Source organism: Streptomyces sp. NPDC026522 (assembly GCF_055567555.1).
Map to the genome: position 1 here is coordinate 185,296 of NZ_JBVHQF010000012.1, position 109,401 is coordinate 294,696.

Sequence of the window (109,401 nt, forward strand, 5' to 3'; positions counted from 1 at the left end):
CCCACCTCGGCGTCGTACCGGCCGTCATCTCCGCGCCGCTGCTGCCGCGCCTGGACCCGCGCGCCGCGGCCCGCTACTTCCTGACCGCCGAGGCCTTCGACGCCGCGGAGGCCGCCCGGATCGGGCTGCTCACCCTGCACGGCCCGGACGTCGACGAGGTGCTCGCTCCCGTCCTCGCGGGCCTGCGCAAAGCCGGTCCCGAGGCCCTCGCCGCGACGAAACGGCTGCTGACCGCGCCGGTCCGGGCGGCCCTCGCCGCCGACGGCGCAGCCCTGACCGAGCTGTCGGCCCGCCACTTCGCCTCCGCCGAGGCCCGCGAGGGGATCACCGCCCGCTTCGAACGCCGGGAACCGTCATGGGCACGGTGACCGGGCCCGGGCCAGGTCCCGCGGCCGGCCCCAAGCAGGCCCGCAGCCGCGTCACCCGCCGCCACCTCCTGGAGGCGGCCGTCTCCTGCCTCGCCGAACACGGCTGGGCCGGCTCCACGGTCGCCGTCGTCGCCGAACGGGCCGGGGTCTCGCGCGGCGCGGCCCAGCACCACTTCCCGACCCGCGAGAAGCTGTTCACGGCCGCTGTGGAGCACGTCGCCGAGGAACGGTCCACCGCCCTGCGCGAGTTGTTCCACGCGGGCCCGGCCCCCCGCGCGGCCGTCGTGGCGGCCCTGGTCGACCTGTACACCGGCACGCTCTTCCGGGCCGCCCTCCAACTGTGGGTCGCCGCCTCCAACGAGGACCAACTGCGCCCGCACGTCGGCGGACTCGAAGCCCGCGTCGGCCGCGAGACCCACCGCATCGCCGTCGAACTGCTCGGCGCGGACGAGTCGGTGCCGGGCGTACGGGAAACCGTGCAGGGCCTCCTGGACATGGCCCGGGGACTCGGCTTGGCCAACGTCCTGTCCGACGACACCGCCCGTCGGGCCCGGGTCGTCACACAGTGGGCCCGCATCCTGGACGCGGCGCTCGGGCCCTGAAACCTCATGCCCCGACACGCACCGGGCGCCGCACCCCGACCGGGGTGCGGCGCCCGGTGTCGCGGGCGCGGATCAGGCCGTCTCGGCGATGTCCGCGTAGCCCTGGATGTCCCGCGGATCCCGCTGGCCCGGCCCGATGTAGCGGGCCGACGGGCGCACCAGGCGGCCCGTGCGCTTCTGCTCCAGGATGTGCGCCGACCAGCCCGCAGTCCGCGCGCAGGTGAACATCGAGGTGAACATGTGCGCCGGGACCTCCGCGAAGTCCAGCATGATCGCCGCCCAGAACTCCACGTTCGTCGCGAGCACCCGGTCGGGACGGCGCGCGTGCAGCTCCTCCAGCGCCGCCTTCTCCAGCGCGGCCGCCACCTCGTAGCGCGGCGCGTCCAGTTCCTTGGCGGTCCGCCGCAGCACGCGGGCGCGCGGGTCCTCGGCCCGGTAGACCCGGTGCCCGAAGCCCATCAGCCGCTCGCCCTTGTCCAGGGCCTTCTTCACGTACGCCACGGCGTCGCCGGTGCGCTCGATCTCCTCGATCATGCCGAGGACCCGGGACGGCGCCCCGCCGTGCAGCGGCCCGGACATCGCGCCGACGGCGCCGGAGAGCGCCGCCGCCACATCGGCGCCGGTCGAGGCGATCACCCGCGCGGTGAAGGTGGAGGCGTTCATGCCGTGCTCGGCGGCGGAGGTCCAGTACGCGTCGACGGCCTTGACGTGCCGGGGGTCCGGCTCGCCCCGCCAGCGGATCATGAACCGCTCGACCACGGACTCGGCCTTGTCGATCTCCTTCTGCGGAACCATCGGCAGGCCCTGGCCGCGGGCGGACTGGGCGACGTAGGACAGCGCCATCACGGCCGCCCGCGCCAGGTCGTCCCGCGCCGTCCGCTCGTCGATGTCGAGCAGCGGTTTCAGACCCCACACGGGGGCCAGCATCGCCAGCGCGGACTGCACGTCGACCCGGATGTCACCCGAGTGCACGGGGATCGGGAAGGGTTCGGCGGCCGGCAGACCGGGGTTGAAGGCACCGTCGACCAGCAGGCCCCACACGTTCCCGAAGGAGACGTGGCCGACCAGGTCTTCGATGTCCACCCCCCGGTAGCGGAGGGACCCGCCCTCCTTGTCGGGCTCGGCGATCTCCGTCTCGAACGCGACGACCCCTTCGAGCCCGGGTACGAAGTCGGACATCAGGCGGCTCCTCAGATAGTGCGAACACGCGCGGCTCCCGGCGTGATTCGCGGTCCGGCGCGGTCATCCCCGTTGATGCCCGGCACGGCCGATGGTCATCCGTGCGGGGACCCTCGGACCGGCCCCAAGATTTTGTCCGCTCCGCTTGGCCTGCGGAAGCGTGACATACGGCACACCCCCGGCAGTCATACTGCGGCAGGATGGCCCGCGTGACCCACCAGGACCTTGATCCCGCCACCATGCGCAAGCACTACCGCTCCGAGATCGTCGACGAGGAGAGCCTCGCCGGGGACCCGATGCAGCAGTTCGCGCTGTGGTTCCGGCAGACCGCCGCGTCGCACCTCTTCGAACCCAACGCGATGGTCGTCTCCACCGCGACCGCCGACGGCCGTCCCAGCTCCCGCACGGTACTGCTCAAGCAGTTCGACGAGCGGGGCTTCGTCTTCTTCACGAACTACGGCTCCCGCAAGGGCCGCGAGATCGCCGAGAACCCGTACGTGTCGCTGCTCTTCCCCTGGCACCCGATCTCCCGCCAGGTCAGCGTGACCGGCACGGCCGCGCGGATCGGCCGCGACGAGACGGCCGCCTACTTCCGCTCCCGGCCGCACGGCTCGCAGCTCGGCGCCTGGGCGAGCGCGCAGTCCCAGGTGATCGGCTCCCGCGCGGAGCTGGACCGGCGGTACGCGGAGCTGGCGGAGCGCTACCCGGAGGGCGAGCAGGTGCCGGTGCCGCCGGAGTGGGGCGGCCTGCGGGTGGTGCCCGACGCGGTGGAGTTCTGGCAGGGCCACGAGAACCGGCTGCACGACCGGCTGCGCTACGTCCGCGAGGGCGGGGGCTGGCGCGTCGAGCGGCTCTGCCCGTAGGCGTCCGCCCGGAAGGCCCCGGGCGCCGGAGGCCCCGGTCCAGAAGGCCCCCCGGTCCAGAAGGCTCCGGGTCCTGGCGGCCGGGCGCTGGAGGCCTTGGGGGCCGTGGAACGCAGACGACCCGCGGGCTCGGGATCCTCTCCTGCAGTGAGAGGAGCCGGCCGGACGTACCGGCGAGCCCGCGGGTCGGGTGACTGCTTGGGATTGGCGCCTGGCGTTCCCGCCGGGCACCGCACTGGGTGCGTGCGACGACGGGCGCTTTAGCCCGCAGCCACCTCACGCGTCCGGTTTCCGTACATTTCGGGAACCACCTCCCTTCTCGTGTACCGCAGAGCCTACGAGCCCGTTCCGGCTCGCTCAAGGTATTTATCCGGCGAGCTCCGGCCGGGCGGCCGGAAAGGAAAAAACGGGACGATTCCGGGAAGGGGGTGTGGGCTGCGTCACGTTCCAGTTCAATGATCTGACGTGCCGCATACGCGAACACCTGCAGGGGGTGCCAGGTGAGTGTTTCCGGACGTGACGAGACCACCGACGATCTGCTCGCAGCGCTGTTGGACGGGATGGACGCGGCCCTGTGCGCGTTCGACGCCGACGGCGTGATCACCCACTGGAACCGCGAGGCCGAGCGGATCCTGGGCTGGACCGCCGCCGAGGCGGTCGGCCGGCGCGGGTTCGCCGGGTGGGCGGTGCGCGCCGCCGACGCGCACGACGTGGAGGACCGGCTGATGTCCGCCCAGGACTCGCCGGGCCGGCACGTCCACGAGTTCGCGCTGCTGACCAAGGCCGGCGGCCGGGTCCTGGTACGGACCCAGTCCGCCGGGGTACCGGGCGCGGACGGCAAACCGGCGGGCGTCTACTGCGCGTTCAGCGAGGTGCACGCGCAGATCGACCTGGAGCGGTCCATCGCGCTGAGCGAGGCGCTGCTGGAGGACGCCTCCTGGGGGGTCGTCCTGGTCGACGTCGACTTACGCCCGGCGGTGGTCAACCTCCACGCCGCCCGGGCCTTCGGGTCCGGGCGCACCGCGCTGCTGGGGCGGCCGCTCGGGGAGCTGCTGGCGCAGGGCGTCGAGGAGCTGGAGGGCGCGCTCCAGCACGTGCTGGCGGAGGGGGCCCCGCCGGCGCCCCTGGAGCTGTGGGTGTCGGTCCGCACACCCGAGGGGGTGAGGCGGCGGTGCTGGCGCTCCGGGTTCCTGCGGCTGGCCTCGCCGCTGGCGGAGGAGCCGGTGCCGCTCGGGGTCGGCTGGCTGTTCCAGGACGTCACCGAGGCCAGGCGGGCCGAGCTGGACACCGGGCAGCTGCGGTTCCGGTCCAACCAGCTCTACCGGGCCGGGCGGGCCGCCGCCGAGTGCGAGGACCCGGCGGAGGCGGCCGCCGTTCGGCTGGACTTCGCCCTGGCCGGCTTCGCGGAGCACGCGCTGGTGGACGTACTCGACGTACTGGAGGGGCCGGAGCCGGAGCCGGCCGTCCCGGGGCGGCGCAGGCGGCTCGTCCGCTCGGCCGTGTCGGCGTCGGGGCAGACCCTGCTGCTGCCGGCGCCGGGTGCGATCCCGGTGCGGTACCCGGGGATGCACCCGGCGCTGCAGGCGCTGGACCGGATCGGCCCGGTGCGGGCCAGCGTCCCGCCGGGGGAGCCGCCCGAGGAGTGGGCGCGGGCCCGGCACTGGCCCCCGGACGCGGCGCACGCGCTGTGCACGGTGCTGCGCAGCCGGGGCCGGACCCTGGGGGCGCTGACCTTCCTGCGGGGCCCGTCGCGACCCGCCTTCGAGCGCGCGGACGCCCTGTACGCGGAGGAGGTGGCGTCCCGGGTCGCCGCGGACCTGGACCTGGCCCGGCGCCCGGCGGGCCGCCCGGCGGACCGCTGAGCCGCGGGCCCTGCGGGGCTTGAGAGGCCTGAGGGGCTCGTCCGGCCGCCGATCCGCCGGACGGCCCCCAGTGACGCCTCAGTGGCGGAAGAAGATCCGGTCGCCGTACTCCTGCATCACGCGGCCGTTCCACTCGTGGCCGCCGTCCACGTTGCCCGAGCGCAGCAGCGGCGGCTCGATCCCGCGCGCGGCCAGCTCGCCGGCCGCCGCCGCCATCACGGCCTGCATGACCGCGCTGGTCACGACGGTGGAGGCGGGGGCGAAGGGGGCGTCGATGCCGTCGAGGCTGAGCTCGGCGTCACCTACCGCGATCTTGCTGTCCAGGACGATGTCGCAGTGGTCCTTGAGGAAGGTGCCCGACGCGTGCCGCGACCGGGTCCCGGTCGCGTACGCCACCGAGGTCACGCCGATGACCTTGAGGCCGATCGCGCGGGCGTTCATGGCCATCTCGACCGGCAGGGCGTTGCGCCCCGAGAGGGAGATGATCACGAGGACGTCGCCCTCGGCGGCCGGGCTGCTGTCCAGGACGGCGGCGGCGAGGCCGTCGACGCGCTCCAGGGCACTGCCGAGGGTGGCAGGCATGACGTCGATGCCCGCGGTGCCGGGTACGGCGAGGAAGTTCATCAGGGCCAGTCCGCCGGCCCGGTAGACCACGTCCTGGGCGGGCAGCGAGGAGTGCCCGGCGCCGAAGGCGAAGAGCCGCTTCCCGGCGGCGACGGCGTCGGCGACGGCGGCCCCCGCCGCACCGATCGGCCCGGCTTCCTCGTCCCGCACCCGCTCCAGCAGGGCGATGGCGGCGTCGAAGAACTGCCCGGCCAGCTTGCTCTCGCTCATACGCCGAAGGCCCTTCCAGGGGTGGGGTGCGGGTGGGTTGCGTCGGTGTCCGCCGCTCACCGTGCGGTCTGGACCAAGGGCGTGTCAATACGAACGTGAGTCCGTGGGACGAAAGGTCCGCGGGGGTGGGAGGGGCCCGGGGCGGATGTCCTGCCGCGGCCCCGACCTCCGGCACGGGACGGTTGTCGGCCCGATGCGTCAGAATTGGGCACAGGGCCAGCGCACGCAATCCGAGGGGCACGAATGTCCGGACTGATCGACACCACGGAGATGTACCTCCGCACCATCCTCGAGCTGGAAGAGGAAGGTGTGGTCCCGATGCGCGCCCGGATCGCCGAGCGGCTCGATCAGAGCGGCCCGACGGTCAGCCAGACGGTCGCCAGGATGGAGCGCGACGGCCTGGTGGCCGTGGCCAGTGACCGGCACCTGGAGCTGACGGAGGAGGGGCGGCGGCTGGCGACGCGCGTGATGCGCAAGCACCGGCTGGCCGAGTGCCTGCTCGTCGACGTCATCGGCCTGGAGTGGGAGCAGGTGCACGCCGAGGCCTGCCGCTGGGAGCACGTGATGAGCGAGGCGGTGGAGCGGCGGGTGCTGGAGCTGCTGCGCCACCCGACCGAGTCGCCGTACGGGAACCCGATCCCGGGACTGGAGGAGCTGGGCGAGAAGGCCGAGGCGGACCCGTTCCTGGAGGACGGCATGGTCAGCCTCTCGGAGCTGGACCCGGGCAGCGAGGGCAAGACCGTCGTGGTGCGCCGGATCGGCGAGCCGATCCAGACCGACGCGCAGCTGATGTACACGCTGCGGCGGGCGGGTGTGCAGCCCGGCTCGGTGGTGAGCGTGACGGAGTCGCCGGGCGGGGTGCTGGTCGGCAGCGGCGGCGAGGCGGCGGAGCTGGGCGCGGAGGTCGCCTCGCACGTGTTCGTCGCCAAGCGCTGACGGACACCAGCACCACGCGCTGGCGTGCCGGCCGGAAATCGGGTGGAACCTTCCGCGTGTCGATGCCGACGATGAGGGCACCGGAGCGGTAATAAACGGTCCCGGCGCCTTTCGGCGCCGGGACCTGTCCTCCCCGACTGACCTGGAGCCCCGAGCTCTCAAGGTCATCCCCTTCGGACCGTCTTCCCCGAGCGGCCCGCCTCCCTGTTGAAAGGATCTCCATCGGCAGCGGCGGCCAATCCTTGAGCAAGGTCACTCGAAAGAGCGGTGTTGTCGGCGAGAACGCCGTTTTCGAATACGGGTTCGATACCCTGGCGGGGATCGAAGGGGGTGCATCTGCGGTGGTACAGCGCATCGATGTCACAGGGGCCGACGGCGTACGCCTGGCCGCCTGGGAGTTCTTCGCACCGGGCCGGGAGACCTGTGGGGAACGCCGCGCGCCCGAGGAAGCCGAGCGGCCCGCGGTCCTGTTACTCCACGGTCTGATGGGCCGCGCCATGCACTGGGCCGGCACCGCCCGCTGGCTGGCCGAGCACCGCCGGGTCGTGGCCCTGGACCAGCGCGGCCACGGCCAGAGCGGCCGCCCCCCGGGCCGCCGCGACGCCCCCGGCACCGCAGATGCCCCGGGCGCCCCCGACACCCCCGGCGCCCCCGAGGCCTTCGGGCGCGAGGCCTTCGTCGCCGATGCCGAGGCCGCCGTCGAACAGCTCGGCCTCGCCCCCGTCACCCTGATCGGCCACTCCATGGGCGCCCTCACCGCCTGGCAGCTCGCGGCCCGCCGCCCGGAGCTGGTCGAGGCCCTGGTCATCTGCGACATGCGGGCCTCCGCCCTCGGCGAGGCCTCGCAGCGGGAGTGGGAGGACTGGTTCCGCCGCTGGCCGCTGCCCTTCCCCACCCAGGACGCGGCCCGCCGCTGGTTCGGCGAGGACGACCCCCGGGTGGACCGCCCCGATCCCGGCCGCGGCGCGTTCTTCGCCGAGGTCATGCACCAGGCCGAGGACGGCTGGCGCCCCCTTTTCTCCCGCCGCCAGATGCTGACCGCCCGCGAGACGTGGGTCCATGACGCGCACTGGGAGGAACTGGCCCAGGTCCGCTGCCCGACGCTGGTCGTGCGCGGGCTCGATGGCGAACTGGGCCGCGCCGAAGCCCAGGAGATGGTCCGCGTCCTCCCGGCCGGCCGGTACGCCGAGATCCCGGATGCGGGCCACTACCTGCACTACGACCAGCCGGCCGCCTGGCGCGCGGTGCTGGAGCCGTTCCTCGACGGCGTCAGGGCCCTTTCCTGACGGACTCGCCGATACCGCCTGGGGTTCGCGCGCGCCAGGGCCCAGGATGCGTAGCAGGCGGCTCCCGCAGGCGGGGCGCGGTGGAGGGGGAAGGCGAGACGTGGACGAGCACGAACTGCTGGCCGGACGGTTCGAGGAGCACCGTGCGCACCTGAAGGCCGTGGCCTACCGGATGCTGGGTTCCCTCGGCGAGGCCGAGGACGCCGTGCAGGAGGCCTGGCTGCGACTCGGGCGAAGTGACGTCGGCGCGGTGGAGAACCTCGGCGGGTGGCTGACGACCGTGGTGTCCCGGCTGTGCCTGGATGCCCTGCGCTCGCGTGCGACCCGGCGCGAGGATCCGCTGGAGACCTTCATCCCCGACCCCGTCGTCAGCCGCGAGAGGGTGACCGACCCCGAGCAGCAGGCGATGCTGGCGGACTCGGTCGGGCTGGCCCTGCTGGTGGTGCTGGAGTCGCTGTCGCCCGCCGAGCGGCTCTCCTTCGTCCTGCACGACATGTTCGCCGTGCCCTTCGACGAGATCGCCCCGATGCTCGACAAGACCCCGGCCGCGGTGCGGCAGTTGGCGAGCCGCGCCCGCCGCCGGGTCCAGGGCCAGGCCCCGGCCCCGGACCCCGACCTGGGCGCGCAGCGGCGCGTGGTCGACGCGTTCTTCGCCGCCGCCCGCGAAGGCGACTTCGACGCGCTCGTCTCGGTGCTGCACCCCGACATCGTGCTGCGCTCCGACGGCGCCGCGGGCCGCACCCGCCACACGGTCGTGCTGAGCGGCGCCCGGACGGTGGCCGGTCAGGCACTCATGTTCAGCGGGCTCGCGCCGTTCGTCCGCCCGGCGCTCGTCAACGGCGCCGCGGGCGTCGTCGTCTCCACGAACGGCCGCCCGCTCTCGGTCATGGCCTTCACCGTCACCGACGGCCTGATCGTCGCCATCACCGCCATCGGCAACCCCGACCGCCTGTCCTCCCTGGACCTGGCCGGCATCGAGGCCGATTCGTAGCGGTCCGGGACCGGTCGGTCTCAGTCCGCCGCGTGCGGCAGCCAGCCGCGCTGGACCGCCCGTACGCCGAACTCGAAGCGGCTGCGGGCGTTCAGCCGGTCCATCAGGTCCGTGGCCAGCCGGCGGGCGGTGCGCGGGGAGACCGCCAGCCGCTTGGCGATCGCCTCGTCGGTCAGACCCTGGGCCAGCAGCCGGATGACGGTGGTCTCCTGCGGGCTGAGGCCGCCCTCGTCCCGTACCGGCTCGGCCGTCCCCAGCGGGCGTGCGGCGCCCCAGACGTTGTCGAAGAGCGCGCACAGGGCCATCAGCGTGCCCTGCCCGGTGAGCACCACCGCGCCCGCCGCGCTGTCCTCGCTGCTGACCGGGATGACCGCGGTCGACCGGTCGAAGATCATCAGCCGGGTGGGCAGCTCCGGAGCGGTCCGCACCTCGCCGCCGAGTTCACCCAGCCAGGCCGCGTAGGCCACCGTCGTCTGGCTGTTGCGGACGCTGTCGAGGAAGAGCGAGCGCATCCGCACGCCCCGGTCGAGCAGCGCCAGGTCGTTGGGCTTCGACGCCTCCAGGCTCTCCGCACGGTGCCCGCCGCCCGGTGCGAAGGTCATCAGATCGGTGCGCGCCTCCCGCGCCAGGCCCGCGATCCGGTCCCGGATGGCGTCCAGGCCCAGCAGCTGCTCCACACCCGGGCTGGACGAGGCCGGTGTCAGGTCGGCGAACTCGGCGATGAGCTGCGTCGCCGCCGCCCGCGAGGCCTCGATCCGCAGCTGCTGGGCGGCGAGTTCGGCCTGCTGGCGCGCCATGAGGAGTTCCATGCCGACCTCGGGCGACACCGCGCGCAGCTGCCCCTGGCGCTCGTACGACGGCCGGACCAGGGCGAGTTCGCTGAGGTTGTCCAGGCAGCGCCGGATGTCCGCCTCGGGCGTGGCGAGACGGTCGGCGAGCGCCCGCACTCCCTCCGTCGGGTGAGCGAGCATGGCGCGGTAGACGGCCTCCGACGTGGCGTCGAGGCCGAGAGTGGCGAGCACAGCGGTTCCCCCCGTGTGAGCCCTTTTCGATCAAGGTGACTGCATCGTCGCACGCCGTGACCTGTGTGCAAAGTGTGTGGACGGTTCCGTCCACGACCCCAACGGTCCAGGTCAGAGCCCTGTGGCCGGTCGCGGTAGTTCGCAAGAGTGGTGCGCATGTATCTCATTCACGTGGGCCTGCGCGCTCCGTTCGCGCAAGCCGCGCTCCCGCCGCAGGCGGCCGATCTCGTACGCGCGCTGGCGCCTGCCGACATGCCGGTGGAGCACGTGTCCGCGCACCCGCACGCACAGCCGTCCCCCGTCCTCGGGGTCTATCTGCTCGCGGACGGCCTGGAGGAGGCTGAGCGCCGCGCGGAAGCGCTGTGCCACCGTGCGACGAGGGCGGTGCCCGAGCTGTGCGGGTGGTCGGTCGGCCGGGTCGGCGCGCCCCTCGTGACGCCGTACTACGAGCGGCTCCTGGAGGCCGCATCCGGCCGTCCTGGCCGGATCGGTCCAGGGCCGTTTCCGTCCACCTGAAAGCCCTTCCACCCGCTCTGAGCTGCGACGAAAGTAGTGATCGCCAGCAGGGAACAGCAAACGGACCCGGCAGGCGACACCGGACGAGACGTCACCGCGGGACGCGAATCCGGACACCGGAACCTCTTCGCCCCAGCTCTCGCAAAGGACCACTGCCATGCTCCGCACCCGCTTCGCCCAGGCCGCCGCGGTCACCACCTTCGCCCTCGCCGCCCTCGCTCCCGCAGTGGCCTCCCAGCTGACCGCCGGCCACACCACCCACACCACCGCCACCACCGTGTGGGAGATCGCCCCGGCCGGCAAGTCCACCACCGTCTGGGAGTAACGCCCGCCAGGCTCAGCCCCACTTGCCCCACTTGCCCCACCGCTCCACCCGGCGCCCCCTGGCCCACCCGTCCGACAGCTGCTCCTGCAGGGCAGCCGTCCGCGTGACCACGGCGCGGCGCCCCTCCTCCTTCCGGCCTTCGCCAGGCCCGGCCTGCGGCCACCGCAGCGCCCCTCCGAACTTCACTTCACGCCCTCAGGAGCTCCGTCATGTCCCGCGCCCTCAAGGCCACCGCCATCCGCCTCACCTCGGCCTCCGCCCTGGCCGTCACCGTGCTCACCGCGGTCGGCTCCGCCCCTGCCAGCGCCTCGCCGCTGACCGACGGCATCTCGGCCACGGCCCGCGCCGAGAACGGCAACAGCGCATGTGCCCACGGCGGTTACGTCGGCGGCCCCAACCAGTCCAGCAGCTGCTACGGCGGCACCACCACGGCCCACGCCTGGTGTGCGGACTTCGCGGGCTGGGTCTGGGCCCGCAACGGGGTCACCGGCCTGTCCTCCCTGGACGACAGAGCGGCCAGCTTCATGGACTACGGCAAGAAGTACGGGACGATCTCCAGCACCCCGCACGTCGGTGACGCGGTCGTCTACAACTACAACGGCAGCGACTACGCCGACCACGTTGCCCTGGTGACCGGGGTCTCCGGCGGTACGGTCACCATCACCGGCGGCAACCAGGGCGCCAGGCCCGGCCACGTCAGCACCAACAGCACCTCCAGCTACAGCGTGGGTTCGGCTCCCTGGGGCCAGCGGATCAGCGGGTACGTCTCGCCGGCCGGCAGCAACACCCCGTCGCTCCCCAACCCGTCCTCGCTGCCCGCCGGCACGCTGGTGAAGTCGCAGAGCGGCCCCGACGTCAAGGTCATGATCAACGGTGCGGGCATTCCGGTGGCGGCCTCCGACGTCACCCCGGACAAGTACGACCTGAGCAAGATCGTGATCGTGGACGACACGGCCTTCCGGTCCCTGCCGAGCGCCCCGGCCTCCGGCACCGTGGTGCACGACCAGGCGGGCGGCGCCAACCGCTACGTGATCATCGACGGTACGGCGCTGCTGATCGGCGCCGAGGACTGGACCGCGGCCGGCTACAACGTCCGTCCCGACATGGGCGTTCCGACCGCCTGGCTGCAGAACGCCGCGCAGCGGAAGCTGACGACCGGCATCGTGGTGATGGACCAGACCGGCAAGGACCCGAATCGCTACGTCATGGTCGACGGCGCGGCCCTCTACATCTCGGGCGCCGAATGGACCGCCGACGAGTACAACACCCAGACCCTGATGGGCGTTCCGGGCGAGTGGCTGAAGGCCGCCGCGAAGAAGGTCCCCTCGACCGGCACCGTCCTGATGGACCAGGCGGGCACCGACCCGGCCCGCTACGTCATGGTCAACGGTGCGGCCGTGCACATCTCGGCGGCCGAATGGACCGCCAACGGCTACGACAAGCGCTCCCTGATGGGCGTCCCCGGCGGCTGGCTCGCCTCGACGGTCGCCGCACAGGTCGCCAACGGCACGATCGTGAAGGACGCCTCGGGCGCGGATTCGACGGTCTACGTGATGGCGGGCGGGGTGGCGGTGCCGCTGTCCTACGCGGACTTCACCGGCTTCGGTTACGACAAGCGTCCGCTGGAGGGGGCTCCGGGCGAGTGGCTGAAGTCGGCGGCCGCGAAGGCCGCCCCGGCCGACGGCACCATGCTGCTGTCGCCGGACGGCAACACCGTCTGGCAGGTCACCGGCGGCAAGAAGAAGGCCATGGCCGCCGACCAGTTCGGCGCGGGCAAGCTCAGCTTCGACGACGTGGTCAGCGTCCCGACCGCCTTCACGGCGAAGCTCCCCACCGTGTGAGCACCCGAGCCCGCCTGAACACCTGAGCACCACCCCCGAGCCGCCCGGCCCCGCCGGCCGGGCGGCCCGGGGCCCGCTCCGACCCGCCCCCGCCCGCCAGACGCTGCCCGAAGGAACCTTGATGCGCTCCGCCGCCGCCCGCCAGAAGTCCGCACTCGCCGTCACCGCCACCGCGCTGCTCGCCCTTGCCGCCCCGCTCCTGACCAGCACCGGCGCCTCCGCCGCCGCCGTCTCGACGTGGGACAAGGTCGCCCAGTGCGAGGCCAGCGGCAACTGGAGCATCAACACCGGCAACGGCTACTACGGCGGCCTCCAGATATCGATGTCGACGTGGCGCGCCTTCGGCGGCACCCAGTACGCCTCCCGGCCCGACCAGGCGACCAAGCAGCAGCAGATCCTGACGGGCGAGAAGATCCTGGCCGGCCAGGGCCAGGGCGCCTGGCCCTCCTGCGGCCCCGCGGCCGGCCTCGGCGCCGACCACACGAACCCGTACCCCACCGCCCCGGCCTACCCGGACCCCTCCACGCTGCCCGTCGGCACGCTGGTCAAGTCGACGGCCGGCCCGGACGTGAAGGTCCTGATCAACGGGGCGGGCGTACCGGTCGCCGGTTCCGACGTCACCCCCGACCACTACGACCTCAGCAAGATCGTCCTCATCGACAACGCGGCGTTCAACGGCCTGCCCGGCGCCCCCGCGGCCGGCACCGTGGTCCACGACCAGGCCGGCGGCGCCAACCGCTACGTGATCATCGACGGGGCGGCGCTGCTGATCTCCGCCGCGGACTGGACGGCCGACGGCTACAACGTCCGCGCCGACATGGGCGTGCCGACCGCCTGGTTGCAGGGCGCCGCCCAGCGCTCCCTGTCCAACGGCCGCGTCGTCATGGACCAGTCGGGCACCGACCCGGCCCGCTACGTCATGGTCAACGGCTCGGCCCTGCACATCTCGGCGGCCGAGTGGACCGCCAACGGCTACGACTCCCGCTCCCTGATGGGCGTCCCCGGGGACTGGCTGCGCTCGGCCTCCGCGCGCCAGCTGAACAACGGCACGATCGTGAAGGATGCCTCGGGCGCGGATTCGACGGTCTACGTGATGGCGGGCGGGGTGGCGGTGCCGCTGTCCTACGCGGACTTCACCGGCTTCGGTTACGACAAGCGTCCGCTGGAGGGGGCTCCGGGCGAGTGGCTGAAGTCGGCGGCCGCGAAGGTGGCCCCGGCCGACGGCACCATGCTGCTGTCGCCGGACGGCAACACCGTCTGGCAGGTCACCGGCGGCAAGAAGAAGGCCATGGCCGCCGACCAGTTCGGCGCGGGCAAGCTCAGCTTCGACGACGTGGTCAGCGTCCCGACCGCCTTCACGGCGAAGCTCCCCACCGGCTGACCGGGACACGGAAAAGCCCGGCCCGCGCTGCCTTCGGGAGCGCGGGCCGGGCTGCTGGCCGTCAGCCCTTGCTGACCGCCGTCAGGATTTCCGGCAGCCGGCGGGCTGCCATGGGGGCCGCCAGGCGGAGGCCGGCCCAGGCCGCCAGGGTGCCCCAGGCGATGCCCAGGGGCAGGACGGTCCAGGCGAGGGGCTGTTGCTCCGGGGTGACGGCGAAGTACACCGTCACCGCGATCACCGGAGCGCAGATCACCGCCGAGGTGAACATGCCGCCGAAGATGCTCAGCCAGGCGAGCCCGCCCTGGCCCGGTGCGACGTTCTTGAACGCGCCGTCCGTGGGGATGGAGTACGGGAAGCGGGCCGACGCCACCGCGCCCGTGCACAGCATCGCGCCCAGCAGGGCCAGCGCCAGGCCCAGCGCGCTGGGGAAGTAGGCCCAGTCGCCGACCAGCCCGGCGGTGAGGGCCGTGACCAGCACCGCGTACGGGACCGTGACCAGGGCCAGTGCCCCGGCGCGGGCCCGCATCTCCACGAAGACGTCGCGCGGCGTCGACAGGGTCTGCGCCACCATCCAGAACGCCGAGGTGTCCTGGCCGAACTGGTTGTACATCTGGATGCCGAGCATGCCCGTGCCGAAGCAGGCGAGGTAGACGGAGCCGGTGCCCTGGAGGGCGTTGAACACCGGCACGATCAGGCCCACCGCGAGCGCCGTCACCCACGCCGACTTCGTCTTGGGGTCGCGCAGCACGTACCGCAGGGTGCGCTGCATCGCAGCGCCCGAACGGCCCCCGGGCAGCAGGGCCCACAGGCCCGGCCCCGTGTCGCGGTCCTTGCGCGGGGCGGCGGCCGCCAGGGTCGAGCCGTCCGGGGTCACCATGAGCCGGGTCAGGCTGCGCTCCCAGTACCACAGCAGCCCCGCCAGGGCGGCGAGGGTGAGCACCAGCTGGGCCGCGGCGGCCGCGTAGTCGCCCTCGCTCGCCGAGTCCACCATGCCCACCGCCGTCGCGGGCGGCAGCCAGCGCACCACGGCCTCCGCGGGCTCCAGCTGGGCCAGCCCCCCGGCCTGGAACAGCCGCTGACTGGCGAAGTTGGCCAGCTGGGCGCCGATCGCGATCAGCAGCCCGCTGAGCAGCGCGAGGTCACGCCCCTTGCGGCTCGACAACAGCCGTACGTTGGCGGTGGCCACGGCCCGGGCCAGGGTCACACAGCCCAGCAGCAGCAGCGGAACGGCCACGACGGCGAACACCGCCCCGGCCGCGCCCCGCGCCACCGCCACCACCGAGCCGACGGCCAGGCACAGCGTGAACAGGGGACCGATGCCGACCAGCGAGGACGCCAGCAGCGCCCGTACCAGCGGACGCGGGCGCAGCGGCAGCATCACCAGCCGGCTCGGGTCGAGCGTCTCGTCGCCGCTGGGGAAGAACAGCGGCATGAAGCTCCAGGCGAGCGCCAGGATCGCCGCGAGGATCACGACGACCGTTCCCGCGTGCGCGTTGCCGTGCAGCAGGGCCAGCCCCAGCGTGACGAAGAAGCCCACCACCAGCGCCAGCACGAGGGTGCCGAACCAGGCCGCCTTGCGCTTCGAGGAGCCCTTCAGCCCGTTCTTGAGCAGCGACAGCTTGAGGCGGACGAAGAGCGGCGTCAGCGAGACGGCCGGGACGCCGGTACCGGGCGCCGCCGGGGCGGCGGTGGTGACCGGGGCGCTCATCGGCCGCCGCCCAGCCAGTCCAGGGAGTCGCCCGCGGCCCGGTCGTGCGCTCCGACCAGTTCCAGGAACGCGTTCTGGAGGGAGGGCGCGGCGCCCCGTACGTCGGCCAGCGGGCCCGCCGCGCGGATGTGGCCGCCGGCCATCACGGCCACCCAGTCGCACAGCGACTCGACGAGTTCCATCACGTGGGAGGAGAACACCACGGTGGCGCCGGAGGCGGTGTAACGTTCCAGCACTCCGCGGATGGTCTGCGCGGACACCGGGTCGACGCCTTCGAACGGCTCGTCCAGGAAGAGGACTTCCGGGTTGTGCAGCAGCGCGGCCGCCAGCCCGATCTTCTTGCGCATGCCCGTCGAGTAGTCGACGACCAGCTTGTGCTGCGAGCCCGCGAGGTCCAGCACGTCCAGCAGCTGCGTCGCCCGCTTGTCGGTCTCCTCGCCCGGCAGCCCGCGCAGCCGGCCCATGTAGCCGAGCAGTTCCCGCCCGGAGAGCCGCTCGAACAGCCGCAGCCCCTCCGGCAGGACGCCGATCCGCGACTTCACCTCGGCCGGGTCCGCCCACACGTCATGTCCGGCGACGAACACCCGCCCCATGTCGGGGCGCAGCAGTCCGGTCACCATCGACAGCGTCGTGGTCTTGCCCGCGCCGTTCGGTCCGACGAGCCCGATGAACCGGCCCGCCGGGATCTCCAGATCGATGCCGGCCACGGCCACCTGCTCGCCGAACCGCTTCCACAGCCCCTCTATCCGCACGGCGGCGGGCAGCGCGGATCGCACGCCCCCCGCTCCGCCGTCCGTCCTGCTCGTCGCATCACCCTGGTCCGGCATGCGCCTGCCTCTCGTCCTGATCCCCGTGGTCGTACGTTCCTCACCATAGGAGCAGGGGACGAGGCGGCGGCAGTTACGTATGTCATGAACTCAGGCGCTGTGGCCGGCCCGCGCCGCGGCGGCCTGGCTGCCGCAGGCGTAGGCGAGCGCGTCGATCAGCTCCTCGGTGTCCGGCAGCCACCGGTTCGCCGGGGTGGGCTTGCAGGCCCACTGCACCGGGCCCCGGCCGCCGAAGCGGGTGGGCGGAGCGGCGACGTACTCGCCCTCGCCCCGGGCGACCATGTCGATCGCGGGCGCCGACCAGCCCAGATTCCGTACCAGGTCCGGCACCTTGGCCCCGGCCCCGGGCAGGACGAAGAACAGCATCCGGTGGTCCGGGGTGAGGGTCACCGGGCCGAGGGTGCGCTGCATCCGCTCCAGCCGCGCCACGGCGTGGATCCCGGCGGCGGACGGCACGTCGATGGCGTCGAAGGTCCGGCCCGTCGGCAGCAGGATGGAGGCCCGCGGCTGCTTCGCCCAGATCCGGCGCACCTGCACCGCGCTGCCGGTGGCCAGCGCCGCCCAGTCCTGCACCGCCGGGTGGGCGCCGGGCGCCGGGCACTCCGGGTCCCCGCAGGAGCACACCTCCCGGCCGTCGCCCGCCTCCAGCCAGGTGCCCGCGAAGACATCCCAGTGCCGTTCTTCCGCGTACCGCACGGCATGGTCCAGCAGCTGCTCGCCGCGCTGCTTGGGGATGGGTGCGGTCTCCGTGACTCCGATGGTCTCTTCCACGCCCATCACAACTCCCGCACCCACGCGGGGTTACGGGCGTAAACCGGCCCGTGGGCGGAGCATCGATCCTGCAAATGGGGCGCACGGAAGCACGGGCGGGGGCGCGTAGGAGCCCGGGGCGCGGTCCGTGGGTAGCGACACCACGCAGAGAGGAAGATTCTCCGCACATCAGGCGGGAAGTGATCATTCCATCGCTCTCCCGCGGCTTCAGGGGGTTTTCATGGCAGCCAGGCCTCTCCTCGCCCGCCAGCCGAACGAACGGCTGCAGGCGCTCATCCAGGAAGCCGGGTGCTCCAATGCCGGGCTCGCCCGGCGCGTGAACATGTGCGGGGCCGAGCACGGCCTCGATCTCCGCTACGACAAGACCTCCGTGGCCCGGTGGCTGCGCGGACAGCAGCCGCGCGGCCGGGCGCCGGGCATCATCGCAGAGGCCATCGGCCGCAAACTCGGCCGGACCGTCACCATCGACGAGATCGGCATGGCCAACGGCAAGAACCTCGCCTCCGGCGTCGGCCTGCAGTTCTCGCCGACCGTCATCGGCGCCATCGAGCAGGTCTGCGAGCTGTGGCGCAGCGACGTCGGCCGCCGCGACTTCCTCTCCGGCTCCAGCGTTGCCGCCTCCGCCCTGGTCGAGCCCAGCCGCGACTGGCTGATCACCGGCGCCGACCCGCAGGTGGCCCGCAACAGCGGCTCGCGCGTGGGGATGCCCGACGTCGAAGCGGTACGGGCGACCACCGAGGCCCTCAAGGAGCTCGACCACCGCTTCGGCAGCGGGCACGTGCGCCCGGTCGTGGTGCACTACCTCAACTCCGTGGTGTCCGGGCTGATCGGCGGCTCCTACCGGGAACCGGTCGGGCGGGCGCTGTTCGCGGCCGTGGCCCGGCTGACGGAACTCGCGGGCTACATGGCGGTGGACACGGGCCAGCCGGGCCTGGCCCAGCGCTACTACATCCAGGCGCTACGGCTGGCCCAGGCGGCCGGCGACCGCGCGTACGGGGGCTACGTGCTGGCCGCGTCCATGAGCCACCTCGCCGCCGAACTGGGCAACCCGCGGGAGATCGCGCAGCTGGCCCGGGCCGCCCAGGAGGGCACGCGCGGGCAGGTCACGCCGCGGGTGGAGGCGATGTTCTACGCCGCCGAGGCGCGCGGGCACGCGCTGCTGGGCGACGCCCGGGCCACGGCGGTGCTGTCCGGGCGGGCGGTGACCGCGCTGGAGCGGGCGGAGCCCGAGTCGGGCGACGACCCGGTGTGGATCCGCCACTTCGACCAGGCCTACCTCGCCGACGAGCTGGCCCACTGCCACCGGGACCTCGGCCAGGCCGACGCGGCGGCCCGGCGCGCCGAGGAGGCCCTGCGGGGCCTGCCCGAGGCCAAGGCGCGGCGCCGGTCGATCGGGCTGCTGCTGCTGGCGGCGGCGCAGGTACAGCAGCGGGAGGTGGAGCAGGCCTGCCAGACGGCGGCGAAGGCGGCCGATCTGCTGGACTCGTTGCGCACCCGGCGCGGGGCGGAGTACCTGGAGGACTTCCGGGCCCGGCTGGAGCCGTACCGCGAGGAGGCGGCGGTGCGGGAGTTCGCGGCGCGGCTGGAGGTGGCGGCGGCCTGAGGCGGGGTGCGGCTCCGGGTGGACTGACCGGGGCGGCCGGTGACCGGGTAGCGTGGGCCGACGGTTCCGTACGTGCGGGCAGGTCGGTGAAGGAGTTCCCGGTGACGGAGAGCGGACAGGGGAGCGGCCACGAGGCCGCCCCGCAGGCCGGCGTGCCGTGGGGCCAGGACCCGGGGCCGGGGGCGCAGGGGCCCGAGTACGGCGCACCGCAGCCGGAGTACGGCGCCCAGCAGTCCGAGTACGGCTCTCGGCAGCCGCATTACCCGGCGTACGGGGTGCAGGAGCAGCCGGCGCCGGGCGGTCCCGCGTACGGGTACCCGCCGCAGGCCCCGCCCGGGTACGCCCCGCAGCCGGGGCACGTGGTCGGCCCGGGCTTCGAGGGGCCGGGGGACCCGCACGGGTACGGGTACCCGCCGCTGCCGGAGGCGATGACCCAGTACATCCCGCCCATACCGGGCGCACCGGGCCCCGTTGAGGCGGCGACGCAGTACATCCCGCCGGTGGTGGACGGCCCCGCCCCGCACGAGGCGGCGACGCAGTACATCCCGCCGGTGGTGGACGGCCCCGCCCCGCACGAGGCGGCGACGCAGTTCATCCCGCCGGTCCCGGCCGCTGACGGTCCCGCCCATCACGAGGCGGCGACGCAGTTCATGCCGCCGGTCCCGGCCGCTGACGGTCCCGCCCATCACGAGGCGGCGACGCAGTACATCCCGCCCGTCCCGGCCGCGCCCGCGGACTCCGCCGTGCAGGGTTTCGACGGCCTGTTCCGCAGCGACGACGACGGCGCCGGGAGCACCCAGCAACTGCCCAAGATCCAGGAGCCGGTCCCGCGCCGGGCACCGCGCGGCCGCGGCACCGTAGGACCTCCGGCCGGCCCAGTACCGCCCCAGCCGCAGCAGCAGTACGCACCTGCCCCGCCCCCGCCCGCGCCGCCGCGCAAGGTCTCGGCCGGGGTCATCGCCGCCGCCGTCATCGGCCTCGCCGTGGCCGGCCTCGGCGTCGGCTCGCTGCTCGGCGACGGCGGCAAGGCCGCCAACAGCGACCCGGGCGCCGCCGAGGCCCCCGCCCCGACCGGCTCCGCCGCGGCTGCGGCCGGTGACGCCCAGGTCGACCCGGCCCGCCCGCAGGCCGTCCAGCTCGACAAGGTGCTCGCGGACAGCAACGAGAGCCGGGCGGCGGTGATCAAGGCCGTCGACGACGTCAAGAGCTGCCGCAACCTCGACCAGGCGGCCCTGGACCTGCGGGACGCCGCCAGCAAGCGCGACGACATGGTCACCCGGCTCCAGGACCTGAAGATGGACGAGCTGCCGGACCACGCGAAGCTCGCCGCCGCCCTCACCAAGGCGTGGAAGTCCTCGGCCGCCGCCGACCGCAGCTACGCGGGCTGGGCGGACGACGTCAACCACGACAAGGGCAAGTGCAAGGACGGCAAGGCGAAGTCCACCGGCAACGCCGCCGACGGCAACAAGTCCAGCGGCGAGGCGACCCGGGCCAAGGAGTCGGCCGCGACCATGTGGAACTCGATCGCGGCCAAGTACGGCCTCACCCGCCGGGACAAGACCGAGCTGTGACGCCCGGCGCCCCGGCCATCAGGCCGCGCGGGGCGCCTGCTCCAGGGTCGGGGTCATGTCCTGGGATTCCTCGCCCGGCTGGGCGACGAGCCGGCCCTGCTGGACGACCTGGAAGGTGACCCGCCCGTTGGAGATGCGCGGGAACCCGGCGACGGCCCGTACGTCCTGGTAGCGCCAACTGAGCTCGGGGGTGAGACCGCCGGTCTGGACGCCCGCCGTCTGGTTGAGGGTCTTCGCGATCTTCCGCGCGGTGACCTCCTCGTCCGGCTTGAGGCGGCTGACGATCTCGTTCAGCACGGTGTACGCGATCCAGGTGGTCTGCGTCCCGCTGTCGTCGGGGTCCACGCTGTCGTCGCCGAAGGCCTGTTCGGAGATCACCTTGCGCATCGGCCCCCACAGCGGGTCGCCGGCCACCGGGTACCAGCTGGTGAGGTAGGCGCCCTCGAAGGGGCTCTCGCGGCCGCCGGTGCGGTCGACCAGCGCCTGGCTGACGCTGCCGAGGACGGAGGCGATCTGCGGCTTCTTGTGCTTGTCGTCGGTGCGGCGGAAGGCGTCGAGGAAGGTCTCCGTGCGCTCGCCGAGCACCGCCGTCACGCAGCCGCGGTCCTTGGCGGCGGAGCCGGTGGAGTCGACCAGTGCCTCGCGGGCCTGCGCCGTGTAGTCGGCGCCGTCCTCGGCCGCCCGGATGTCGGCGGCGTCCGGCACCTTGTTGGCCCGCAGCCCGGCGTTGAGCAGCACCGGCATGGAGTCGCCCGCGAGGGTGTCGGGGCGGACCAGCGCGACTTGGCTGCACACCTTGCCGAGCTGGTGGCCGGCGCCCGCGAGGAGGACGGGCTGGCCGCCGTTGACGGGGTAGGAGAGGGTGCTCTCGAACTCCTCGGAGGAGACCCCGTAGCCGCCGATGAAGGGGATGCCCTCGGCCTCCAGGGGGGCCATGAAGGCGCGGCCGTGCTGGCTGTACGAGCCGACGACGGCGACGGCCTTCTCGGCGATGGCCTTGCGCGCGCAGTCGGCGGCGCCGGTCGGGGTGTTCTGCTCGTTGCAGGTCAGCACGCGCAGCTTGTGGCCGTTGATGCCGCCCTTGGCGTTGACCCAGCGTTCGTACGCCTTGGCCATGCCTGGCATGCCGGGCATGTTGGTCGCCTTGGTGCCCATGGGGGCGAAGGTCATCACGGTGATGGTGCCCCCGGAGCCCCCCGAGCCCCCGGGGACCACCCCGCAGCCGGCGACGAGGCACGCACCCATCGCCGTGGCCAGGAGGGTGCGGGACAGGGAGGTCGTGCGTCGCCGGTCGGTCATGTCCACGCACCATTCCGCCCCCCGGGGAACGCGGGCATGAGGTGTACACAACATGCGGTGACGGGGAGGTGAATTGCGGGGGTCCGGTCACACACAGGTGCTTCAAGATCGCGCCACGGGGGAACGTACGATCGAAAGCGTGACATTCGCCCAAGGTTCGAAGAACTCTTCCCGCCGCGGCGGCCGCTCCTCCACCATGGGCGGCATGCCCCTCAACGACATGCCGTGGTGGCGCTGGCGCAGCAACGTGCGCTCGGCGCTGCACATGCTTTCCGACCCGGTGTTCCAGGAGGAGGTCTGGCTGGCCGGCGTCGAAGGGTACGGGGACGTCACCGACGCCGTGTACCGGCTCGTGGAGGACACCTGGCTGGACAGCTGGTCGGCCGAGAAGTACGTCGGCACGATCTTCCGCGACTCGGGCGAGGCGGCCCTCGTGGACCTCGCGGTCCTGCGCGTGCTGCGGATCCTGCACCAGGTCGGCCCGGACGCGCCCGTGTCCGTGTACCTGGAGCACCACGCCTGGCCCGAGGCGGTGCGGGCGGCGCGCGAGGCCCACGTACGGCTCGCGACGGCGGACGGGGACGATCCGGACGCCGCGCCACGCTCCCTCGAACTGCTGAGAATCATCACCCGCGCGGTGTGAAAGGCTTTGCCGTCATGAACGATGACCCGCAGCGCCAGGCGCAGCCGCAGCAGTACGTCCTGACCCTCTCCTGCCCGGACAAAAAGGGCATTGTGCACGCCGTGTCCAGCTACCTGTTCATGACCGGATGCAACATCGAGGACAGCCGGCAGTTCGGCGACCGAGACACCGGCCTGTTCTTCATGCGGGTGCACTTCGAGGCGGACGCGCCGGCCACCGTGGAGAAGCTGCGGGCCAGCTTCGCCGCTATCGGGGACTCCTTCAAGATGGACTGGCAGATCCACCGCTCCGACGAGCGGATGCGGATCGTGCTGATGGTGTCGAAGTTCGGGCACTGCCTCAACGACCTGCTGTTCCGGTCGCGGATCGGCGCGCTGCCGGTGGAGATCGCGGCGGTGGTCTCGAACCACACCGACTTCGCGGAGCTGGTCGGCTCCTACGACGTCCCGTTCGTGCACATCCCGGTGACGAAGGACACCAAGGCGGCGGCCGAGGCGGAGCTGCTGGAGCTGGTGCGCGCGCAGAACGTCGAACTGGTGGTGCTGGCCCGGTACATGCAGGTGCTGTCGGACACCCTGTGCCGGGAGCTGAGCGGGCGGATCATCAACATCCACCACTCCTTCCTGCCGAGCTTCAAGGGCGCGAAGCCGTACCACCAGGCCCACGCGCGGGGCGTGAAGCTGATCGGTGCGACCGCGCACTACGTCACGGCCGACCTGGACGAGGGCCCGATCATCGAGCAGGAGGTCGAGCGGGTGGGCCACGAGGTGACCCCGGAACAGCTGGTCGCGATCGGCCGCGACGTGGAGTGCCAGGCCCTCGCCCGTGCGGTGAAGTGGCACAGCGAACACCGCGTGCTGCTGAACGGGACCCGGACGGTGGTCTTCGCGTGACGCGCGTGACGGGCGTGGCGTGTCCGTAGTGCCTGTTGCGCCGTCGCCTGTTGCGCTTGCGCCTGTAGCGCCGCCGGGCGACGGCGCTACAGGCGGCGGCGCTATGGGCAACCGCGCTACAGCCGGCTGAGCGAAGCCGCCGCGAAGAGGACGTCGCGGATCGCCTCGCGGTCGCCGTGCTGGCCCGCCGCCGCTTCCTCCGGGGAGATGTGGCCGGCGGCCAGCTGGCAGAACTCCAGGCCGTCCAGCGCGATCTCCGCCACCGTGTGGTCCGACGACGGCTTCGCCGCCGGGGAGTCCAGCGCGATGTCCCAGCCGCCGCCCGCGCCCTCGATCTCCAGGTGCAGGGTCCGCCCCGGGGCGCCCGCCGCGACCAGGCCGTGCGGCGGTCCCGCGAGACCCGCGCGGCGCCGTTCGGCCAGCGCGCCCGGCAGCAGCCGCGCCGCCAGGTCGATCATGCGGTGCAGGTGCGGCCCGGACGGCGGCTCGTACGGGTAGTCCACCGCCTCCGCGATGTCCCACGCGTGCACCCAGCACTCGAAGGCCCGCTCCAGGAACGCGTCCCCCAGCGGCAGGGCGAAGCTCCCGTAGTCGACCTCCAGCTCGGCCACGCCGTGGCCCGCGAAGGAGACCGTACGGACCAGGGTGTGGCCCTGCTCCCGCCACGGCTCGCGGACCTGGCGGGTGGCCGGGTGCGGCGCGGAGCCCCAGAAGAACTCGGTGCGCTCCGTCGTACCGCCCGACGGTGCCTGCGCGCCCAGCGGGTCGTCCAGCCCGAGCGCCGTCGCGACGAGCCCGTCCACCGTCAGCAGGTGGCCGATCACCCCCGCCACGGTGGTGCGCCGCGACCGGCGCCGCTCCTCCTCGAACCACTTGAGCCGTACCGGGGTGTGCCACTCCGAGTCGCCGAAGTCCCGCAGCAGGGCGTCGAGCCGCGCGGTCTCCGTGTCGTACGGGGTCGCCCACGCCGGGACGGGGATGCGGGCCGGGCGCTTGCCCAGGCAGTCCTCCAGCACCCGCGAGCGCAGCAGCGGTTTCAGGTCCAGGCTCTCTTCCGGGTGCAGCAGCCCGACGGCGTCCCGTAGCCGCAGCGCCTCCTCGGCGCAGGGCGCGCACTCGGTCAGGTGGTCCTCCACCGCCTGGGTCTCCTCGGCGGAGCAGGCGGCCAGCGCCCACGCCCCGAGCAGGGACTTCAGTACGGCGTGCGTGGGCGGCGGTTCCGGCGCGGGTACGTCAACCGGCACGGGCGCGGCTCCGTCCACCGGCTCCGGCACCGGCCGGGGGCCCGGCGGCGGTTCGAGGTCGTCGGCGGCCCCGCGCGGGCCCGGTATCCGCGCGGCACCGCCCACGGGCCGCTCGTAACCGTCGTCGGGCGCGTCTTCGGCGGGGCCGGTCATCGGGGCGTTCCATATCCGGGCGGGCCGTATCCGGGCGGGGCGGTGTCCTCCCGCGGGAGGGCGTTGGCGGTCGACAGCAACTGGAGTCCGAGCCGCAGCCGGCGCCGCGCCTCGTCCTCGCTGATCTTGAGGTCGGCGGCGGCCTGCCGGTAGTCGCGCCGCTTGAAGTACGCGAGCTCCAGCGCGGAGCGCAACGGCGCGGGCATGGACGTGACGATGTAGTCCGCGCGGGCGGCCGCGTTGGCGCTGCGCACCTTCTGCTCCAGCTCCTCGCGGGAGCCGCGGCCGAGTTCGGCCTGGCGCAGCCGGGCCACGGCCTGGCCCTGGGTGATCCGGGCGACCCAGGAGCGCAGGGAGCCCTGCTTGGGGTCGTAGGCGTCCGGGTTCTCCCAGATGTACCCGAACACCTCGCGGGTGATCCGGTCCGCGGCCGTCTCGTCACCCAGCACCCGGTGCGCGAGGCTGTGCACCAGCGAGGCGAAGCGGTCGTACAACTCCCCGAGCGCGGCGGCCTCACCGCGGGCGAGGCGTTGCTGCATGCGGCGGTCCCAGCGCGGTGGTGCGTCCTTCGGCATCGTGCCCCCAGCCCAGCCGTGTGTCGACCCGTCGAATGTAGTCGGCAGCTGGCGGGATCCGCCCGTTTTTGCGGGAAGCCCGCCCCGGAAGTGTGCCCGTCGTGCTACGGGCGACGCGGGCCTTCCGGGCGGAACATGACGCCCGCATAGGCACATCTGTACGCGCCCTGCCGCGCTTCCCGTGCGCGGGTTCGATGCGGCCATCTCTCCGACGGCTCGGCTTAACGCACGGGCCACCGAGGACGTACGCTCCTGCCTTGTCTTGATCTGCGCGGCTTGACCGCACGTCTTGACCGCACCTCAACTGCACCCACACGCACATGTGAAGGCGGACCGCCGAATATGGACAGCGCAGAGTACGAGCGCAAGATCGCCTCCCGATTCGCCACCTTCGACCAGGACGGCTCCGGCTACATCGACCGGGAGGACTTCAGCGTGGCCGCGCGGGCCGTGCTGGCCGAATTCGGCGTCCGGGCCCGGTCGGAGCAGGGCCAGGCCGTCTTCGCCGGCGCCGAGGCGTTCTGGCAGGGCATGGCCGGGATCGCGGACGTCGACGGTGACCAGCGGGTGTCCCGCGAGGAGTTCGTGACGGGTGCGGTGAAGCGGCTGCGCGACAACCCGGAGCGCTTCGCGGAGATCGCCCGGCCGTTCCTGCGCGCGGTGATCGCGGTGGCCTCCGGGGACGGCCCGGCGGACGGCGCCTCCCCGGCCGCGGCGACCCGCGTCCTGCGCGTGCTCGGCACCCCGCCGGAACTGGCGTCCCAGATCGCCACGGCCCTCGACACGGACGGCGACGACCGCATCTCGGAGGACGAGATCCTCACGGCCTTCGCCGCCTACTGCGGCGTGGCCGCCCCGGACGCCTGACCCCTCGGGCGGAGGTGGGGCGGGGCGCCGGGGCGGGGTTCCACGTGGAACATCAGCCGCGGCGCACTCCCCGGAGCAGGGTCGCGGTGATGACCACCGCGGTGAGCAGCAGACCGGCCCCGATGCCGAAGGCCAGGTGGTAGCCGCCGGTGAGCGCCTCGGCGGAGGTCCGGCCGGCGGAGGCGAGGGAGGCGGTGCGGGAGGCTGCCAGGGTGGACAGGACGGCCACGCCGAGGGCCATGCCGATCTGCTGGGTGGTGTTGAACAGGCCGGACGCGAGTCCCGCGTCGTGGTCCCCGGCCTGTGACATGGCCAGGGCGGTGAGCGCGGGCAGGGCCAGGCCGAAGCCTGCGGCGAGCAGCATCACCGGCAGCAAGTCCCGTACGTAGTCGGCGTGCACCGGCAGGCGGGTGAGCAGACCCAGCGCCACGACCAGCAGGCCGAGCCCGGCGGACAGGACGGCGCGCTCACCGAAGCGGGAGTTCAGCCGGGCCGAGACGCCCAGCGAGACCGCTCCGATCACGAGGGCGGCCGGCAGCATGGCCAGACCCGTCGCGCCGGCCCCGTACCCCAACACCTTCTGGAGGTAGAGGGCGACGAGGATCTGGAACGAGAACAGCGCGGCCACCATCAGCATCTGCACCAGGTTCGCGCCGACCACGGCGCGGGAGCGGAAGATCCGCAGCGGCATCAGGGGGGTGCGGGCCGTCGCCTGCCGCGCGGTGAAGGCCGCCAGCAGGACCAGGGCCAGCGCCCCGAGGCCGAGAGTGTGCGTGGAGGACCAGCCGTACTCCTCCACCTTCACCACGCCGTAGATGCCCACCATCAATCCGGCCGTGACGAGTACCGCGCCGAGTACGTCCGCACCCGCGGGGGTGCCGGCGGCCGCGGGCGCGGCGGGGATCGCGCGAACGGCCAGGAGCAGCGCCGCGAGCCCGATCGGCAGGTTGATGAAGAAGATCCAGTGCCAGTCGAGCGCGTCGGTGAGGACCCCGCCGAGGACCTGGCCCAGCGAGGCGCCCGCCGCGCCGGTGAAGGAGAAGACGGCTATCGCCCTGGCCCGTTCCCTGGGCTCGGTGAACAGGGTGATCAGGATGCCGAGGCTGACGGCGGAAGCCATGGCACTGCCCACGCCTTGGAGGAACCGCGCGGCCAGGAGGACGGCGGGGGAGGCCGCGTACCCGGCGAGCAGCGAGGCGGCGGTGAAGACGCCGGTACCGGCCAGGAACATCCGCTTGCGGCCGATCAGGTCGCCGAGCCGGCCCGCGAGGAGCAGGAGGCTGCCGAAGGCGATCAGGTAGGCGTTGACGACCCAGCTCAGGCCGGCGGGGGTGAAGCCGAGGTCGTCCTGGATGGCGGGCATCGCGACGGTGACGATGCTGCCGTCGAGGACGGTCATGAGCACGCCGGTGGAGAGAACGGCGAGGGCGGTCCAGCGGGAGCGGAAGCGGGAGCCGCGGGCGGCGGTGGCCAGGGGGGAGGTGCGCGTGATGGCGGACATCGGTCTGTCTCTCTCTCCGGTGAGCGGGCGGAAGGCCGAGCGATAGTGGGACCGTAGCAGATAGTTTTGTTGCAGACGATTTATTTCGGACCTAACGGTTAGGCTGGGTCCATGACCGCGATGTCACCCGCCCGGACCGAGCCCGACCTCTCGTTCCTCCTGGACCACACCAGCCACGTCCTGCGTACGCGTATGGCCGCCGCCCTCGGCGAGATCGGGCTCACCGCCCGCATGCACTGCGTCCTCGTCCACGCGCTGGAGGAGGAGCGGACCCAGATCCAGCTGGCCGAGATCGGCGACATGGACAAGACGACGATGGTCGTCACCGTCGATGCGCTGGAGAAGGCGGGGCTGGCCGAGCGACGGCCTTCCACCAAGGACCGGCGGGCCCGCGTCATCGCCGTCACCGAACGGGGCGCCGCCGTCGCCGCCGAAAGCCGGCGCATCGTCGACCAGGTCCACGCCGACGCCCTCGGCTCCCTCCCGGCCGGCGACCGCGAGGCCCTGCTGCGGGCCCTCGGCCTCCTTGCCCAGGGCGCCCTCGACACCCCCTCCGACACGCCCCGCCCGGCCCGCCGCGCCCGGCAGTGACGCCGCGCCGGGGCCCATGCGGAAGGGCGCGGACCCGCCGGCTTACGGAGCCAGTGCCGGGATGCCGCGGAGGGCTTGGCGGACGGTCGTGGCGTGGGCCGATACGGCGGAGGGGGAGAGCGGGGTCCGGCGGGGCGGTTGGTCGGGTGTCTGGGCGCAGGGGGTGCAGGGGGCGTCCGGGGCGCTGAGGGGGTTGCGGCAGGCCGGGCATTCGGGCAGGGGCGCCGCCGGGGCGGCGGGGTCGCGGCGGAGCCGGGGCGGGGGGAGTTTGCGGACCAGGCGGTCGGCCAGCAGGGCGCGGGCGGAGTGGACGGGCCGGGGCAGCCCGTCCGCGAGCAGGGAGCGGGCCTCCAGTTCCGGTACCCCGTGTGCCACCCACTGTTCGGCGAGCGGCGCCAGGACGAGGATCTCGGCGGCGCTGAGCGCCAGCCGTGGCTCGTACGCGCCGAGCCGCTGGAGCAGCGCACCCCCTCGGCCGACGGCCTCCGTCAGCTTCACGGGTGCTGGGAGGGAGGGTGTTTCTTCCTCGTTCTGCTTCGCCCGGAGGGGGAACTCTCCCGCGTTCCCGTCGATCGGTTCACCGGCGGCCGGTAGTACGGGAACCGGCTCCCCTTGGCCGTGCGGGGTGTCGAAAACGGACACCTTCGTCCGGACTTGCCCGGTCACGGCGTCCCGTACGGTCTCCCGCACGTAGTACCCGTACCGGATCAGCTCGTCGACGGCCTTGGAGATGCCGCGCCGTCCGACTCCGGGGTTGTTGTCGGCGAGGGAGCGTACGTCCTCGCGGGCCTCGCCGGGCAGGGAGAGGAGGTAGCCGAGGATCCCCCGGGCGGTGAAGCTGAGGCGCCGGTCCCGGATGACGTCGTTGCCGAGGACGGTGAAACCGCGCGTGCGGCGGCTAAGGTGAATCTGCATCGAAGGTCTCGCTTCGGTGTCGGACCCCGGGGTGTTGGCGCACCGCCGGGGTCACCTGTTTTCAGTTCGTGGCGGGTCGGACGCTAGCGCACCATTTCGCCCAACTGCCAGCTATGGCCCGGCATTTACTGCCTGTATGCATCCCGGCGCGACGAAGATCCAAGATCTGAGGATCCGTTGAGCGGGAACGGTTTGTTCCGCTGATTAGCTGAGGCCACAAGCCACCCCCCAACACGGAAAGGCCTTCGCACAGCGATGTCCAAGGTCATAACCCCCCGCCGTACCGCCGCCGTTCTCGCCGTCCTCGCCTCCACCGCGCTGCTGGGGACCGGCACCGCCAGCGCCTCGCTCATCTCGCAGGACGGCGCGCGGATCGCCGCCTACCAGGCGAGCCTCCAGAGCAGCACCGAGCCGGGTGCCGCCGACGCGCTGAAGGAGTTCGACGCGCTGGCGCACGACAAGCAGGTCAAATTCCTCAACTACGCCGAGGACCCCGAGAACCTCAAGGCCCTGCTCGAGGAGGTCGCCGACGTCCCCACCGCCGGCACCCCCTCGCACTCGCTGGTGAACCTCAAGGACGGCGACGTCCAGATCGCGGGTGACAGCGACGCCACCTTCACCCCCGACGCCGCGGACGCCTCCGGGGTCTCGGCCGCGGGCAAGCTGCACGCCGGCTGGTGGGACACCACCTACACCGTCCGCCAGAAGATCTTCGGCATCACCATCACCAAGCTGAGCGTGTGGGTGAACTACCACACCAACGGCTCGAAGATCGACAAGGTCGACCACGCGGACTGCGGCAAGCGCAACTTCAACGGCGCCGTCTCCATCGGCCACGGTGTCCCGAAGGCCCAGCTGGCCGACGGCAACGCCATCGGCCAGGTCGTCTGGGAGGGCTCGATCATCTACAAGGGCTTCGGCGTCGAGATCGACAAGCGCCAGCAGGTCGTCGCCAACGCCTACGGCTTCAAGAGCGGGTACCTGAAGAACATCTAGTCACGGCAGGCGCGTGCGCCGGTCTCCGGACCCCCATCGGGGGTCCCGGGGGCCGGCGCCTCCGTCGCGTTCAGGCGTAGCGTTCGCGGAGCTTGTACTTGAGCACCTTGCGCAGCGCCTCGTTGCGCGGCAGGGCCGCCACCAGCTCCAGCTGCTCCGGCAGCTTGTGCGGGGACAGGCCCTGGGCGCGCAGGTGGGCCGTGACCGTGGGGAGGGTCAACGGGGCGGCGCCCGGCGGCTGTTCGACCACCGCGCAGACGCGCTCGCCGCGCTCCGGGTCCGGGAGGCCGATGACGGCGGCGTCGGCGACTGCGGGGAGCAGGTGGAGGAGGTCCTCGATCTCCTTCGCCGAGATGTTCTCGCCCTTGCGGATGATGACGTCCTTGCTGCGGCCGGTCAGGACCAGGTGGCCGCCCGGGGCGAGGTGGCCGAGGTCGCCGGTGATCAGGTAGCCGTCGGCGTCGAAGGCCTCCGCCGACCGGTCGGGGTCCAGGTAGCCGCGGCAGACGGCCTCGCCGCGCAGCCGGACCTCTCCGTCGGCGGACGGCGGGAGCGGGGTGCCGTCCGGGGCCGTGATCCGGATCGACATGCCCTGCGGGGGCCGGCCCTCGGTCGTCGCGAGGTTCTCGTCGGTGTCGTCCGGGTCCCCCATCGTGATCATCGGGACCTCGGTCATGCCGTAGCCGTGGGTGAGCTTGCAGCCCAGTTCGCGGACCACCGCGTGGTAGATCTCCGGCGGCTTGGGGGCGCCGCCGCCCGCCAGCAGGCGCAGGCTCGGGATGAGCTTCGTACCGGGGTCCTTGCGCTGCTCGGTGAGGAACATCGAATAGAACGCGGTGGAGCCGCCGGCGATCGTGACCCCGTGGCGGCGGTAGCCGGCCAGCGCGTCCGGCATCGCGAACTTCTCGAACAGGACCGCCGGGAACCCGTACAGCAGCAGCATCACCAGGTAGTCCGGGCCGCCTATGTGCGCGTACGGGAAGGCCACCGAGCCCACGTCCCCCGGGTCCGGCCGCAGGGCGTGGGCCAGGCAGGAGCCGCCCGCGATCAGGGACCGGTCGGTGTGCAGCACGCCTTTGGGGTCGGAGGTCGTGCCGGAGGTCCAGTAGATCCAGCGCACGTCCGTCCCGGAGGCGGGCGGCGCGGGCAGCACGGCCGGGTCGCCGGCCGGGAGGTCCGCGTAGGCCCGGAAGACGCCCCGCGCCCCCAGCCGGGCGGCCATGGCGGTGTGGTCGAAGCCGCGCCACTCCCCGGGGACGGCGAAGAACTCGGCCCCCGACTCGCGCAGTGCGAAGCCGGCCTCGCGGTCCCGGTAGAAGGGGATGACGGGCGTCTGGACGGCGCCGAGCCGGGCCAGGGCGAGGGAGAGCAGCACCGTCTCGATGCGGGTCGGCAGCTGCCAGGCGACGACGGTGCCCGGACGCACCCCCATCCCGTACAGGCCCGCCGCAACCCGCTCGGCGCGCTCGTGCAGCGCGCCGAAGGTGAGGGTGCGGTCGTCGGCGGGGTCCGGGGCGGCCTCGATGAGCACGGGGGCGGCGGGGGTGAGCGCGGCCCGGCGGGCGACGAGTTCCCAGAGGGTGGCGCAGCCGCCGAGGGCCCGCGCCGTCTCCCCGGCCGCCCCGCGAGCCGCCGCCCTGGTCCTGGCCCGGTCCGCCGCCGCCTCGCGAGCCGCGGTCGCCCCGGGCTCCGCCGCCGTCGTCCCGGACCCGTCCGTCGCCGTCATCCCGGCCTCCCCTTGGCTGACGATGTGTCAGAACTGGCGAGAGCGTAGGGCTCCGGCGCTTGCCGGTCCAGAGGTGGCGGGGCTAGCTTGTTTCTGACGGTCCATCAGATACGGCGAGGGGAACACCGGACACCATGGACACGGACACGGAACTGCCGCGGATCATCAGCGTCGACGACCACGTGATCGAACCCGCCCACCTCTTCGACGTGTGGCTGCCGGCCGCATACCGCGACCGCGGACCCAAGGCGCTGACCGCGGGCATCGGCGAGCTCGTCTACACCGGCGGCAAGTACGTGATCTCCATGGACCCCGACGGGCCGCCGACCGACTGGTGGATCTACGAGGACCTCAAGTTCCCGTACAAGCGCAACATCGCCGCCGTCGGCTTCGACCGCGACGACATGACCCTGGAGGGCATCACCCGCGAGGAGATGCGCCGCGGCTGCTGGGACCCGGCCGCGCGCCTCGCCGACATGGACCTCAACCACGTCGAGGCCTCCCTGTGCTTCCCGACCTTCCCCCGCTTCTGCGGCCAGACCTTCGCCGAAGCGCACGACAAGGAAGTGGCCCTCGCCTGCGTGCGCGCGTACAACGACTGGATGGTGGAGGAGTGGTGCGGGGACAGCGGCGGACGGCTGATCCCGCTCTGCATCATCCCGCTCTGGGACATCGACCTCGCCGTGGCGGAGGTCCGGCGCAACGCCGCGCGGGGCGTGCGCGCCGTGACCTTCTCCGAGATCCCGACCTACCTCGGCCTGCCGTCGATCCACTCCGGTTACTGGGACCCCTTCTTCGCCGTCTGCCAGGAGACCGGCACCGTCGTCAACATGCACATCGGCTCCTCCTCCCAGATGCCCGCCGCGTCCCCCGACGCGCCGCCCGCCGTCCAGGCCTCGCTCAGCTTCAACAACGCGATGGCCTCGATGATGGACTTCCTGTTCAGCGGGGTGCTGGTGAAGTTCCCGACGCTCAAGCTCGCCTACAGCGAGGGCCAGATGGGCTGGATCCCGTACGCCCTGGAACGCGCCGACGACGTGTGGCGCGAGCACCGCGCCTGGGGCGGGGTCCGCGACCTGATCCCGGAGCCGCCGTCCACGTACTACTACCGGCAGATGTTCTGCTGCTTCTTCCGCGACAAGCACGGCATCGCCTCGCTCGACGTCGTCGGACGCGACAACGCGACCTTCGAGACCGACTACCCGCACGTCGACTCGACCTTCCCGCACACCAAGGACGTCGCCCTCGACCACGTGAAGGGCCTCGACGACGAGACCGTCTACAAGCTGATGCGCGGCAACGCCATCCGCATGCTGGGCCTGGACCTCGACCGTGACCGCGGGAACCGCCAGTGGACCTGACCTACACCGAGGAGGAGCGGGAGTTCCGGGCCCGGCTGCGCGAGTGGCTCGCCAAGGAGCTGCCCGCCCTGCCCCCCGGGCCGTCCCCCGACGACTGGCCGGCCCGCCGCGCCTACGACGCGGGCTGGCAGCGCCGGCTGTACGACGCCGGCTACGCGGGCCTGCACTGGCCCCTGGACGCGGGCGGGCGCGGCGCGACCCCGACCCAGCACCTGATCTTCCTGGAGGAGACGGAACGGGCCGGCGCCCCGTACGTCGGCGCAAACTTCGTCGGGCTGCTGCACGCGGGGCCCACCATCGCCGCCGAGGGCACCGCCGCGCAGCGGGCGCGCTGGCTGCCGCCGGTGCTGCGCGGCGACGAGATGTGGTGCCAGGGGTTCAGCGAGCCGGACGCCGGCTCCGACCTGGCGTCGCTGCGCACCCGCGCGGTCCGCGACGGCGACGACTACGTGGTGAGCGGCTCGAAGATCTGGACCTCGCACGCGGAGGTCGCCGACTGGTGCGAGCTGCTGGTCCGCACCGACCCCGGGGCCCCCAAGCACAAGGGCATCAGCTGGCTGGCCATGCCGATGGACGCGCCCGGGATCACCGTACGGCCGCTGCGCACCCTCGCGGGATCGGCCGAGTTCGCGGAGGTGTTCCTGGACGAGGTGCGGGTTCCGGCGGCGAACCGGGTGGGGGCGGAGAACGACGGGTGGCGGGTCACGATGGTGACCCTGTCCTTCGAGCGGGGCACCGCCTTCGTCGGCGAGGTGGTGGCCTGCCGCCGCACGCTCGCCCTGCTGGCCCGGACCGCGAAGGAGAACGGGCGCTGGGACGACCCCGTCCTACGTCGCACGCTCGGACGCCTCCACGGGGAGTTCGGCGCCCTCTGGAGGCTGACGCAGTGGAACGTCAGCGAGTCCGAGCGCTCGGGCGGCGTCCCCGGCACGGGTGGCAGCGTCTTCAAGCTGGCGTACTCCCACGCGCGGCAGGAGCTGTACGACGCCGCGGCGCAGGTGCTCGGCGCGGGCTCGCTCGTGCTGGACGAGGAGTGGGTGCTGGACCGGCTCTCGTCCCTGTCGTACACCATCGCCGCGGGTACCTCCCAGATCCAGCGGAACATCGTCGCCGAGCGCGTCCTCGGCCTGCCGAAGGGGCGGTGAGCGGCGTGGACTTCCAGCCGAGCCGGGAGCAGCGCGACCTGCGGGCGGGCGTACGGGACCTGCTCGCCGGGCGGTACGGGCGCGAGGCGCTGCGGGCATCGGTGGAGACGGGCGCCGCGGTGGACCGGCGGCTGTGGCGGGAGCTGGGCGACGCCGGGTTCTTCTCGCTGCGGCTGCCGGAGGCCGACGGCGGGGTGGGGCTCGGGCTGCCGGAGGCGGTCCTGGTCTTCGAGGAGGCCGGGCGGGCGCTGCTGCCGGGGCCGCTGGTGGCCACGCACCTGGCGGCCGGGGTGGTCCCGGGCGCCGCGGCCGGGGCCACGGTGGTGACGGCGTTCGACCTGGACGGGCCCCTGGTGGCCCACCTGGCGGAGGCCGACGCGGTGCTCGGGGCGCCGGAGCTGCCCGAGGGGGAGCCGGTGCGCTCGGTGGACCCGCTGACGCCGCTGCACCGGGTGGCCCGGGCGGGGCAGGCCGACGCCCACCGGGACGAGGGTGCGCTGCTGACGGCCGCGCTCCAGGTCGGCAGTGCCCTGCGCACGGTGGAGCTGGCCGTGGCGCACGCGCGCGGGCGGGAGCAGTTCGGGCAGCCGATCGGGGCGTTCCAGGCGGTGAAGCACCTGTGCGCGGACATGCTGGTGCGGGCGGAGGTGGCCCGTACGGCGGTGTACGCGGCGGCGGTGACGGGCGACGGGGCCGAGATCGCGGCGGCGAAGCTGCTGGCCGACGCGGCGGCCGTACGGGGGGCCCGGGACTGCCTCCAGGTGTACGGCGGGATGGGCTTCACCTGGGAGGCGGACGTACACCTGCACCTCAAACGGGCGTGGGTGCGCGCGGAGCAGTGGCGGACGGCGGCGCGGGCGGAGGAGCTGCTGGCGGCGGACCTGCTGGGGTCGGGCTCGTGAGGGCCGTGCCCGTGAGGCGGTCGTGCCCGTGGGGGCCCGGCCCGGGAGGCACGGGGCGAACGAGGCGGGACTCATGTCCGATTACAGAGAGTTGATATCGGTTTGTGTCCTTCGGTCGCCTCCTTACGGACCGGAGTCGGGGGCGCGCTCCGGTACGCTCCGACGAATGCGAGCGGTTGAGCGGCATGAGCGTCGCACAGTATGCACCACGCCTACTCCTTCGCGCTGGAATATGCCCGAAGCGCTTGTTGTGGTGACTGTACGTCAACCATGCTGCTACGCAAGGGGGTCACTGGCCGTGACCCCGTTCCGTCGTGAGGCGAAGTGTCCGCCGGTTCGGATGGTGTGAGCGGTGCAGGTGCTTCAGGTTCAGCTTGAGGTAGGAGCGGACCCCGCCGAGGTCGGCCGGGCGCGCCGGTGGGCGCGCTCCCGGCTGGCGGGTTCCGGGATAGGGGACGACGAGCCGCTCGCCGAGACGCTGATCCTGCTGATCTCGGAGCTGGTCACCAACGCGGTGGTGCACACCGGCTGCCCCGCCGTGCTGCGGATGCTGTTCGGGGGGCCCGGGGTGCGGGTCGAGGTCGCGGACGCCAGCGACCGGGAGCCCGCCCGGCGGCAGGCCGCCGGGGACGACACCGGCGGGCGCGGCCTGGAGCTGGTCGACGGGCTCGCGGACCGCTGGGGCTGGCAGCGCGAGGGCGCGGGGAAACGGATCTGGTGCGAGATCGACCGGGCGAAGAAGGCGGGCGCCGACCGCGCCGAGGACGCCCCGGAAAGGTCTGCCGAATTCTTTGCCCCGATCCGGGAACCCCGCGTGTACCTCTAACGAGGTGTTGACGGTTCGTCACGTGTTGATCACTCTGGTGGGGAGCGATTCGTCGCGAGGGGACGCCAAGGGTCCTGCCTTGACGAGTGCGGGTCGTGGGGTGGCGGCTGCCGTGCCGCGCTCGGGGCGTGCACGCGCGTACGCCGCCACCCAGTAGGTCTTGCTCCGGGAGCCGTCCATGGCCGCCGCGCCGGAGGGCGGCGGCGCAGGGGTCACAGGACGGCGACCGGGGCCACCGGGGTGCCGGTGCCGCCGGCGAAGGGCTCCGGCATCGCGGACAGGAAGAACGCGTGGCGGCCCGCTTCCGCACAGGCTGTGGACAACGTTTCGAGGTTCCAGTTCTGGCCCTGGAGCATGCCCATCTCGACCAGGTCGAGCGCGTGCACCGGCAGCCACAGGTCCTCGATCTCCGGCGGGAAGATCTCGAAGGTCAGCGTGTCGTTGGCGACGGCCGCCACGTCCCGCGCGTGGAACCACTCCGGGGTGCGGACCGACAGGCCCGGCGAGGGGAAGCCGTAGCCGTGCTTGTCGCCCGCCAGGTACACCTGGATCTGGCCCGTGCGGACCAGGACGACGTCACCGGCCCGGACCGTGACCCGGCCGAACTCCTCCGCCTCCGCCAGGTCCTCGGGGGTCACCGCGTGGTCGCCCGGCAGCCGGTCCAGGCCCTTGGCCCGGGCCACGTCCAGCAGGACGCCGCGCGAGACGACGGGGCCGGCCTTGTCGATGCCGCTGAACTCGGCGCGGCCGTGCGCCGTGATCGTGGCGGCCGGGCGGCCGTTGTAGATCCGGCCCGAGTGCGAGACGTGCGTGAGGGCGTCCCAGTGCGTCCCGGCCTGGAGCCCCATCGTCACGGCGTCGTCGCTGCACGCCACCGTGCCCGGACCGAACAGCTCCTGGTTGATCTGCACCATCGTGTGCAGCGGGTTGACCCGGCCGGGGATCAGGCCGGCCTGTACCCCGTCCTCCTTGAGCGGGAGCGCCAGCGGGACCCGTAGGCCCGTGCGGACCTCGGCGGCCGCGGCGCGCACCACCGCGTCGGTGACCAGGTTCAAGGTGCCCCGCTCGTCCGCGGCGCCCCACCGGCCCCAGTTGTTGACGCGCTCGGCGATGTCGTGGAACTCGGCCGGCAAGGTCATGGCCTCATCAACTCCCAGGGCTTGTGCTGCGGCATCGGATGGCCCGTAGAATCTAACGGTCCGTCAGAAACTGCGGAAAGGGGTCGGGCGTGGGGAACTTCCTGGCAGGCAAGGTCGTCGCCGTCACCGGGGCGGGCCGGGGCATCGGACGGGCCGTGGCACTCGCCGCGGCCGCCGAGGGGGCCAAGGTCGTCGTCAACGACTACGGCGTGGGCATCGAGGGCGGCGAGCCCACCAGCGAAGTCGCCGCGTCCGTGGCCGAGGAGATCGAGACCTCGGGCGGCGAGGCCGTCGCCGTCGCCGACGACGTCTCCACCATGGCGGGCGGCCAGCGCATCGTCGACACCGCCCTCGCCCGGTACGGGCGCATCGACGGGGTCGTCTGCGTCGCCGGCATCCTGCGCGAGCGGATGCTGTTCAACATGTCGGAGGAGGAGTGGGACCCCGTGGTCGCCACCCACCTCAAGGGCACCTTCACCGTCTTCCGCGCCGCCTCCGCCGTCATGCGCCGGCAGGGCTCCGGCACGCTCATCGGCTTCACCAGCGGCAACCACCAGGGCTCGGTCGCCCAGGCCAACTACAGCGCCGCCAAGGGCGGGATCATCTCCCTGGTCCGCTCGGCCGCCCTGGGCCTGGCCAAGTACGGGGTCACCGCCAACGCCGTCGCACCCGTCGCCCGGACCCGGATGTCCGCCAACGTACCCATGGAGCTCAAGGAGATCGGCGAACCCGAGGACGTCGCGGCGCTCGTGACGTACCTGCTCAGCGACCGGGCGAAGGCGGAGGGGATCACCGGCCAGGTGTACACGGTCGCCGGCCCGAAGATCGCCGTGTGGGCGCAGCCGCGCGAGCTGCGCGCCGGGTACGCGGAAGGCTCCTGGACCCCCGAGAAGATCGCCGACTTCCTGCCCGGGACGGTGGGCACCGACCCGATGCCGATGCTCGCGCAGCTGGAGGCCATGTCCAAGGCGGCGGCCGCCAAGGACCGCCCCAACGCGTGAGGGGAACCCATGGACTTCGGCTTCGGCCCCGAGGACGAGGAACTGCGCGGCCGCGCCCGGTCGTGGCTGCGGGAGCACCTCGTGGGCCCGTACGCGCACGCCCGCGGACTCGGCGGCCCCGGCAGCGAGCACGAGGGGGGCGAGGCGCGCCGCGGCTGGGAGCGTGAGCTGGGCCGCGGCGGCTGGATCGGCCAGGGCTGGGAGGTGCCCGACGGGGCCTACGGGCAGCGCCGGCTCTCGCTGACCGGACAGGTGGTGTGGGCGGAGGAGTACGCGGCGCTGCGCGCCCCCGGGCGGGTCGGCCACATCGGGGAGAACCTCCTCGCGCCCACCCTCGTCGCCCACGGCACCCCGCAGCAGCGGGACCGCTACCTGCCCGGGATCGCCCGCGGCGAGGAGCTGTGGTGCCAGGGGTACAGCGAGCCGGGCGCCGGCTCCGACCTCGCCGGAGTCCGTACGGCGGCCGTCCGGGACCCGGCCGACGGGCGCTACCGGATCACCGGGCAGAAGATCTGGACCTCCCTCGCCCGGGAAGCCGACTGGTGCTTCGTCCTGGCCCGCACCGAACCGGGCTCCCGCCGCCACCGGGGCCTGACCTTCCTGCTGGTGCCGATGGACCAGCCGGGCCGCATCGAGGTCCGGCCCATCCGCCAACTGACCGGGACCAGCGAGTTCAACGAGGTGTTCTTCGACGGGGCGGTGGCCGCCGAGCCGGTCGGCGGCGAAGGCGACGGCTGGAGCGTGGCCATGGGCCTGCTCGCCCTGGAGCGGGGCGTCTCCACCCTCGTGCAGCAGATCGGCTTCGCGGCCGAACTGGAGCGGGTGCTGGCCGCCCACGCCGCCTCGGGGGCGGCCGACCCCGTCCTGCGGGAGCGGCTGGTGCGCCAGTGGGCCGAGCTGCGCACCATGCGCTGGAACGCCCTGCGCACCCTGGGCGGCTGCGGCGACCCGGGCGCGCCGAGCGTGGCGAAGCTGCTGTGGGGCGGCTGGCACCGGCGGCTCGGCGAGCTGGCGGTGGCGGTACGGGGCGCGGCGGCCACCGCCGGACCGGCGGACTGGGGCCGGCAGGACCCGTACGAGCACGGGCTCGACGAGGAACAGCGGCTCTTCCTGTTCAGCCGGGCCGACACCATCTACGGCGGCTCGGACGAGATCCAGCGGAACATCATCGCCGAGCGCGTGCTCGGCCTGCCCAGAGAGACGCGGTGACGACATGCGAGGCGTCGTGTTCGACGGCAAGCAGGCCCAGGTGGTCGACGATCTGGAACTCCGCGATCCGGGCCCGGGGGAGGTGCTGGTCGCGATATCGGCGGCCGGACTGTGCCACAGCGACCTGTCGGTGATCGACGGGACCATCCCCTTCCCGCCGCCGGTGGTGCTGGGGCACGAAGGGGCGGGGGTGGTCGAGGCCGTCGGGCCCGGCGTCACGCACGTGGAGGCCGGCGACCACGTCTCGCTGTCCACCCTGGCCAACTGCGGGGCCTGCGCGGACTGCGACCGGGGCCGGCCCACCATGTGCCGCAAGGCGATCGGAATGCCGGGACAGCCCTTCTCGCGCGGCGGGAAGCCGTTGTTCCAGTTCGCCGCCAACTCGGCTTTCGCGGAGCGCACGATCGTCAAGGCCGTGCAGGCCGTGAAGATCCCGAAGGACGTCCCGGCGACCTCGGCCGCGCTGATCGGCTGCGGGGTCCTGACCGGGGTGGGGGCGGTACTGAACCGGGCTCGGGTGGGCCACGGCGAGTCGGTGGTCGTCATCGGCGCGGGCGGCATCGGGCTGAACGTGCTCCAGGGCGCCCGGATCGCCGGGGCCGGGACCATCGTCGCGGTGGACGCCAACCCGGCGAAGGAGGCGGTGGCCCGGCAGTTCGGGGCCACCCACTTCATCGACGCGTCGGCCGCCGGGGACTCCTCGGCGGCGGTCCGCGAGATCCTGCCGACCGGCGCGGACCACGCCTTCGAGTGCGTGGGCCACGTACGGCTCATCCGGCAGGCCGTCGACCTCCTCGACCGGCACGGACAGGCGGTCCTGCTGGGCGTGCCCGGCTTCAAGGAGGAGGCCTCCTTCCAGGTGTCGTCCCTGTACCTGGACAAGACGATCATGGGCTGCCGGTACGGCTCCTCGCGGCCGCAGCGCGACATCGCGCTGTACGCCGAGCTGTACCGGCGGGGGAAGCTGCTGCTGGACGAGCTGGTGACGGAGGTCTACCCGGTGGAGGACTTCGCGAAGGCGGCGGACGACGCCCGCCACGGGCGCGTCGCGCGCGGGGTGCTCACCTTCTGACACCGTGCGGGCCCCTGGCCCGGGGGCCCGTCACCGACCGAACCGCACGCCACGGGGGCCGGGCCGGTAGGGTGCGCCGGATGAACAGTGCTTCGCATGTCCCGGCCGCCTTCCGTCTGATCGTCACGGGGGGAGGAACCGGGGGGCACACCTATCCCGCGCTGACCGCGATCCGCGCGCTCCAGCACCGGCTGGCGGCGGACGGCAGGGCGGTCGAGGTGCTGTGGATCGGCACGGCGGAGGGCCTGGAGGCCCGGGTGGCACCGGCCGAGGGCATCGCCTTCAAGACCGTGGCCACGGGCAAGATCCGCCGTTCCAGCAATCCGCTCAAGATGGTGAGCCCGGCGAACGTGAAGGACATGGCGCGCGTGCCGCTCGGCGTGGCCCAGGCCCGGAAGATCATCGCGGACTTCCGGCCCGACGTGGTGCTCGCCACGGGCGGCTACGTCGCCGTCCCGGCCGGCCTGGCCGCCCGGATGTGCCGCCGCCCGCTGGTCCTGCACGAGCAGACCGTGCGGCTGGGCCTGGCCAACCGGAAGCTCGCGGGTTCGGCGACGCGGATCGCCGTGTCGTCGGAGTCGTCGCTGCCGCTGCTGCCGGAGTCGGTGCGCGGGATCGCCGTCGTCACCGGCAACCCGATCCGCCCCGAGGTGCTGACCGGGCACCCGGACGAGGCGGTGGAGGCGCTGGCCCTGTACGGCTTCGACCGGCGGCTGCCGACCGTGTATGTCACCGGCGGCGCGCAGGGCGCCCAGCAGATCAACGACGTCGTACGGGACGCACTGCCGTGGCTGCTGGAGCGGGCGAACGTGATCCACCAGTGCGGGCCGGCCAACGTCGACGGCCTGCGGCAGCGCGCGGCGGCCCTGGCGCCGCAGCTGGCCGGCCGGTACCACCTCGCCGGGTTCGTCGGCCCGGAGCTCCCCGACGTGCTGGCGCTGGCCGACGTCGTGGTCTCCCGCAGCGGCGCCGGGACGCTCGCCGAGCTGACGGCGCTGGGCAAGCCCGCGGTGTTCGTCCCGCTCGCTTCCTCGGCCGGGAACGAGCAGGCGCACAACGCCCGCCACCTGGAGGAGGCCGGCGCCGCCGTCGCCCTGCTCGGTGACGTCACCCCCGACCGGCTGAAGGACGCGGTCGGCCCGCTCCTCACCGACCCCGCGCAGCGGGCGGCGATGGCGGAGCGGGCCCGGGCCCACGGACGGCCGGACGCGGCGCACAGGCTGGTGGACGTGATCCTGTCCGCCGCCGCGTCCGGCTGACCGGCCGGGACCCGGCGGGCCGCGACGCCCCCGGGGCGCGAGAGCGCCGGATCAGGGGGTGAAGCGGCCGAACCTGCCCTGGTGGAAGAGGAGCGGGTCGCCCTCGCCGGATGCGCCGAGGGCCTCGACGCGGCCCACGACGATGAGGTGGTCGCCGCCCGTGTGGACGGCGTGGATCCGGCAGTCGATCCAGGCGGGCACGGCGTCCAGCTGCGGTGAGCCGGTCACCGGGGACGGGCGGTGGCTGACGCCGGCGAACTTGTCGGCGCCGCTGACCGCGAACGAGCGGCACAGTGAACCCTGTTCGGCGCCCAGGATGTTGACGCAGAACACCCCGGCCCGGGCGATCCGGGGCCAGGTGGTCGACGTACGGGCCACCATGAAGGTGACCAGGGGCGGCTCCAGGGACAGCGAGGCGAAGGACTGGCAGGCGAAGCCGGCCGGTCCGGCCGGTCCGGCCGAGCCGTCGGTGGCCGGCGCGGTGATGACGGTGACCCCGCTGGCGAAGTTGCCGAGGACGGCCCGGAACTCGGCGGCGCCGACCGGCGCCCGCTCGTCCTCCCGGACGGCCCGCAGGTCGGGGCGCGGCAGGGGATCCGGCTCCGCCGCGGCGGAGGTGGGGGAGCCGGCCGACCTGAGGTATCGGACGACGGTGGCCGCCATCCCTGCATGTCCCATCACACTTCGATTGAAGCTGACGGCTCGTCAGATAGGAAGGGGCGGGAAGGGCCGGGACGGGGGCGGGAAGGGGTGGGGCAGCGCGGCCATGAGGCACGGCCGTCCCGCTCTACCCCGGTCGGGTGAACCCCGGCCCGCCGGGGACCCGTAGGCCGGACAGCCGCGCGCGGGCTCGGCATGGTGGCGGGGACCGGCGTGCCGCCGTACGCCGTAGCATCGAGACACCCGGGAGACCCCATGCTCGGCACCGATTTCCGTACCGGCTCACCCAACTGGCTCGACCTCGGCAGCCCCGACATCGACGCTGCCGTCGCCTTCTACCGGGGCGTGTTCGGCTGGGACTTCGCCTCCGCCGGACCCGAGGCCGGCGGGTACGGCTTCTTCCAGCAGGACGGCAAGACCGTCGCCGGGATCGGACCGCTCACCGAGGAGGGCGCGAACTCCGCCTGGATGGTGCACTTCATGAGCCCGGACCTACAGGCCACCGTCCGGGCCGTCAGGGACGGCGGCGGCACCGTCCGGATGGAGCCGATGGACGTCATGGGGGAGGGGTGGCTCGCCCAGTTCACCGACCCGCAGGGCGCCCAGTTCGCCTCCTGGCAGCCCGGCAAGACCGCCGGACTGGAGGTGGCGTCCGCCGAGAAGTCGCTGGTCTGGGTGGAGCTGCACGCGCCGGACCCGGTCGCGGCCATCTCCTTCTACCAGGGGGTGTTCGGCTGGCGCAGCGAGGAGATGCAGACGCCCGGGATGACGTACCGGGTGCTGAGCACCAAGGACGGCGACCAGCGCGAGGCGTCCTTCGGCGGGGTCGCGCCGCTGGGTGACGGCGCGGGCGGCGGCGGCCTCGGACCGAGCTGGGTGCCCTACTTCCACGTCGCGGACGTGGACGCCACCGTGGGCGCCGCACAGGGCAACGGCGGCTCGGTGCTCATGCCGGCGGCGGACGTGCCGGACGTCGGCCGGATCGGCTGGGTGGCGGACCCGTTCGGGGCCACCTTCGCGCTGCTCAAGCCCAGCCCCCAGATGTAGGCCGGGGCCCAGCCCTCCCCCCGCGGCCTCAGCGGCCGAGGTACTTGGGGGTGCGGCGCTCCACGAAGCTCGCCACGCCCTCGTTGGCGTCGGCGGTGGTCATGTTGATCTCCTGGGCGGCGGCCTCGGCCGCCAGGGCGGCCGCCCGGTCCCCGTCCAGGGAGGCGTTGACCAGCTGCTTCGTCAGGGCCAGGGCCCGGGTCGGGCCCTGGGCCAGGCGCTCCGCCCAGGCGCGGGCGGTCGCCTCCAGGGCCTCGGCCGGGACCACCGTGTTGACCAGCCCGAGGCGTTCGGCCTCCGCGGCGGGGACGGCGTCACCGAAGAACATCAGCTCCTTGGCCTTCTGCGGCCCGAGCAGCCGCGGCAGCAGGTACGCGCCGCCGCCGTCCGGGACCAGGCCCCGGCGGACGAACACCTCGATGAAACGGGCCGGTTCGGCCGCGATGACCAGGTCGCAGGCGAGGGCGAGATGAGCGCCGATCCCGGCCGCGGTGCCGTTGACGGCGGCGATGACCGGCTTCTCGCAGTCGAGGACGGCGGTGATCAGCCGCTGGGCGCCGAGCCTGATCATCCGGGCCACGTCGCCCGCGACCCGGTCACCGGCGGCCGGGCCGCCGCGCAGGTCGGCGCCCGCGCAGAACCCCTTCCCGGTGGCGGTGAGGACGACGGCCCGCACCGCGGGATCGGCGGACGCCTCCGCGAGCAGCGCGATGACCCGCTCCCGCTGCTCCCAGGTGACGGCGTTCATGGCCGCGGGCCGGTTGAGCGTGATCCACGAGACGCCGTTGTCGACGCGGTGCAGTACCTCGTCCGCGGGGGTGGGGGCGGCGGTCATGGCTGGACTCCGTTCGCGTCAGGGGCGTCCCGGCCGTCCGGGAGCCGGGGCGAGGGGCCCGGACCGCAGCTCCGGGCGGCAGCGGCCTGCGTCAGCGGCAGACGGCCAGGGCGTCGAGGGCCACCGCGCCCTGGCCGCGGGGGAGCACCATCAGGGGGTTGATGTCCAGCTCGGAGAGGGTGTCGCCCAGTTCCAGCGCCATCCGCTGGACCCGCAGGACGACCTCCACCAGCGCGTCCACGTCCGCCGGGGGTGCGCCCCGGACGCCCTCCAGCAGCGCGTGCCCGCGCAGTTCGGTCAGCATCGCCCGGGCCTGGTCCTCCCCGAACGGCGGTACCCGTACCGCCGCGTCGCGCAGGACCTCCACCAGCACCCCGCCGAGGCCCACCGTCACGGTCGGGCCGAAGAGGTCGTCCTGGGTGACGCCGACGACCATCTCCACGCCCCGCTCGACCATCTGGCAGACGAGGATGCCGTCCAGCGGGACGCCCTCGTAGCGGGCGATGTCCGTCAGCTCCCGGTAGGCGTCGCGGATCTGGCTCGCCGAGGTCAGGCCGATCTTGACCAGGCCCAGCTCCGTCTTGTGCCCCAGCTGGGGGCCCGAGGCCTTCATGACGACCGGGTACCCGACCAGGCCCGCCGCCCGTACCGCCGCGGCCGCGCTGGTCACCAGCTGCTCGCGCGGGACCCGGATCCCGTACGCCCGCAGCAGCTGTTTCGCCGCGTGCTCGCTGAGCTGCTGGCCCGGCCGCATCAGGGCCTGGGCCTTGCGGTAGGAGGGCGACGGCGTGCGCGGGGCGTCCTCGAAGGGCGAGCGGTAGGACGTGGTGAAGCGGTGGTGGCCCAGGTAGGCCCGGACGGCGGTGATGCAGTTGCCGAAGGTGCGGAAGGTGGCCACGCGGGAGGAGCCGAGCAGCGTGGTGCGGTAGGCCTCCTCGGTGCCGACCGGGGAGCCCCAGATCACGCAGATCAGTTTGTCCGTCCGCTCGGCGGCGGCCACCAGGTCCTGCGCCAGCTTGTCGCTCATGGGCGGGAACGGCCCGGTGATCGGGCAGATCAGGACGCCCACGGACGGGTCGGCGAGGATCGCCTCGATGATCTTGGGGCCGCGCCAGTCGCCGACGGGGTGGCCGCCGTTGTCCACCGGGTTCGCGACGTTCAGGTACTCCGGGATCCACTGGTGCAGCTCGTCCTGCTTGGCCTGCGAGAGGGTGGGGAGGGTGAGGCCCGCCTCGGTGGCCAGGTCGGAGAAGTGGGCCCCGGTGCCACCGGAGATGGAGTACACGACCACGCCCTCGGCCCTGGGCGGGCGCGCGCGGGCCAGCAGGGCGGCGGTGTCCTGGAGCTCGTCCAGGCCGTCGACCCGGATCACCCCGAACTGCCGCATGGCCGCGTCCACCACCGCATCGGCGCCCGTCAGCTTCCCGGTGTGGGAGGCCGCCATCCGGGCGCCGGTCTCGGTCCGGCCGACCTTGACGGCGACGACGGGCACCCCGGCCCGCGCGGCCCGGTCGGCGGCGAGCAGGAAGGCGCGGCCGTCCTTGAGCCCCTCCACGTAGCAGGCGATGGCCCCGACCTCGGGCCGCTCGGCGAAGTAGGAGATGAAGTCCGCGGTCTCCAGATCGGCCTCGTTGCCGGTGGGCGCCCAGTGCGAGAGCCGGATGCCGAGTTCCTGGAGGGTGTAGACGGGCCGGCCCTGGTGGCCGGACTGGGTGATCAGCGCGATGGCCGGGCCGTCCAGGTCCTCGCGGAACGCCTCGAAGGCGTTGAGGTTGGTGTTCGGGCCGAGCAGGCGCAGGCCCGACCGGCGGACGGCGGCGGAGAGCCGGGCCTGGGCGGCGGCTCCCGCGTCACCGGTCTCGGCGAACCCGGAGGCGAAGGCGACCGCGAACTTGACCTTGGCCTCGGTCAGTTCCTCGATCACCGGGAGCGGGTCGGCCACGAGCAGGACCGCCAGGTCCACCTGTTCGGGCAGCTCGGCCACGGAGGCGTGGCAGGGCAGCCCGAAAACGGTGGCGCGGGTCGGGTGCACCGGGTGGATCCGGGCCCCGACGCGCTCCGCCCAGGCGATGAGCTGGCGGGTGATGCCGGTGTTGGGTCTGCCCTCGGCGTCGGAGGCGCCGATGACGGCCACGGAACCGGGCCGGAAGAACCGGTCCAGGTCGGGCACGTCGGAGCGCAGCGGCCGGCCGCTGACGTCCAGTGCGGCCGCGTCCTCGGCGGTGGGGGCCGCCGTGGAGTGGACGGCCGTCCGGGGGGTCTCGCCGCAGGCCTCGACCCGTGCGCGGAAGTCGGTGGTGAGGGTGCCGTGAGTAGATCCAAGCATCGTTCCGCCCGCTCCTGCTCGATGAACTCCATGAGTCTCGCTAGCTGACGCATAGTCAGATTACTGAACTGACACGCCGTCAGGAACAGGGATGCGCAGGAAAGATGGTGGAGGTGGTGTGTGGAACGGTCCCAGAACCCCGGGCGAGGGGTCCAGGACGGTTTCGGCCGACCCTGCGGCACTGGCGGTCGGCCGACGGTTTCAGCCGGCCCTGCGGCGGCGGGTGGGCGGCTCGTGGTCCGCGGCCGGCCGGCGGCGCGCCACGGCCTTGGCGATCTTCTCCGCGTCCAGGGCCAGCTCGCGGAACATCCCGCTGATGGGGTTGGTGAACCCGGTGAAGTACAGGTCCGGCGCCCCGGCGGGGGTACGGGCGCCGTGCGCGAGGGGGCGGCCACGCTCGTCGAGGACGCCGAGGTGGCCGACCAGACCCTCCAGCGCCCGCCGGTAGCCGGTGGCCGCGATCACCACGTCCGGGGTGATCCGGCTGCCGTCGGCCAGCTCCACCGCGGCCCCGTCGAGGGCGGTGACGGCGGCGACCGGCTCGACCGCGCCGCAGCGGACCGCGTCGATCAGCCCGACGTCCTGGACCGGGATGGCGCCCTCGCGGACCCTGCTGTACAGGCCGGTGGTGGGGCGGGGGAGCCCGTACGCCGACAGGTCCGGCACGGTCGCCCGGGCGACGAGCGCGCCGAGCCGGTCCACGAGCCGTACGGGCAGCCGGCGCACCAGGATCCCGGTGCGCTGCGCGGGCCAGCTGGCGCTGGAGCGGCGCACGATGTGCGGCGCGGTACGTACGGCGAGCCGCACCCGCGCGGCGCCGCCCGCGGCGAGGTCGACGGCTATCTCGGCGCCGGTGTTGCCGACGCCGACCACGAGCACGTCCCGGCCGGCGTACGGGGCGGGGTCGCGGTACTCGGCGGCGTGCAGCAGCCGCCCCCGGTAGCCGGCCCGGCCGGGCCAGTCGGGCAGTGCCGGGGTGTGGTTGAACCCGGTGGCCACGACGACGGCCCCCGCCGCCAGCACGCGCCCGCCGCTGGCGTGCAGGGTCCAGCCGGCCCCGTCGGCGGCGCGCTCGATCCGGGTCACCTCCACGCCGGTGACCAGCTCCAGCTCGTGGAACTCGGCGTACTTCTCCAGGTACCGCACGACGTTCTCCCGAGCGACCCAGCGCCCGAAGCGGCGCGGCAGGGCCAGGCCCGGCAGGCCGGAGAGGCGCCGGGTGGTGTGCAGGCGGAGCCGGTCGTAGTGGGCGCGCCAGGAGGCGCCGACGGCGTCGGACTTCTCGACCACCACGGCGCGGACCCCGCGGGCGCGCAGCGCGGCGGCGACGGCGAGGCCGCCGGGACCGGCGCCGATCACGTACACCGGGCGGGGCTGGGTGGTCAGGTCGGGGGCTGTGGGGAGTCCGGGCATGAGGTGTGAGCGTATCGACACAGAGAGTTGATGGGTCTCGGACAAGGAGGGAATCGATTGCGGATCGGTCACGGGCCCGCTCCGGGGGCCTTGCGGGACGGGCGCCGATCGGGTCAACTGACGTACCGTCAGATCAGGGAGGATGGGAGCTGCCGATGCAGACCGTCTGGCTCAGTGGGGCCGAATGGACAGCCGTGCTCCGGATAGGCCTCGGCCTGTGGTGGCTGGAGAGCTGGCGGCACAAGGACAAGAAGGGCTGGTTCGAACGCGGCACCGGCATCGCGTGGGCCGCCGACGTGGCGGGCAAGCACCGCTGGGCGTTCGTGCGGGGCGGCTTCGACCGGGTCGTCCGGCCCCGCCCCAAGCTCATGGCGTACGTGGTGGTGTACGCGGAACTCGCCCTCGGGCTCGGCCTGGTCCTCGGACTGCTGACGCCGGTCGCGCTCGTCGGGGGGCTGCTGCTGAACCTGCTGTACCTGGTGCTGATGATCCACGACTGGGCCGAGCAAGGGCAGAACGCGATGATGGCGCTCATCTCGGCCGTCGCGCTCTTCGCCATGGGCTGGCAGGTCTGGTCCCTCGACGCGGCGACGGGACTGTTCCTGTGACAACGAACCCCAAGGGCGCCGTCCGGTACGACCTGCCAGAGGCGGACGACTTCACCCGCCCCTACTGGGAGGCGGCCGCGCGGGGCCGCCTGCTGCTGCGGCGCTGCGCGGAGTGCGGCCGGGCGCACCACTACCCGAGGGAGTTCTGCCCGTACTGCTGGGCGGGGGAGGAGCGGGTGCGGTGGGAGGAGGCCGACGGCTCGGCCGTCCTCTACACGTGGTCGGTGATCCACCGCAACGACCTGCCGCCCTTCGGGCAGCGGGTGCCGTACGTGGCGGCGGTGGTGGACCTGGCGGAGGGGCCGCGCATGATGACGGAACTCGTGGACTGCGAGGCGGCCGACCTGAGCGTCGGGATGCCGCTGCGGGTCGCGTTCCGCGAGAGCGGCCCGGGTGCGGCCGTCCCGGTGTTCCGCCCGGAACGGTAGGCCCGGCGGCGGTGCGCGCCGTTTGTCACAGACCCGCACCGGACGGGCGGAACGGCTGCGTCCCCGGGCGGGGTCCGGCGATCCTGGGTCGGCGCCAGCAAGGTCCGTACCACCTCACCCCTCGGAGCAGCCGGTGTCCTCGCAGGAGATCCCCCTCACGATCACCCCCGAGCAGGCCGCCTACGGCGTGATCCTGCCGGTGTCGCTGCCCGGCGGGGACGCGCGGCTGCGGATCCCGGCCGGGTGCCGGGACGGCGAGCTGGTACGGGCCCGGGTGGGCGGCGGCGAGGTGCTGCTGCGCATACGGGTGGCGGGGGCGGCGGCGGGGGAGCCGACGGTGGCGTCCGCCGCCGTGCCCGGGCAGGGGCGGCCGCAGCAGCCCAAGTCGTCGTCCGGCGTGGGCGGTTGCCTGGCGGTGATCGGTGTGGTCGCGGCGGTGATCATCGGCGCGGTGGTGGTGAACAGCGGCGACGACGAGCACACCTCGTCCTCGTCCTCTTCGTCGCCGACTCCGACTCCGACGTACAGCTCCTATGCGCCGGCGCCGCTGCCGACCGCGACCTCGTACACCTCCGGCACGAGCGGCGGTGCGGGCTCGGTCCCGTACCCGTCCTCCGCTCCGACCACGGCGGATCCGAGCCCCTTCGACACGGGCACCTGCCTCAACGGGCAGTTGCCGGACTCGACGACGGCGCAGAGCGTCGAGAACGTGGAGGAGGTCTCCTGCTCGGCGTCGGACGCGCACTACAAGGTGATCCAGCGCTTCGGGTTCACCTCGGACCTGCACCGCTGCGACAACACGCCGCGTACGGAATACGCGTTCTCGTACCGCTACACCCTCAACGGGGCGCCGATCAACGAGTACGTGTACTGCCTGATCGGCCTCGGCTCCTACTCGCGCAGCTGAGGCGCGGGCCGGGCGGCGGGTTCACGGCCACAGGAGGGTGCGCGTCCAGGTCCCGGCGGGGTCGCGCCGGTAGTGGAGGCGGACGTGGCGCCGGGCGGCGTCGCCCTGGAAGAACTCGACCTCGGCGGGCGCCAGTACGTACCGCGTCCACGTCGGCGCCGCCGCCTCGGGGTCGGCGCCGGCCCGGGCCCAGGCGGCGGCCGAGGCCTCGGCGAGCTCGGTCAGGGACCCCAGCGCCTCGCTCTGGCGGCCGGTCAGGGCCGCGGCCAGCGCCCCGCGTGAGCGCACGGCCAGGTCCTCGCGGCTCTCCCGTGCGCCGCAGGCGGTGACGTGCCCCCGGACGCGGATCTGCCGGGCGACGGCGGGCCAGTAGAAGCCGAGCGCCGCCTCGGGCCGGCCGGCCAGCTGGCGGCCCTTGGCGCTGGTGGCGTGCGAGGCGAAGTGCCAGCCCTGGGTGTCGGCGTCGTGCAGCATCAGGGTGCGTACGTCGGGGTGCCCGTCGGCGTCGACGGTGGCGAGGCTCATCGTGTGCGGCTCGGGCTGGCCGGCGCGGGCGGCGTGCACGAACCACTCGCGGAACAGCGGCAGGGGCGTGGGGGGCGCCGCCTGGGGGTCGAAGGAGGGGAGCGGGGCGTCCCAGACGCGCAGGGAGTGCAGGATGCGGTGGAATTCGTCGCCGCCGGTCTCGCTGGTCATGGCCCCATGGAACACCATCCGGGCCACTCCAGCCCCGGCCGGGCCATCTCCAGCCCCGCCTCAAGCGCCGGCGGCGCTTGGAAGTCTCGGGCCCCGGCCGGGCAAGTTCAGCCTCGTGGGGGCACCTCTGGGGGTCCCCCGGACGGAGTCTGGGGGAGGTAGCTGGGGGAGTTTGAGGCGCGGGGGTCCGGGGACCGGCCCCCGGCCACGGCGCCGCACCTGTCCGCTGCGCGGAGCTGTCCCCTACCCGCTCTTCCCCCGTTCCCCGGGCTCCGCCCGGACCTCCCCCGGACTCCGTCCGTGGGGACCCCACTCAAGCGCCGGCGGGGCTGGGGTGGGCTCCGCCCAGGGCCGGGCCTCAAGCGCCGGCGGGGCTGGGGTGGGCTCCGCCCAGGGCCGCGCCTCAAGCGCCGGCGGGGCTGGGGGTGGGCCGCCCGGGGCCGGGCCGGGGAATCGGTGGAAAGTGCCTCCGGCACGGGGTGGGTCGTTCTTATGATGTGCCCTCATCAAACGGCTAGCGGTGGGGGTACACATGGACGACACGGGCGCCAGACGCGGACGACGGACCGGGGCGGTGCTGCGGCGGGCGTTGGCGGCGCTGCTGCTGGCAGGGGTGGCCGTCGCCTGCGGGCCCGATGCCGGGAGCGCCCCCGCCCGGTCACTGGCACCGGCCACACCGTCGGCGGTCGCGTCCGCACCGCCCTCGTCCACGCCGCTGCCCGGCCCCTCGGCCTCGGCCTCGGCTTCGGCTTCGGCCCCGGCGACCGTCGCCGTATCGACACCCTCCGCCGAACCGACGACGAAGGCCCCGGCCCCGACGAAGGCGCCCACGAAGGCCCCGACCGAGCCGCCGGTCCAGGAACCGACCCGGGCCGAGCAGCAGGCCTCCTGCGAGATCGTCTCCAACAGCGGCAACTGCTACAAGGCCGGCCAGTTCTGCCGCAAGGCGGACGTCGGTCGCGACACGCACGGCGCGAACGGCCGCGTCATCTACTGCCGCGCCGACGGCGGCAGCCAGCCGCGCTGGAACTACTGAGCTACCGGCCGAGCAGCACCGTCCCCGAGGAGCAGAACCAGCCGCCGGTGCCCGAGGCCAGAGCCACCTCGGGCAGCCGGCCGTCCCGCTTCGTGACCTGGCGGCCCGGGCCGGCCTCGCCGCGGAGCTGGCGGACCGCCTCCACCAGCAGGAACAGCCCCCGCATCCCCGGGTGGCAGGCCGACAGGCCGCCGCCGTCGGTGTTGACCGGCAGCTCGCCGTCCCGCAGCAGGCGGCCCTTCTCCACGAAGGCCCCGCCCTCGCCCTTCGCGCAGAAGCCGAGGTCCTCCAGGGTCACCAGCGTCATGTACGTGAAGGCGTCGTAGATCTCCGCCAGGTCCACGTCCGCCGGGGTCAGGCCCGCCCGCTCGAAGGCGAGCCGGCCCGAGACCGCCGCCGGGGAGACGGTGAAGTCCTCCCACTCCGACATGGTGGTGTGGGAGACGGAGGTGCCCGAGCCCAGGATCCACACGGGAGCCTTCGCGGTGTCCGGTACGTACTCCTCCGCCGCGAGCAGGACGGCGCAGCCGCCGTCCGAGCGGATGCAGCAGTGCAGCTTCGTGAAGGGGTCCGCGATCATCTCGGCGGACAGCACGTCGTCCACCGTGATCGGATCGCGGTACATCGCGTCCGGGTTGGTCGCGGCGTTCGCCCGGGCCTGGACGGCGACCGCGGCGAGCTGCTCCGCCGTGGTGCCGTACTCGTGCATGTGGCGGCGCGCGGCCATGGCGTACTTCGCGACGAGGGTGTGGCCGTACGGCACCTCGAACTGGAGCGGGCCCCGCGCTCCGAAGGACAGGTTCGAGGTGCGCCGCCGGGCCTTGATGTCGGCGCGGGCGGTGGAGCCGTACACCAGCAGCACGGCGTTGGCGTGGCCGGCGGCGATGGCGTCGGCGGCGTGGGCCGCCATGACCTCCCAGGTCGAGCCGCCGACTGAGGTGGAGTCGACCCAGGTGGGGCGCAGCCCCAGGTACTCCGCCACCTCGACGGGGGCCAGGGTGCCGAGCCCGGCCGAGGCCAGGCCGTCGATGACGGAGCGGTCCAGGCCCGAGTCGGCGAGCGCCCGGCGGGCGGCTTGGGCGTGCAAGGCGTAGGGGGTGGGTCCGTCCACCCGGCCGCAGTCGGAGAGCGCGACGCCGACGACCGCGACCCTGCGCCGGGGTGCGGAGGTGGCGGAGCGGGGTCCGGGGGAGCGGGGTCCGGGGGAGCGGGGTCCAGGCATGGGGTGACGGTATATCTGACATACCGTCAGGCGCTAGAGCGCGTTCCGCCGAGGTGACTTCGATCGTGACAGGCCCTGGGCATCCGGGGTCGGTCGCCCTAACATGACGGCCCGTCAGATGCGCCCAGCCACTGCTGGCAGGTGCCCCCGGGAGGAGCCCGACGATGGATGCCGCCTTCACCGCTGAGCAGGACGAGATGCGCCGCACCCTGCGCGAGGTCCTGGGCAAACGCTGCGGTCCGGACGAGGTCAAGGCCGCCGTCCGGACCGCCGCCGGATACGACCGCGAGCTGTGGCAGCAGCTCTCCCGGCAGCTCGGTCTGCCGGGCACGGCGATCGCCGAGGAGTACGGCGGGGTCGGCTGTGCGCCCGCCGACCTGGCCCTGGCCTGCGAGGAGACCGGGCGGGTACTGCTGCCCTCCCCGCTGCTGGCCACCGCCGGGCTCGTCGCGCCGCTGATCGGTGCCCTCGGGACGGCCGCCCAGCACTCGGCGCTGCTGCCCCCGCTCGCCGCCGGGGCCCTGACCGCCGCGCTCGTCGTACCCGGCCCGGCCCTGGCCACCGCCCTCGCGCTGACCGGGGACAACACCCCCGGCGACTGGTCCGGGGGCGGCCGGGCCGGCGGGGTGCAGGCCCGCGGCGGCGCGGACGGCGGCTGGCGGCTGTACGGGGAGGCCGCCCAGGTGCTGGACGGGCACAGCGCCGGCCTGCTCCTGGTCGCCGCGCACACCGGCGGCTTCGCCCGCAGCCGCACCCTGCTGTTCCTCGTACGCCAGGACGCGCCCGGCCTGGTCCGGACCCGGCAGGCCACCCTGGACGAGACCCGGCCGCAGGGCCGCGTCCAGCTGCGCGACGTGCCGGCCGAACTCCTGGGCGGCCACGGCGGCGACCGCTTCGGCGGCGGTGACGGCGGTGACGTGCCCGGGGCGCTCGCCGCGACCGGCCGCACCGTCGCCACCGTCCTCGCCGCCGAGGCGGTCGGCGCGGCCGGCCAGGCACTGGCCCGCACGGTGGAGCACGTGACCCAGCGCGAGCAGTTCGGCCGCGCGGTCGGCTCCTTCCAGGCGGTCAAACACCGGCTCGCGGACCTCTACGTCCAGGTGCAGGCGGCCCGCTCCGCCGCGTACTACGCCGCCTGGGACCCCGACCAGGGCGGCCTCGCCCTCGCCCAGGCGCTGGAGGCGCTGCGGCTGACGGCCGGGGAGGCCATCCAGCTGCACGGCGGCATCGGCTTCACCTGGGAGCACGACGCGCACCTCTACTTCAAGCGGGCCGCGGCCGACGAACTGCTCTTCGGCCCGGCCCACCGGCTGCGGGCGCACGCCGCGCAGCGCGCCGGGCTCTTCCCGGCGGTCCACGAGAGGATGGCCGTCTGATGGCAGCCGTCGGTGTCCGCCTGATGCAGAAGGTCTCCTCGACCCTGCTGTTCGCCAAGATCGCACCGCACGTCATCCCCGCCATGGACAAGGCGGTGCACAAGCTCACCCGGGGCAAGGTCATCCTCAGCGCGCAGATGCTCCCCGGGGTGATCCTCACCGCCAAGGGCGCCAGAACGGGCGAGCCGCGCACCACGCCGCTCGCCTGCATGCCGCTGGACGACGGCGCGAGCTGGCTGCTGATCGGCTCCAACTTCGGCCGTCCCGGCCACCCGGCCTGGACCGCGAACCTGCTCGAACACCCCGACGCGCAGGTGAGTTGGCACGGCCAGGACATCGCCGTCCGGGCCCGGCTGCTCCAGGGCGAGGAGCGCGCGGCGGCCTGGCGGGAGGCCTTGGCGTTCTGGCCGCCGTACGCGACGTACCAGGCGCGCATCGAGCGTGAGATCCGGCTGTTCCGCCTGGAGCGCCGCTGATCGCGGTGCGGGCAGGCCCTCGGCGGCGGACCTGGACCCCTGGCGGGGGTCCGGGGTCCGCCGTTACCTGGTCGGCTTCTTGCCGGTGATGCCCAGGTGGACGAGGAGCGCCAGGTTCGGCTTGAGTTCGGCCTGCTTGACGCCCCAGGTCTGGAACCCCTTCTGGTGCGAGGCCACCGCGGCCAGCATCGCGACCAGCGAACCGGCCATCGCGGCCGGGCTGACGTCCTTGTCGACCTTGCCCTTGGCCTGGAGTTCCTTCATCGACTCCGTGAGGGAGTTGGTGACGGAGTTCAGGATCTTCATGCGGATCTTGTAGAACCGCTTGTCCCCCTCGGCCGCGCCGAGGTCGACCACCCGCAGGATCGCGTCGTTGCGGCGCCAGAAGTCCAGGAAGCCTTCGACCAGTTCCTCGGCCGCGGCCCAGCCGGCCTTGCCGACCCAGTTGCGGCCCTCGACGAGCGCCGTCAACTGGGCGCCCTCCGTGGCCATTTCTTCGGCGATCTCCAGGACGGCACCTTCGACGTCCGGGAAGTACTGGTAGAAGGTCGCGGGGGAGGTACCGGCCTTGCGTGCGACGTCGATCACCTTGACGTCGCGGTACGGCGAGGAGCTGAGCATCTCGCCGAGGCAGTCGAGCAGCTTCTGCCGCGTCGCCTGGCCGCGCCGGCCGGCGACACGCCCGTCGACGGTGCGTACTTGTCCTGTCATGCCGTCAGCTTACCGAGGGGTGATCGGCGCGCTATTCGGCCGCCTGCAAATGGGGTCAACCGGCCGCCGACCTGGGCCACAGCGGCCGCCCGCCCGGCCGTCCGATGCATTTCGGCCGTTCTCCGCGTTCGGTGCGGCCCGCCGCCCGCGCCGCCACCGCCGCCGTCGCGGACCGTCACCGGCCCCACCCGTATCGTGTCGTAATCCCCCGAATAGTCTTGTCAACAGGCTGTGGACAAGTTTTCGGACCCATCATGGCCGGGAGGCGCAGTGCGGACGAAGGGGGGCATACCCCCGCACGACGGAAGGAACCGGGCCCATGACGGCATTCGCGGAAGGCTCCCCCTGCTGGGTCGACGCCTCGCTCCCGGACGTCGAGGCGGGAAAGCGCTTCTACGGTGAGCTCTTCGGGTGGACCTTCGGCGACAGCGCGGGCGCCGAGTACGGGCACTACACCCAGGCCTACAGCCGCGGCCGCAACGTCGCCGCCCTCGCGCCGAAACCCGACGGGCGCATGCCGACCGTCTGGGGGATCTACCTCTACACCGTCGACGCCTACGCGTGCGCCGCCCGCATCCGCGGCGCCGGCGGCCAGCTGGTGATGGACCCGCAGCCCGTGGGCCCCTACGGCACGGCCGCGATGGCCGCCGACCCCGGCGGCGCCGTCTTCGGCCTCTGGCAGCCCGGCACCCACCACGGCTTCGAAGCCCAGGGCGAGCCGTACACGTACCGCTGGTCGGAGGTCTACACCCGGGCCCGAGACGCCGTCGACGTGTTCTACGCCAAGGTCTTCGGCTACGTCCCCGAGGACCAGGACGACCCCGCCTCCGGCATCGAGTACCGGGTCTGGTCCCCGCCCGGCAGCGCCCCGGGCTCGGCCACCGCCGTCCTGGGGCGCAGCGTCATCACCGACGCGTTCCCGGAGATCATGCCGTCGCACTTCCTCGCCTACTTCGCCGTCCCCGACTGCGACCAGACCGTGGCCACCGCACGGCGCCTCGGCGGCCGGGTCACCGCCGATCCCGTGGACACCCCGTACGGCCGCATCGCCGTCGTCGCCGACAATCAGGGGGCGGTCTTCGGCGTGCTCTCGGAGCCCCGGACCAAAGCCGGCGGCGAAACCCGGCCCTGACCCGGGGCCGGACCAGGCGCGGGCCTGACAGAATCGGGCGTGCGCGCCGGTGGACGCGCGCTGCGGGCGGGTCCGGCGTGGGCCCGGACGGCCCGTACGGGGAGGTGTGGAGGCGAGTGGTGGAGCAGCTGACGCAGCACGACCCGAGACGGATCGGCCCCTTCGAGGTGCTGGGACGGCTCGGCGCCGGCGGCATGGGGCTGGTCTACCTCGCGCGGTCGGCGTCCGGACGGCGCGTCGCGATCAAGACGGTGCGCACCGAACTCGCCGAGGACCAGCTGTTCCGCGTGCGCTTCACCCGCGAGGTGGAGGCGGCCCGCGCCGTGTCCGGCTTCTACACCGCGGCCGTGGTCGACGCCGACCCGCGCGCCGCCGTGCCGTGGCTGGCGACCGCGTACGTGCCCGCGCCCTCCCTGGAGGAGATCGTCAACGAGTGCGGGCCCATGCCCGTGCAGGCCGTCCGGTGGCTCGCGGCCGGCATCGCCGAAGCCCTCCAGTCCATCCACGGCGCCGGCCTCGTCCACCGCGACCTCAAGCCGTCCAACGTGCTCGTCGTGGAGGACGGCCCGCGCGTCATCGACTTCGGCATCGCGAGCGGGGTCTCCAACACCCGCCTGACCATGACGAACGTCGCCGTCGGCACCCCCGCCTACATGTCGCCCGAGCAGGCGAAGGACTCGCGCAGCGTCAAGGGCGCCAGCGACGTCTTCTCCCTCGGCTCGACGCTCGTCTTCGCCGCCACCGGACACCCGCCCTACCACGGGGCCAACCCGGTCGAGACGGTGTTCATGCTGCTGCGCGAGGGCCCGAACCTGGAGGGGCTCCCCGACGAGCTGCGGCCCCTCATCGACTCCTGCATGCAGCCGGACGCCACCCGCCGCCCCACCCCGGCCGACCTCCAGGCGCAGCTCGCCCCGCACCTCTTCGACGGCGGCGACGACAGCGGCACCGCCTCGGCCTGGCTGCCCGGCCAGGCCGTCGCCATGATCGAGGCCCGGCGCGCGGGACTGCGTACGGCCGTGGTCCCCGCCCCCGCCCGCAAGCCGCGCGGCGTCCAGGGGCCGCCGTCGGGCCCCGCCACGCACCGACCGCGCCGCGAGGGCGCCGAGTCCTGGGTGGACCCGCGCACCGGCCAGGCCGCCCCGCCGCTGCCGCCCCACCCGCCGGGCGGCTCCCCGGTGCCCTCGGGCGAGCCCGTGCGGCTCGGCGCCTCCCCGGTGCCGATCGGGCCCGGGCCGCGCGCGACGGCCGCCGCGGCCGCCGCTGCCGCGGCCGACGTGGCGACGGGCTGGATCCGCCCGCCGGGCGGCGCGCCCGGCGAGGCCGTCCCCGCCGTGCCGCACCAGTCGGCGGCGTCCGCCGCGGGCCCGACCGGTCCCGCGCCCGACAGCGGCCGCTGGCGGCCCTGGCGCTTCCGCATGTCCAACGAGGTCTGGGGCACCCCCACCGTCGCGGGCAACCTGCTGTACGTCACCTCCTTCGAGGTGCACGCCCTGGACGTCGGCAGCGGCCGCCGCCAGTTCAAGACGCGGGACGTCGCCTGGTCCATGGCCGTCGCGGACGGCCGTATCCACGCCTCCGACGGCCCCTCCCTGTACGCCCTCGACGCCGCCGACGGCTCCGAGCGGTGGCGGCTGGCCGCCGAGGCCTGGGTGTACGCGCTGCGCGCCGAGCGGGGCACCGTCGTCACCGCCACGCGCGGCGGTGGCGTCCAGGGCTGGGAGGCCGCCAACGGCCAGAAGCTGTGGGAGCTCAGTGGCGCCCAGTCCGACTTCGAGACCCCGGAGGCGGCGCCCGTCCTGCACGACGGCACCGTGTACGTGTGGCAGGACGCCCGGCTGCGCGCCCTGGACGCCCGCTCCGGCCTGGAGGCCTGGTCGTACCCGGTCGGCGACGCGGCGTCCTGCGGGAACGTGCCGGTACGGGTCACCCCGGCGCCGGACGGCAACGTCTACGTCGCCGCCGGCACCCGCGTCCTGTCCGTAGACAAGGCCTCGGGGCGGGTGCGCTGGCACTTCGAGGCCCCGGCGGTCTTCCTGGCGCCCCCGGCCTACGCCCCGGGCGCGGCGGTGACGGGCGGCGGCGTGTACCTCGTCGACTACCTGGGCACCGTCTACGCCCTGGACGCGGTGACCGGCAAGGACCGCTGGCGCATCGCGACGGAGTCGCGGCCGTCGCCGGACCCGGTCCTGGTGGCGGCCGGCAACGTCCACCTGGGCGCGGGCAGCGCCCTGTACACGCTCGACGCGGTCACCGGCACCCCGAAGTGGCGGTTCGCGGCGGGCGGGGAGATCACCGGCTCGCCGGCGGTCGCGGACGGCCGCGTGCACTTCGGTTCGGCGGACCACTGCCTGTACACCCTGGACGCGGCGGGCGGCCAGCTGCGCTGGAAGCTGGCCACGGGCGGCGAGATCACCGGCGCCCCGGTGGCCGAGTCGGGCGTGGTCTACGCGTGCAGCAAGGACCGCTGCGTGTACGCCCTGGACGCGGCGAAGGGGACGGGCACCCGGACGGGCGGGTGAGCGCGGCCCGGCCCCCGGGTCGCGCGCGGCACCGGGAGTGACAGGATGGACCCCATGAGCAACGTTTTCTTCGACATCACCATCGACGGTGCCCCCGCGGGCCGCATCGTCTTCAACCTGTTCGACGAGGTCGTCCCGAAGACGGCCCGGAACTTCCGCGAGCTGGCCACCGGCCAGAACGGCTTCGGCTACGCGGGCTCCGGCTTCCACCGCGTCATCCCCCAGTTCATGCTGCAGGGTGGCGACTTCACCAACCACAACGGCACCGGTGGCAAGAGCATCTACGGCGAGAAGTTCGAGGACGAGAACTTCCAGCTGAAGCACGACCGCCCGTACCTGCTGTCGATGGCGAACGCCGGCCGCAACACCAACGGCTCGCAGTTCTTCATCACGACGGTCGTCACCTCGTGGCTCGACGGCAAGCACGTCGTCTTCGGCGAGGTCGTCGAGGGCCAGGAGATCGTCGACAAGATCGAGTCCCTGGGCACCCAGTCCGGCGCCACCAAGGCCAAGGTCGAGATCGCGGCCTCGGGCGCCGTCGACGCCGCCTGACCCCTCCCGCTCCGGCCGGCCGGCCCCGTCCCCTCCGGGGGAACCGGGGCCGCCGCCATGTCCGGGCCCGGCCGGACCGCGCCAGGCCGGTGAACTGGTCACCCTGCGGCGGGCCTTGGGGCCGTGGCACGATGCCCCGGCAGGCCGGGAACCCGCCGGGTCCCGGCGCCCGTGACCGAGGGGAGCCGACATGGGCGTACCGAAGCCGCTGACGCACGAGGAGATCGCCGAAGGCCTGGCGGAGCTGCCGGGGTGGGAGCAGGACGGCGACGTGATCACCCGGACCTACGAGATCCCCTACCACGCGGCGGTCGCGGCGATCGTGACGATCGCCGACCGGTCCCGGCGCGTGCGCCACCACGCGGACCTCGACCTGCGCATCGACCACCTGCGCGCGTCGATCACCACGCCCGACACCGGAAACCGGCTGACCGCGGCGGACTTCGACCTGGCCCGCCGCATCGATGCGATCGTGGCCGCGCACCGGGCGCTGCCCCTCGACTGAACGCCGCGCGCGGTCAGCGGGCGGCCGGCGTGAGGTTGCGGGCCATGCGGGCGAGGACGCTGACGGCGGCGGTGTATTCGTCGGGGGAGATGCCGTGCGCCGCGAGCGCCCGGAAGGCGTCGACGCGTACGGCAGCCTCGGCGCGACACGTCCGTCCGGCGTCGGTGAGGGCCAGGGTGCCGGGGGTCGGGCGGGTGAGCCGGCCCGTGGCGAGGAGGGCCTCGACCGCCGCCGTCAGGTTCGGCGCCGCCGCGTTGACGGCGAGGAGGTCCCGAACCGCGCGATCGGTCGCGGGAGCCTCTCCGACCGCGTTGAGGACCTGCCAGGTCAGGCGGGTGAGGCCGGCATCCGCCAGCAGGGCGTCCATATGGGCGGTCAGGGCCTGGTCGGTGCGCGCCAGCCAGTAGCCGATGGGCCTGTCCGTGTCCTGCATGGGTGCGGGTCTCCGTTTCGGGTGGTCAGCGGGTGGTGAAGGCTGCGGCGTTCTCGCGGGCCCACTGGGCGAAGGTGCGCGGCGCGGCGCCGAGCAGCGAGGCCGTGGTGTCGGCGATGGGGACCGGCGTGACCGTGGCGCGGGCCCACAGGTCGAGCAGGGAGCCGGTCATCGCGGGGGGCAGCCGGCGGCCCAGCTGCTCCTCGGCCTCCGCGCGGGTGATCTCCACTACCGGCACGGGCCGCCCGATGGCGTCGGCGATGATCGCGAGCTGCTCCCGGAAGGTCAGCGACTCGCCTCCGGTGAGGGTGAGCGCGCGGCCCGCCAGGCCGTCACCGGCCAGCGCGCGGACGGCGACGTCGGCGATGTCGGCGGGGTGGACGGGCGCGGTGCGGGCCTCCGGGTAGGCGAGCTGGACCGGTGCGCCCCGGGCGATGAAGTGGGCCCAGCCGAGGGCGTTGGAGGCGAAGGCGTCGGGACGCAGCAGGGTCACGGTGAAGGGGGCGCCGGCGAGGGCCCGTTCGACGCGGAGGCTGTGCGAGGCCAGCGGGTCGTCCTCCGCGCCGGGTTCCAGGACCGAGGCGGACGACAGCAGTACGACGTGCTCGACGCCCGCGGCCGCGGCGGCCTCGGCGAACGCGGAGATGCCGGCGGGCTCCGGGTAGAGGAACACCCGGCGGACGCCGGCCAGCGCGGCGGCGAAGGTCTCGGGCCGGTCCAGGACCAGCTCGGCGCTCTCCACGCCGGGCGCCACGGCGAGCTCGGCGGGCCGGGCGCTGGCGGCGCGGACGGGGTGGCCGGCGGAGTGCAGGAGGCCGGTGACGGCCCGGGCGACGGCGCCGCGGGCGCCGGTGATGAGGGTGGTCATGAGAAGCCCTTGTTCGTGAGAATGAACATATGCATGCTTGCATGCACACGTTTTCACGTCAACACATGCCTGCGCGGATTCACGGAGGTATTCTCGGGCCATGGCGAACCCCGAGACGATGACGGCCGACGAACTGCTGGACGCCGTCGGACCGGCGTTCTCCAAGCTGCGCCGCACCTCACTGCTGGAGGTCGAGAACCCGATCTCGGCGAAGGACCTGAGCCGCACCATCGTCCTGAACCACGTACTGGAAGCCACCGGACAGCCGGACCGGGAGATCACCGTCGGGGGAGTGGCCGAACTGCTCGGCGTGGACCCCTCGGTCGCCAGCCGCATGGTCAGCGACAACATCAAGGCCGGCTACCTCGTGCGCGGCGCCTCCCAGCACGACGGCCGCCGTACGGTGCTCCACCTCAGCGAGGCCGGCCACGAACTGATGGCCCGCTTCCGCCGCCACCAGCGCTCGGCGTACGAGTACATCACCGCCGACTGGTCCGAGGACGAGCGCCTCGATTTCGCCCGCTTGATGCTCAAGTACGCCGGCGCCCTGGCGGAGCTCCGCCACCGCGCCCCGGACCCGGCGGGCTGACCGGCCGGTTCAGACCCGCCGCGCCAGGACCCGGCCCGGCCAGGTACCGGACCGGAAGCGGTCGGTGGGGGTGAAGCCGTTGCGCTCGTAGTAGGCGACCAGCTCGCCGCCGCCGCCCGCCCAGCAGTCGACCCGCAGCAGCCCGGCTCCGGCCCGCCGGGTCTCCTCGGCGGCGCGCTCCAGCAGCGCCGCCCCGATCCCCAGGCCCGCGTACCGGCGGTCGCTGACCAGCAGCCGGACGTACCGCTCGGGTTCCGCGGCCGGCGCGATCGGCAACTGCGGGCTCGGTCCCGAATCCAGCACCAGGGCTCCGGCCGGTACGCCGTCCCACTCCGCGACGAAGGGCAGGTTCTCGGTCGTGTACCGCTCGACCCGCTCGGCCCCGCCGGGCCGCTCGGAATAAGGGACCGTGCCCCACTGCTCGGTGTTGCCGCGCGCGTTCATCCACGCCACCGCGGAGTCGAGCATGTCCAGGACCGCCGCCGCGTCGGCCGGGCCGCCGGGCCTGATCCGCATCCGTATGCCGTGTGCGCTGTCGTCCACGGCGGAAGCCTACGGCTAGCGGGTGTCCGACGGCGCCGGCGGCCAGGGTTCGCCGCCCGGGTAGGCCTGCGTCGTCGTCGGCGTGAGCGGCGTGAGCGGCGGGAGGTCGCGGTCGCTGACGCGGCGGTGGCGGCGGCCGCGCATGACCGCCGCCGCCAGGACGAGCAGCGCGCCGGCGCCGAACGCGCTGGCCGCGCCCGCGCCGATGCCCCGGCCGTCGGTCCCCACCGAGATGCTGCCCGGGGCCTGGCCCAGCCGGACCAGCCACAGGGCGGCGAAGCCGAAGACCACGACCCCGGCGAGCGCCATGAGGGCACGCGAGCGCCGCACGACCGCGACGAGCGCCACCAGCGCGGCGAGCCAGAACGGCAGCACCAGCGAAGTGAACAGGGCGGTTTCGGCGCCGGTGAACCCGCCCGGGGAGAAGAGGTCCACGAGCCGGTAGTCGCGCCCGCGCCGGCCGTCATACCAGGCGCGGAACGGACTCCAGGCGGCGGTCGCGGCTCCGATCAGACCGAGCAGCGAGCCGAGTACGTTGCGGATCATGCCCGGCCCTCCGGGGTAGGGATCTTGATCTCGACGCTACGTGCGGCCCGCGGCGCCCGCACCCCGGGTGGGGCGTCCGGGGGGCCTGGTAGCGTGGCGCGCCGTTGCCCAGGGGGAGGGAGTCGGCCATGACGGTCGGAGGGCGCATCAGGTTCGGAGCGGTGCTCGTGGGGGTGGTGCTGGCGCTCACCGGGTTCTCGTCCGGCCACAAGAGCAGCGGCGGGGGCGGCTGCTCCGGCTCCACGAGCCACAAGAGCAGCAGCTACAACAGCACCACCAACAGCAACCGCAACAGGACCAGCGGCAGCCGGTCGACGGCCGGCTCCACCCCCACCCCCACCCCCACCGGCGCACCCGCCACCGCCGAGGTCGTCACCTGCGCCGGTCCCGGTACGCCGAAAGCCGCCGTCAGGGTCACCTCCCTCGCCGGCACGGAGCGCACCGTACAGATCCCGCTCACCTTCGAAGGCGCGACCGGGACCGTCGAGCGCACCTCCGCCCGGGTCACGCTCAAGAAGGGCGAGACCCGCACGGTCGAGGTCCCGCTCGGCAACCCCGCGAAGGCCGTCGAGGTCACGAACTGCCGGCTCGGCCCCGTCGTCGCCGGCTGACCGGCTGCGCCCCCGCCTCCCGCCTACCGGACGCGCGGCGGCGGCGACGCGCGGCGGCTTGTGAACAGGGCCGCCTGGTCGGCCGGGGGCAGGTTGCCGAGCGCGATCAGGGCCGGCGCCTCGTCCAGGGCCTGGCGCAGGGCTGCCCGCTTGGCCGACCACAGGGCCCGGACCGTGCCCTGCACGGCCGCCGTCGGGAAGCCCGCCAGGGTCCGCGCCGACCGCAGGGCGGCCGCCAGCAGTTCCCCGGGCTCGGCCAGCTCCGAGACCAGACCGGTCTCGTACGCCCGGCGCGCCGAGAGCCGTTCGGCCGTCCCCATCAGGGACATCCGGGCCACCTCCCCGAACGGCATGCGCTGGGACATGTACACCGCCTCGTACGCGCTGACCATCCCGTACGTGGTGTGCGGGTCGAAGAACGTCGCGGACGAGGACGCGACGATGAACTCCGACTCGCCCAGCAGGTAGAACGCCCCGCCGCACGCCATGCCGTTGACGGCCGCGACCACCGGCTTCCACAGGTCGTTGGCCTTCGGCCCGACGGCGAGCAGCGGGTCGTCGGCCGAGTACGGGGAGGCGGGCTGCGGCACCGACACGTCCCGGTCGATGCCCGTGCAGAACGCGGCCGTCCCCGCGCCCGTCAGCACCACCGCCCGTACTTCGTCGTCGTAGCGCAACCCCTGCCAGACGGCGGCCAGTTCGGCGGCCGTCGCGAGGTCGATCGCGTTGTGCTTGCGCTCCCGGTCCAGGGTGACGACCGCGACCCCGGCCGCGCCGTCCCGTTCCACCCGTACCGTCACGGCCGCTCCAGGACCCAGCGCGGCACGCTCATCCCGCCCGTCTCGGTGAACACCACCTGCACCCGCGCCCCGATCCGCAGCCGGGCCGGATCCACGGAGTCCAGCGGGGCGTCCGCCGAGGCGACGAGGTTCCCGGCCAGCCGGATCAGCGGGGCCTCCGCCAGCTCCACGAGGATGACGTTGTACGGGGCCTGCGCCGCGTAGGCGGGCAGCAGCGGCGGGTGCGGCCGTACGTACGACCAGATCCGGCCCCGACCGCTCATCAGCCGCCACTCGGAGCCGAACGACCCGCAGTGCGGGCAGCACGGCCGCGGCGGGAAGCGGAGCCTGCCGCAGTCGGCGCAGGCCTGGACGCGGAGTTCACCCCGGGCGGCGTACTCCCAGAACGGGGCCCCGTCCTCGTCCGGGACCGGGAGGAGGAGGCTTTCGGCGGGCGCGGTCATGGTCGGGTCAGCTCCTCAGCAGGATCGCGGACGTCGGGACACCCTCGCCCGCCGTCACCAGGCAGGTCGCGGCGTCCGGCACCTGGGCGGTGGAGATGCCGCGCAGCTGCTTGACGCCCTCGTTGATCAGGTTGAAGCCGTGTACGTACGCCTCCGACAGGCCGCCGCCACCGGTGTTGATCGGCAGCCGGCCGCCCATCTCCAGCGCCCCGCCCTCGGTGAAGGCCGCCCCCTCGCCGCGCCCGCAGAAGCCGTAGCCCTCCAGGGACAACGGGATCAGCGGGGTGAACGCGTCGTAGATCTGGGCGACGTCCACGTCCGCGGGCCCGAAGTCGGCCTGCTTCCAAAGGTGCCGGGCGGCCGTCCACGCCGGACCGGACAGCGGGTCGTCGTTCCAGTAGTTGACCATCCCGTGGTGCTGCGCGGGCAGGCCCTGTGCGACGGAGTGGACGTAGACCGGCTTCTGGCGGCAGTCCCGTGCCCGCTCGGCCGAGACGATGACGCAGGCCAGCGCGCCGTCCGTCTCCAGGCAGTTGTCGAAGAGGCAGAGCGGCTCGCTGATCATGCGCGAGGTCATGTACATCTCGCGGGTCAGCGGCCGCTCGTACATCACCGCGGCGGGGTTCTCGTTGGCCCGGTTGCGGCAGGCCATCGCCACGTTGAAGAGGTGGTCGCGGGTGGCCCCGTACTCGTGCATGTAGCGCCGGGCCAGCATGCCTATCTCGTCGGCCGGGCGCAGCAGCCCGAACGGTCGGGTCCACTGGCCGGGGGTGGGCAGCTGCACGGCCGTGTTCTTCCAGGGGCGCGGCCCCGAGCCGCGCTTGCGCGAGCGCCAGGCGATCCCGACGGAGGCCTGGCCGGTGGCGACGGCGGCGGCGAGGTGGCCGACCGTGGCGCAGGAACCGCCGCCGCCGTAGCCGACCTTGGAGAAGAAGGTGACGTCCCCGGCGCCGATGGACTTGGCGACCTCGACCTCGTCCGTCTCCTCCATCGTGTACGAGGCGAAGGCGTCCACCTCGGCCGGTTCGATGCCCGCGTCGGCGAGCGCCGCGAGGATCGCGCGGCAGGCCAATTCCTTTTCGCTGCCCGGCAGTCGTTTGGCAAAGGGGGTCTGGCCGATGCCGACGATTGCCGTAGCGTCCTTGAGCGTTGCCGCCATCGCCACCTCCGGGTGCGCGCCAGTGCTGACAGCCGCGAAGGCTACAGCTAATCTGACGGATAGTCAGCTACGGGGACCGGGGAGGGCGACGCGCGATGGGCGAGGAGCAGCACGAGGACGGTGGCGTCGGCCGGCAGCGGCAGCGGGCCGGTGCCGTGCCCGGGCAGCGGCAGGACGGCGGCCGGCCCGGCGGCGCGGGCCCGGCCGGGGGCGCGGAGACCGCGACGGCCGGCGCTGCGGACCGGCTCACCGCCGACGCCGCCCCGGACCCGGCCATCCCCGCCGCCCCTGCCGTCGGCGGCGACCTGGGCGCCGACCCCCGCGGCGACCTGCGCTGGGGCACCATCGCGGGCCTCGTGCGCGACGCCGCCGCCCGCTACCGCGACCGCGAGGCCGTCGCCGACGGCCGCGTCCGCATCAGCTACGCCCAGCTCGGCGAACGCGTCGAACGCGCCGCGGCCGCCTGCCTCGCCGCCGGGATCGAACCCGGTGACCGGGTCGCCGTCTGGGCGCCCAACAGCTCCGACTGGATCGTCTCCGCCCTCGGCGCCGTCTGCGCCGGCGCGGTCCTCGTCCCGCTCAACACCCGTTTCAAAGGAGCCGAAGCCGCGTACGTACTCCAGCGCAGCCGCGCCCGGCTCCTGTTCATCACCGGCACCTTCCTCGGCACCTCCTACGTCGCCTCCCTGCGCCGCGCCGCCGCCGAAGGCCACGGCAGCGGCCCGCTGCCCGGCCTCCCGCACCTGGAACAGGTCGTCGTCCTCGCGGAAGACGCCCCCGAGGCCTTCCGCACCTGGAAGGACTTCCTCGCCGACGGCGACCCCGTACCGGCCGCGGCCGTCCGCGAGCGCGCCGACTCCCTCCGCCCCGACGCGCCCTCCGACATCATCTTCACCTCCGGCACCACCGGCAGCCCCAAGGGCGCCGTCATCACCCACGTCCAGACGCTGCGCTGCTACGACGTGTGGAGCGAGCTCGCCGGACTGCGCGAAGGCGACCGCTACCTGATCGTGAACCCCTTCTTCCACACCTTCGGCTACAAGGCCGGGATCATCGCCTGCCTGATGCGCGGGGCCACGATGATCCCCCAGCCCGTCTTCAACGTCGACACCGTCCTCGCCAACGTCGCCGCCGAACGGATCTCCGTCCTCCCCGGCCCGCCCACCCTCCACCAGTCCCTCCTCGACCACCCCCAGCGCGACCACCACGACCTGTCCGCCCTGCGCCTGGTCGTCACCGGCGCGGCCGTCGTCCCGCTCCGGCTCGTCGAGCGGCTGCGCGGCGAACTGCACATCGCCACCGTCCTGACCGCCTACGGGCTCTCCGAGGCCGGCGGCATCGTCACCATGTGCCGCCGCGGCGACCCGCCCGAGACCATCGCCGCCACCTCCGGGCGCGCCATCCCGGACACCGAGGTACGGATAGCCGACGACAGCGGCGCCCCGGCACCGGCAGGCACCCCCGGCGAGGTGTGGGTACGCGGCCACCACGTCATGCGGGGCTACTTCGAGGACCCGGACGAGACGCGGCGCGCCATCACCCCCGACGGCTGGCTGCGCACCGGCGACGTCGGCGTCCTCGACCCGGCCGGGAACCTGCGCATCACCGACCGGATCAAGGACATGTTCATCGTCGGCGGGTTCAACGCGTACCCCGCCGAGATCGAGCAGCTCCTCGGGCTGCACCCGGACGTCGCGGACGTCGCCGTCGTCGGCGTGCCAGATGCCCGCCTCGGCGAGGTCGGCAAGGCGTACGCGGTCCGGCGCCCCGGCGCCACCCTCACCGCCGACGACCTGATCGCCTGGTCCCGGCGGGAGATGGCCAACTACAAGGTGCCGCGCACGGTGGAGTTCGTCAGCGAGCTGCCGCGCAACGCGAGCGGCAAGGTCCTCAAGCGGGAGCTGCGCACCCGGGGCTGACGCGGCCCGCGCACCCGGTGTGCCCGGTGCCGCTCCCGCGCCCGGTGCCGCTCACGCGGGCTTGCGGGCCAGCACCAGCCGCCAGCGCGGGGTCCCGTCGGGCCGGCGCCCGAAGTGCTGCACCGGGACCGTCCCCACCGTGAAGCCCGCCGCGCGCAGATCGGCCCGGACCGGCCCCCACGGGAAGGAGCGGTAGTACATGACGAACGGCGGCCGCCACACCGCGTTGCGGACCCGCATCGCCGCGTCGAAGCCGGCCACCGCCCACCACAGCGCGGACGTCGGCGGGACCGGTGCCCCGATCGGGAAGGCGAACACCCCGCCGGGACGCAGCGCCCGGTGCACGCCCGAGAACAGCGCGGGCCGCTCGGCCGGGAGGAAGTGGCCGAACGCTCCGAAGCTCACCGCCAGGTCGTACGAGTCCGCGAGCACCTCCGGCAGCGCCAGCGCGTCGGCCCGTACGAGATCGGCCCCGTCCGGGAGGTCCCGCGCGGCCTGCCGCAGCATGCCGGCGCTGAGGTCCACCCCGGTGACCCGGTCCCGGCACAGCCGCCGCAGCAGCGGCAGGGCCGCGCCGGTGCCGCAGCACAGGTCCAGCCCCGAGCCGAAGGACCCCTCGTGCTCGGCCAGGGTCTCCTCGACCGCGTCGAGCATCCGGTCCGGGGTGCGGAACGGCGTCTCGTCGAACTTCGGCGCGAGCAGGTCGTAGCCGCGCTCGACGGAGGACAGCGCCTGCACGGCCAGTTCGCGGAGGGTCGGCCCCTGGGAGGTGAACACGCTGCCAGCCTAGACGCGTTCCGCGCCGGTCTCACCGGGTGCGCGCCTCGTCCTTCCGCCAGGCGCTGACGCCGAGCCGGCCCGTCGTGCCGAGGTCGAGTTCCGGGACCACGGTCACGGCCGGCGCGCCCGGCTTCGCCGTCACCCTGGCGTACGGGGCGTTCACCGCGTCACCCGAGCCGGTGGTGTTGCGCCAGGCCAGGGCGGCGGATGCCGACTCGCCCGGCCGCAGGGTCAACGGCGCGGGCGGGGCGTCCGGGCCGATGCCCGTGGCGATCTCCGAGGTGCCGTGGAGGACGTCGACGCCGGTCACCGGGGAGCGGCTCTCGTCCAGGAGCCGCAGCGCGGGGTAGCCGTCGAGCTCGTACGTGCCGGCGCCGCAGTAGGTCAGGTGCAGCCCCACGACGCGCAGCCCCATGGCGGCGTCGCCGTCGTCGGCGGTGACCCGGATCCCGGAGGGCGGGCAGCTGCCCGCCGGGCCGGGTGCCTCGGCGGCAGGGACGGCCCGCACCTTGGCGATCCGCACCTTTGGCCGGGCTCCGGAACCGGGTGTGGTGTCCGCCCCCTCGACGGTGCGGGTGACGCTCTGACCGGGGCCGACGGACGCCACGGTCTGCCGGACGTCTTCCGTGGCCGGGCCGGAGCCGTTCTGGACCGTGAAGGTGACGGTGTAGGTGAGGGCTTCCGCGCCGGTGTTGGTGACTCGGAAGGCGGCGCCCGCAGCGGGGGAGGGGCCGCACTCCGCGCTGATGAGGCGCACGCCGTCGTGCTCCGCGCCGGTGGGCGGGCCCGCGGTCGCGGTGGGGGCGCAGCTCGGCGGGGCGGAGCCGTCGGCCGGGCCGGAGGCGGCGGTCCGCGTTCCGCATCCGGTCAGGAGCACGGTGGCGGCGAGGACGGCGCACAGGGCGGCGGGGGCGGCGGGGCGCATCTCCCCAGCAGATCAGGAGCGGGTGCCCGCGGCTGTGACGGAGGCCATGCTTCCGGTCACAGGCCCGTCACAACGACGTGCGGCGGCCGCGGTGGTCCCCCCGGGCCACCGCGGCCGCCGTCCCCCGTACCGAGCCCCCGGGTCCCCCGTACGCATCCCGTGGACTCTTCCCCCGTACGTCCCCCGTACGTGCTGGTACGTCTCCCCCGTGGGTCCCCCCGTACGTCCCCCGTACGTTCCCCCGTACCTGCCGTGCTCGCCTCCGCTACGGGCGCGGTACCGACGCGTGGTTGTCCAGCGTCACGATGTCCGCGTCCAGAGCGTTGTCTTCCTGCCCGGGCAGCGGCGTACCGCCCGAGGCATGGTTGTCGAGCGGCTTGATCTCGATGCCCGATGCGTGGTTGTCGAGCGGCTTGATGTCACCGTCGTTCGGCAGGGCGTTCTCGTTCGTCGTCATCGGATCTCCTGATGGATGAGTCGGGCCCGTTCGGCGATTCCCCCGTGGACCGCCGAACGGGTAGTCCTCCAGTCGACCCGCGAGCCCCCCGACGCGCCGAGCCGATGTATCCATGATGGGGGGCGGCGATAAACGAACGATGAACGTCTCGTTCAACGCACTGCCGCGCAGGTCAGGCCGCCAGTTGTGAAGCGAGCAACGTACGCACTTCGGCCAGCTCAGCCGAACCCAGTTGCGCGAACACGCTCTCCGCGTCCCGCCAGCACACCCGCGCCCGGTCCCGCTGCCCCAGCCGCACCAGGGCCTTCCCCAGCACCGTGAGCACCGTCGCCCGGCGCCACTCGCCGCCGATGCCGCGCAGCGCGATGGCCTGCTCGGCGTGCGAGGCGGCCAAGGTGGGCCGGTCGGCGGCCAGATGGGCCTCGGCGAGCCGGAAGTGCGTCACGCCCTCCCACAGCGGCTGCCGGTTCTCGTGGAAGAGCGACAGCGCCTCGCCGAGCTGCTCCAGTGCCTCCCCGAGCCGGCCCGCCTGGGTGAGGGCGATGCCCAGCGCGTAACGGCCGTTGGCCAGGCGCAGGGTCAGGCCCATCCGGTCGTAGATCGCGATGCCCTGCTGCGCGAGGTCTATGGCACTGCTCAGGCGCCCGAGCCCGACGTGGATCCGGGAGAGGTTGCACAGGGCGCTGGCCTCGCCGACGAAGTTGCCGTCGGCCCGGAAGTTCGCGATCGCCTCCAGCAGGAACCGCTCGCCGTCGGCGTGCCGGCCCTGGTAGAGCGCGATGATCCCGCGGTCGTTGGGGGCCCAGCAGCTGGGCAGCGGATCGTCCGCCTCCCGGGCCAGGGCCGTCGCCTGGCGGGCCTCGTCGTCGGCCTCGGTGAAGCGGCCCGCCACCAGGTGGACCATCGTCAGCGTGGTGCGGGCCCGGCCCTCGGCGTGCGGGTCGCGCACGGCGCGCGCCGTCTCGCACAGCGCGCGGGCGGCGGACTCGTACTGCTTGGAGTTGGCCCCGGACTCGGTGAGGTCCTTCGCCGCCCACAGCAGGTCCACCGCCCGGCGCAGCACGTCGGGCCGCTCGGCGCCGCGTACGGAGGACTGCCGTACGCAGGCGAGCAGCGGGTCCGCCTCGGCGAACAGCCAGTCCAGCGCGGCGCGGGCCTCGGTGAAGGAGAGGCCCGGGTGGCGGGTGGCGGACATGTGCGCGGGCAGCCGGTCGCCGGGGCGCTCCAGCGCGTACACCCCGGCGGCGGTGGCCAGGTAGAAGTCGAGGAGCCGGTCGAGGGCGGCGGTCCGCCCGTCTTCGGGCTGCTCGTCACGGTCGGCGCAGGCGCGCGCGTAGAGGCGTACGAGGTCGTGGAAGCGGTAGCGGCCGGGCGCGGCGGACTCCAGCAGGGAGCAGTCGACCAGGGCTTCGAGGAGGTCCTCGGTGTCGTGCTCGGGCAGGTCGAGGACGGCGGCGGCCGCGGGCAGGGAGATGTCGGGGCCGTCCGCGAGGCCGAGGAGCCGGAACGCGCGCTGCTGGGCGGGCTCCAGTTGGCCGTAGCCCAGCTCGAAGGTGGCCTTGACGGCCAGGTCGCCCGCCTGGAGCTCGTCCAGGCGGCGGCGTTCGTCGGCGAGCTTCGCGGCGAGGACGGACACCGTCCAGGTCCGGCGGGCGGCGAGCCGGGAGGCGGCGATCCGGATGGCGAGCGGCAGGAACCCGCAGGCGCCGACCACGTCGAGGGCGGCCTGGCGCTCGGCGCCGACCCGCTCGGCCCCCACGATGCGGGTGAACAGCTGCAGGGCCTCGTCGGGGCTCATCACGTCCAGGTCGACGAGGTGGGCCCCGGCGAGCCCCGACATGCGGACCCGGCTGGTCACCAGGGCGGCGCAGCCCTCGGTGCCCGGGAGCAGCGGACGCACCTGGGCGGCGTCGCGGGCGTTGTCGAGCAGGACCAGCACGCGGCGGCCGTCGAGGGTGGAGCGGTACAGCGCCGCCCGTTCGGCGGCGGTGTCGGGGATGGCGGTGTCGGGAGTGCCGAGCGCCCGCAGGAAGGACCCGAGGACGGCGACGGGCTCGGCGGGGCGGGGCTCGGTGCCCTGGAGGTCGACGTAGAGCTGGCCGTCGGGGAAGTGCGGCCGGGCGGCGTGCGCGACGTGGACCGCGAGGGTGGTCTTGCCGACGCCGCCGATCCCGGCGAGCGCGGAGACGGCCATGACCTGGCCCTCGGCGCCGGACAGGATCTTGCCGAGCTCGCTGACGAAGGGGGCGCGCCCGGTGAAGTCGGGCACCGTAGCCGGGAGTTGGGCGGGCCGCACGGCTACCGGGGCGGCGGCCGGGGCCGGGTCCTCGGCGCGGGCGAGTTCGGCGTCGGCGCGCAGGATGCGCTGCTGGAGCGCGGAGAGCTCGGGGCGCGGGTCGACGCCGAGTTCGTCCGCGAGGAGGCGGCGGGTGTCGGCGTACACGGCGAGGGCCTCGGCCTGGCGGCCGCTGCGGTACAGGGCGAGCATCAGCAGTTCGCGCAGCCGTTCGCGCAGGGGGTGCGCGGCGGTGAGGGCGGTGAGTTCGGAGACGGCCTCGGCGTGGTGGCCGACCTCCAGGTCCAGGTCGAGGCGGGTCTCCAGGAGCTGGAGGTGCCACTCGCAGAGCCGGGTGCGCTCGGTCTCGGCGTGCGGGCCGGGGACTCCGGCGAGGGGTTCGCCGTCCCACAGGTCCAGGGCGCGGGCGAGCAGCGTACGGGCGAGGACCCGGTCCCCGGCGGCGCGGGCCTTGTCGGCGTCGGCCGCGAGGGCGCGGGCGACCCCGAGGTCGAGGGCGGCCGCGTGGTGCAGGCGGATGGCGTAGCCGCCGGCGTCGGTGACGAGCAGCCCGGGGTCGAGGACCTTGCGCAGGCGGGAGGCGTACGTACGGATGGTGGCGAGGGCCTGGGGCGGCGGCTCCTCGCCCCAGATGGCGTCGATGAGTTCGGGCGCGGTGGCGGTGCGGCCGTCGCGGAGCAGGAGCGCGGCGAGCAGGGCGCGCTGCTGGGGGCTGCCGGAGGGCAGCGACTCGGCGCCGCGCCAGGCGCGGACGGTGCCGAGGACGGCGAAGCGGTTGCCGTTGGGGGGCTCGGGTGTGGGTGTGGGTGTGGCTGTGACGGCGGGGCTCGGGGCGGCGGCGGGGTCGGCGGGGGTGGGCGCGGCGGTGGTGGGCACAGCGGTGGGAGTGCTCCGGGCTGCCTCGGGGTGGTTCCGCTGGTGCGGGATGGCCGGTATGCCGTCCATCTGTCGTCCCCCCTGCCTTCCGTCGGTGTAAGGGCCAGTCTGCCCTGTCTTGCACGTACCCGTCAGCCCGCAGCGGAGTGATCCCCTCCCGATCGACGCACAACTAGCTGACGATCCGTCAGATCAGCGCTACCGTAGTCGCCATGGAGACCTTCCCCAAGATCATCTCGGTGGACGACCACACGGTGGAGCCCCCTCACGTCTGGCGGGACCGGCTCCCGTCCAAGTACCGGGACACCGGACCCCGCGTCGTCCGCGCCCCGCTCAAGGAAATGACCTTCCTCGGCGGGAAGTTCGCCCCCGTCATGGGGGCGAAGGGCGACGACGGGCCCATCGGCGACTGGTGGGTGTACGAAGACCTGCACCGGCCGCTCACCCGCCTCGACACGTCCGTGGGGTACGACCGCGACGAGATCAAACTGGAAGTCATCACCTACGAGCAGATGCGCCCCGGCTCCTTCTCGGTTCCCGACCGGCTCGCCGACATGGACGTCAACCACGTCCAGTCGGCGCTCTGCTTCCCGACCTTTCCGCGCTTTTGCGGCCAGACCTTCACCGAGGCCGCGGACCGCGAACTGGGGCTGCTCGGCGTACGGGCGTACAACGACTGGATGGTGGAGGAGTGGTGCGGGCCCGACGCCGACGGCCGCCTCATCCCCCTGACCCTGGTCCCGCTCTGGGACGCCCGCCTGGCCGCCGCCGAGGTCCGCCGCAACGCCGCACGCGGGGTACGGGCCGTCGCCTTCTCGGAGATACCCCCGCACCTCGGGCTCCCCTCCATCCACACCGACGAATGGGACCCCTTCCTCCAGGCCTGCGACGAGACCGGCACGGTCATCGCCATGCACATCGGCTCCTCGTCGCGGATGCCGTCCACCTCGGCGGACGCCCCGCCGGCCGTCGGGTCCACCATCACCTTCGCCAACTGCTGCTTCTCGATGGTCGACTGGCTGATGAGCGGCAAGTTCGAACGGTTCCCGAACCTGCGGATCATGTACGCGGAGGGCCAGATCGGGTGGATCCCGTACATCCTGGAACGCGCGAACGTGGTGTGGGAGGAGAACCGCGGCTGGGGCGGGGTGGCGGACAAGGTCCACCGGCCGCCGTCCGAGCTGTTCGCGGAACACGTCTTCGGCTGTTTCTTCGACGACGCGTTCGGGCTGCGGAACCTGGACGCGATCGGCGTGGGCAACGTCCTCTACGAGACGGACTACCCGCACTCCGACTCCACCTGGCCGAAGTCCCGCGAGGTCGGCGAGGCCCAGATGGGCCACCTCGCCCCCGATGTGGTGGAGCGCATCGTCCGGGGCAACGCCATCGACCTGCTCGGGCTGACGCCGGAGGGGCTGTGGGCGGCGGGGTGAGGGGGTAGGGGCTCCCGTTGCCCTCGGCGCGCGGGCGTTACTTCCGGTCGGGGCCGGGGTGGACCCTCCGGGGCCGTTCGGCGGTGATCACCGGCCGGACGTGGGTCAGGAGCAGCTCAAGGAAGACCTCGGGGTGCCGGAACGAGGCGAAGTGGCTCGCGCCCTCGATCAGGGCGAAGGCCTTCACGGGTGCCTCGACCTCGTCGAAGAAGGCCTTGGCCCGCTCCGGCGGGGTGAGTACGTCCAACTCGCCCTGGAAGACGAAGAACGGCACCTCGAAGCGGGTCCCGTCCGCCCGGGCGTCGATTCCGGCCGCGTCCTGGGCGACCCGCTCCGAGAAGCCCTGCCCCTTGAAGAAGTCCCGCAGGTCGCGCAGGGTGTGCAGCGGGCTGAGCCACAGGGAGCCGAGCACCACCTTCTTGAGGGTGTCCAGGGTCAGCGGGTCGCTCTGGGCGCAGAGCCGGCTGTACGCGGCGCGCTGGGCCGCACTCCACGCGCGCGGGTCGGGCCCGAGCGCCTCGATCCGCGCCAGCTGCCGCGTCTTCCCGGCGGCGCGCAGCCGGTCCAGGAGGGCCCGGTGGTGGGCGGAGGCGCCGCCGGTGGCGGGGACGGTGCGGGTGCCGGGGACGGGGACGGTGGCGGTGGCGGGGACGGTGCGGGTGCCGGGGGCGGTGCGGGTGTCGGAGGCGGGGACGTTCTGGTCCGTGCCGACGTAGGCCGAGAACAGCTCGGGGTGGTCCCGGACCAGGCGCAGGCCGAAGACGCTGCCGAAGGAGTTGGCGACCAGCACGACCCGGCGGACGCCGAGCCGCCGGCAGGCGTGACGGACGACCTCCAGGGCGTCCTCGTAGAGCCGGGCGAACGTGGTCTCCCCCTGGCCCCAGGGACCGCCGTGGCCGTAGGTCTTTCCGGCACCGCGCATGTCCCAGCGGACGACGGTGAAGTGCCGCTCCCAGGAGCGGGTGCGCACCGCGTAGATGGAGTTGGGAGCGCCCGGGCCGCCGTGGACCTCGACGATGACCGGGTTGGCGCGGTCGTCACCGCGCACCGAGATCCACTGCTCGATGCCGCCGATGCGGACGAAGCCCTGCTCGTCGATCCCGTGGGGGGAGCCGATCCGCAGCGCCCGGGCCCCTTGGCGGCGGCGCAGGGCGCGGTGGCCGAACAGGGCGGCGGCCGGTGCGGCGAGGGTGGCGGCAGTGGCGGCGGTGGCGGCTTCGAGCGACACTGTGTCCTCCGTAAACTGTTTCCGACGTATGCAGAAGAGTGTGGGCGGTCCGCGCAGTCGTGTCAACACCCTTGCTCCAGGGGTGGCATGGTGGGTGCGGGATCCTGGCGGGCGCCGGCCCTTGCGGTGGCGGGGGCGCCCGGGCATGCTTCGCCAGAGCAAAGTGGGGAGGGTGGCGGTGGTGGACAAGCGGACCGTGGTGACCGCGGTGCTGTGCGGGGTGGCGGCGCTGGGCGCGTCGGCGGCGATGACGACGGTGGTACCGGCGGCGGACGGCACGGTGTCGGCGCAGCCGAAGGCGGCGCCGTCGAAGGCGGCGTCCGCGAACCCGCCGTCGCGGTCGCAATCGCCGAAGCAGCCCCAACTGTCCAAATCGCCGCGACCGAGCTCGACGCCGGTGACCCCGCGGCCCGGTGGCCCGGCCGCCTTCACGGGAGCGCTGTTCGAGGGCGGTCTGGACGGTGACCACTTCTGCACCGCGACCGTCGTGCACAGCCCCGGCCGGAACCTGATCGTCACCGCCGGCCACTGCCTGGTGGCGGGCAAGGACGGCGTGGGCAGCGCCGTCTTCGCACCCGCGTACGCGAACGGGACGGCGCCGTACGGTACCTGGAAGCTGGAAGAGGTCTACGAGGACGGACGCTGGACGGACGACGGGAACGACGACTACGACCTCGCCTTCGCCCGCCTGGCCCCCGACGCGTCGGGCCGCAACATCGAGGACCTCACCGGCGCGGCCGTCCTGGACACCTCGGGCCGCACCGGCGAGGAGGTCACGGTGACGGGCTACCCGGCCGACCGCAAGGTGCCCCGCACGTGCACGGCGGTGGCGACCCGGGAAAAGGCGACGGAACAGCGCTTCGACTGCGCCGACTTCCCGGGCGGCACGAGCGGCAGCGCGTGGATCGCCCGGGACGGGAAGATCGTCGGCATCCTGACGGGCGGTGACACGGACGACGTCTCCACGAGCACGGTGCTGGGGGAGTACGCGGCCGCGCTGTACGCCCGCGCGACGGCGGTACCGGGCGGGCGCGGCTAGGGGCCGGGCGGGCGGCCCGTCAGGCGATCAGGCCGAGGTGGACGGGCTCGGCGGAGGCGCGGGCCAGCAACTCGTTCAGCCGCGGCGGCCACAGCGGCTCCCCGAGCGTGGCCAGCGCCTCCTGTGAGAGCCAGCGCCAGTGGGCCTCGGGATACTCCGGGACGGGGTCGCGGCGGGGGCCGGTGGTGACGTAGATGTGCTCGTACTGGCGGACCGGTATGCCCTGGTGGGTGAAGTCGTGCTCCCAGGTGCAGAGCAGCCGCTGCGGCTCCAGATCGGTCCACCCGGTCTCCTCCCGCAACTCGCGCCGCACGCACTCCTCGGGACTCTCCCCGGGGTCGATCCCCCCGCCGGGCGGGAGCCAGTGGATGCCGACTTCGACGTTGTTCTCCCGGAAGAGGAACACGGATCCAGTCGGGGAGAGTACGACAATTCGCGCTGCCTGACGTGGAGTTCTCATCAGATCAGGGTACGTCGGAAGGGGCGGGACGGTACCGGTGTGGGGAGTCCCCTTGGGCGGTGTCGGTGGGGTGCTGGGGGTTTCCCGTCAGTCCACTGTCCTTTCGTGTCGTGTCGGCCCGTCAAGGGCGCTCCTCCTCTTTCCTCGTCGTCGCGTCGCTGCGCGATGGCCTTCGGCCACCCTTGATTGTCCGTCCCGCCCCGAAAAGCCAAAGACTGCCGGGAAGCCCCCGAAGAACGGCCGGGCTGTACGGGTCCACCGTCCAGCCCCGCCGGCGATTGAGGCGTGGGGGTCCCCCCGGACGGAGTCTGGGGGAGGGTCTGGGGCGGAGCCCCAGGAAGCCCCGAGCGCAGCGAGGGGGCCCACCCACCACGCCGCAGATCCCTACGCGCTCCTCCCGTCACGGCGCCTGCGGCCCGCCAGGGGCTGGGCATGGGCCGCCACCGATCCCTACACGGCTGACCTCATCTGGCGTCGATGAGGCCGTCATCGGACGTGCCGAGCAGCGGAATTGGTGGCCCGGTCCACATCGGTGAGACTGACGCCACGACATGGGCACAGACCGGCTGGCGGCCTGTCGGCCGGGCGCGGCGATGTCGGTGTGTGGCGCGGTCGGTCCGGCGCTGAGTGCCTACGGCGCTTCGGCGGCCGTCATCGCGCTGGTCGCGGGTATCGCTCCCGGAGCCATGCCCCTCGGCTCGGTTCTGGTCGCGCCCAGGAGGACATGGGCTTGACCCTCGACCTGGTGGAGGGCCCAGGGTCCTGGGTGTGGAGAGTGAGATGCGCAGCATCGGTGAGATGGCTCGGGACAGTGGACTGAGCGTGAGCGCCCTGCGGTTCTACGACGGGGCCGGTGTGCTGGTGCCGGCCTGGGTGGATCCGGTGAGCGGCTACCGCTGGTACGGCCCCGAACAGTTCGAGGAGGCGCGGGTCCTGGCCCGGCTGCGCCGGGCGGCCATGCCCTTGGCGGACATTCGGCTGGTACTGGCCGGATGGTCCGGTGCGGACACCGACCTGGTACGGAAGCTGCTCCAGGCGCACCTGCGCCGTCTCGAACGGGGACTGGCCGATGCCCGCAGCGAGTTCTCCACGATCCGAGCGCTACTCGAACGCAGGGAGAACCCCATGACTTCGCTCCGTACCACGACCGTCCGGTCGGCTGTCTCCGCGCCCGAGCTGGCGGCCGCGCTGGACGCGGTCCGCTTCGCCGTCGGCGGCGATCCGGAGCTGCCGGTGCTGGGCGGCGTCCTGTTCGACATCGAGGGTGACGAGCTTCGAGTCGTGGCCACCGACCGGTACCGGATGGCTGTCGCCCGGGTCGGCACCACCGGGTACGACGGGGCTCGGGTGCAGGTCACCCTGCCGTCCCCGCTCGCCGATGCGATGCGGGCGTTGCTGGGTGACGAGGTGTCCGTTCGGCTCACGGTGGATGGTGAGCGGGTGTCCTTGGAGGCGGGGGACCGGCAGGCGGCCGGGCGGTGCCTCGGTCACGACTTCCCCGATTACCGTCGCCTCGTCCGCCTGCCGGCCGGGCGGCGTGCGCCCGTCGATGTCCCGGCCTTCCGGGAGGCGGTGGAAACCGGTCCCGTGCGGACGAGCGAGGAGGACGGCGTCTCCTGTGACGTCACCGTGCTCAAGGTGACGGCCGGTGGTGTGGTGACCGTCTGCGAGGACGGCGACGACGATGCGGGGCGCGTCGCCGTCAACCGAGGTTTCCTGCTGGATGCGCTCGCCGCGGGTGGCCGGGACCGGCTGGTACTGGAACTCGGCGCCCCCACGGGGCCGCTGGCGATCCGCCGGACGGACACCGAGGACGTCTTCTCGCTCCTGATGCCGGTCCGCCTGGACGGCTAAGCCGTGTTTCGGAGTAGGTGGAGCAAGTCTGGCCACCGGGTGGCTGCCGCCCGGTGGCCAGACTTCGAAACACGGCCTACTGATCGTGCTTGGGCCAGATGGGGCCCTGATCGGTCCAGATGACACCCTTGTTGCGGCACAGACAGAAGGGGTGGCCAATGGGGTCGACGTAGACGCGGAAGCCGTAGCCGTCGAGGTCGATGCAGTCCCGCTGCAGGGTCGCGCCGAGGTCCAGGACGCGGCGCTGTTCGGCCTCGATGTCGTCGACTTCGAAGTCGAGGTGGAACTGCTTGGGGTGCTCGCTGTCGGGCCACTGCGGAGCGCGGTAGTCCGCCACCTGGATGAAGGCCAGTTCGATCTCGCCGAACTGGATACCGGCCCAGTTCTCGTTACTGCCCTCCTTGACCGGGAGCCCCGTCACCTCGGAGTAGAAGGCCGCCAGCTTCATCGTGTCCGGGCAATCGATGATGAAGTCGGTGAGTCGTAGCATCCCGCGATCTTGCCACAAGATCGCGGAGCCGGACTTGCTCAGACCCTAGCCGCCGGGGGGGCTGGACGGTGGACCCGAAGCCCCCGGCACTCCACCGACACCGCTCAAGGGGACCCGGCCCCCGGACCCCCGGCCGGGCTACCCCGGCGTCGGCCAGAACTGTGCCAGCGCAGCCTCCTTGTACGGGGCCGGGCTGACGCTCAGGTCGCCTGCGAACGGGCGGTCCAGGACCATCACCAGGAGCAGGCTGAAGCCGATGAGCGCCGCCACCGCCGACACGAACAGCAGCTGCATCTTCAGGCTCCGCAGCCCGAACAGGAACGTGAGCGGCAGGATCACCAGCGCGCCCCCGTACACCAGCACCTGCAACAGCGTCGGCAGCGACCTCTCCGCCATCGTCACCCGCGCCCTGCGCTGCGCCGCGACGTCGTTGAGGCGGCTCGCGGCCTCCTGGTAGAAGGTCTCGCTGCGGGGGCCGGCGGGTTCGTACGCCTGGAGCGCCGCGTAGAGGGCGTGCGTCTGCTCGGCGGTCGCGTCGAAGCTGGGTCTGCCTTCGCGCATCATCGGCCACTGGACGTCGACCACGGCGTGTACGTACGAGCCCACCGCCCGGTCCACCTTGGCCCGGTCGGCCGGGGGGAACGCCTCCGCGCTGCGCACGACCAGGGCCAGGTCGGTGGCCTCGGCGGCGACGACGTTCTGGGTGTTCTCCAGCTGCGTCCACAGCGTGACGACGACGAACGCGAGGATGATTCCGTAGATCGCGCCGAACATACCGAGGGCGACCCCGACCATCTCGTTGTGCTCGCCGGCCGCCAGGTGCGGGAAACGGCGCCGCGCGGCGATGCTGCCGGTCACCGCGAGGGCCGTGAAACCGCCCACGAGCAGGACGCCCAGGACGAACGTGCTGAGGTTGTTGAGTAACCAGAGGATCATGCGCGGTTCAACGAGTCCGGCCGCCCGCAGCGACGGCCACCGCGGCCAGGCCGTCGTCGTACCAATCGCCCCTTCCCATCAGCCCACCTTCGGTCCCTTCGGCAGCCCCGCCGTCAGCGCCGAGCCGGCGCCCGTCAGGGAGCTGCCGGTGGCCTTGGTCGCGTTGCCGGCCGTCGAGGCGGTGACGCCCACCGCCGTCTTGGTGTCCTGCACGGCGTGCCCGGGGTGGTCGACGATGTCGCCGACGCGCTCGGTGATCGGGGGCGCCTGGGCGGCGGGCTCGTCGGCGTGGGCGAGGCCCGGAGTGAGGGCGAGGGCCGCGCCTCCGGTGAGGATCAGGGCGGCGAGGCTGCGCTTGATGGGGTTCATGCCGGGCCCAACGACCCCACGGCGCCGGGGGTCACTCGCCGGGCGCGTCCGCGGACCGCTCAGTCCTCGACCACCAGCGCCGGCGTCGACTTCGTCAGCACCTCGCCCCGGAAGAAGGCGGGGCTGCGGCGTTCGGTGACGAGCATGACGATCAGGCCGAGGACGAGCAGGCCGACGCCGATGATGAAGACGCTGCCGACGCCGAAGACGGTGGAACCGGATCCGTAGGCCGGGTTCCACATGTCGACCAGGGTCTTGCAGAAGACGGAGGCCAGCAGCAGCCCGCCCAGGACCGGGAAGACGCCCTTGAAGAGCAGGTCGCGGGCGGAGTCGCGCAGCTCGCGCCGGAAGTACCAGGCGCAGGCGAAGGCGGTCAGCGAGTAGTAGAAGCAGATCATCAGGCCGAGCGCGAAGATCGTGTCGGTCAGGACGTTCTCGCTGACCAGGGACATCACGGTGTAGAAGACGCCGGTCGCGACGCCCGCCATGACGGTGGCGCGGCCCGGCGTCTTGAAGCGCGGGTGGACCTTGGCGTAGGAGGCGGGCAGCGCCTCGTACGTGGACATGGCCAGGACCGTGCGGGCCACGGGGATGAAGGTGGTCTGGAGGGAGGCGGCGGCGGAGGCGAGGACGGCGACGAAGAGCAGGATGCCGAGCAGCGGGCCCATCACCGGACCGGCGAGGGCGGCGAAGACGTTCCCGGACGTCTCGGGGTTGCCGAGGCCGAGCCCCTTGGTGCCCGAGCCGACGGCCATCTGGGCGGCGATGCCGGTGGCCAGGTAGGAGCCGACGAGGACGACCATGGCGATCAGCGAGGCGCGGCCGGGGGTCTTGGCCGAGCCGATGGTCTCCTCGTTGGCGGTCAGACAGGTGTCCCAGCCCCAGTACATGAAGATCGAGAGGGAGAGTCCGGCGGTGAAGGCGCCCATGGACTCGACCGCGAAGGGGTTCATCCACTGCCAGGAGAAGTGCGCGCCGGTGTCGAACGTTCCCGCCGAGGCCTTCTGGAAGGCCATCGCCACGAAGATCGCGAGGACGGCGAGTTGCAGGCCGACCAGGGTGTACTGGACGCCCTTGGTGGCGGTCATGCCGCGGTAGCTGATGGCGGTCGCGGCCGCGATCAGGGTGAGGCAGGTGGTGATGTGGACGAGTTTGTCGTCGTCCAGGGCGGCGATCGCGTCGTTGCCCGTGATCTGCCCGGCCAGCAGCCAGAAGTAGGAGGTGGCGACGCCGGCCAGGTTGGAGAGCACGATGATCGTGGCGATCACCAGGCCCCATCCGCACATCCAGCCGACGCGCGGACCGAAGGCCTTCACGGTCCAGGTGAAGGACGTTCCGCAGTCGGGCACGGCCTTGTTCAGCTCGCGGTACGCGAAGGCGACGAGCAGCATCGGGAGGAAGCCGGCGAGGAACACCGCGGGCATCTGGACGCCGACCTCGCCGGCCGTGGAGCCGAGCGTGGAGGTCAGGCAGTAGACGGGGGCGACGGTGGAGATGCCGATGACGGCGCTTCCGACGAGGCCGACGGACCCCTTGCCGAGCCCCTTGCCGCGGACGTCGCCGTCGGCGGCGCCGCCCTCCGTCTCTGCGGCCGGGTGGGGCGGCCGAACGTCCAGCTGAGTCATGGGTCAGGACGTTAGACGGTGCGGTTTCCACATCTGGAGGCTTTGACTCCGGATGGCTGGGAGCCAAATGACCTTTGAATCAGCCTCGGGATTCCGTTAACACCATGACAATACAAGGTTCGCTCAGGCACCCATCCGTGCTTCGAGAGGGGGTGGACAGGGGCTTCCGTTATGCGGAAACCGCAGATGTGTCCGTTTTGTCGGGCCTGAAAGTTTCCCGTGTGACCCGCACCTCACCCGCCCCAACCCCGCCCCCACCCCTCACCCCTCACCCCGCCCACACGATCGACTGCACCTCGCTGTAGGCGTGCAGTGCGTACGAACCGACGTCCCGGCCGACCCCGGACCGCTTGAAGCCCCCGAACGGCGCCTCCATGTTCCGCCCGATCGTGTTCACGCCCACCCCGCCCGCCCGCAGCCGCCGCGCGACCCGGAAGGCGCGCGCCGGGTCCCCGGACCACACGTAGCTCAGCAGACCGAAGTCACTGTCGTTGGCCAGCGCCACCGCCTCGTCCTCGCCCCCGTCGAACGGCACGACGACCACCACCGGCCCGAAGATCTCCTCCCGCACCACCCGCATGTCGTTCGTGCAGTCCACCAGCAGGGTCGGGGCCACGTAGAACCCGCGGCCGTCCCCCACCACCGGCCGCTCGCCCCCGTACGCGATCCGCGCGCCCTCCTTGCGGCCCAGCTCCACGTACGACTCGACCCGGTCCCGGTGCGCCGCCGAGATCACCGGGCCGACCACCGTGCCCCGCACCCCCGGATCGCCCACCTTCATGAACGCCAGATAGCCGGTGAGCTTCTCCACCAGCGCCCCGTACAGCGACCGGTGCACGATCACCCGGGTCGGCGCCGTGCAGATCTGGCCGCTGTAGAAGGAGAAGGTGGTGCCGATCCCCGCCACCGCCGCGTCGAGTCCGGCGGCGTCCACATCGTCCAGCACCACCGCCGCGCCCTTGCCGCCCAGCTCCATCAGCTGCCGCTTCATGGACCGGCCGCACACCTCGGCGATGCGCTGCCCGACCCCCGTCGAGCCGGTGAACGACACCATGTCCACGTACGGGGAGTCCACCGCCGCCTCGCCCACCTCCACCGAGGCGCCCGAGACCACGTTGACGACGCCCGCCGGGACCCCCGCCTCGTGCAGCGCCTCGGCCATCTTGAACACCGACAGCGGATCCTGCGGGGCCGGCTTCACCACCACCGTGTTCCCCATCGCCAGCGCCGGGGCCACCTTCCCCGCCGGGTTCGCCCACGGGTTGTTGTACGAGGTGATGCAGGTGACCACGCCCACCGGCTGGCGCACCTCCAGCGCGCCGAGCACGCTCGCCCCGCCCATCGGGCCGGCCTCGGTGACCTGTGGCGGGAGCCCCCGCTCCACCGGTTCCAGGGCGCCCTTCGCGTACCGCCGGAAGCGGGCCACCCCGACGCCCACCTGCATGCCGCGCGCGATTCCCGTCGGCGCGCCCGTCTCCGCCCGCGCGAGCGCCGCCCACGGCTCGTACTCACGCTGGATGATGTCCGCGGCCCGGTCCAGGACCGCCGCGCGCGCTTCGGGGCTGGTACGGGACCAGCCCTCGAAGGCGTCGGCCGCCGCGCGGGCCGCCTCCGCCACCTGGGCGCGGGTGGCCTCGGGGGCCAGGCCCACCACCGACTCGTCGGCGGGGTTGACCACCTCGTAGTGGCCGCCCGCGGGCTCCACCCACTCGCCGCCGATGTACAGCCGCTGCGGAACGCTCATCGCGTGCTCACCGTCCTCGTGTCGCGGCCCGAGCGCAGTACGGTGCCCGGGATCGCGCCGGTCACCTGGTCGTCGCGGATCGTCTCCACCCCGTTGACGCGTACGGACACGATCCCGACCGCCCGCGCGTCCAGCCGCGGGCTGTTCCCGGGCAGGTCGTGGACGAGCGTCGCCGGACCGGCCTCGATCCGCTCGGGATCGAAGAGCACCAGGTCCGCGTGGTACCCCTCGGCGATCCGGCCGCGCCCGCGCAACCCGAACAGCTGTGCCGGGTCGTCGGTGAGCATCCGTACCGCCTGCTCCAGCGGCACCAGCTTGCGGCCGCGCAGGCAGTCCCCGAGGAAGCGGGTCGTGTACGGGGCTCCGCACATCCGGTCCAGGTGGGCGCCCGCGTCGGAGCCGCCGAGCATGACGTCCTCGTGCTGCCAGGTCTCGGCGCGCAGGGCCCAGCTGGCCGGGTCGTTGTCGGTGGGCATGGGCCACAGGACCGTGCGCAGGTCGTCGTTGGCGCAGATCTCCACCAGGCAGTGGAAGGCGTCCAGGCCGCGTTCGGCCGCGATGTCGTTGACGACCCGGCCGGACAGGCCCTCGTTCTCCTTGCTGTACGTGTCCCCTATGACGTACCGGCCGAAGTTCGCGAGGCGCCGGAAGACCCCGGCCTCCTTGCTGTCGGCGCGGCGCAGCAGCTCGGCGCGTACGTCCGGGTCGCGCAGCCGCGCGATCCGTTCGGGGACGGGCAGGCCCAGGACCTCGCCCCAGCCGGGGATGAGGTTCAGCGCGCAGAAGGTGCCGAGCGACATGTTCATGGGGGTGAGGATCGGCATGGTCAGCGCGACGATCCGGCCACCGGCCTTGCGGGCCCGCTCGCTCGGTACGAGCTGGCGCGGGACCCGTTCCGGGACGGAGGCGTCGATGGTGAGGACGTTCCAGTTCAGGGGGCGTCCGGCGGCCGCGCTCATCTCCACGAAGAGGTCGATCTCCGTGTCGGAGAACTGGTCGAGGCAGCCCGCGACGATCGCCTCCAGCTGGGTGCCCTCGTGCTCGGCGACCGCCCGGGAGAGGGCGAGGAGTTCGGCGGGTTTCGCGTGCCGGGAGGCGACGGGGGCGCCGGAGCCGTCGGAGTGGGTGGCGGACTGGGTGGTGGACAGGCCCCAGGCGCCGGCGTTCATGGCGTCGTGGAAGAGGTCGAGCATCTCCCGCATCTGCTGCTCGGTGGGCTGCCCGCCGATGGCGTCCTCGCCCATGACGTGCCGGCGCAGGGCGCAGTGGCCGACCATGAACCCGGCGTTGACGGCGATCCGCCCCTCCAGCGCGTCGAGGTACTCGCCGAAGGTGGACCAGGTCCAGTCGACGCCCTCTTCGAGCGCGGCGAGGGCCATCCCCTCGACCTTGCTCATCATGCGGCGGGTGTAGTCGGCGTCGTCGGGGCGGGCCGGGTTGAGGGGGGCGAGGGTGAAGCCGCAGTTGCCGCCGGCGACGGTGGTGACGCCGTGGTTCATGGACGGGGTGGCGTACGGGTCCCAGAACAGCTGGGCGTCGTAGTGCGTGTGGGGGTCGATGAACCCGGGGGTCAGCACGAGCCCGGTGGCGTCCTCGCCGGTCCGGGCCGCCTCGGTGACGGTGCCGGGTTCGCCGATGACGACGATCCGCCCGTCCCGGATGCCGACGTCGGCGGCGTACGCGGGCGCGCCCGTGCCGTCGACGACGGTGGCTCCCTTGATCAGGTGGTCGAGCATGACGCTGAGGCTCCTTCGTCCGTGACGTGATCGCTGGCGCGTTGGTCCGTGACGTGATCGCTGGCACGTTGGTCCGTTGGTCCGTTGGTCCGTTGGCCCGCGGGCGTTCCCGGCGGGGACGGCCCGGCCCCGCCGGGGCGGGGCCCGGCGGGGCCGGAGGGCGGCGCGGTCAGGCGGCCTGCCGGAAGCGGGTCGTGCGGTGGACCGGGTCCGTGTCGATGTGCGGGATCACGTGTTCGCCGATGAGCTTGATGCTCGTCATCGTGTCCTCGTAGGACACGCCGGTCGGCAGGCCGAAGGACAGCTGGTCGGCGCCGGCCCGCTCCCAGCGCTCGCACTGGGCGCGGACCTCGGAGGGGTCGCCGCAGATCAGCAGCTCCTCGGCGATCAGCAGCTCGATGATCTCCGCGTTGTACTCGGGCAGGGTCTCGGGCCACTGCGGGATGGCCTCGGGACGCGGGAAGGTGTCGTGGTAGCGGAAGACCAGTGACTGGAACCGGTTCATGTTCGCGTTGACGGCGATCTCCACGGCCTTGTCGTGGGTCTCGGCGCAGATCGCGGTCGAGGTGACCATCACGTTGTCGTTGACGAAGGCGCCGATGGCCTTCGCCTCCTGGACGGCCGTCTTGTACTGCTCCAGCACCCACTCCATGTCGGAGACCTTCTGCACGCTGAAGCCGAGGACGCCGAGGCCCTTCTTGGCGGCCATCGCGTACGAGGAGGGCGACCCGGCGGCGTACCACATGGCGGGGTGCGCCTTGCCGTACGGCTTGGGGAAGATCTTGCGCGGGGGGAGCGACCAGTGCTTGCCCTGGAACCCCTCGTATTCCTCCTGGAGGAACATCTTGGGGAACTCCGCGATGGTCTCCTCCCAGATCTCCTTGGTGTGGTTCATGTCGGTGATGCCGGGCAGGAACCCGAGGATCTCGTGGCTGCCCGCGCCGCGGCCGGTGCCGAACTCGAAGCGCCCCTTGGAGAGGTGGTCGAGCATGGCGACCTTCTCGGCCACCTTGACCGGGTGGTTCACCGGGGCGAGGGGGTTGAAGATGCCGGAGCCGAGGTGGATGCGTTCCGTGGCGTGAGCGAGGTACGCGAGGAACACCTCGTTCGCGGAGAGGTGCGAGTACTCCTCCAGGAAGTGGTGCTCGGAGGCCCAGGCGTACTTGAAGCCGGACTTGTCGGCCTGGATGACGTACTCGGTCTCCTCGATCAGCGCCTTGTGCTCTGCCTCGGGGTCGACCTTGGACCGCGCCTCAGGCACGTATCCCTGCACGAAGAGCCCGAATTCCAAGGGGTTCACCGTCCTTAGTTTTCTGACGTAGCGTCAGATTCGATGCAGCCGACTGTTCCACCGTGCGCCGGGAGCGTCAATACCTGACGCATCATCAGACAATGGTGCTGACGTGTCGGCTAGAGGAGGCTGACCCCGGCCATCCAGCCGCCGTCGATGACGAACGGCTGGCCGGTGATGTACGAGGAGTCCTCGCTGGTCAGGAACAGCGCGAGCTTCGCGATCTCCTCCGGCCGGCCGACCCGGCCGAGCGGGACCACCCGCTTGTACAGGTCCGCCATCGCGTCCCTGGCCTCGTCGGTCATGCCCGCCGGGTCCAGCAGCCCCGGGTTGGCCATCGGGGTGTCCACGGCGCCCGGGCACATCGCGTTGACCCGGACGTTCTTCGCCGCCAGTTCCAGCGCGGCGACGCGCGTCAGCCCCAGGACGGCCGCCTTGGTCGCCGCGTACGCCCCCACGTACGCCATGCCGGTCAGGCCGGTGTAGGAAGAGGTGTTGACGATCGTCCCGCCGCCGGCCGCCTCGATCTCGGGGGCCAGCGCCTTGATGCCGAGGAAGGCGCCGACCTGGTTGACCCGGACCACCTGCTCGAACTCCTCCAGCGGGGTCGCGGTCAGCTCGTTGAAGCGCAGGATGCCCGCGTTGTTGACCAGCCCGTCGATCCGGCCGAAGGCCTCCTTCCCGGCGGTGACGGCGGCCGCCCAGTCCTCCTCCCGGCCCACGTCCATGCGTACGTAGCGCGCCCGGTCCCCGCCGATCTCCTTGGCGACGGCCGCGCCCTGCTCGTCCAGTACGTCGCCGAGCAGCACCTTGGCCCCCTCGGCGGCGAAGAGGCGGGCCTCCTGCTCGCCCTGGCCGCGCGCGGCGCCCGTGATCAGGACGACGCGTCCCTCCAGCTTGCCCATGCGGGTGCTCCTAGTCGTTGAGGAGGGGGGCCACCTCGGCCCCGAACGCGGTGATCTGGTCCGTCAGTTCGGCGCGGTCGCGGCTGCGGAAGCGGACCTGGATCTGGTCCACGCCGAGGGCCGCGTACTCCCGCAGGGACTCCGCGAGCGCCTCGGCCTTGCCCGTGAGGGTGCGCCGGCCGGTGGCCCAGGCGGGCTCGCCGACGTACAGCGCCTCGGTGATCGCCCCGAACTCGATGGGGTCGGTGATCCCGGCCGCCTCGCGGAGCCGTCTGATCCGGGCGATCCGGGCGGGGAGCTCGCCGCGCGGGTCGCCCTGCGGGAGCCAGCCGTCGCCGCGTACGGCGGCCCGGTGTACGGCGGCGGGCGAGGACCCGCCGACCCATACGGGGATCCGCCCCTGGGCGGGCCGGGGCAGCTGGCCCAGGTCCTTGAAGGAGAACCGCTCGCCCTCGAACTCCGGGTATTCCTCGGGGCCGAGGGCCGCGCGCAGGGCGTCCAGGGTCTCGTCGAGGACGGCGCCGCGGCGCTCGAAGTCCACGCCGAGGGCCGCGAACTCCTCCGCCACGTGCCCGGCGCCGACCCCGAGGACCAGCCGGCCGCCGGAGAGGTGGTCGAGGGTGGCGTACTGCTTGGCGGTGAGCAGGGGGTGGCGCAGTCCGACGATCGCGACGTGGCTCAGCAGCCGTACGTGCTCGGTGATCCCGGCGAGGTAGGCCAGGGTCGCCACCGGGTCGTACCAGACGGTGCCCATGGGGCCGGCGAGGCGGCGCGGGACGCCCACGTGGTCGCAGGTGGCGAGGTAGCCGAACCCGGCCCGATCGGCGGCCCGGGCCACCTCGGCGAGGTCGGCGGCGCCGGCCGCGGCCTCCCAGGGCTCGGCGTAAAGGGTGCTCTGCGACTGGATCGGGAGCTGCATCCCGTACGCCAGCCGGCCTTCCGTAAACACGCGCGCCATGCCGTGACCGCCTCGCTTTCGTTGTAGTCGTCATACCGGCTCGGGCATCGTCGTAGCTGACGGGCCGTCAGGCAAGGGGGTGGTGGGTGTGATTCGGCTCGGGTGCGGGTGCGGGTGCGGGTGCGGGTGCGGGGGCGCTCTGGCGTGGGCGTACGGGCCGGGCCTAGGGTGCGGCGCGCGGGATGGCGCGGGCGCGGGCGGTGGCGCGGGAGATGCGGGAGATGCGGGAGATGCGGGTGATGTTGCGTGGAACTGTTTCTGACCCTGGTCAGCGGGCTGGCCTGGACCGGCGTGTACGCGGAGGCGATCCGGGTCGGCTTCCGTGACCGGACGTACGCGATGCCGGCGGCCGCCCTCGCGCTGAACTTCGCGTGGGAGGCGACGTACGCGGTCGCCGAGCTGCGCACCGGCCTGTCGGCCCAGGGCGTGGTGAACCTGGTGTGGGCGGCCGCCGACGTCGCCATCATCGCCACCTACCTGCGGTTCGGCCGGGCCGGGCTGCCGGGCTTCGTGACGCGGCCGCTGTTCGCGGCGTGGAGCGCCCTGTTGTTCGGTACGGCCTTCGCGGTGCAGTGGCTGTTCCTGGCGCACTTCGGGATGCACGACGCGACGCGCTACTCCGCGTTCCTGCAGAACCTGCTGATGTCCGTGCTGTTCCTCTCGCTGTACACCGCCCGGCGCGGGCGCAGCGGGCAGTCGATGACCATCGCGGTCGCGAAGTGGCTCGGGACCCTGGCGCCGACCGTGCTGTTCGGGGTGCTGGAGGACTCCCCGTTCATCCTCGGGCTGGGCGTGCTGTGTTCCGTGTTCGACCTGGCGTACATCGCCCTACTGGGCACGGACCCGGCGGCGGCGGTCGACGGCTGACCCGGCGGCGGCGGTCGACGGCTGACGCGGGTGCGGGGGGTCCCGGGGGCGGGGTGCGCTTGGGCGGGGGTGGTGGGGTGCTGGGGGTTTCCCGTCAGTCCACTGTCCTTTCGCGTCGGGCCGGCCCGTCAAGGGCGCTCCTTCGTCGCGTCGCTGCGCGATGGCCTTCGGCCACCCTTGACTGTCCGTCCCGCCCCGAAAAGCCAAAGACTGCCGGGAAGCCCCCGAAGAACGGCCGGGCTGTACGGGTCCACCGTCCAGCCCCGCCGGCGTTTGAGGCGCGGGGTCTGGGGCGGAGCCCCAGGAAGCCCCGAGCGCAGCGAGGGGGCCCACCCACCACGCCGCAGATCGCTACGCGCTCCTCCCGTCACGCGTCCGCGGCCCGCCAGGGGCTGGGCCTAGGCCGCCACCGATCGCTACCCGGCTGACGTGCGCTGGCGTCGAAACCGTCGGCATCGGCTGCAGCCGGGGGGCCCGAAAAGCAGGTGCGGCCAGCCACCCCGCGGCCTAGCGTGAGGCGGTGAGCAGCGACTATCCATTCGCCGACGGGCACAACCTCGTCTGGGACCTGACCGGTTTCAGTCCCGACGAGGAGATGGTCGAGTCCGTCATCCTGACCCGGGACCAGTTCCTCGTGATCCGGCACCTGTTCGTGCTGGGCGACGATCCCTGGATGGTGGCGGGTGAGTACCGGGTGGCGCCGGGCCTCTGGCCCCACCTGCGTCAGGCCGTCCCGGGGCTCGGCTTCCAACGTGATGCGGACTACTACCTCGGCGCCCGTCAGGCCCTGCCTGACGGGCGTTTTTGGCGTCCCGCGGTGGGGGTGACCGCCCCGGGGCCGATCCCGCCGCCTTAGGGCCGTGGCCGGATGTGACAGAACGGTGTCATTGCCGTCATCCGGGGCGCGGGTGACGATGGGGGCATGTCCACGAACCGCCGCGTCGTCATCGCGGTCTTCCCCGATGTCGACCTGCTCGACGTCACCGGCCCGGCCGAGGTGTTCGCGCTGGCCAACCGGGAGACCGGGGGGCGGGCGGGGTACCGGGTGGAACTCGCCGCGCCGTCGGGGGGCGTGGTCGCCACGTCGGCGGGGGTGCGGTTGGTCGCGGACCTCGCGTTCGGCGACGTGGACGGGGTGCTGGACACGCTGCTGGTGCCCGGCGCCGTGGATCCGCACCCGGACGGGCCGGTCGCCCGGATCGACCCGGAGGTGGTGGCCTGGCTGGAGACGGTCGCGCCCCTCGCCCGGCGGGTGGCGTCGGTGTGCGTGGGTGCGCACCTGCTGGCCGCGGCCGGGTTGCTGGACGGGAAGACGGCCACCACCCACTGGTCGACCGCCGCCCAACTGGCGGCCGACCACCCGGCGGTGACGGTCGACCCGGATCCGATCTTCGTCCGGTGCGGCAACGTGTGGACCGGCGCCGGGATCAGTGCATGCATGGATCTCGCGCTGGCGCTGGTGGCCGACGACCTGGGGGAGGAGGTGGCCCTGGCGGTGGCGCGGCAGCTGGTCATGTACCTCAAGCGGCAGGGCGGCCAGAGTCAGTTCTCGGTCCCGCTCAGCCGGCCGGCGGCCTCCCGCCGGGACATCGACGAGCTGCGGATGTACATCGCCGAGCACTTGGACGGCGATCTGTCCGCCGCGGCCCTCGCGGGACGGATGTGCCTGAGCGAGCGGCACTTCGCGCGGGTGTTCCGCCAGGAGACCGGCACGACCGCCGCCGCGTACGTCGAGGCCGCCCGGGTGGAGGCGGCGCGTCGGCTGCTGGAGAGCACCGACCGGCCGCTGGACCAGGTGGCCGCCGCCTGCGGGCTCGGTTCGGTGGAGACGCTCCACCGGGCGCTGCGCAAGCAGATCGGCACTACTCCGGCGGCGTACCGCCGCCGTTTCCGCGTCTCTTTCTGACCTACCTCACTGACCCAAGGAGCTTTGCCATGCCCGCTTCCACGACCCTGCGCGATGTGAACGGCTTCGACAACGGGCTGCCCCGCCTCGCCGACAGCACCCTCGTCATGATCGACTACCAGAACACCTACCGGACCGGCGTGATGGCCCTCGAAGGCGCCGAGCAGGCCCTCGCGGCCGGGGCCCGGCTGCTGGCGGCGGCGCGGGCCGCCGGGATTCCCGTCGTCCACATCGTCAATGACGGCGGCGAGGGCACCCCGTACGACATCCGCGCGGAGATCGGCGCGATCAGCGACGAGGTGGCGCCGGTCGCCGGTGAGCCGGTGGTGGTCAAGCAGGTCCCGAACGCCTTCCACGACACCGGGCTGGAGAAGACCCTGCGCGAGCTGGGCGCGGGCGAGGAACTGGTGCTGGCGGGCTTCATGACCCACATGTGCGTCACCTTCACGGCCGAGGGCGCCTTCTACCGCGGTTACCGTCCCACCGTCGTCGCCGAGGCCACGGCGACCCGTGCGCTGACCGGTCCGGACGGCGTCGTCGTGCCCGCCGCCGCCCTCCAGGCGGCCGCCCTGGCCACCATCGGGGACCTGTTCGGCGTCGTCGCCCCGACCGTCGGGGACCTCGCCGGCTAGCGCGCCGTCAGGAGCGGGCGGAGCGGGCCCGTGCCCAGCCGGGTGGCGAGGGCCGGCCCGTGGCGGCGGACGATCGTGGCCGCCGCGGCGGCCACGGCGGCGCCGACGAGGAGGCCGGCGAGTGCGTCGTGCGGGTAGTGCACGCCCACCCAGACCCTGGAGGCCGCCATCAGGACGGCCGCGGCCAGCGCGACGGCGCCGAGCCGCCGCGATACGAAGAGCAGCGCGACGGCGGCCGCGGCGGCCAGGGCGGAGTGGTTGCTGGGGAACGACCAGTCGCCGGGGGCCGGGCAGGCCTCCAGCGTGGGCACCCGCAGGGCCTGGCACGGCCGGTCCTCGCGCACGGCGAGTTTGACCAGTGCGTCCACCCCGAAGGCGAGGAGGGTGATCAGCGGGGCCGCCAGGGCGGTGACCACGGCGGGGGTACCGGCCCGGCGGGCCCGCCACCAGGCGAGCAGCATCAGCAGGGCGAAGAGGGCCAGGCCGTAGTCCGACCAGGCGGCCGTCAGGGTGTCCAGCCAGCCGGGTGCCCGGTGGGCCGCGTCGATGACGTCGACGTAGGCCGGGCCGTCGATGCGCGAGCCGTCGTACGTGAAGGTCATCAAACGGTTCCGTTCTGCTGCTTGCGGGCTCGCCGGGAGCGGAGCACTTCGATCGCCAGGGGGAGCAGGGACACGGCGACGACCAGGGCGACGATCGGCAGCAGGTACCGGTCGACGTTCGGGATGGAGGAGCCGAGCGCGTACCCGGCCAGGACCAGGCCGACCGTCCAGACGAGACCGCCGAGGACCTGCCACAGGGTGAAGGTGCGGGCCGGCACGTTCAGCGCCCCGGCCAGCGGGTTGAGGACCGTACGCACCACGGGCACGAAGCGGGCCAGCACGATCGCCTTGGCGTGCCCGTACTTGGCCAGGAATTCTTCGGCCCGCTCGGCTCCCTCGTGCAGCCGCTTGGACCGGCTGCGCTCCAGGAGGGCGCCGCCCGCCCGCCGTCCGATCAGGTAGCCGGTCTGCGCGCCGAGCAGCGCTCCGGCCGCCGAGGCGGCCAGTACCAGCGGGAGCGACAGTTTCGCGTCGCCCTCCGAGGCGCCGGCGCACAGCAGGCCGGCCGTGAACAGCAGCGAGTCGCCGGGCAGGAAGAAGCCGACGAGCAGCCCGGTCTCCGCGAACATCACCACCGCGATGCCGATGACGCCGAAGGTGGCCAGGAGGGAATGGGCGTCGAGCACGTTGACCGCGAGGTCGTTCGCGGCGGGGACGGCCAAGGAGACGGGGACGGCCATGGCAGGGGCCTCTCACTGGGTTCGTGACGGATCCGCGCAGCCGGAAGCCGGCCGCCGGGTGGAACATCCGGTCGACTACAATCCCGTAGACGGTCTACTGCACTGTAGACGATCCTGAGGCGGGGAGAGCGCGATGACCGGGTCGACAGCCGACCGCAGGCCGGCGGGGGAGCTGGAGGCGAGTGTGCTCGCCGCACTGTGGGCGGCGAAAGCGCCGCAGACGGCCGCCCAGGTCCAGAAGACCCTCACGGCGGACCTCGCGCGCACGACGGTGACCACCATCCTGTCCCGGCTCCACGAGAAGGGCACCGTCGCCCGCGAGCGTTCCGGCCGCGGCTACGCCTACTTCCCCGTACGCGACGCCCACGGCCTGACGGCCCGCCGCATGCACCGCGAACTCGACAAGGACAGCGACCGCGAAACCGTCCTCGCGCGTTTCGTCTCCGAGCTGAGCCCCGACGACGAGCGCGTCCTGCGGGACCTGCTGGAGGGCGGCGGCCAGTGATCACCGGCCTGCTCGCCTCCCTGGTGCTGCCCTTCGCCGCGCAGCCCCTGGTCCGCTGGGCCGCACCCCGGCTGCGCCCGTCGGTCGCCCTGTGGGCGCTGACCGGCACCGCGTGCGCCCTCGCGGCCGGCTGGCTCGCCGCGCTGGGCGGTCTCCTGCTCACCGGGGCGCTCGGCGTGTCCGCCCTGGCCCGGCTCGGCCACCTGATCCACCCGCTCGATGTCGCGCCGCCCGACGTGGCCGGGCCCGGCGCCGCGTTCGCCGTCGGCGCCCTGTCGCTGTGCGCGTACGGGACCACCCGCTCGGTGCTGCGCCAGCTCCGGCACTACCGCCGCGCACGCGAACAGGTGCGCGGGGCGGCCCGGGCCGGCGACCTCAGCATCCTGGACCGGCCCGACCCGGACGCCTACGCCCTGCCGGGGAACCCGGGGCGGGTCGTGGTCACCTCCGGCATGCTCCGCGTCCTGGACGGGGCCGAGCGCGAGGCCCTGCTCGCCCACGAACGGGCCCACCTGACCGGCCGCCACCACTGGTTCCTCGCCACCGCCGACCTCGCCGCGCGCTGCCACCCGGCGCTGCGGGCCGTACGCGACGCCGTCGCGCTGGCCGTCGAGCGGGTCGCCGACGAGGCCGCCGCGGCCGCCACCGGCGACCGCCGGCTCACCGCCCGCGCCATCGGCCGCGCCGCGCTGGCCGGGCACGGCGGCGCGGGACCCGTGCGCCCGGACTTCGCCGCCCGCGCCGCGGGCGGCCCGGTCCCCCACCGCGTACGGGCGCTGCTGCACCCCCCGGTGGTGCGCCCGCGCGCGGCAGCGGCTGCGGCCTGCCTGCTGGTGGCCCTGGCGGCGGGCACCACCGTCACCGCCGGCCTCGGCCTCAGCGGCCTGCACCGGGGCGTGGAGGTCGCCCAGGGCGAGGCCACGCCCTAGCGGTCAGAGGTACTGGGCGAAGTCGTCCAGTACGCGCAGCACTTCCGGCTCCGCCGCCGGCGGCAGTTGCAGGACGACCTCCTCGATGCCGAGGTCCGCGTAGTGGGCCAGCTTGCCGGCGCTGGGGCGGACCGCGTACGGGACCACCTGGAGCGCCTTCGGGTCACGGCCCGCGTCCTCCCACGCGCGGCGCAGCACCGGGAGGGATTCGGTGAGACCGCCGCCGCCGATGGGGAGCCAGCCGTCGGCGTGTTCGGCGACGGCCGCGAAGAGCTTCGGGCCGGCCGCGCCCCCGATGAGGGTGCGCGGTCCGTGCAGCGGGGCGCCGGGGCGCAGCTCACGGGCCGGGCGGACCGGCTTGGGGTGCGCCTCGCTGGCCCGGACGGAGCCGAAGGCGCCCTCGTACGCGGTGGGTTCGGGGGCCCACAGCGCGCGCATCAGGGCCAGCCGGTCCCCGACCAGCTCGCGCCGGGTGCGCCACTCGACGCCGTGATCGGCGGCCTCCTCGACGTTCCAGCCGTAGCCGACGCCGAGGGTGAACCGGCCGCCGGAGAGGTGGTCCAGCGTGGCGGCCTGCTTCGCGAGGACGATCGGGTCGTGCTGGGCGACCAGGGTGATGCCGGTGCCCACGTGGAGCCGCTCGGTGACGGCGGCGGCCTGGCCGAGCGCGACGAAGGGGTCGAGGGTGCGCCCGTACTCCTCGGGGAGTTCGCCGCCCATCGGCGCGGCGGTGTCGCGGGTGACGGGGATGTGGGTGTGTTCGGGGAGGTAGAGGCCGGCGAAGCCGCGCTCCTCCAGGATGCGGGCGAGGCGGGTGGGGGTGATGGTGCGGTCGGTGAGGAAGATGGTCGTGGCGATCCGCATGGGTGATGGCACCTCCGAGACGTCGGACGGCCAACGTACGGGTCCCGCGGCCCCGGGCGACAGGGTGCGCGGCCCGTACGGGCCGCGCGCCGGGCCGCCCCGTTCCCCGGCGGCCTCAGCCGATCGGCTGACGGGCCTCCGCGCGGACCTTGAGGGTCGTCTCCGCCACCCGGTTCAGGTCGATGGAGGCGGCGCTCTGCCGGGTGGTCTCCGCGGTGACCACGGCGACCGTGGCGGCCGTGTTCTCGTCCGCCCACGCGCACATCGGCAGGGGGACCTTCGTGCCGTTCTGCGTCGAGGTCACCACCTGGCAGGTCAGGGTGATGTCCGAGCCGGTCGGCGTGATGTCCTTCGGCGGGACCGCCTGCTGCGCGCCGTCGCCCTCCTGGGCGCCCGCGATCATCTTCCGGCGGGCGGCGGCCGGCTCCTTGAACTGGCCGTACATCCCGGAGATGACGAGGACCCCGGGATCGGTGGCGGATTCGGAGGTGTACTGGGCGACCACCGGCTTCGGATCGCGGATCTTGGGGTCGTACGCGCCGTCGACGATCTCCTTGCCCTTGGTCCCGGACAGGTCCTGGGACAGCTGGTACGTGCCGCTCAGCATCGTCTGCGGCACCGTGAGCCGGTACGTGGCGGCGGGGAACCCGGCCCCGCTGACCGCGGCCCCCGCGGTGGCGATCCGGTTCACCACGAAGCCCGCGACGAGCAGCCCGCCCAGGGCGATCGCGACCACGGCGATCACCGGCCCGGTCCGGCTCTTGCGCGGCGGCGGCCCCATCGGCGGCTGTCCCCAAGGCCCTTGGCCGGGGTAGGGCTGGCCGGGGTAGGGCTGTGCCGGGTAGGCCTGTGGCGGGTAGGGCTGACCGGGGTACCCCGGGGCGCCCGGCAGGCCCTGCTGCTGCGGGAACGGCTGCTGCTGCCCGCCGTACGGATTCGGCTGCTGCGGGGGCCCGTACGGACCGGGGGACTGGGGCGGCGGCGGGGGCATGCTCATGGCGAGAACGCTACTTCACGCCCCTGACACCGACTTCCGTCGAGCGGTACGGGCCCGGTGGCGCGGCCTCAGGCGCGCGGGTAGCGCGACAGCCAGCCCGGGGCGGAGGCGGAGGGGCCGTGCAGGGCCGGGCCCTGGGTCATCTCCAGCGCGAAGTCGTCGGCCAGCTCCAGGATCGTGGCGCGGCCCTCCAGGTCGGCCAGCCAGGCCGCCGGCAGGGCCGTCTCGCCGTGCAGGGCGCCGAGCAGGGCCCCGCACATGGCGCCGGTGACGGTCGAGTCGCCGCCGTGGTTGACGGCGAGCCGCAGCCCGTGCGGGACGTCCTCGGCGACCAGGGCGCAGTACACGGCGACGGCCAGCGCGTCCTCGGCGTCGCGGCCGTCCCCCGGTGACAGGGACTCCACCATCTTGGGGCTCGGCTCCCCCTGCGTGGCGGCCGAGACCGCGCGCTGGAGGGCGTCCGTGACCGGCTGGTGGGAGGCGCGGGCGCCGAGCAGGCCGAGGGCGCGCTGGACGGCGGCGTCCAGGGAGCCGCCCCGGGTCAGCCCGTGGACGATCACGGCGAAGGCCCCGGCGGACAGGTACGCGGTGGGGTGCCCGTGGCTCTGCGTGGCGCACTCGACGGCGAGTTGGAGGACCAGGGCCGGCTCCCAGCCCACCAGCAGGCCGAACGGGGCTGAGCGGGCGGTCGCTGCGGCGTCCCGGGCGGTGGGGTTCTTCGGCTGGTCCGGGGTGCCGAGGATGTCGTCGGCGAAGCCGGTCATACAGGCGCGGTCGGGACCGCGGCGGGCGTAGAGCCACTCCTGCTGCGCGAGCCAGCCGTTGTCCTTGCGGCGCTCGTCGGGGCCCCAGTCGTGCTGGGTCGCGGCCCAGCGCAGGTAGGCCCGATGGACGTCGGTCGGCGGGTGCCAGCCGCCGGTGTCCCGGCGCACGTGGGCCCGGATCAGCCCGTCGACGGTGAAGAGGGCGAGCTGCGTGGAGGCGGTGACGGTGCCCCGGCGGCCGTGGGCGGGGGCCGGTTCGGTCAGGCCGGCCAGGCCGTGGGTCTCGCGGATGCCGTCGAGGGAGAGGCCGGCGACCGGGGCGCCGAGGGCGTCGCCGATCGCCGAGCCGAGCAGGGTGCCGCGGACCCGGCTGCGGAAGTCCTGCTGCTCGGCGCGGCCCCAGAGCGCGGTGGAGGTGGCGCTGGAGGTGAGGGCGGATGCGGCCGCGGAGGTGCCGGTGCCCGCGGGGGCCGCCGGGTCCGGGGTCCCGGCCGTCGCTGTTCTCGTGTCCATGCTGTTTCCCCCCAGGCTTTGGCGCGCACTGTAGTGGACAGGTTCGGTCGAACCCGGACGGTATGAGTCACGTCGCGCAGAAGTGGCCGGAGAACGGCCGGAATCCGAACACTTCCGGCCGTCATCTCGCCTGTCGGACTTTCGTGGCACGTTTTGCCAGTTGCCTTCGCGCCGGTTGTTTTCGGCCACGTCTCGTTCATCCGGTGTTCGCGGCGGCCCCACAGCCTCGGGGCATGAAGAAGGCACTGATCGCCGCGACCGTCGTCGCCTCCGCACTCGCCGTCCCCCTGGTCGCGGCCCCCGCCGCCACCGCCTCCGGCTGGGACCTGCCCTGGTCGGGCCACCACCAGAGCCAGGCCGTTCCCTTCACCGAGGCCACCGTCACCGCCGCCGCCGACGGCTCGTACACGGTGGACTGGAAGGCCCGCGGCGTCCACCGGGTCCAGATCAAGGCCAACGGCAAGGTGGTCGCCAAGGGCGGCGCCGACGGGCGCGCCGTGGTGACGGGACTGCCCGCCGCCGACCGGCAGTGGTTCGACTTCGCGCCCGACCGCGGGCAGGGCCTGCACCTCGCGGACCGGCTGATCAAGCTTGAGGGGACCGTCAACTTCCGTGACGCGGGCGGCTACCGCACCACGGGCGGCCAGTGGGTCAAGATGGGCGAGATCTACCGCTCCGACGCGCTGGACAAGCTGACCGCCGCCGACCTCGCCAAGCTCCAGCGGCTGCGCGTGCGGACGGTCTTCGACCTGCGCATGGAGAGCGAGCGCACGAGCGGCCCCGACAAGGTGCCCGCGGGTGCCGCGTACACCGTCGCCGACGTCTTCGCGGGCTCGCCGTCCTTCCAGACCATGCCGAAGTCCCCCGACGAGGCCGTGCAGGCCATGACGGACGCCGAGAAGGCCATGGTCAGCGGCGCGGGCGGGAAGGCGGCGTACACCCGCGTCTTCGAGGGCATCGAGAGCGACCGCGGCCGCGCCGTCATCTTCCACTGCACCGCCGGGAAGGACCGCACCGGCTGGGCGAACGCCACGCTGCTGACGGCCCTCGGGGTCCCGCGCGAGACGGTCATGGCCGACTACCTGGCCAGCAACGACTACCGCAAGGCCGCCAACGACGCGGTCCTGTCCCACCTCCCGGCGCAGCAGGCCGCCGTGTACAAGCCGATGCTCGACGTGCGCCCCGAGTACCTCAACGCGGGCTACGACGAGGTCAAGGCGACGTACGGCAGCTTCGACCGCTATCTCGGCCAGGGCCTCGGCATCGACGCCCGCGAGCTGAAGGAGCTCAGGAAGGACCTCCTCGTCGGCTGACGCGCAGGCCGTGGCGCCACGACGCCACGACGCCACGACGCCCCCGACCGGTCGGTGACCGTTCGGGGGCGTACGCGTACGGGCCCACGTGGGGGCGGGGGCGGCTCGACCGCGGTGTCAGCAGGCGAAGTCGACGCGGCGGAACGAGGCGTAGTGGTCCGCGGTGTAGTAGTCCTCGGCGGTCTGCATGCCGGTGATGATGCGCCGGGCGCCTCGGGTCGGGGAGCCCGGGGTGATGACGGTGTACTCGTGGTAGTACCCGGTCGAGTGGCTGGGCAGGAGCCCCTCGCGGTTCTGGAAGACGACGCCGTCCTGGGAGTACGGGAACGGGCCGCCCTGGTCGATGAGGTCGAGGGTGTCGTGCGCCTGGGAGGGCAGGGCGGAGTAACAGATCCGGCCGACCGAGGTGACGGCGGCGAGGGAGGTGGGGGCGGCGGGGGCGGCGGAGGCGGCCGGGCCCGCGAGGAGGGTGGCGGCGACGGCGGCGGCCGCACCGAGGGCTGCGAAGCGTGGGGAGATCCTCATGCCGGTCATGATGACGCGCGTAGAGCGACGGCCGGAATCCCAACTGCCGTGTGTTTCCTAGCTGTTCACCAGGCCCGTGACCTGCGGAACCGGGGCGCCGCCCGGCCTTAAGCCGTCCGCAACCCGGGGCGGTGCCCGACGTGGGACACGCCTTCGGCGGGAGCGGCGTTTGTAGGGTGGTGGCGTGCCGGGCGGGCCGCCAGGGCCTGCCCGGGCGAAGCCGTCCTGCCCCGTCTTCCCGGAAGGCGCCCTTGCCGTGAGCACCCAGCACGATCACGACGACGACCGAGACCCCGGGCCCGGGCGGGAGTTCGAGCATGCGCCGGGGCACGGGCACGGGCACGGGCACGGGCAGGGGCACGGGCACGGGTCCGGGCAGGGGCAGGGGCACGAGCACGGGCACGGGTCCGGGCACGAGCAGGGGCACGAGAACGGGCAGCACCATGAGCACGGGCACGGGCACGGGCACGGACGCGAGCACCGCCACCGCCACGACCGCACCGGCCGCCGGGCGCGGCTCAGCCACCGGGTCGCCCATCTCCTCACCCCGCACGGCCACGACACCCGCGACAAGGTCGACTCCGCGATGGAGACCTCCCGCGACGGCATGCGCACCCTGTGGCTCTCGCTGGCCGTCCTGGCGCTGACCAGCCTGGTCCAAGCCGTCGTCGTCGCCCTCTCCGGCTCGGTGGCGCTGCTCGGCGACGCCCTCCACAACGCCGCCGACGCGCTCACCGCCGTGCCCCTCGGCATCGCCTTCGTCCTGAGCCGCCGGGCGGCCAACCGCCGCTACACCTACGGGTACGGCCGCGCCGAGGACGTGGCCGGTATCGTCATCGTGCTGACAATCGCCGCCTCCTCCGCCCTCGCCGCCCACGCCGCCGTGGACCGGCTGCTGCACCCGCGCGACATCAGCCACCTCGGCGCGGTGGCCGCCGCGGCGCTGGCCGGGTTCGCCGGCAACGAGTGGGTGGCCCGCTACCGCATCCGCACCGGCCGCCGGATCGGCTCGGCCGCGCTCGTCGCGGACGGGCTGCACGCCCGCACCGACGGGTTCACCTCGCTCGCCGTCCTCCTCGGCGCGGGCGGCGCGGCGCTCGGCCGGCCGGCCGCCGACCCGCTCGTGGGCCTGCTCATCACCGCCGCGATCCTGGTGGTGCTGCGCGACGCGGCCCGCGAGATCTACCGCAGGCTGATGGACGCCGTCGACCCCGCCCTCGTCGACACCGCCGAACGGGCGCTGCGCGGCGTGGCCGGGGTCCGCGGCCTCGGGCAGGTCCGGCTGCGGTGGATCGGCCACACCCTGCGGGCCGAGGCCGACATCGTCGTCGACCCGGACCTGACCGTCGTACAGGCCCACGCCCTGGCCGTCGCCGCCGAACACGCCCTCATCCACGCCGTGCCCCGGCTGACGGCCGCCACCGTCCACACCGACCACACCGCCGCCCACGGCCACGACGACCCGCACGCGGCCCTCGACCACCACACCGCGCGCGGCTGAGCGCGCCCCGGCGCCGGCTCAGTCCACCACCGGCAGCAGCTCCGGCAGGTGCCCGTCCGAAGCCGCCGCCGCGCGGACGCGCTCCTGCGGTACCTCCCCGTACAGGGTCGTACGGGGCTTCGCGGGCCGGCCGGCCGCCTCGGCGACCGCGACCAGGTCCCGCACCGATTTGTACGAGCCGTAACTCGAACCCGCCATCCGGGAGATGGTCTCCTCCATCAGCGTCCCGCCCAGGTCGTTGGCCCCGGAGCGGAGCATCTCCGCCGCGCCCTCGGCGCCCAGCTTCACCCAGCTCGTCTGGATGTTGGTGATGTGCGGGTGGAGCAGGATCCGGGCCATCGCCGTCACCGCCCGGTTGTCGCGCACCGTCGGCCCCGGCCGCGCGATGCCCGCCAGGTACACGGGCGCGTTGGTGTGGATGAACGGCAGCGTCACGAATTCGGTGAAACCGCCCGTCCGCTGCTGGATCCGGGCCAGCGTGCGCAGGTGCCCGAGCCAGTGCCGGGGCTGGTCCACGTGCCCGTACATCATCGTGGACGACGAGCGGATGCCCAGCTCGTGCGCCGTCGTGACGACATCGATCCAGTCCGCCGTCGGCAGCTTCCCCTTGGTCAGCACCCAGCGGACCTCGTCGTCCAGGATCTCCGCCGCCGTGCCCGGTATCGAGTCCAGCCCGGCCTCCTTGGCGGCCGTCAGCCAGTCCCGTACGGACATCCCCGTCCGGGTCGCCCCGTTGACCACTTCCATCGGCGAGAACGCGTGGACGTGCATACCGGGCACCCGCTCCTTCACCGCCCGCGCGATGTCGAAGTACGCCGTCCCGGGCAGGTCCGGGTGGATGCCGCCCTGCATGCACACCTCGACCGCGCCGACGTCCCACGCCTGGGCCGCCCGGTCCGCGACCTGCTCCAGGGAGAGCGTGTACGCGTCCGCGTCCGTACGGCGCTGCGCGAACGCGCAGAACCGGCAGCCGGTGTAGCAGACGTTGGTGAAGTTGATGTTCCGCGTGACGACGTACGTGACGTCCTCGCCCACCACCGACCTGCGCAGGTCGTCCGCGATCCGGCACAGCGCGTCCAGCGCCGGCCCGTCGGCGTGCAGCAGCGCCAGTGCCTGGGCGTCGGTCAGCTTCTCCGGGTCGTCGGCGGCCTGCACGAGCGCGCCCCGGACGTCCGTGTCGATGCGCTCGGGCACCATGCCGGGCGCGGCGGCCTCGCGCAGCGCGTCCCAGTCGCCGTAGACGAGGTCGAAGTCCTCGCGCCGGTCGCCCGTACGCCCCTCGGTGTCGATGGTGGCGTGCAGGTCGGTGCGCCCGTACGCGGCGAAGCCCTCGTCCGGCTCCTGCCACGGGTGGCCCGTGACCTCGGCCGTCTCGTCCGCCAGCCCGGTCTCGGGGTCGGCGAGCGCCCGTACGTGCGGCAGCAGCCGCGGGTCCAGCCACGGCTCGCCGCGCCGCACGAACTCGGGGTACACGCACAGCCGCTCGCGGAGCTCGAAGCCGGCCGCCGCCGACCGCTCGGCCAGCAGGTCGATCTGGGGCCAGGGCCGCTCGGGATTGACGTGGTCGGGCGTCAGCGGGGAGACACCGCCCCAGTCGTCGATGCCGGCGCCGATCAGCCGCGCGTACTCGCCGTCGACCAGGTTGGGCGGCGCCTGCAGGCAGGCCGCGGGGCCCATGATGTGCCGCGCGACGGCGATCGTCGCCACGAGGTCGTCGAGTTCGGCGTCCGGCATGCCGCGCATCGCCGTGTCCGGCTTGGCGCGGAAGTTCTGGATGATCAGCTCCTGGATGCCGTGGTAGGCGCGCGCGACGCGGCGCAGTGCGAACAGCGACTCAGCGCGCTCCTCGTACGTCTCGCCGATGCCGATGAGCAGGCCGGAGGTGAACGGTACGGAGGACCGCCCGGCGTCCTCCAGGACGCGCAGCCGGACCGCCGGTTCCTTGTCGGGGGAACCGTGGTGCGGGCCGCCCGGCTCGGACCACAGGCGGGTGGCGGTGGTCTCCAGCATCATTCCCATGGACGGGGCGACCGGCTTGAGGCGCTGGAAGTCGGCCCAGGACATGACGCCCGGGTTGAGGTGGGGGAGCAGGCCGGTCTCCTCCAGGATGCGGATCGAGATGGCCCGTACGTAGGAGATCGTGTCGTCGTAGCCGTGCGCATCCAGCCACTCGCGTGCCTCGGGCCAGCGGTCCTCGGGCTTGTCCCCGAGGGTGATCAGCGCTTCCTTGCAGCCGAGCGCGGCGCCGCGGCGGGCGATGTCGAGCACCTCGTCGGGCGACATGAACATCCCGTGGCCGGCCCGGCGGAGCTTGCCGGGGACGGTCGCGAAGGTGCAGTAGTGGCACTTGTCGCGGCACAGCCGGGTGAGGGGGACGAACACGCTCTTCGAGTACGTGATCACGCCCGGCCGCCCGGCCGCCGCCAGGCCGGCGTCGCGGACCCGGGCGGCGGAGGCGGTGAGGTCCGCCAGGGCCTCGCCGCGCGCCTGGAGGAGCACGGCCGCCTCGGTCGCGTCGAGCGCGACGCCGTCCCGGGCACGCCGGAGCGCGCGGCGCATCGCGTTGTCGGTCGGGGCGTCACTCGGGGCGTCACTCGGAGTGGTCATGGGCCGAGCATACGATCCGGGGCATCGGGCAGGGGGCTGTCATCGCATCAGCTCACCGGCGTTGACCAGCAGGGACTGGCCGGTTATGGCCCGTGCCCGGTCGGACGCGAAGAAGACGGCGGCGTCCGCCACGTCGCCGTCGGTGGCGAGGTCCGGCAGGGCCATCCGCTCCGCGAGCCGCGCGTGCACCTCGGCTTCGGGCACGCCTTCGGAGTGGGCGGTGAAGGTCACGAACGCCTGCACGGGTGGCCCCCACATCCACCCCGGCAGCACGGTGTTGACGCGGATCCGGTGCGGGCCGAGCTCCCGCGCCATGGAGTACATGGCGGAGGTCAGCGCCCCCTTGGACGCGGCGTACGCGGCCTGCTGCACCTGGGAGGGGGCGGCCACGGCGGACTGGGTGCCGATGATGACGACGGACCCGCCGGCCCGCTTGAGGGCGGGCAGGCAGGCCCGGGTCATGCGCAGGGTGCCGAGGAGGTTGACGTCGATGATCTGCTGCCAGGTCCCGAAGTCGGCGTCTTCGAGGCCGCCGAAGGAGGAGTCCCAGGCGGCGACGTGCACGACGGCGTCGATGCCGCCGAAGCGCTCGACGGCGAGCGCGGCGAGGGCCTCGCACTGCGCCTCGTCGGTGATGTCGGTGGGGCGGTGGGCGGTGTGCGCACCGTCGGGGTCGATCTCGACGGCCGACTTGACCAGGTTCGCCTCGGTCCGCGCCCCGAGCACGGCGTTCCCCCCGTCCCGCACCACGGCCCCGGCCACCTGATGCCCGAGCCCGGCCCCGACCCCGGAGACGACGACGGTCTTCCCGCGAAGCAGCATGACCCCTCCCGGCTTTAAAGCTGACGGACCGTCAGGGTAGGCGGCGGGGCGGCGGATGGGAAGGCGGGGTGCGCTTGGGCGGTGGTGGTGGGGCGCGGGGGGCCGGGAGCGGGGTCCCCCCGGGCGGGGTCGGGTAGGTGCGGGGGGTCCCGGGTGCGGGGTGCGCTTGCCCGGCATGAGGGAGGTGCTGGGGGTTTCCCGTCAGTCCACTGTCCTTTCGTGTCGTGCCGGCCCGTCAAGGGCGCTCCTCCTCGTTCCTCGTCGTCGCGTCCGTGTCGGGCCGGCCCGTCAAGGGCGCTCCTCCTCGTTCCTCGTCGTCGCGTCGCTGCGCGATGGCCTTCGGCCACCCTTGACTGTCCGTCCCGCCCCGAAAAGCCAAAGACTGCCGGGAAGCCCCCGAAGAACGGCCGGGCCGTTCGGGTCCACCGTCCAGCCCCGCCGGCGATTGAGGCGCGGGGTCTGGGGCGGAGCCCCAGGAAGCCCCGAGCGCAGCGAGGGGGCCCACCCACGGCGCCGCAGATCGCTACGCGCTCCTCCCGTCACGGCGCCTGCGGCCCGCCAGGGGCTGGGCATAGGCCGCCACCGATCGCTACACAGCTGACCTCATCTGGCGTCGATCAGCCCGTCATCGACTGGGAATAAGCCGCCCAAACCATGACCAAGGTCTTCCGGAGCGCGCCCGCAGGCGAAAAGGGGTGGGGCAAGGGGCATCTGACGTGCTCTGGTGTCGAAGAGGTCGTCATTGGGGGCCGATGACGTTCATCCGTGCGTCAAGGCCCTCCGAGACGTTCTGCTGCTAGCTGGCCCCCGGCGGTACGGGGCCGAACTCCCTCGCGCCCACTGTCCATCGATCGTCTCCGACGGCTGGGGCAGTGCCGCGTCTGCTGGCTCCAGCCTCAGAGTCGCGTGACGTGCGCACGTTGGGGTCCTCAACCGCAACAATTGGTCGGGCCGCCGATCTGGTCGACATCAGAGCACGTCAAGTGGCCCTGGTCGTCCCCTTTCAGCCCGCACTCGCCCTCGGGGAGGCGTTGATGGCCGTTTGGGCGGCTTCTTCCCAGCCGATGACGGGCTGATCGACGCCAGATGAGGTCAGCTGTGTAGCGATCGGTGGCGGCCTATGCCCAGCCCCTGGCGGGCCGCAGGCGCGTGACGGGAGAAGCGCGTAGCGATCTGCGGCGCCGTGGGTGGGCCCCCTCGCTGCGCTCGGGGCTTCCTGGGGCTCCGCCCCCGGCCCTCCCCCAGACTCCGTCCGGGGGGACCCCCGCGCGCCTCAAACGCCGGCGGGGCTGGGTTTGCCGGGCGACGCCCAGTCCCTCGGGTGGCTCCGGCCCGTAGGACTGGGAGGGGTTGCTGGGCAGATGGCTGTTCAGGTGCTTCGGATCAAGGTCGCTGAGGGGCCCGCACCTGGGACCCGTACAGCCCGGCCGTTCTTCGGGGGCTTCCCGGCAGTCTTTGGCTTTTCGGGGCGGGACGGACAGTCAAGGGTGGCCGAAGGCCATCGCGCAGCGACGCGACGAAGGAGCGCCCTTGACGGGCCGGCACGACACGAAAGGACAGTGGACTGACGGGAAACCCCCAGCACCCCACCGCCACCGCCCAGCGGCACCCCGCCCCCCACCCCCACCCCGTCGAACACGCGGCAAAGGTGAGACGAATGGTCTGTCATAACTGCCGGGCCGACGGCGAGTCGTCCGCGAAGACCTGATAGACAGAATATTCACGGTTCGACCAGCCACACGTCCTGTCGGCCGCCTTGGGGGGATCGCCGCACTGTGAAGCCGCTTCACCGCCACGTAGTCAACACCTCGCGCAAAGTCCTGTGCACAGCCGCGCTCGCGGCCAGCCTGACCACCGCCGCCGTCGTGACCAACACGCCGACCGCCGGGGCCGGGGAGTCCGAGCCCACGCCCGACAGTCCGCAGGCCACCGACCGCGGTGACGCCCGGCTGGATCTGCCGGACCTGGTCGCCGACCCGCCCCCGCCGCCCGGAGCCGTCGCCCCCGAAGGGGCCAGCGGGATACCCGGGACCGCCCTCGACGCGTACAAGCGCGCCGCGACGTCGGTGGCCGCCGCGCTGCCCCACTGCAACCTGCCCTGGCAGTTGATCGCCGGCATCGGCAGGGTCGAGTCCGTGCACGCCTCCGGCTACGGGCTCAAGTCCGACGGGTACACCGAGAAGCCGATCCGCGGGCCCCGCCTCGACGGCAACGGCTTCGCCCAGATCAAGGACAGTGACAAGGGCGAGTGGGACGGGGACACCGAGTACGACCGGGCCGTCGGGCCGCTCCAGTTCATCCCTGAGACCTGGAAGGCGTGGGGCGCCGACGGCAACGCCGACGGCAAGCGCGACCCCAACAACATCTACGACGCCGCGCTGGGCGCCGGCCTCTACCTCTGCGCGGGCGACCGGGACCTCTCCGACCCGGCCAAGCTCGACCAGGCGATCCTCAGCTACAACAACTCCCGCGACTACGTGAACTCCGTGCTCGGGTACATGCGCCAGTACCAGGACGGCGGCGTCGCCGAGGTGCCCAACCCGCCCGCGGGCAATTACCCGACGCCCCCGGTCACGGCACCGCTGCCCACCCCCCGGCCGCCGGCGCCCCAGCCGCCCGCCACCAAGCCCCCGGCGACCAAGCCGCCGGCCGAGCCCGAGAAGCCGAAGCCGCCGGCCCCCCGGCTGGCCAAGCTGGAACTGGTCGGCGATCCGGAGCTCAAGGCCGAGGCGGGAGCCGCGTTCACCGCGGACGCCGAGTTCAAGGCGCTGCTCAGCGACGGCAAGCCGGCCGCCGGACAGAAGGTCGTGTTCGTCGTCGAGGCGGACACCACCGGCGGCACCCTCTTCGAGGACACCAAGAAGGCCGACGTCGTCGTCCTCACCGACGCGCGGGGCATCGCTCGCGTGCCCCGGCTCACCGCGGGCCCGAAGGCCGGCACCTTCTCCTTCCGGGCCTCGGCCTACGACGCGAACCAGTTCACGGTGACGCTCAAGGGCACCGTCACCGCCAAGCCGGTCTTCGCGGACCTGCTGGTGCGGGCCGACGGCGGTACGAAGCCGCTGGAGGCCGTCGCCGGCACCAGCGTCAAGGGGTTCGGGCTGCTCGCGACCTCCGAGGGCCAGCCGGTCGCCGGTACGAAGACCACCGCGGGCCTGGTCGTGAAGGACAAGGACGGCGCATGGGTCCCCGTGGACCCGGCGAAGGCGACGGGTCCGTACTTCAAGGGCGAGGACGGCAAGAAGCTGTTCACCCTGGACCTCGCCCCCAGCGACGCCGACGGGAACATCACCCTGCCGGAGCTGTTCACCAAGGACGTGGCACCGGGTACGTACTTCCTCCGGGTCGTCACGCCGGAGAAGGTGGATCTGGTCCTGGAGCTCAAGATCACCGCCCCGGTGACCCCCACCCCGACTCCCACCCCCACCCCCGCCCCGACCTCCACGGCCGCCAAGCCGTAAGGCCGAACTCCGAGCGCCCCCGGCCCCGTACGCACGGTGCCGGGGGCGCCCGCACGTGCGGACCCGGCCAGGAGCCACGAGACGGGACAAAAGGCAGGAGCCCCGCCACCTCCGCTCGCACGGAGGAGGCAGGGCTCCTTGGGTACTGCTAATCCAACCGCGATCCGGTCGGCCAGGCGACTAGGCCGGGATGACGTTCTCCGCCTGCGGGCCCTTCGGACCCTGCGTGACGTCGAAGGTGACCTGCTGGTTCTCCTCGAGGGAGCGGAAGCCAGAGGCGTTGATCGCGGAGTAGTGGACGAAGACATCCGGGCCGCCGCCGTCCTGGGCGATGAAGCCGAAGCC

General features: G+C 73.4%; 103 protein-coding genes (2 of these 103 cut by a window edge). 52 read left to right on the forward strand and 51 right to left on the reverse strand.

Going from position 1 to position 109,401, the window contains the following annotated elements; genetic code table 11:
- On the forward strand, positions 1 to 368 hold the 3' portion of the coding sequence (locus ACZ4M3_RS28510; protein WP_467737367.1) for an enoyl-CoA hydratase family protein. Its footprint begins 370 nt before the window's first position; the window shows 368 of its 738 coding nt (coding positions 371-738); its start codon lies beyond the left edge, outside the window; it ends in the stop codon at positions 366 to 368.
- Positions 356 to 970 carry a TetR/AcrR family transcriptional regulator gene (locus tag ACZ4M3_RS28515; protein ID WP_467737369.1) on the forward strand — a complete coding sequence of 205 codons (615 nt, stop codon included), beginning with the start codon at positions 356 to 358 and terminating at the stop codon, positions 968 to 970. The genes ACZ4M3_RS28510 and ACZ4M3_RS28515 overlap by 13 nt, the downstream gene beginning before the upstream one ends.
- Before the next feature lie 72 nt (positions 971 to 1,042).
- Here the strand turns inward: ACZ4M3_RS28515 and ACZ4M3_RS28520 are convergent, their stop codons facing one another.
- On the reverse strand, positions 1,043 to 2,149 hold the full coding sequence (locus tag ACZ4M3_RS28520; protein WP_453355639.1) for a citrate synthase 2: 1,107 nt from the start codon (positions 2,147 to 2,149) through the stop codon (positions 1,043 to 1,045).
- A 200-nt stretch (positions 2,150 to 2,349) separates the two neighbouring features.
- Here ACZ4M3_RS28520 and pdxH point away from each other — a divergent pair, with 200 nt between their 5' ends.
- Both pdxH and ACZ4M3_RS28530 read left to right on the forward strand, forming a co-directional pair.
- Positions 2,350 to 3,012, forward strand: a complete 663-nt coding sequence (gene pdxH / locus ACZ4M3_RS28525; protein WP_467737371.1) for a pyridoxamine 5'-phosphate oxidase — start codon at positions 2,350 to 2,352, stop codon at positions 3,010 to 3,012.
- 500 nt (positions 3,013 to 3,512) lie between these two features.
- On the forward strand, positions 3,513 to 4,874 hold the full coding sequence (locus ACZ4M3_RS28530; RefSeq protein ID WP_467737372.1) for a PAS domain-containing protein: 1,362 nt from the start codon (positions 3,513 to 3,515) through the stop codon (positions 4,872 to 4,874).
- A gap of 78 nt (positions 4,875 to 4,952) precedes the next feature.
- Here ACZ4M3_RS28530 and ACZ4M3_RS28535 read toward each other — a convergent pair whose 3' ends face one another.
- Positions 4,953 to 5,708 carry an SIS domain-containing protein gene (locus ACZ4M3_RS28535; protein WP_467737374.1) on the reverse strand — a complete coding sequence of 252 codons (756 nt, stop codon included), beginning with the start codon at positions 5,706 to 5,708 and terminating at the stop codon, positions 4,953 to 4,955.
- 243 nt (positions 5,709 to 5,951) lie between these two features.
- On the opposite strand from ACZ4M3_RS28535, the gene ACZ4M3_RS28540 reads away from it, so the two are divergent.
- From ACZ4M3_RS28540 to sigJ, 3 genes are all read left to right on the forward strand, one after another.
- Positions 5,952 to 6,644, forward strand: a complete 693-nt coding sequence (locus tag ACZ4M3_RS28540) for a metal-dependent transcriptional regulator (RefSeq protein WP_453355643.1) — start codon at positions 5,952 to 5,954, stop codon at positions 6,642 to 6,644.
- 341 nt (positions 6,645 to 6,985) lie between these two features.
- Positions 6,986 to 7,930, forward strand: coding sequence for an alpha/beta fold hydrolase (locus tag ACZ4M3_RS28545; protein ID WP_467737376.1), 945 nt, complete (start codon positions 6,986 to 6,988; stop codon positions 7,928 to 7,930).
- 100 nt (positions 7,931 to 8,030) lie between these two features.
- A complete protein-coding gene (gene sigJ / locus ACZ4M3_RS28550; protein WP_467737378.1) occupies positions 8,031 to 8,921 on the forward strand; it encodes an RNA polymerase sigma factor SigJ in 891 nt (296 codons plus the stop codon).
- 20 nt (positions 8,922 to 8,941) lie between these two features.
- Here sigJ and ACZ4M3_RS28555 read toward each other — a convergent pair whose 3' ends face one another.
- On the reverse strand, positions 8,942 to 9,943 hold the full coding sequence (locus ACZ4M3_RS28555; RefSeq protein ID WP_467737380.1) for a LuxR C-terminal-related transcriptional regulator: 1,002 nt from the start codon (positions 9,941 to 9,943) through the stop codon (positions 8,942 to 8,944).
- A 156-nt stretch (positions 9,944 to 10,099) separates the two neighbouring features.
- On the opposite strand from ACZ4M3_RS28555, the gene ACZ4M3_RS28560 reads away from it, so the two are divergent.
- The 4 genes from ACZ4M3_RS28560 to ACZ4M3_RS28575 all read left to right on the forward strand — a co-directional run bounded on the left by ACZ4M3_RS28560 (position 10,100) and on the right by ACZ4M3_RS28575 (position 14,006).
- Positions 10,100 to 10,459, forward strand: a complete 360-nt coding sequence (locus ACZ4M3_RS28560; protein WP_467737382.1) for a hypothetical protein — start codon at positions 10,100 to 10,102, stop codon at positions 10,457 to 10,459.
- Positions 10,460 to 10,616: 157 nt separating this feature from the next.
- Positions 10,617 to 10,784: a hypothetical protein gene (locus ACZ4M3_RS28565; RefSeq protein ID WP_467737384.1), complete on the forward strand. Its 168-nt coding sequence runs from the start codon at positions 10,617 to 10,619 to the stop codon at positions 10,782 to 10,784.
- A gap of 209 nt (positions 10,785 to 10,993) precedes the next feature.
- Entirely contained in the window at positions 10,994 to 12,625 is a 1,632-nt protein-coding gene (locus ACZ4M3_RS28570; protein WP_467737385.1) for a CHAP domain-containing protein, read from the forward strand.
- 121 nt (positions 12,626 to 12,746) lie between these two features.
- Positions 12,747 to 14,006 carry a transglycosylase family protein gene (locus ACZ4M3_RS28575; protein WP_467737386.1) on the forward strand — a complete coding sequence of 420 codons (1,260 nt, stop codon included), beginning with the start codon at positions 12,747 to 12,749 and terminating at the stop codon, positions 14,004 to 14,006.
- A 61-nt stretch (positions 14,007 to 14,067) separates the two neighbouring features.
- Here ACZ4M3_RS28575 and ACZ4M3_RS28580 read toward each other — a convergent pair whose 3' ends face one another.
- From ACZ4M3_RS28580 to ACZ4M3_RS28590, 3 genes are all read right to left on the reverse strand, one after another.
- Positions 14,068 to 15,714 carry a transporter gene (locus tag ACZ4M3_RS28580; protein WP_467737387.1) on the reverse strand — a complete coding sequence of 549 codons (1,647 nt, stop codon included), beginning with the start codon at positions 15,712 to 15,714 and terminating at the stop codon, positions 14,068 to 14,070.
- Positions 15,711 to 16,541: an ABC transporter ATP-binding protein gene (locus ACZ4M3_RS28585; RefSeq protein WP_467737389.1), complete on the reverse strand. Its 831-nt coding sequence runs from the start codon at positions 16,539 to 16,541 to the stop codon at positions 15,711 to 15,713. The genes ACZ4M3_RS28580 and ACZ4M3_RS28585 overlap by 4 nt, the downstream gene beginning before the upstream one ends.
- A gap of 90 nt (positions 16,542 to 16,631) precedes the next feature.
- Positions 16,632 to 17,312, reverse strand: a complete 681-nt coding sequence (locus ACZ4M3_RS28590) for a bifunctional DNA primase/polymerase (RefSeq protein WP_467737564.1) — start codon at positions 17,310 to 17,312, stop codon at positions 16,632 to 16,634.
- A gap of 220 nt (positions 17,313 to 17,532) precedes the next feature.
- On the opposite strand from ACZ4M3_RS28590, the gene ACZ4M3_RS28595 reads away from it, so the two are divergent.
- Together ACZ4M3_RS28595 and ACZ4M3_RS28600 are read left to right on the forward strand one after the other, a co-directional pair.
- Positions 17,533 to 18,915: a transcriptional regulator gene (locus ACZ4M3_RS28595; RefSeq protein ID WP_467737391.1), complete on the forward strand. Its 1,383-nt coding sequence runs from the start codon at positions 17,533 to 17,535 to the stop codon at positions 18,913 to 18,915.
- Positions 18,916 to 19,016: 101 nt separating this feature from the next.
- Positions 19,017 to 20,486, forward strand: coding sequence for a hypothetical protein (locus ACZ4M3_RS28600; protein WP_467737393.1), 1,470 nt, complete (start codon positions 19,017 to 19,019; stop codon positions 20,484 to 20,486).
- 18 nt (positions 20,487 to 20,504) lie between these two features.
- Here the strand turns inward: ACZ4M3_RS28600 and ACZ4M3_RS28605 are convergent, their stop codons facing one another.
- Positions 20,505 to 21,785 carry an ABC transporter substrate-binding protein gene (locus ACZ4M3_RS28605; protein WP_467737395.1) on the reverse strand — a complete coding sequence of 427 codons (1,281 nt, stop codon included), beginning with the start codon at positions 21,783 to 21,785 and terminating at the stop codon, positions 20,505 to 20,507.
- Between the two features lie 196 nt (positions 21,786 to 21,981).
- Between ACZ4M3_RS28605 and ACZ4M3_RS28610 the strand changes: the two genes are divergently transcribed.
- Together ACZ4M3_RS28610 and purU are read left to right on the forward strand one after the other, a co-directional pair.
- Positions 21,982 to 22,428, forward strand: a complete 447-nt coding sequence (locus ACZ4M3_RS28610; protein ID WP_467737566.1) for an SCO4402 family protein — start codon at positions 21,982 to 21,984, stop codon at positions 22,426 to 22,428.
- Positions 22,429 to 22,442: 14 nt separating this feature from the next.
- The gene (purU, locus tag ACZ4M3_RS28615) at positions 22,443 to 23,321 is read left to right on the forward strand and encodes a formyltetrahydrofolate deformylase (protein ID WP_467737397.1); all 879 of its coding nucleotides are present in this window, start codon (positions 22,443 to 22,445) and stop codon (positions 23,319 to 23,321) included.
- A gap of 116 nt (positions 23,322 to 23,437) precedes the next feature.
- Here purU and ACZ4M3_RS28620 read toward each other — a convergent pair whose 3' ends face one another.
- Together ACZ4M3_RS28620 and ACZ4M3_RS28625 are read right to left on the reverse strand one after the other, a co-directional pair.
- Entirely contained in the window at positions 23,438 to 24,718 is a 1,281-nt protein-coding gene (locus tag ACZ4M3_RS28620) for a maleylpyruvate isomerase N-terminal domain-containing protein (RefSeq protein WP_467737399.1), read from the reverse strand.
- A complete protein-coding gene (locus ACZ4M3_RS28625) occupies positions 24,715 to 25,293 on the reverse strand; it encodes a sigma-70 family RNA polymerase sigma factor (protein ID WP_453353227.1) in 579 nt (192 codons plus the stop codon). Before ACZ4M3_RS28625 ends, ACZ4M3_RS28620 begins: the two co-directional genes overlap by 4 nt.
- Before the next feature lie 342 nt (positions 25,294 to 25,635).
- On the opposite strand from ACZ4M3_RS28625, the gene ACZ4M3_RS28630 reads away from it, so the two are divergent.
- A complete protein-coding gene (locus ACZ4M3_RS28630) occupies positions 25,636 to 26,160 on the forward strand; it encodes an EF-hand domain-containing protein (protein ID WP_467737401.1) in 525 nt (174 codons plus the stop codon).
- A gap of 52 nt (positions 26,161 to 26,212) precedes the next feature.
- Here ACZ4M3_RS28630 and ACZ4M3_RS28635 read toward each other — a convergent pair whose 3' ends face one another.
- Positions 26,213 to 27,661, reverse strand: coding sequence for an MFS transporter (locus tag ACZ4M3_RS28635; RefSeq protein WP_467737403.1), 1,449 nt, complete (start codon positions 27,659 to 27,661; stop codon positions 26,213 to 26,215).
- Positions 27,662 to 27,772: 111 nt separating this feature from the next.
- Between ACZ4M3_RS28635 and ACZ4M3_RS28640 the strand changes: the two genes are divergently transcribed.
- On the forward strand, positions 27,773 to 28,252 hold the full coding sequence (locus ACZ4M3_RS28640; protein WP_467737405.1) for a MarR family winged helix-turn-helix transcriptional regulator: 480 nt from the start codon (positions 27,773 to 27,775) through the stop codon (positions 28,250 to 28,252).
- Between the two features lie 42 nt (positions 28,253 to 28,294).
- Here the strand turns inward: ACZ4M3_RS28640 and ACZ4M3_RS28645 are convergent, their stop codons facing one another.
- Complete coding sequence (locus ACZ4M3_RS28645; RefSeq protein WP_467737407.1) at positions 28,295 to 29,167, reverse strand: hypothetical protein; 873 nt, start codon at positions 29,165 to 29,167, stop codon at positions 28,295 to 28,297.
- Between the two features lie 255 nt (positions 29,168 to 29,422).
- Here ACZ4M3_RS28645 and ACZ4M3_RS28650 point away from each other — a divergent pair, with 255 nt between their 5' ends.
- Positions 29,423 to 30,163, forward strand: coding sequence for a hypothetical protein (locus ACZ4M3_RS28650; RefSeq protein WP_467737409.1), 741 nt, complete (start codon positions 29,423 to 29,425; stop codon positions 30,161 to 30,163).
- Positions 30,164 to 30,233: 70 nt separating this feature from the next.
- Here the strand turns inward: ACZ4M3_RS28650 and ACZ4M3_RS28655 are convergent, their stop codons facing one another.
- Complete coding sequence (locus ACZ4M3_RS28655; RefSeq protein ID WP_467737411.1) at positions 30,234 to 31,889, reverse strand: class I adenylate-forming enzyme family protein; 1,656 nt, start codon at positions 31,887 to 31,889, stop codon at positions 30,234 to 30,236.
- Positions 31,890 to 32,023: 134 nt separating this feature from the next.
- Between ACZ4M3_RS28655 and ACZ4M3_RS28660 the strand changes: the two genes are divergently transcribed.
- The 4 genes from ACZ4M3_RS28660 (at position 32,024) to ACZ4M3_RS28675 (ending at position 36,123) form a co-directional block, all read left to right on the forward strand.
- Positions 32,024 to 33,250, forward strand: a complete 1,227-nt coding sequence (locus ACZ4M3_RS28660; protein ID WP_467737413.1) for an amidohydrolase family protein — start codon at positions 32,024 to 32,026, stop codon at positions 33,248 to 33,250.
- Positions 33,241 to 34,395, forward strand: a complete 1,155-nt coding sequence (locus ACZ4M3_RS28665) for an acyl-CoA dehydrogenase (RefSeq protein WP_467737415.1) — start codon at positions 33,241 to 33,243, stop codon at positions 34,393 to 34,395. Before ACZ4M3_RS28660 ends, ACZ4M3_RS28665 begins: the two co-directional genes overlap by 10 nt.
- 5 nt (positions 34,396 to 34,400) lie before the next feature.
- Positions 34,401 to 35,297, forward strand: a complete 897-nt coding sequence (locus ACZ4M3_RS28670; RefSeq protein WP_467737568.1) for an acyl-CoA dehydrogenase family protein — start codon at positions 34,401 to 34,403, stop codon at positions 35,295 to 35,297.
- A 352-nt stretch (positions 35,298 to 35,649) separates the two neighbouring features.
- Entirely contained in the window at positions 35,650 to 36,123 is a 474-nt protein-coding gene (locus ACZ4M3_RS28675; protein WP_467737417.1) for an ATP-binding protein, read from the forward strand.
- 212 nt (positions 36,124 to 36,335) lie between these two features.
- On the opposite strand, the gene ACZ4M3_RS28680 is transcribed toward ACZ4M3_RS28675, so the two are convergent.
- Positions 36,336 to 37,262 (reverse strand): cyclase family protein, encoded by a 927-nt coding sequence (locus ACZ4M3_RS28680; RefSeq protein WP_467737419.1) that lies wholly within the window; start codon positions 37,260 to 37,262, stop codon positions 36,336 to 36,338.
- Positions 37,263 to 37,351: 89 nt separating this feature from the next.
- Between ACZ4M3_RS28680 and ACZ4M3_RS28685 the strand changes: the two genes are divergently transcribed.
- From ACZ4M3_RS28685 to ACZ4M3_RS28700, 4 genes are all read left to right on the forward strand, one after another.
- Positions 37,352 to 38,263 (forward strand): SDR family oxidoreductase, encoded by a 912-nt coding sequence (locus ACZ4M3_RS28685; RefSeq protein ID WP_467737421.1) that lies wholly within the window; start codon positions 37,352 to 37,354, stop codon positions 38,261 to 38,263.
- Positions 38,264 to 38,272: 9 nt separating this feature from the next.
- Positions 38,273 to 39,472, forward strand: coding sequence for an acyl-CoA dehydrogenase family protein (locus ACZ4M3_RS28690; protein WP_467737423.1), 1,200 nt, complete (start codon positions 38,273 to 38,275; stop codon positions 39,470 to 39,472).
- Positions 39,473 to 39,476: 4 nt separating this feature from the next.
- Positions 39,477 to 40,544, forward strand: coding sequence for a Zn-dependent alcohol dehydrogenase (locus ACZ4M3_RS28695; RefSeq protein WP_467737425.1), 1,068 nt, complete (start codon positions 39,477 to 39,479; stop codon positions 40,542 to 40,544).
- Positions 40,545 to 40,624: 80 nt separating this feature from the next.
- Positions 40,625 to 41,803 (forward strand): UDP-N-acetylglucosamine--N-acetylmuramyl-(pentapeptide) pyrophosphoryl-undecaprenol N-acetylglucosamine transferase, encoded by a 1,179-nt coding sequence (locus tag ACZ4M3_RS28700; RefSeq protein WP_467737427.1) that lies wholly within the window; start codon positions 40,625 to 40,627, stop codon positions 41,801 to 41,803.
- Between the two features lie 51 nt (positions 41,804 to 41,854).
- Here the strand turns inward: ACZ4M3_RS28700 and ACZ4M3_RS28705 are convergent, their stop codons facing one another.
- Positions 41,855 to 42,466: a flavin reductase family protein gene (locus ACZ4M3_RS28705; RefSeq protein ID WP_467737570.1), complete on the reverse strand. Its 612-nt coding sequence runs from the start codon at positions 42,464 to 42,466 to the stop codon at positions 41,855 to 41,857.
- 252 nt (positions 42,467 to 42,718) lie between these two features.
- On the opposite strand from ACZ4M3_RS28705, the gene ACZ4M3_RS28710 reads away from it, so the two are divergent.
- Positions 42,719 to 43,510 (forward strand): VOC family protein, encoded by a 792-nt coding sequence (locus tag ACZ4M3_RS28710; RefSeq protein ID WP_467737429.1) that lies wholly within the window; start codon positions 42,719 to 42,721, stop codon positions 43,508 to 43,510.
- 28 nt (positions 43,511 to 43,538) lie between these two features.
- Here ACZ4M3_RS28710 and ACZ4M3_RS28715 read toward each other — a convergent pair whose 3' ends face one another.
- From ACZ4M3_RS28715 to ACZ4M3_RS28725, 3 genes are all read right to left on the reverse strand, one after another.
- Positions 43,539 to 44,345 (reverse strand): enoyl-CoA hydratase/isomerase family protein, encoded by an 807-nt coding sequence (locus ACZ4M3_RS28715; RefSeq protein WP_467737431.1) that lies wholly within the window; start codon positions 44,343 to 44,345, stop codon positions 43,539 to 43,541.
- A 91-nt stretch (positions 44,346 to 44,436) separates the two neighbouring features.
- A complete protein-coding gene (locus ACZ4M3_RS28720; RefSeq protein ID WP_467737433.1) occupies positions 44,437 to 46,671 on the reverse strand; it encodes an acetate--CoA ligase family protein in 2,235 nt (744 codons plus the stop codon).
- 201 nt (positions 46,672 to 46,872) lie between these two features.
- Positions 46,873 to 48,084, reverse strand: a complete 1,212-nt coding sequence (locus ACZ4M3_RS28725; RefSeq protein ID WP_467737435.1) for a flavin-containing monooxygenase — start codon at positions 48,082 to 48,084, stop codon at positions 46,873 to 46,875.
- Between the two features lie 155 nt (positions 48,085 to 48,239).
- Here ACZ4M3_RS28725 and ACZ4M3_RS28730 point away from each other — a divergent pair, with 155 nt between their 5' ends.
- The 3 genes from ACZ4M3_RS28730 to ACZ4M3_RS28740 all read left to right on the forward strand — a co-directional run bounded on the left by ACZ4M3_RS28730 (position 48,240) and on the right by ACZ4M3_RS28740 (position 50,027).
- Complete coding sequence (locus ACZ4M3_RS28730; protein ID WP_467737437.1) at positions 48,240 to 48,692, forward strand: DoxX family membrane protein; 453 nt, start codon at positions 48,240 to 48,242, stop codon at positions 48,690 to 48,692.
- On the forward strand, positions 48,689 to 49,120 hold the full coding sequence (locus ACZ4M3_RS28735; RefSeq protein WP_467737439.1) for a Zn-ribbon domain-containing OB-fold protein: 432 nt from the start codon (positions 48,689 to 48,691) through the stop codon (positions 49,118 to 49,120). The genes ACZ4M3_RS28730 and ACZ4M3_RS28735 overlap by 4 nt, the downstream gene beginning before the upstream one ends.
- A 133-nt stretch (positions 49,121 to 49,253) precedes the next feature.
- A complete protein-coding gene (locus tag ACZ4M3_RS28740; protein ID WP_467737441.1) occupies positions 49,254 to 50,027 on the forward strand; it encodes an LppU/SCO3897 family protein in 774 nt (257 codons plus the stop codon).
- A gap of 21 nt (positions 50,028 to 50,048) precedes the next feature.
- Here the strand turns inward: ACZ4M3_RS28740 and ACZ4M3_RS28745 are convergent, their stop codons facing one another.
- A complete protein-coding gene (locus tag ACZ4M3_RS28745; RefSeq protein WP_467737443.1) occupies positions 50,049 to 50,723 on the reverse strand; it encodes a pyridoxine/pyridoxamine 5'-phosphate oxidase in 675 nt (224 codons plus the stop codon).
- Between the two features lie 532 nt (positions 50,724 to 51,255).
- Between ACZ4M3_RS28745 and ACZ4M3_RS28750 the strand changes: the two genes are divergently transcribed.
- Positions 51,256 to 51,759, forward strand: a complete 504-nt coding sequence (locus ACZ4M3_RS28750; protein WP_467737445.1) for a hypothetical protein — start codon at positions 51,256 to 51,258, stop codon at positions 51,757 to 51,759.
- 1 nt (position 51,760) lies between these two features.
- Here ACZ4M3_RS28750 and ACZ4M3_RS28755 read toward each other — a convergent pair whose 3' ends face one another.
- Positions 51,761 to 52,981 (reverse strand): thiolase C-terminal domain-containing protein, encoded by a 1,221-nt coding sequence (locus tag ACZ4M3_RS28755; protein WP_467737447.1) that lies wholly within the window; start codon positions 52,979 to 52,981, stop codon positions 51,761 to 51,763.
- Between the two features lie 164 nt (positions 52,982 to 53,145).
- Between ACZ4M3_RS28755 and ACZ4M3_RS28760 the strand changes: the two genes are divergently transcribed.
- Together ACZ4M3_RS28760 and ACZ4M3_RS28765 are read left to right on the forward strand one after the other, a co-directional pair.
- Positions 53,146 to 54,357: an acyl-CoA dehydrogenase family protein gene (locus tag ACZ4M3_RS28760; protein WP_467737449.1), complete on the forward strand. Its 1,212-nt coding sequence runs from the start codon at positions 53,146 to 53,148 to the stop codon at positions 54,355 to 54,357.
- Positions 54,357 to 54,833 (forward strand): nitroreductase family deazaflavin-dependent oxidoreductase, encoded by a 477-nt coding sequence (locus tag ACZ4M3_RS28765; protein WP_467737451.1) that lies wholly within the window; start codon positions 54,357 to 54,359, stop codon positions 54,831 to 54,833. Before ACZ4M3_RS28760 ends, ACZ4M3_RS28765 begins: the two co-directional genes overlap by 1 nt.
- Positions 54,834 to 54,896: 63 nt before the next feature.
- Here the strand turns inward: ACZ4M3_RS28765 and ACZ4M3_RS28770 are convergent, their stop codons facing one another.
- Entirely contained in the window at positions 54,897 to 55,544 is a 648-nt protein-coding gene (locus ACZ4M3_RS28770; RefSeq protein WP_467737453.1) for a TetR family transcriptional regulator, read from the reverse strand.
- Between the two features lie 319 nt (positions 55,545 to 55,863).
- Between ACZ4M3_RS28770 and ACZ4M3_RS28775 the strand changes: the two genes are divergently transcribed.
- The 4 genes from ACZ4M3_RS28775 to ACZ4M3_RS28790 all read left to right on the forward strand — a co-directional run bounded on the left by ACZ4M3_RS28775 (position 55,864) and on the right by ACZ4M3_RS28790 (position 60,255).
- Complete coding sequence (locus ACZ4M3_RS28775; RefSeq protein WP_467737455.1) at positions 55,864 to 56,676, forward strand: VOC family protein; 813 nt, start codon at positions 55,864 to 55,866, stop codon at positions 56,674 to 56,676.
- A 116-nt stretch (positions 56,677 to 56,792) separates the two neighbouring features.
- On the forward strand, positions 56,793 to 59,198 hold the full coding sequence (gene afsK, locus ACZ4M3_RS28780) for a protein serine/threonine kinase AfsK (protein ID WP_467737457.1): 2,406 nt from the start codon (positions 56,793 to 56,795) through the stop codon (positions 59,196 to 59,198).
- Between the two features lie 54 nt (positions 59,199 to 59,252).
- Complete coding sequence (locus tag ACZ4M3_RS28785; protein ID WP_467737459.1) at positions 59,253 to 59,750, forward strand: peptidylprolyl isomerase; 498 nt, start codon at positions 59,253 to 59,255, stop codon at positions 59,748 to 59,750.
- A 190-nt stretch (positions 59,751 to 59,940) separates the two neighbouring features.
- A complete protein-coding gene (locus tag ACZ4M3_RS28790; RefSeq protein WP_467737460.1) occupies positions 59,941 to 60,255 on the forward strand; it encodes a 4a-hydroxytetrahydrobiopterin dehydratase in 315 nt (104 codons plus the stop codon).
- 13 nt (positions 60,256 to 60,268) lie between these two features.
- On the opposite strand, the gene ACZ4M3_RS28795 is transcribed toward ACZ4M3_RS28790, so the two are convergent.
- Positions 60,269 to 60,688: a MarR family winged helix-turn-helix transcriptional regulator gene (locus ACZ4M3_RS28795; protein WP_467737462.1), complete on the reverse strand. Its 420-nt coding sequence runs from the start codon at positions 60,686 to 60,688 to the stop codon at positions 60,269 to 60,271.
- Between the two features lie 25 nt (positions 60,689 to 60,713).
- The gene (locus ACZ4M3_RS28800; protein WP_467737464.1) at positions 60,714 to 61,556 is read right to left on the reverse strand and encodes an NAD(P)H-binding protein; all 843 of its coding nucleotides are present in this window, start codon (positions 61,554 to 61,556) and stop codon (positions 60,714 to 60,716) included.
- 100 nt (positions 61,557 to 61,656) lie between these two features.
- On the opposite strand from ACZ4M3_RS28800, the gene ACZ4M3_RS28805 reads away from it, so the two are divergent.
- Positions 61,657 to 62,145: a MarR family winged helix-turn-helix transcriptional regulator gene (locus ACZ4M3_RS28805; RefSeq protein WP_467737466.1), complete on the forward strand. Its 489-nt coding sequence runs from the start codon at positions 61,657 to 61,659 to the stop codon at positions 62,143 to 62,145.
- A 9-nt stretch (positions 62,146 to 62,154) separates the two neighbouring features.
- Here the strand turns inward: ACZ4M3_RS28805 and ACZ4M3_RS28810 are convergent, their stop codons facing one another.
- Positions 62,155 to 62,661, reverse strand: coding sequence for a GNAT family N-acetyltransferase (locus ACZ4M3_RS28810; RefSeq protein WP_467737572.1), 507 nt, complete (start codon positions 62,659 to 62,661; stop codon positions 62,155 to 62,157).
- 42 nt (positions 62,662 to 62,703) lie between these two features.
- A complete protein-coding gene (locus ACZ4M3_RS28815; protein WP_467737468.1) occupies positions 62,704 to 63,234 on the reverse strand; it encodes a hypothetical protein in 531 nt (176 codons plus the stop codon).
- Positions 63,235 to 63,362: 128 nt separating this feature from the next.
- Here ACZ4M3_RS28815 and ACZ4M3_RS28820 point away from each other — a divergent pair, with 128 nt between their 5' ends.
- Complete coding sequence (locus tag ACZ4M3_RS28820) at positions 63,363 to 63,845, forward strand: hypothetical protein (protein ID WP_467737470.1); 483 nt, start codon at positions 63,363 to 63,365, stop codon at positions 63,843 to 63,845.
- 23 nt (positions 63,846 to 63,868) lie between these two features.
- On the opposite strand, the gene ACZ4M3_RS28825 is transcribed toward ACZ4M3_RS28820, so the two are convergent.
- The 3 genes from ACZ4M3_RS28825 to ACZ4M3_RS28835 are packed head-to-tail and all read right to left on the reverse strand — an operon-like array spanning position 63,869 to position 66,247.
- The gene (locus ACZ4M3_RS28825) at positions 63,869 to 64,645 is read right to left on the reverse strand and encodes an enoyl-CoA hydratase/isomerase family protein (protein ID WP_467737472.1); all 777 of its coding nucleotides are present in this window, start codon (positions 64,643 to 64,645) and stop codon (positions 63,869 to 63,871) included.
- A complete protein-coding gene (locus tag ACZ4M3_RS28830; RefSeq protein WP_467737474.1) occupies positions 64,642 to 65,088 on the reverse strand; it encodes a Zn-ribbon domain-containing OB-fold protein in 447 nt (148 codons plus the stop codon). The genes ACZ4M3_RS28825 and ACZ4M3_RS28830 overlap by 4 nt, the downstream gene beginning before the upstream one ends.
- Positions 65,089 to 65,095: 7 nt before the next feature.
- Positions 65,096 to 66,247: a lipid-transfer protein gene (locus ACZ4M3_RS28835; protein ID WP_467737476.1), complete on the reverse strand. Its 1,152-nt coding sequence runs from the start codon at positions 66,245 to 66,247 to the stop codon at positions 65,096 to 65,098.
- A gap of 95 nt (positions 66,248 to 66,342) precedes the next feature.
- Here ACZ4M3_RS28835 and ACZ4M3_RS28840 point away from each other — a divergent pair, with 95 nt between their 5' ends.
- Positions 66,343 to 68,166 (forward strand): FadD3 family acyl-CoA ligase, encoded by a 1,824-nt coding sequence (locus ACZ4M3_RS28840; protein ID WP_467737478.1) that lies wholly within the window; start codon positions 66,343 to 66,345, stop codon positions 68,164 to 68,166.
- A gap of 51 nt (positions 68,167 to 68,217) precedes the next feature.
- Here ACZ4M3_RS28840 and ACZ4M3_RS28845 read toward each other — a convergent pair whose 3' ends face one another.
- The 4 genes from ACZ4M3_RS28845 to afsR form a co-directional block, all read right to left on the reverse strand.
- Positions 68,218 to 68,943: a class I SAM-dependent DNA methyltransferase gene (locus tag ACZ4M3_RS28845; protein ID WP_467737480.1), complete on the reverse strand. Its 726-nt coding sequence runs from the start codon at positions 68,941 to 68,943 to the stop codon at positions 68,218 to 68,220.
- 31 nt (positions 68,944 to 68,974) lie between these two features.
- Entirely contained in the window at positions 68,975 to 69,871 is an 897-nt protein-coding gene (locus tag ACZ4M3_RS28850) for a DUF4232 domain-containing protein (RefSeq protein WP_467737482.1), read from the reverse strand.
- 265 nt (positions 69,872 to 70,136) lie between these two features.
- Positions 70,137 to 70,328 (reverse strand): hypothetical protein, encoded by a 192-nt coding sequence (locus ACZ4M3_RS28855; RefSeq protein ID WP_467737484.1) that lies wholly within the window; start codon positions 70,326 to 70,328, stop codon positions 70,137 to 70,139.
- A 172-nt stretch (positions 70,329 to 70,500) separates the two neighbouring features.
- The gene (gene afsR / locus ACZ4M3_RS28860) at positions 70,501 to 73,569 is read right to left on the reverse strand and encodes an SARP-family global regulator AfsR (protein WP_467737486.1); all 3,069 of its coding nucleotides are present in this window, start codon (positions 73,567 to 73,569) and stop codon (positions 70,501 to 70,503) included.
- A gap of 143 nt (positions 73,570 to 73,712) precedes the next feature.
- Between afsR and ACZ4M3_RS28865 the strand changes: the two genes are divergently transcribed.
- The gene (locus ACZ4M3_RS28865) at positions 73,713 to 74,933 is read left to right on the forward strand and encodes an amidohydrolase family protein (protein ID WP_467737488.1); all 1,221 of its coding nucleotides are present in this window, start codon (positions 73,713 to 73,715) and stop codon (positions 74,931 to 74,933) included.
- Positions 74,934 to 74,970: 37 nt separating this feature from the next.
- Here the strand turns inward: ACZ4M3_RS28865 and ACZ4M3_RS28870 are convergent, their stop codons facing one another.
- Positions 74,971 to 76,161, reverse strand: a complete 1,191-nt coding sequence (locus ACZ4M3_RS28870) for an alpha/beta fold hydrolase (RefSeq protein ID WP_467737490.1) — start codon at positions 76,159 to 76,161, stop codon at positions 74,971 to 74,973.
- 181 nt (positions 76,162 to 76,342) lie between these two features.
- Here ACZ4M3_RS28870 and ACZ4M3_RS28875 point away from each other — a divergent pair, with 181 nt between their 5' ends.
- Positions 76,343 to 77,200, forward strand: coding sequence for a trypsin-like serine peptidase (locus tag ACZ4M3_RS28875; RefSeq protein WP_467737492.1), 858 nt, complete (start codon positions 76,343 to 76,345; stop codon positions 77,198 to 77,200).
- Between the two features lie 19 nt (positions 77,201 to 77,219).
- Here ACZ4M3_RS28875 and ACZ4M3_RS28880 read toward each other — a convergent pair whose 3' ends face one another.
- On the reverse strand, positions 77,220 to 77,660 hold the full coding sequence (locus tag ACZ4M3_RS28880) for an NUDIX hydrolase (protein WP_467737494.1): 441 nt from the start codon (positions 77,658 to 77,660) through the stop codon (positions 77,220 to 77,222).
- A 780-nt stretch (positions 77,661 to 78,440) separates the two neighbouring features.
- On the opposite strand from ACZ4M3_RS28880, the gene ACZ4M3_RS28885 reads away from it, so the two are divergent.
- The gene (locus ACZ4M3_RS28885) at positions 78,441 to 79,514 is read left to right on the forward strand and encodes a DNA polymerase III subunit beta family protein (RefSeq protein ID WP_467737496.1); all 1,074 of its coding nucleotides are present in this window, start codon (positions 78,441 to 78,443) and stop codon (positions 79,512 to 79,514) included.
- A gap of 76 nt (positions 79,515 to 79,590) precedes the next feature.
- On the opposite strand, the gene ACZ4M3_RS28890 is transcribed toward ACZ4M3_RS28885, so the two are convergent.
- The 9 genes from ACZ4M3_RS28890 to ACZ4M3_RS28930 all read right to left on the reverse strand — a co-directional run bounded on the left by ACZ4M3_RS28890 (position 79,591) and on the right by ACZ4M3_RS28930 (position 89,568).
- Complete coding sequence (locus ACZ4M3_RS28890; RefSeq protein WP_467737498.1) at positions 79,591 to 80,004, reverse strand: VOC family protein; 414 nt, start codon at positions 80,002 to 80,004, stop codon at positions 79,591 to 79,593.
- A 138-nt stretch (positions 80,005 to 80,142) separates the two neighbouring features.
- Positions 80,143 to 80,940, reverse strand: a complete 798-nt coding sequence (locus tag ACZ4M3_RS28895; protein ID WP_467737499.1) for a bestrophin-like domain — start codon at positions 80,938 to 80,940, stop codon at positions 80,143 to 80,145.
- A 78-nt stretch (positions 80,941 to 81,018) separates the two neighbouring features.
- On the reverse strand, positions 81,019 to 81,309 hold the full coding sequence (locus tag ACZ4M3_RS28900) for a hypothetical protein (RefSeq protein WP_467737501.1): 291 nt from the start codon (positions 81,307 to 81,309) through the stop codon (positions 81,019 to 81,021).
- 59 nt (positions 81,310 to 81,368) lie between these two features.
- A complete protein-coding gene (locus ACZ4M3_RS28905; RefSeq protein WP_467737503.1) occupies positions 81,369 to 82,934 on the reverse strand; it encodes an APC family permease in 1,566 nt (521 codons plus the stop codon).
- A gap of 268 nt (positions 82,935 to 83,202) precedes the next feature.
- Positions 83,203 to 84,678 (reverse strand): aldehyde dehydrogenase family protein, encoded by a 1,476-nt coding sequence (locus tag ACZ4M3_RS28910; protein WP_467737505.1) that lies wholly within the window; start codon positions 84,676 to 84,678, stop codon positions 83,203 to 83,205.
- On the reverse strand, positions 84,675 to 86,414 hold the full coding sequence (locus tag ACZ4M3_RS28915) for an N-acyl-D-amino-acid deacylase family protein (RefSeq protein ID WP_467737507.1): 1,740 nt from the start codon (positions 86,412 to 86,414) through the stop codon (positions 84,675 to 84,677). Before ACZ4M3_RS28915 ends, ACZ4M3_RS28910 begins: the two co-directional genes overlap by 4 nt.
- A gap of 169 nt (positions 86,415 to 86,583) precedes the next feature.
- Positions 86,584 to 87,705, reverse strand: coding sequence for an LLM class flavin-dependent oxidoreductase (locus ACZ4M3_RS28920; protein ID WP_467737574.1), 1,122 nt, complete (start codon positions 87,703 to 87,705; stop codon positions 86,584 to 86,586).
- Positions 87,706 to 87,824: 119 nt separating this feature from the next.
- On the reverse strand, positions 87,825 to 88,610 hold the full coding sequence (locus tag ACZ4M3_RS28925) for an SDR family NAD(P)-dependent oxidoreductase (protein WP_467737509.1): 786 nt from the start codon (positions 88,608 to 88,610) through the stop codon (positions 87,825 to 87,827).
- A gap of 10 nt (positions 88,611 to 88,620) precedes the next feature.
- Complete coding sequence (locus ACZ4M3_RS28930; protein WP_467737511.1) at positions 88,621 to 89,568, reverse strand: TIGR03619 family F420-dependent LLM class oxidoreductase; 948 nt, start codon at positions 89,566 to 89,568, stop codon at positions 88,621 to 88,623.
- A gap of 246 nt (positions 89,569 to 89,814) precedes the next feature.
- Here ACZ4M3_RS28930 and ACZ4M3_RS28935 point away from each other — a divergent pair, with 246 nt between their 5' ends.
- The 4 genes from ACZ4M3_RS28935 (at position 89,815) to ACZ4M3_RS28950 (ending at position 92,973) form a co-directional block, all read left to right on the forward strand.
- Complete coding sequence (locus tag ACZ4M3_RS28935; RefSeq protein WP_467737513.1) at positions 89,815 to 90,435, forward strand: transmembrane-type terpene cyclase; 621 nt, start codon at positions 89,815 to 89,817, stop codon at positions 90,433 to 90,435.
- A 520-nt stretch (positions 90,436 to 90,955) separates the two neighbouring features.
- Positions 90,956 to 91,291 carry a hypothetical protein gene (locus ACZ4M3_RS28940; RefSeq protein WP_467737515.1) on the forward strand — a complete coding sequence of 112 codons (336 nt, stop codon included), beginning with the start codon at positions 90,956 to 90,958 and terminating at the stop codon, positions 91,289 to 91,291.
- Positions 91,292 to 91,357: 66 nt separating this feature from the next.
- Positions 91,358 to 92,341, forward strand: coding sequence for a GlxA family transcriptional regulator (locus tag ACZ4M3_RS28945; RefSeq protein ID WP_467737517.1), 984 nt, complete (start codon positions 91,358 to 91,360; stop codon positions 92,339 to 92,341).
- 29 nt (positions 92,342 to 92,370) lie between these two features.
- Positions 92,371 to 92,973: an isochorismatase family protein gene (locus ACZ4M3_RS28950; protein ID WP_467737519.1), complete on the forward strand. Its 603-nt coding sequence runs from the start codon at positions 92,371 to 92,373 to the stop codon at positions 92,971 to 92,973.
- Here ACZ4M3_RS28950 and ACZ4M3_RS28955 read toward each other — a convergent pair.
- Together ACZ4M3_RS28955 and ACZ4M3_RS28960 are read right to left on the reverse strand one after the other, a co-directional pair.
- Positions 92,970 to 93,575 (reverse strand): phosphatase PAP2 family protein, encoded by a 606-nt coding sequence (locus tag ACZ4M3_RS28955; RefSeq protein WP_467737521.1) that lies wholly within the window; start codon positions 93,573 to 93,575, stop codon positions 92,970 to 92,972. The two genes, ACZ4M3_RS28950 and ACZ4M3_RS28955, sit on opposite strands and share 4 nt — an antisense overlap.
- The gene (locus tag ACZ4M3_RS28960; RefSeq protein ID WP_467737523.1) at positions 93,575 to 94,255 is read right to left on the reverse strand and encodes a DedA family protein; all 681 of its coding nucleotides are present in this window, start codon (positions 94,253 to 94,255) and stop codon (positions 93,575 to 93,577) included. The genes ACZ4M3_RS28955 and ACZ4M3_RS28960 overlap by 1 nt, the downstream gene beginning before the upstream one ends.
- A gap of 133 nt (positions 94,256 to 94,388) precedes the next feature.
- Here ACZ4M3_RS28960 and ACZ4M3_RS28965 point away from each other — a divergent pair, with 133 nt between their 5' ends.
- Positions 94,389 to 94,760, forward strand: a complete 372-nt coding sequence (locus tag ACZ4M3_RS28965; protein WP_467737525.1) for a BlaI/MecI/CopY family transcriptional regulator — start codon at positions 94,389 to 94,391, stop codon at positions 94,758 to 94,760.
- Complete coding sequence (locus ACZ4M3_RS28970) at positions 94,757 to 95,689, forward strand: M56 family metallopeptidase (protein WP_467737527.1); 933 nt, start codon at positions 94,757 to 94,759, stop codon at positions 95,687 to 95,689. Before ACZ4M3_RS28965 ends, ACZ4M3_RS28970 begins: the two co-directional genes overlap by 4 nt.
- A gap of 3 nt (positions 95,690 to 95,692) precedes the next feature.
- Here ACZ4M3_RS28970 and ACZ4M3_RS28975 read toward each other — a convergent pair whose 3' ends face one another.
- From ACZ4M3_RS28975 to ACZ4M3_RS28985, 3 genes are all read right to left on the reverse strand, one after another.
- Positions 95,693 to 96,553: a TIGR03619 family F420-dependent LLM class oxidoreductase gene (locus ACZ4M3_RS28975; protein WP_467737529.1), complete on the reverse strand. Its 861-nt coding sequence runs from the start codon at positions 96,551 to 96,553 to the stop codon at positions 95,693 to 95,695.
- A 115-nt stretch (positions 96,554 to 96,668) separates the two neighbouring features.
- Positions 96,669 to 97,550, reverse strand: a complete 882-nt coding sequence (locus ACZ4M3_RS28980; protein ID WP_467737531.1) for a hypothetical protein — start codon at positions 97,548 to 97,550, stop codon at positions 96,669 to 96,671.
- A 68-nt stretch (positions 97,551 to 97,618) separates the two neighbouring features.
- Positions 97,619 to 98,827 carry an ADP-ribosylglycohydrolase family protein gene (locus ACZ4M3_RS28985; protein ID WP_467737533.1) on the reverse strand — a complete coding sequence of 403 codons (1,209 nt, stop codon included), beginning with the start codon at positions 98,825 to 98,827 and terminating at the stop codon, positions 97,619 to 97,621.
- Between the two features lie 233 nt (positions 98,828 to 99,060).
- Between ACZ4M3_RS28985 and ACZ4M3_RS28990 the strand changes: the two genes are divergently transcribed.
- Complete coding sequence (locus ACZ4M3_RS28990) at positions 99,061 to 100,140, forward strand: tyrosine-protein phosphatase (RefSeq protein WP_467737535.1); 1,080 nt, start codon at positions 99,061 to 99,063, stop codon at positions 100,138 to 100,140.
- A gap of 117 nt (positions 100,141 to 100,257) precedes the next feature.
- Here ACZ4M3_RS28990 and ACZ4M3_RS28995 read toward each other — a convergent pair whose 3' ends face one another.
- A complete protein-coding gene (locus ACZ4M3_RS28995) occupies positions 100,258 to 100,665 on the reverse strand; it encodes a guanyl-specific ribonuclease (RefSeq protein WP_467737537.1) in 408 nt (135 codons plus the stop codon).
- Between the two features lie 256 nt (positions 100,666 to 100,921).
- Here ACZ4M3_RS28995 and ACZ4M3_RS29000 point away from each other — a divergent pair, with 256 nt between their 5' ends.
- Complete coding sequence (locus ACZ4M3_RS29000; protein WP_467737539.1) at positions 100,922 to 102,166, forward strand: cation diffusion facilitator family transporter; 1,245 nt, start codon at positions 100,922 to 100,924, stop codon at positions 102,164 to 102,166.
- Between the two features lie 18 nt (positions 102,167 to 102,184).
- On the opposite strand, the gene ACZ4M3_RS29005 is transcribed toward ACZ4M3_RS29000, so the two are convergent.
- Positions 102,185 to 104,773 (reverse strand): bifunctional FO biosynthesis protein CofGH, encoded by a 2,589-nt coding sequence (locus tag ACZ4M3_RS29005; RefSeq protein WP_467737541.1) that lies wholly within the window; start codon positions 104,771 to 104,773, stop codon positions 102,185 to 102,187.
- A gap of 39 nt (positions 104,774 to 104,812) precedes the next feature.
- Entirely contained in the window at positions 104,813 to 105,595 is a 783-nt protein-coding gene (locus tag ACZ4M3_RS29010; protein WP_467737543.1) for an SDR family oxidoreductase, read from the reverse strand.
- Positions 105,596 to 107,370: 1,775 nt separating this feature from the next.
- On the opposite strand from ACZ4M3_RS29010, the gene ACZ4M3_RS29015 reads away from it, so the two are divergent.
- On the forward strand, positions 107,371 to 109,056 hold the full coding sequence (locus ACZ4M3_RS29015) for a lytic transglycosylase domain-containing protein (RefSeq protein ID WP_467737545.1): 1,686 nt from the start codon (positions 107,371 to 107,373) through the stop codon (positions 109,054 to 109,056).
- 180 nt (positions 109,057 to 109,236) lie between these two features.
- Here the strand turns inward: ACZ4M3_RS29015 and ACZ4M3_RS29020 are convergent, their stop codons facing one another.
- Positions 109,237 to 109,401, reverse strand: the 3' portion of a protein-coding gene (locus ACZ4M3_RS29020; protein WP_015610594.1) for a cold-shock protein. It continues 39 nt past the right edge of the window; only the last 165 of its 204 coding nucleotides appear in the window; its start codon lies off the right edge, out of view; it ends in the stop codon at positions 109,237 to 109,239.

What these genes read in the sequence shown, in the direction of transcription:
- ACZ4M3_RS28805 (WP_467737466.1), top strand. Translation starts at nt 61,657, where the DNA reads ATGGCGAACCCCGAGACGATGACGGCCGACGAACTGCTGGACGCCGTC.
- ACZ4M3_RS28950 (WP_467737519.1), top strand. Translation starts at nt 92,371, where the DNA reads ATGCCCGCTTCCACGACCCTGCGCGATGTGAACGGCTTCGACAACGGG.
- ACZ4M3_RS28915 (WP_467737507.1), bottom strand. Translation starts at nt 86,414, where the DNA reads ATGCTCGACCACCTGATCAAGGGAGCCACCGTCGTCGACGGCACGGGC.
- ACZ4M3_RS28695 (WP_467737425.1), top strand. Translation starts at nt 39,477, where the DNA reads ATGCGAGGCGTCGTGTTCGACGGCAAGCAGGCCCAGGTGGTCGACGAT.
- ACZ4M3_RS28975 (WP_467737529.1), bottom strand. Translation starts at nt 96,553, where the DNA reads ATGCGGATCGCCACGACCATCTTCCTCACCGACCGCACCATCACCCCC.
- ACZ4M3_RS28580 (WP_467737387.1), bottom strand. Translation starts at nt 15,714, where the DNA reads ATGAGCGCCCCGGTCACCACCGCCGCCCCGGCGGCGCCCGGTACCGGC.
- ACZ4M3_RS28535 (WP_467737374.1), bottom strand. Translation starts at nt 5,708, where the DNA reads ATGAGCGAGAGCAAGCTGGCCGGGCAGTTCTTCGACGCCGCCATCGCC.
- ACZ4M3_RS28930 (WP_467737511.1), bottom strand. Translation starts at nt 89,568, where the DNA reads ATGGCGCGCGTGTTTACGGAAGGCCGGCTGGCGTACGGGATGCAGCTC.
- ACZ4M3_RS28795 (WP_467737462.1), bottom strand. Translation starts at nt 60,688, where the DNA reads ATGCAGGACACGGACAGGCCCATCGGCTACTGGCTGGCGCGCACCGAC.
- ACZ4M3_RS28960 (WP_467737523.1), bottom strand. Translation starts at nt 94,255, where the DNA reads ATGGCCGTCCCCGTCTCCTTGGCCGTCCCCGCCGCGAACGACCTCGCG.
- ACZ4M3_RS28865 (WP_467737488.1), top strand. Translation starts at nt 73,713, where the DNA reads ATGGAGACCTTCCCCAAGATCATCTCGGTGGACGACCACACGGTGGAG.
- ACZ4M3_RS28775 (WP_467737455.1), top strand. Translation starts at nt 55,864, where the DNA reads ATGACGGCATTCGCGGAAGGCTCCCCCTGCTGGGTCGACGCCTCGCTC.
- ACZ4M3_RS28625 (WP_453353227.1), bottom strand. Translation starts at nt 25,293, where the DNA reads ATGCCGAAGGACGCACCACCGCGCTGGGACCGCCGCATGCAGCAACGC.
- ACZ4M3_RS28810 (WP_467737572.1), bottom strand. Translation starts at nt 62,661, where the DNA reads ATGCGGATCAGGCCCGGCGGCCCGGCCGACGCGGCGGCGGTCCTGGAC.
- ACZ4M3_RS28765 (WP_467737451.1), top strand. Translation starts at nt 54,357, where the DNA reads ATGGCAGCCGTCGGTGTCCGCCTGATGCAGAAGGTCTCCTCGACCCTG.
- ACZ4M3_RS28990 (WP_467737535.1), top strand. Translation starts at nt 99,061, where the DNA reads ATGAAGAAGGCACTGATCGCCGCGACCGTCGTCGCCTCCGCACTCGCC.
- ACZ4M3_RS28800 (WP_467737464.1), bottom strand. Translation starts at nt 61,556, where the DNA reads ATGACCACCCTCATCACCGGCGCCCGCGGCGCCGTCGCCCGGGCCGTC.
- ACZ4M3_RS28515 (WP_467737369.1), top strand. Translation starts at nt 356, where the DNA reads ATGGGCACGGTGACCGGGCCCGGGCCAGGTCCCGCGGCCGGCCCCAAG.
- ACZ4M3_RS29010 (WP_467737543.1), bottom strand. Translation starts at nt 105,595, where the DNA reads ATGCTGCTTCGCGGGAAGACCGTCGTCGTCTCCGGGGTCGGGGCCGGG.
- ACZ4M3_RS28890 (WP_467737498.1), bottom strand. Translation starts at nt 80,004, where the DNA reads ATGCTACGACTCACCGACTTCATCATCGATTGCCCGGACACGATGAAG.
- ACZ4M3_RS28965 (WP_467737525.1), top strand. Translation starts at nt 94,389, where the DNA reads ATGACCGGGTCGACAGCCGACCGCAGGCCGGCGGGGGAGCTGGAGGCG.
- ACZ4M3_RS28680 (WP_467737419.1), bottom strand. Translation starts at nt 37,262, where the DNA reads ATGACCTTGCCGGCCGAGTTCCACGACATCGCCGAGCGCGTCAACAAC.
- ACZ4M3_RS28605 (WP_467737395.1), bottom strand. Translation starts at nt 21,785, where the DNA reads ATGACCGACCGGCGACGCACGACCTCCCTGTCCCGCACCCTCCTGGCC.
- ACZ4M3_RS28850 (WP_467737482.1), bottom strand. Translation starts at nt 69,871, where the DNA reads ATGCGCCCCGCCGCCCCCGCCGCCCTGTGCGCCGTCCTCGCCGCCACC.
- ACZ4M3_RS28575 (WP_467737386.1), top strand. Translation starts at nt 12,747, where the DNA reads ATGCGCTCCGCCGCCGCCCGCCAGAAGTCCGCACTCGCCGTCACCGCC.
- ACZ4M3_RS28985 (WP_467737533.1), bottom strand. Translation starts at nt 98,827, where the DNA reads ATGGACACGAGAACAGCGACGGCCGGGACCCCGGACCCGGCGGCCCCC.
- ACZ4M3_RS29005 (WP_467737541.1), bottom strand. Translation starts at nt 104,773, where the DNA reads ATGACCACTCCGAGTGACGCCCCGAGTGACGCCCCGACCGACAACGCG.
- ACZ4M3_RS28830 (WP_467737474.1), bottom strand. Translation starts at nt 65,088, where the DNA reads ATGACCGCGCCCGCCGAAAGCCTCCTCCTCCCGGTCCCGGACGAGGAC.
- ACZ4M3_RS28635 (WP_467737403.1), bottom strand. Translation starts at nt 27,661, where the DNA reads ATGTCCGCCATCACGCGCACCTCCCCCCTGGCCACCGCCGCCCGCGGC.
- ACZ4M3_RS28700 (WP_467737427.1), top strand. Translation starts at nt 40,625, where the DNA reads ATGAACAGTGCTTCGCATGTCCCGGCCGCCTTCCGTCTGATCGTCACG.
- ACZ4M3_RS28900 (WP_467737501.1), bottom strand. Translation starts at nt 81,309, where the DNA reads ATGAACCCCATCAAGCGCAGCCTCGCCGCCCTGATCCTCACCGGAGGC.
- ACZ4M3_RS28880 (WP_467737494.1), bottom strand. Translation starts at nt 77,660, where the DNA reads ATGAGAACTCCACGTCAGGCAGCGCGAATTGTCGTACTCTCCCCGACT.
- ACZ4M3_RS28955 (WP_467737521.1), bottom strand. Translation starts at nt 93,575, where the DNA reads ATGACCTTCACGTACGACGGCTCGCGCATCGACGGCCCGGCCTACGTC.
- ACZ4M3_RS28770 (WP_467737453.1), bottom strand. Translation starts at nt 55,544, where the DNA reads ATGACAGGACAAGTACGCACCGTCGACGGGCGTGTCGCCGGCCGGCGC.
- ACZ4M3_RS28905 (WP_467737503.1), bottom strand. Translation starts at nt 82,934, where the DNA reads ATGACTCAGCTGGACGTTCGGCCGCCCCACCCGGCCGCAGAGACGGAG.
- ACZ4M3_RS28910 (WP_467737505.1), bottom strand. Translation starts at nt 84,678, where the DNA reads ATGAGCGTTCCGCAGCGGCTGTACATCGGCGGCGAGTGGGTGGAGCCC.
- ACZ4M3_RS28840 (WP_467737478.1), top strand. Translation starts at nt 66,343, where the DNA reads ATGGGCGAGGAGCAGCACGAGGACGGTGGCGTCGGCCGGCAGCGGCAG.
- ACZ4M3_RS28785 (WP_467737459.1), top strand. Translation starts at nt 59,253, where the DNA reads ATGAGCAACGTTTTCTTCGACATCACCATCGACGGTGCCCCCGCGGGC.
- ACZ4M3_RS28710 (WP_467737429.1), top strand. Translation starts at nt 42,719, where the DNA reads ATGCTCGGCACCGATTTCCGTACCGGCTCACCCAACTGGCTCGACCTC.
- ACZ4M3_RS28820 (WP_467737470.1), top strand. Translation starts at nt 63,363, where the DNA reads ATGACGGTCGGAGGGCGCATCAGGTTCGGAGCGGTGCTCGTGGGGGTG.
- ACZ4M3_RS28835 (WP_467737476.1), bottom strand. Translation starts at nt 66,247, where the DNA reads ATGGCGGCAACGCTCAAGGACGCTACGGCAATCGTCGGCATCGGCCAG.
- ACZ4M3_RS28790 (WP_467737460.1), top strand. Translation starts at nt 59,941, where the DNA reads ATGGGCGTACCGAAGCCGCTGACGCACGAGGAGATCGCCGAAGGCCTG.
- ACZ4M3_RS28565 (WP_467737384.1), top strand. Translation starts at nt 10,617, where the DNA reads ATGCTCCGCACCCGCTTCGCCCAGGCCGCCGCGGTCACCACCTTCGCC.
- afsR (WP_467737486.1), bottom strand. Translation starts at nt 73,569, where the DNA reads ATGGACGGCATACCGGCCATCCCGCACCAGCGGAACCACCCCGAGGCA.
- ACZ4M3_RS28570 (WP_467737385.1), top strand. Translation starts at nt 10,994, where the DNA reads ATGTCCCGCGCCCTCAAGGCCACCGCCATCCGCCTCACCTCGGCCTCC.
- ACZ4M3_RS28885 (WP_467737496.1), top strand. Translation starts at nt 78,441, where the DNA reads ATGCGCAGCATCGGTGAGATGGCTCGGGACAGTGGACTGAGCGTGAGC.
- ACZ4M3_RS28815 (WP_467737468.1), bottom strand. Translation starts at nt 63,234, where the DNA reads ATGATCCGCAACGTACTCGGCTCGCTGCTCGGTCTGATCGGAGCCGCG.
- ACZ4M3_RS28705 (WP_467737570.1), bottom strand. Translation starts at nt 42,466, where the DNA reads ATGGCGGCCACCGTCGTCCGATACCTCAGGTCGGCCGGCTCCCCCACC.
- ACZ4M3_RS28755 (WP_467737447.1), bottom strand. Translation starts at nt 52,981, where the DNA reads ATGCCTGGACCCCGCTCCCCCGGACCCCGCTCCCCCGGACCCCGCTCC.
- ACZ4M3_RS28750 (WP_467737445.1), top strand. Translation starts at nt 51,256, where the DNA reads ATGGACGACACGGGCGCCAGACGCGGACGACGGACCGGGGCGGTGCTG.
- ACZ4M3_RS28645 (WP_467737407.1), bottom strand. Translation starts at nt 29,167, where the DNA reads ATGCAGATTCACCTTAGCCGCCGCACGCGCGGTTTCACCGTCCTCGGC.
- ACZ4M3_RS28855 (WP_467737484.1), bottom strand. Translation starts at nt 70,328, where the DNA reads ATGACGACGAACGAGAACGCCCTGCCGAACGACGGTGACATCAAGCCG.
- pdxH (WP_467737371.1), top strand. Translation starts at nt 2,350, where the DNA reads ATGGCCCGCGTGACCCACCAGGACCTTGATCCCGCCACCATGCGCAAG.
- ACZ4M3_RS28715 (WP_467737431.1), bottom strand. Translation starts at nt 44,345, where the DNA reads ATGACCGCCGCCCCCACCCCCGCGGACGAGGTACTGCACCGCGTCGAC.
- ACZ4M3_RS28895 (WP_467737499.1), bottom strand. Translation starts at nt 80,940, where the DNA reads ATGATCCTCTGGTTACTCAACAACCTCAGCACGTTCGTCCTGGGCGTC.
- ACZ4M3_RS28585 (WP_467737389.1), bottom strand. Translation starts at nt 16,541, where the DNA reads ATGCCGGACCAGGGTGATGCGACGAGCAGGACGGACGGCGGAGCGGGG.
- ACZ4M3_RS28640 (WP_467737405.1), top strand. Translation starts at nt 27,773, where the DNA reads ATGACCGCGATGTCACCCGCCCGGACCGAGCCCGACCTCTCGTTCCTC.
- ACZ4M3_RS28925 (WP_467737509.1), bottom strand. Translation starts at nt 88,610, where the DNA reads ATGGGCAAGCTGGAGGGACGCGTCGTCCTGATCACGGGCGCCGCGCGC.
- ACZ4M3_RS28760 (WP_467737449.1), top strand. Translation starts at nt 53,146, where the DNA reads ATGGATGCCGCCTTCACCGCTGAGCAGGACGAGATGCGCCGCACCCTG.
- ACZ4M3_RS28730 (WP_467737437.1), top strand. Translation starts at nt 48,240, where the DNA reads ATGCAGACCGTCTGGCTCAGTGGGGCCGAATGGACAGCCGTGCTCCGG.
- ACZ4M3_RS28690 (WP_467737423.1), top strand. Translation starts at nt 38,273, where the DNA reads ATGGACTTCGGCTTCGGCCCCGAGGACGAGGAACTGCGCGGCCGCGCC.
- ACZ4M3_RS28980 (WP_467737531.1), bottom strand. Translation starts at nt 97,550, where the DNA reads ATGAGCATGCCCCCGCCGCCGCCCCAGTCCCCCGGTCCGTACGGGCCC.
- ACZ4M3_RS28745 (WP_467737443.1), bottom strand. Translation starts at nt 50,723, where the DNA reads ATGACCAGCGAGACCGGCGGCGACGAATTCCACCGCATCCTGCACTCC.
- ACZ4M3_RS28620 (WP_467737399.1), bottom strand. Translation starts at nt 24,718, where the DNA reads ATGACCGGCCCCGCCGAAGACGCGCCCGACGACGGTTACGAGCGGCCC.
- ACZ4M3_RS28610 (WP_467737566.1), top strand. Translation starts at nt 21,982, where the DNA reads ATGGGCGGCATGCCCCTCAACGACATGCCGTGGTGGCGCTGGCGCAGC.
- ACZ4M3_RS28995 (WP_467737537.1), bottom strand. Translation starts at nt 100,665, where the DNA reads ATGAGGATCTCCCCACGCTTCGCAGCCCTCGGTGCGGCCGCCGCCGTC.
- ACZ4M3_RS28655 (WP_467737411.1), bottom strand. Translation starts at nt 31,889, where the DNA reads ATGACGGCGACGGACGGGTCCGGGACGACGGCGGCGGAGCCCGGGGCG.
- ACZ4M3_RS28945 (WP_467737517.1), top strand. Translation starts at nt 91,358, where the DNA reads ATGTCCACGAACCGCCGCGTCGTCATCGCGGTCTTCCCCGATGTCGAC.
- ACZ4M3_RS28650 (WP_467737409.1), top strand. Translation starts at nt 29,423, where the DNA reads ATGTCCAAGGTCATAACCCCCCGCCGTACCGCCGCCGTTCTCGCCGTC.
- ACZ4M3_RS28520 (WP_453355639.1), bottom strand. Translation starts at nt 2,149, where the DNA reads ATGTCCGACTTCGTACCCGGGCTCGAAGGGGTCGTCGCGTTCGAGACG.
- purU (WP_467737397.1), top strand. Translation starts at nt 22,443, where the DNA reads ATGAACGATGACCCGCAGCGCCAGGCGCAGCCGCAGCAGTACGTCCTG.
- ACZ4M3_RS28595 (WP_467737391.1), top strand. Translation starts at nt 17,533, where the DNA reads ATGGCAGCCAGGCCTCTCCTCGCCCGCCAGCCGAACGAACGGCTGCAG.
- ACZ4M3_RS28720 (WP_467737433.1), bottom strand. Translation starts at nt 46,671, where the DNA reads ATGCTTGGATCTACTCACGGCACCCTCACCACCGACTTCCGCGCACGG.
- ACZ4M3_RS28660 (WP_467737413.1), top strand. Translation starts at nt 32,024, where the DNA reads ATGGACACGGACACGGAACTGCCGCGGATCATCAGCGTCGACGACCAC.
- ACZ4M3_RS28725 (WP_467737435.1), bottom strand. Translation starts at nt 48,084, where the DNA reads ATGCCCGGACTCCCCACAGCCCCCGACCTGACCACCCAGCCCCGCCCG.
- ACZ4M3_RS28540 (WP_453355643.1), top strand. Translation starts at nt 5,952, where the DNA reads ATGTCCGGACTGATCGACACCACGGAGATGTACCTCCGCACCATCCTC.
- ACZ4M3_RS28630 (WP_467737401.1), top strand. Translation starts at nt 25,636, where the DNA reads ATGGACAGCGCAGAGTACGAGCGCAAGATCGCCTCCCGATTCGCCACC.
- ACZ4M3_RS28560 (WP_467737382.1), top strand. Translation starts at nt 10,100, where the DNA reads ATGTATCTCATTCACGTGGGCCTGCGCGCTCCGTTCGCGCAAGCCGCG.